The organism is Chthoniobacterales bacterium, assembly GCA_035274845.1.
Classification (GTDB): Bacteria; Verrucomicrobiota; Verrucomicrobiia; order Chthoniobacterales; family UBA10450; genus AV80.
The window spans coordinates 1-115343 of the sequence record DATENU010000011.1 but is presented as its reverse complement, the minus strand read 5'-3'; the positions used below and the strand labels follow the sequence as shown (position 1 = coordinate 115343).

At 58.4% G+C, this 115343-nt stretch carries 96 protein-coding genes and 1 tRNA gene (1 of these 97 running past the window's edge); 35 read left to right on the top strand and 62 right to left on the bottom strand.

The window, feature by feature from the left end:
- From VJU77_07110 to VJU77_07085, 6 genes are all read right to left on the bottom strand, one after another.
- Positions 1–64, bottom strand: partial view of a pyruvate dehydrogenase complex E1 component subunit beta gene (locus VJU77_07110; GenBank protein ID HKP03123.1) — the beginning only. Its footprint begins 923 nt before the window's first position; only the first 64 of its 987 coding nucleotides appear in the window; the start codon lies at positions 62–64; its stop codon lies beyond the left edge, outside the window.
- Positions 61–1038, bottom strand: a complete 978-nt coding sequence (gene pdhA, locus VJU77_07105; protein ID HKP03122.1) for a pyruvate dehydrogenase (acetyl-transferring) E1 component subunit alpha — start codon at positions 1036–1038, stop codon at positions 61–63. The genes VJU77_07110 and pdhA overlap by 4 nt, the downstream gene beginning before the upstream one ends.
- 7 nt (positions 1039–1045) lie before the next feature.
- Entirely contained in the window at positions 1046–1633 is a 588-nt protein-coding gene (locus VJU77_07100; protein ID HKP03121.1) for a DUF6580 family putative transport protein, read from the bottom strand.
- An 84-nt stretch (positions 1634–1717) separates the two neighbouring features.
- On the bottom strand, positions 1718–1975 hold the full coding sequence (gene rpsT / locus VJU77_07095) for a 30S ribosomal protein S20 (protein HKP03120.1): 258 nt from the start codon (positions 1973–1975) through the stop codon (positions 1718–1720).
- An 85-nt stretch (positions 1976–2060) separates the two neighbouring features.
- Positions 2061–2837: a L,D-transpeptidase family protein gene (locus VJU77_07090; GenBank protein ID HKP03119.1), complete on the bottom strand. Its 777-nt coding sequence runs from the start codon at positions 2835–2837 to the stop codon at positions 2061–2063.
- 31 nt (positions 2838–2868) lie between these two features.
- The gene (locus tag VJU77_07085) at positions 2869–4374 is read right to left on the bottom strand and encodes a cellulose synthase family protein (protein ID HKP03118.1); all 1506 of its coding nucleotides are present in this window, start codon (positions 4372–4374) and stop codon (positions 2869–2871) included.
- 256 nt (positions 4375–4630) lie between these two features.
- On the opposite strand from VJU77_07085, the gene VJU77_07080 reads away from it, so the two are divergent.
- Both VJU77_07080 and VJU77_07075 read left to right on the top strand, forming a co-directional pair.
- A complete protein-coding gene (locus VJU77_07080; GenBank protein ID HKP03117.1) occupies positions 4631–5395 on the top strand; it encodes a hypothetical protein in 765 nt (254 codons plus the stop codon).
- A gap of 65 nt (positions 5396–5460) precedes the next feature.
- Positions 5461–7989 (top strand): ATP-binding protein, encoded by a 2529-nt coding sequence (locus tag VJU77_07075; GenBank protein ID HKP03116.1) that lies wholly within the window; start codon positions 5461–5463, stop codon positions 7987–7989.
- A gap of 35 nt (positions 7990–8024) precedes the next feature.
- On the opposite strand, the gene VJU77_07070 is transcribed toward VJU77_07075, so the two are convergent.
- The 4 genes from VJU77_07070 to rnhC all read right to left on the bottom strand — a co-directional run bounded on the left by VJU77_07070 (position 8025) and on the right by rnhC (position 10761).
- Positions 8025–8384 (bottom strand): HU family DNA-binding protein, encoded by a 360-nt coding sequence (locus VJU77_07070; GenBank protein HKP03115.1) that lies wholly within the window; start codon positions 8382–8384, stop codon positions 8025–8027.
- Positions 8385–8582: 198 nt separating this feature from the next.
- A complete protein-coding gene (locus VJU77_07065) occupies positions 8583–9014 on the bottom strand; it encodes a hypothetical protein (protein HKP03114.1) in 432 nt (143 codons plus the stop codon).
- Positions 9011–9724, bottom strand: coding sequence for a DUF4388 domain-containing protein (locus VJU77_07060; protein ID HKP03113.1), 714 nt, complete (start codon positions 9722–9724; stop codon positions 9011–9013). Before VJU77_07060 ends, VJU77_07065 begins: the two co-directional genes overlap by 4 nt.
- An 89-nt stretch (positions 9725–9813) precedes the next feature.
- Positions 9814–10761: a ribonuclease HIII gene (rnhC, locus tag VJU77_07055; protein HKP03112.1), complete on the bottom strand. Its 948-nt coding sequence runs from the start codon at positions 10759–10761 to the stop codon at positions 9814–9816.
- Between the two features lie 122 nt (positions 10762–10883).
- On the opposite strand from rnhC, the gene VJU77_07050 reads away from it, so the two are divergent.
- The 10 genes from VJU77_07050 to VJU77_07005 all read left to right on the top strand — a co-directional run bounded on the left by VJU77_07050 (position 10884) and on the right by VJU77_07005 (position 19542).
- Positions 10884–11879 (top strand): A/G-specific adenine glycosylase, encoded by a 996-nt coding sequence (locus VJU77_07050; GenBank protein ID HKP03111.1) that lies wholly within the window; start codon positions 10884–10886, stop codon positions 11877–11879.
- 43 nt (positions 11880–11922) lie between these two features.
- Positions 11923–13119, top strand: coding sequence for a tryptophan synthase subunit beta (gene trpB / locus VJU77_07045; GenBank protein HKP03110.1), 1197 nt, complete (start codon positions 11923–11925; stop codon positions 13117–13119).
- Positions 13119–13994 carry a YicC/YloC family endoribonuclease gene (locus VJU77_07040; GenBank protein ID HKP03109.1) on the top strand — a complete coding sequence of 292 codons (876 nt, stop codon included), beginning with the start codon at positions 13119–13121 and terminating at the stop codon, positions 13992–13994. Before trpB ends, VJU77_07040 begins: the two co-directional genes overlap by 1 nt.
- Positions 13987–14598, top strand: coding sequence for a guanylate kinase (gene gmk, locus VJU77_07035; GenBank protein HKP03108.1), 612 nt, complete (start codon positions 13987–13989; stop codon positions 14596–14598). The genes VJU77_07040 and gmk overlap by 8 nt, the downstream gene beginning before the upstream one ends.
- Positions 14595–15158, top strand: a complete 564-nt coding sequence (locus VJU77_07030; GenBank protein ID HKP03107.1) for a flavoprotein — start codon at positions 14595–14597, stop codon at positions 15156–15158. The genes gmk and VJU77_07030 overlap by 4 nt, the downstream gene beginning before the upstream one ends.
- A complete protein-coding gene (locus VJU77_07025; GenBank protein ID HKP03106.1) occupies positions 15155–15808 on the top strand; it encodes a phosphopantothenoylcysteine decarboxylase in 654 nt (217 codons plus the stop codon). Before VJU77_07030 ends, VJU77_07025 begins: the two co-directional genes overlap by 4 nt.
- A gap of 318 nt (positions 15809–16126) precedes the next feature.
- Positions 16127–16873 carry an inositol monophosphatase family protein gene (locus VJU77_07020; GenBank protein ID HKP03105.1) on the top strand — a complete coding sequence of 249 codons (747 nt, stop codon included), beginning with the start codon at positions 16127–16129 and terminating at the stop codon, positions 16871–16873.
- Complete coding sequence (gene ispF / locus VJU77_07015; protein HKP03104.1) at positions 16870–17352, top strand: 2-C-methyl-D-erythritol 2,4-cyclodiphosphate synthase; 483 nt, start codon at positions 16870–16872, stop codon at positions 17350–17352. Before VJU77_07020 ends, ispF begins: the two co-directional genes overlap by 4 nt.
- A 79-nt stretch (positions 17353–17431) precedes the next feature.
- A complete protein-coding gene (gene cysS, locus VJU77_07010) occupies positions 17432–18841 on the top strand; it encodes a cysteine--tRNA ligase (protein ID HKP03103.1) in 1410 nt (469 codons plus the stop codon).
- 11 nt (positions 18842–18852) lie between these two features.
- Positions 18853–19542, top strand: a complete 690-nt coding sequence (locus VJU77_07005; GenBank protein ID HKP03102.1) for a UDP-N-acetylglucosamine diphosphorylase — start codon at positions 18853–18855, stop codon at positions 19540–19542.
- A gap of 31 nt (positions 19543–19573) precedes the next feature.
- Here the strand turns inward: VJU77_07005 and VJU77_07000 are convergent.
- The 3 genes from VJU77_07000 to VJU77_06990 all read right to left on the bottom strand — a co-directional run bounded on the left by VJU77_07000 (position 19574) and on the right by VJU77_06990 (position 21318).
- Positions 19574–19658, bottom strand: a tRNA-Ser gene (locus tag VJU77_07000).
- 38 nt (positions 19659–19696) lie between these two features.
- Positions 19697–20518: a hydrogen peroxide-dependent heme synthase gene (gene hemQ, locus VJU77_06995; protein HKP03101.1), complete on the bottom strand. Its 822-nt coding sequence runs from the start codon at positions 20516–20518 to the stop codon at positions 19697–19699.
- Entirely contained in the window at positions 20515–21318 is an 804-nt protein-coding gene (locus VJU77_06990) for a rhomboid family intramembrane serine protease (protein ID HKP03100.1), read from the bottom strand. Before VJU77_06990 ends, hemQ begins: the two co-directional genes overlap by 4 nt.
- Before the next feature lie 73 nt (positions 21319–21391).
- On the opposite strand from VJU77_06990, the gene gcvT reads away from it, so the two are divergent.
- Positions 21392–22492: a glycine cleavage system aminomethyltransferase GcvT gene (gene gcvT / locus VJU77_06985; GenBank protein ID HKP03099.1), complete on the top strand. Its 1101-nt coding sequence runs from the start codon at positions 21392–21394 to the stop codon at positions 22490–22492.
- Positions 22489–22866, top strand: a complete 378-nt coding sequence (gene gcvH, locus VJU77_06980; protein HKP03098.1) for a glycine cleavage system protein GcvH — start codon at positions 22489–22491, stop codon at positions 22864–22866. The genes gcvT and gcvH overlap by 4 nt, the downstream gene beginning before the upstream one ends.
- 8 nt (positions 22867–22874) lie before the next feature.
- Here the strand turns inward: gcvH and VJU77_06975 are convergent, their stop codons facing one another.
- From VJU77_06975 to VJU77_06960, 4 genes are all read right to left on the bottom strand, one after another.
- Entirely contained in the window at positions 22875–23288 is a 414-nt protein-coding gene (locus tag VJU77_06975) for a hypothetical protein (GenBank protein HKP03097.1), read from the bottom strand.
- 51 nt (positions 23289–23339) lie between these two features.
- Positions 23340–24014, bottom strand: a complete 675-nt coding sequence (locus VJU77_06970) for a DUF1345 domain-containing protein (GenBank protein HKP03096.1) — start codon at positions 24012–24014, stop codon at positions 23340–23342.
- Positions 24015–24099: 85 nt separating this feature from the next.
- On the bottom strand, positions 24100–25461 hold the full coding sequence (locus VJU77_06965) for a DUF1501 domain-containing protein (protein HKP03095.1): 1362 nt from the start codon (positions 25459–25461) through the stop codon (positions 24100–24102).
- A 2-nt stretch (positions 25462–25463) separates the two neighbouring features.
- A complete protein-coding gene (locus VJU77_06960) occupies positions 25464–28256 on the bottom strand; it encodes a DUF1800 family protein (GenBank protein ID HKP03094.1) in 2793 nt (930 codons plus the stop codon).
- Between the two features lie 214 nt (positions 28257–28470).
- On the opposite strand from VJU77_06960, the gene xseB reads away from it, so the two are divergent.
- Genes xseB through VJU77_06945 form a run of 3 tightly spaced genes read left to right on the top strand, consistent with a single transcriptional unit; the run spans position 28471 to position 31728 of the window.
- On the top strand, positions 28471–28788 hold the full coding sequence (gene xseB, locus VJU77_06955; protein ID HKP03093.1) for an exodeoxyribonuclease VII small subunit: 318 nt from the start codon (positions 28471–28473) through the stop codon (positions 28786–28788).
- Positions 28766–30694 (top strand): 1-deoxy-D-xylulose-5-phosphate synthase, encoded by a 1929-nt coding sequence (gene dxs / locus VJU77_06950; GenBank protein ID HKP03092.1) that lies wholly within the window; start codon positions 28766–28768, stop codon positions 30692–30694. Before xseB ends, dxs begins: the two co-directional genes overlap by 23 nt.
- A gap of 20 nt (positions 30695–30714) precedes the next feature.
- Complete coding sequence (locus tag VJU77_06945) at positions 30715–31728, top strand: ABC transporter ATP-binding protein (GenBank protein ID HKP03091.1); 1014 nt, start codon at positions 30715–30717, stop codon at positions 31726–31728.
- Between the two features lie 48 nt (positions 31729–31776).
- On the opposite strand, the gene VJU77_06940 is transcribed toward VJU77_06945, so the two are convergent.
- From VJU77_06940 to VJU77_06915, 6 genes are all read right to left on the bottom strand, one after another.
- Positions 31777–32043 (bottom strand): hypothetical protein, encoded by a 267-nt coding sequence (locus VJU77_06940; GenBank protein HKP03090.1) that lies wholly within the window; start codon positions 32041–32043, stop codon positions 31777–31779.
- 47 nt (positions 32044–32090) lie between these two features.
- Positions 32091–32936, bottom strand: a complete 846-nt coding sequence (locus VJU77_06935) for an NAD-dependent epimerase/dehydratase family protein (GenBank protein HKP03089.1) — start codon at positions 32934–32936, stop codon at positions 32091–32093.
- A gap of 21 nt (positions 32937–32957) precedes the next feature.
- Positions 32958–33683: a segregation/condensation protein A gene (locus tag VJU77_06930; GenBank protein HKP03088.1), complete on the bottom strand. Its 726-nt coding sequence runs from the start codon at positions 33681–33683 to the stop codon at positions 32958–32960.
- Positions 33684–34373: 690 nt separating this feature from the next.
- The gene (locus tag VJU77_06925; protein ID HKP03087.1) at positions 34374–38660 is read right to left on the bottom strand and encodes an RHS repeat-associated core domain-containing protein; all 4287 of its coding nucleotides are present in this window, start codon (positions 38658–38660) and stop codon (positions 34374–34376) included.
- A gap of 30 nt (positions 38661–38690) precedes the next feature.
- Positions 38691–39230, bottom strand: a complete 540-nt coding sequence (locus VJU77_06920; GenBank protein ID HKP03086.1) for a hypothetical protein — start codon at positions 39228–39230, stop codon at positions 38691–38693.
- Positions 39231–39630: 400 nt separating this feature from the next.
- Positions 39631–40122: a hypothetical protein gene (locus VJU77_06915; protein ID HKP03085.1), complete on the bottom strand. Its 492-nt coding sequence runs from the start codon at positions 40120–40122 to the stop codon at positions 39631–39633.
- A gap of 111 nt (positions 40123–40233) precedes the next feature.
- Between VJU77_06915 and VJU77_06910 the strand changes: the two genes are divergently transcribed.
- Positions 40234–40458: a hypothetical protein gene (locus tag VJU77_06910; GenBank protein ID HKP03084.1), complete on the top strand. Its 225-nt coding sequence runs from the start codon at positions 40234–40236 to the stop codon at positions 40456–40458.
- Between the two features lie 53 nt (positions 40459–40511).
- On the opposite strand, the gene VJU77_06905 is transcribed toward VJU77_06910, so the two are convergent.
- Positions 40512–41636 (bottom strand): FtsW/RodA/SpoVE family cell cycle protein, encoded by a 1125-nt coding sequence (locus tag VJU77_06905; protein HKP03083.1) that lies wholly within the window; start codon positions 41634–41636, stop codon positions 40512–40514.
- A 382-nt stretch (positions 41637–42018) separates the two neighbouring features.
- On the opposite strand from VJU77_06905, the gene VJU77_06900 reads away from it, so the two are divergent.
- Complete coding sequence (locus VJU77_06900; GenBank protein ID HKP03082.1) at positions 42019–42471, top strand: SprT-like domain-containing protein; 453 nt, start codon at positions 42019–42021, stop codon at positions 42469–42471.
- Positions 42472–42585: 114 nt separating this feature from the next.
- Here VJU77_06900 and cdaA read toward each other — a convergent pair whose 3' ends face one another.
- Positions 42586–43467 (bottom strand): diadenylate cyclase CdaA, encoded by an 882-nt coding sequence (cdaA, locus tag VJU77_06895; protein HKP03081.1) that lies wholly within the window; start codon positions 43465–43467, stop codon positions 42586–42588.
- Positions 43464–44333: a dihydropteroate synthase gene (gene folP, locus VJU77_06890; protein HKP03080.1), complete on the bottom strand. Its 870-nt coding sequence runs from the start codon at positions 44331–44333 to the stop codon at positions 43464–43466. The genes cdaA and folP overlap by 4 nt, the downstream gene beginning before the upstream one ends.
- Before the next feature lie 107 nt (positions 44334–44440).
- Between folP and rnr the strand changes: the two genes are divergently transcribed.
- The 3 genes from rnr (at position 44441) to ppdK (ending at position 49900) form a co-directional block, all read left to right on the top strand.
- Positions 44441–46702, top strand: a complete 2262-nt coding sequence (gene rnr, locus VJU77_06885) for a ribonuclease R (protein ID HKP03079.1) — start codon at positions 44441–44443, stop codon at positions 46700–46702.
- 100 nt (positions 46703–46802) lie between these two features.
- Positions 46803–47015: a DNA-binding protein gene (locus tag VJU77_06880; protein ID HKP03078.1), complete on the top strand. Its 213-nt coding sequence runs from the start codon at positions 46803–46805 to the stop codon at positions 47013–47015.
- 116 nt (positions 47016–47131) lie between these two features.
- Positions 47132–49900, top strand: a complete 2769-nt coding sequence (ppdK, locus tag VJU77_06875) for a pyruvate, phosphate dikinase (protein ID HKP03077.1) — start codon at positions 47132–47134, stop codon at positions 49898–49900.
- A 101-nt stretch (positions 49901–50001) separates the two neighbouring features.
- Here ppdK and VJU77_06870 read toward each other — a convergent pair whose 3' ends face one another.
- Entirely contained in the window at positions 50002–51039 is a 1038-nt protein-coding gene (locus tag VJU77_06870; GenBank protein HKP03076.1) for a hypothetical protein, read from the bottom strand.
- An 863-nt stretch (positions 51040–51902) separates the two neighbouring features.
- Between VJU77_06870 and VJU77_06865 the strand changes: the two genes are divergently transcribed.
- Positions 51903–53024, top strand: a complete 1122-nt coding sequence (locus VJU77_06865) for a hypothetical protein (protein ID HKP03075.1) — start codon at positions 51903–51905, stop codon at positions 53022–53024.
- A gap of 398 nt (positions 53025–53422) precedes the next feature.
- Here the strand turns inward: VJU77_06865 and VJU77_06860 are convergent, their stop codons facing one another.
- Positions 53423–55705 (bottom strand): O-antigen ligase family protein, encoded by a 2283-nt coding sequence (locus VJU77_06860; protein ID HKP03074.1) that lies wholly within the window; start codon positions 55703–55705, stop codon positions 53423–53425.
- A 247-nt stretch (positions 55706–55952) separates the two neighbouring features.
- Between VJU77_06860 and VJU77_06855 the strand changes: the two genes are divergently transcribed.
- Complete coding sequence (locus VJU77_06855) at positions 55953–57362, top strand: exopolysaccharide biosynthesis polyprenyl glycosylphosphotransferase (protein HKP03073.1); 1410 nt, start codon at positions 55953–55955, stop codon at positions 57360–57362.
- A 62-nt stretch (positions 57363–57424) separates the two neighbouring features.
- On the opposite strand, the gene VJU77_06850 is transcribed toward VJU77_06855, so the two are convergent.
- The 21 genes from VJU77_06850 to VJU77_06750 all read right to left on the bottom strand — a co-directional run bounded on the left by VJU77_06850 (position 57425) and on the right by VJU77_06750 (position 80772).
- Positions 57425–58648 carry a WcaI family glycosyltransferase gene (locus VJU77_06850; GenBank protein HKP03072.1) on the bottom strand — a complete coding sequence of 408 codons (1224 nt, stop codon included), beginning with the start codon at positions 58646–58648 and terminating at the stop codon, positions 57425–57427.
- A 5-nt stretch (positions 58649–58653) separates the two neighbouring features.
- Positions 58654–59529 (bottom strand): glycosyltransferase family 2 protein, encoded by an 876-nt coding sequence (locus VJU77_06845; GenBank protein HKP03071.1) that lies wholly within the window; start codon positions 59527–59529, stop codon positions 58654–58656.
- Positions 59526–60335 (bottom strand): FkbM family methyltransferase, encoded by an 810-nt coding sequence (locus VJU77_06840; GenBank protein HKP03070.1) that lies wholly within the window; start codon positions 60333–60335, stop codon positions 59526–59528. The genes VJU77_06845 and VJU77_06840 overlap by 4 nt, the downstream gene beginning before the upstream one ends.
- Positions 60332–60904 (bottom strand): DapH/DapD/GlmU-related protein, encoded by a 573-nt coding sequence (locus VJU77_06835; GenBank protein HKP03069.1) that lies wholly within the window; start codon positions 60902–60904, stop codon positions 60332–60334. Before VJU77_06835 ends, VJU77_06840 begins: the two co-directional genes overlap by 4 nt.
- 9 nt (positions 60905–60913) lie before the next feature.
- Positions 60914–61543, bottom strand: a complete 630-nt coding sequence (locus VJU77_06830; GenBank protein HKP03068.1) for a class I SAM-dependent methyltransferase — start codon at positions 61541–61543, stop codon at positions 60914–60916.
- On the bottom strand, positions 61534–62658 hold the full coding sequence (locus VJU77_06825) for a glycosyltransferase family 4 protein (protein ID HKP03067.1): 1125 nt from the start codon (positions 62656–62658) through the stop codon (positions 61534–61536). Before VJU77_06825 ends, VJU77_06830 begins: the two co-directional genes overlap by 10 nt.
- Positions 62655–63824: a glycosyltransferase gene (locus VJU77_06820; GenBank protein HKP03066.1), complete on the bottom strand. Its 1170-nt coding sequence runs from the start codon at positions 63822–63824 to the stop codon at positions 62655–62657. The genes VJU77_06825 and VJU77_06820 overlap by 4 nt, the downstream gene beginning before the upstream one ends.
- Positions 63821–65611, bottom strand: coding sequence for an asparagine synthase (glutamine-hydrolyzing) (asnB, locus tag VJU77_06815; protein HKP03065.1), 1791 nt, complete (start codon positions 65609–65611; stop codon positions 63821–63823). Before asnB ends, VJU77_06820 begins: the two co-directional genes overlap by 4 nt.
- Before the next feature lie 80 nt (positions 65612–65691).
- Positions 65692–66819, bottom strand: coding sequence for a glycosyltransferase family 1 protein (locus VJU77_06810; protein ID HKP03064.1), 1128 nt, complete (start codon positions 66817–66819; stop codon positions 65692–65694).
- Complete coding sequence (locus VJU77_06805; GenBank protein HKP03063.1) at positions 66800–68230, bottom strand: hypothetical protein; 1431 nt, start codon at positions 68228–68230, stop codon at positions 66800–66802. The genes VJU77_06810 and VJU77_06805 overlap by 20 nt, the downstream gene beginning before the upstream one ends.
- On the bottom strand, positions 68214–69443 hold the full coding sequence (locus VJU77_06800; GenBank protein ID HKP03062.1) for a glycosyltransferase family 4 protein: 1230 nt from the start codon (positions 69441–69443) through the stop codon (positions 68214–68216). The genes VJU77_06805 and VJU77_06800 overlap by 17 nt, the downstream gene beginning before the upstream one ends.
- On the bottom strand, positions 69440–70441 hold the full coding sequence (locus VJU77_06795) for a glycosyltransferase family 4 protein (GenBank protein ID HKP03061.1): 1002 nt from the start codon (positions 70439–70441) through the stop codon (positions 69440–69442). Before VJU77_06795 ends, VJU77_06800 begins: the two co-directional genes overlap by 4 nt.
- Positions 70438–70995 carry a hypothetical protein gene (locus VJU77_06790; protein HKP03060.1) on the bottom strand — a complete coding sequence of 186 codons (558 nt, stop codon included), beginning with the start codon at positions 70993–70995 and terminating at the stop codon, positions 70438–70440. The genes VJU77_06795 and VJU77_06790 overlap by 4 nt, the downstream gene beginning before the upstream one ends.
- A gap of 118 nt (positions 70996–71113) precedes the next feature.
- Positions 71114–72010, bottom strand: coding sequence for a glycosyltransferase (locus tag VJU77_06785; protein HKP03059.1), 897 nt, complete (start codon positions 72008–72010; stop codon positions 71114–71116).
- Positions 72007–73113 carry a hypothetical protein gene (locus tag VJU77_06780; protein ID HKP03058.1) on the bottom strand — a complete coding sequence of 369 codons (1107 nt, stop codon included), beginning with the start codon at positions 73111–73113 and terminating at the stop codon, positions 72007–72009. Before VJU77_06780 ends, VJU77_06785 begins: the two co-directional genes overlap by 4 nt.
- The gene (locus tag VJU77_06775; protein HKP03057.1) at positions 73100–74344 is read right to left on the bottom strand and encodes a glycosyltransferase; all 1245 of its coding nucleotides are present in this window, start codon (positions 74342–74344) and stop codon (positions 73100–73102) included. Before VJU77_06775 ends, VJU77_06780 begins: the two co-directional genes overlap by 14 nt.
- Complete coding sequence (locus VJU77_06770; GenBank protein HKP03056.1) at positions 74326–75156, bottom strand: hypothetical protein; 831 nt, start codon at positions 75154–75156, stop codon at positions 74326–74328. Before VJU77_06770 ends, VJU77_06775 begins: the two co-directional genes overlap by 19 nt.
- 4 nt (positions 75157–75160) lie before the next feature.
- The gene (locus tag VJU77_06765; GenBank protein ID HKP03055.1) at positions 75161–76480 is read right to left on the bottom strand and encodes a hypothetical protein; all 1320 of its coding nucleotides are present in this window, start codon (positions 76478–76480) and stop codon (positions 75161–75163) included.
- 60 nt (positions 76481–76540) lie between these two features.
- Positions 76541–78706: a polysaccharide biosynthesis tyrosine autokinase gene (locus VJU77_06760; GenBank protein ID HKP03054.1), complete on the bottom strand. Its 2166-nt coding sequence runs from the start codon at positions 78704–78706 to the stop codon at positions 76541–76543.
- Positions 78707–78708: 2 nt separating this feature from the next.
- Entirely contained in the window at positions 78709–79386 is a 678-nt protein-coding gene (locus tag VJU77_06755; GenBank protein HKP03053.1) for a polysaccharide biosynthesis/export family protein, read from the bottom strand.
- Between the two features lie 21 nt (positions 79387–79407).
- Positions 79408–80772, bottom strand: a complete 1365-nt coding sequence (locus tag VJU77_06750) for a hypothetical protein (protein ID HKP03052.1) — start codon at positions 80770–80772, stop codon at positions 79408–79410.
- Positions 80773–81103: 331 nt separating this feature from the next.
- Between VJU77_06750 and VJU77_06745 the strand changes: the two genes are divergently transcribed.
- Positions 81104–82297, top strand: a complete 1194-nt coding sequence (locus VJU77_06745; protein ID HKP03051.1) for a hypothetical protein — start codon at positions 81104–81106, stop codon at positions 82295–82297.
- On the opposite strand, the gene VJU77_06740 is transcribed toward VJU77_06745, so the two are convergent.
- Positions 82287–83819, bottom strand: a complete 1533-nt coding sequence (locus VJU77_06740; protein HKP03050.1) for an exosortase/archaeosortase family protein — start codon at positions 83817–83819, stop codon at positions 82287–82289. The two genes, VJU77_06745 and VJU77_06740, sit on opposite strands and share 11 nt — an antisense overlap.
- 158 nt (positions 83820–83977) lie before the next feature.
- Here VJU77_06740 and VJU77_06735 point away from each other — a divergent pair, with 158 nt between their 5' ends.
- The 5 genes from VJU77_06735 (at position 83978) to gcvP (ending at position 92607) form a co-directional block, all read left to right on the top strand.
- Positions 83978–84745, top strand: coding sequence for a hypothetical protein (locus VJU77_06735; protein ID HKP03049.1), 768 nt, complete (start codon positions 83978–83980; stop codon positions 84743–84745).
- Positions 84729–86513, top strand: a complete 1785-nt coding sequence (locus VJU77_06730) for a hypothetical protein (GenBank protein HKP03048.1) — start codon at positions 84729–84731, stop codon at positions 86511–86513. Before VJU77_06735 ends, VJU77_06730 begins: the two co-directional genes overlap by 17 nt.
- A 151-nt stretch (positions 86514–86664) precedes the next feature.
- Entirely contained in the window at positions 86665–88329 is a 1665-nt protein-coding gene (locus VJU77_06725; GenBank protein ID HKP03047.1) for an ATP-binding protein, read from the top strand.
- 84 nt (positions 88330–88413) lie between these two features.
- Positions 88414–89625: a threonine ammonia-lyase gene (ilvA, locus tag VJU77_06720; GenBank protein HKP03046.1), complete on the top strand. Its 1212-nt coding sequence runs from the start codon at positions 88414–88416 to the stop codon at positions 89623–89625.
- Positions 89626–89697: 72 nt separating this feature from the next.
- The gene (gene gcvP, locus VJU77_06715) at positions 89698–92607 is read left to right on the top strand and encodes an aminomethyl-transferring glycine dehydrogenase (protein ID HKP03045.1); all 2910 of its coding nucleotides are present in this window, start codon (positions 89698–89700) and stop codon (positions 92605–92607) included.
- 63 nt (positions 92608–92670) lie between these two features.
- On the opposite strand, the gene VJU77_06710 is transcribed toward gcvP, so the two are convergent.
- Positions 92671–94194, bottom strand: a complete 1524-nt coding sequence (locus tag VJU77_06710; protein ID HKP03044.1) for an NAD(P)/FAD-dependent oxidoreductase — start codon at positions 94192–94194, stop codon at positions 92671–92673.
- Between the two features lie 6 nt (positions 94195–94200).
- Positions 94201–95427, bottom strand: coding sequence for a hypothetical protein (locus tag VJU77_06705; protein ID HKP03043.1), 1227 nt, complete (start codon positions 95425–95427; stop codon positions 94201–94203).
- A 172-nt stretch (positions 95428–95599) separates the two neighbouring features.
- Between VJU77_06705 and VJU77_06700 the strand changes: the two genes are divergently transcribed.
- Positions 95600–96127, top strand: a complete 528-nt coding sequence (locus VJU77_06700; protein ID HKP03042.1) for an inorganic diphosphatase — start codon at positions 95600–95602, stop codon at positions 96125–96127.
- A gap of 69 nt (positions 96128–96196) precedes the next feature.
- Here the strand turns inward: VJU77_06700 and VJU77_06695 are convergent, their stop codons facing one another.
- Together VJU77_06695 and VJU77_06690 are read right to left on the bottom strand one after the other, a co-directional pair.
- The gene (locus VJU77_06695) at positions 96197–96682 is read right to left on the bottom strand and encodes a hypothetical protein (protein ID HKP03041.1); all 486 of its coding nucleotides are present in this window, start codon (positions 96680–96682) and stop codon (positions 96197–96199) included.
- A 43-nt stretch (positions 96683–96725) separates the two neighbouring features.
- Positions 96726–96947, bottom strand: a complete 222-nt coding sequence (locus VJU77_06690; protein ID HKP03040.1) for a hypothetical protein — start codon at positions 96945–96947, stop codon at positions 96726–96728.
- Here VJU77_06690 and VJU77_06685 point away from each other — a divergent pair.
- Positions 96940–97140, top strand: a complete 201-nt coding sequence (locus VJU77_06685) for a hypothetical protein (protein ID HKP03039.1) — start codon at positions 96940–96942, stop codon at positions 97138–97140. The two genes, VJU77_06690 and VJU77_06685, sit on opposite strands and share 8 nt — an antisense overlap.
- A gap of 50 nt (positions 97141–97190) precedes the next feature.
- Here the strand turns inward: VJU77_06685 and VJU77_06680 are convergent, their stop codons facing one another.
- From VJU77_06680 to VJU77_06670, 3 genes are all read right to left on the bottom strand, one after another.
- Positions 97191–100403: a COR domain-containing protein gene (locus VJU77_06680; protein HKP03038.1), complete on the bottom strand. Its 3213-nt coding sequence runs from the start codon at positions 100401–100403 to the stop codon at positions 97191–97193.
- 186 nt (positions 100404–100589) lie between these two features.
- Positions 100590–102044, bottom strand: coding sequence for a glycogen/starch synthase (locus VJU77_06675; protein HKP03037.1), 1455 nt, complete (start codon positions 102042–102044; stop codon positions 100590–100592).
- An 80-nt stretch (positions 102045–102124) separates the two neighbouring features.
- Complete coding sequence (locus VJU77_06670) at positions 102125–103495, bottom strand: CCA tRNA nucleotidyltransferase (GenBank protein HKP03036.1); 1371 nt, start codon at positions 103493–103495, stop codon at positions 102125–102127.
- Positions 103496–103535: 40 nt separating this feature from the next.
- Between VJU77_06670 and cax the strand changes: the two genes are divergently transcribed.
- Positions 103536–104642: a calcium/proton exchanger gene (gene cax, locus VJU77_06665; protein ID HKP03035.1), complete on the top strand. Its 1107-nt coding sequence runs from the start codon at positions 103536–103538 to the stop codon at positions 104640–104642.
- Positions 104643–104711: 69 nt separating this feature from the next.
- Here cax and VJU77_06660 read toward each other — a convergent pair whose 3' ends face one another.
- Both VJU77_06660 and VJU77_06655 read right to left on the bottom strand, forming a co-directional pair.
- Positions 104712–105137 carry a hypothetical protein gene (locus VJU77_06660; protein ID HKP03034.1) on the bottom strand — a complete coding sequence of 142 codons (426 nt, stop codon included), beginning with the start codon at positions 105135–105137 and terminating at the stop codon, positions 104712–104714.
- A gap of 136 nt (positions 105138–105273) precedes the next feature.
- Entirely contained in the window at positions 105274–107715 is a 2442-nt protein-coding gene (locus tag VJU77_06655) for a TIR domain-containing protein (protein HKP03033.1), read from the bottom strand.
- A 117-nt stretch (positions 107716–107832) separates the two neighbouring features.
- On the opposite strand from VJU77_06655, the gene VJU77_06650 reads away from it, so the two are divergent.
- Positions 107833–107982 (top strand): hypothetical protein, encoded by a 150-nt coding sequence (locus tag VJU77_06650; GenBank protein HKP03032.1) that lies wholly within the window; start codon positions 107833–107835, stop codon positions 107980–107982.
- Between the two features lie 67 nt (positions 107983–108049).
- Here the strand turns inward: VJU77_06650 and VJU77_06645 are convergent, their stop codons facing one another.
- The 3 genes from VJU77_06645 to ileS are packed head-to-tail and all read right to left on the bottom strand — an operon-like array spanning position 108050 to position 113296.
- Positions 108050–110116 (bottom strand): alkaline phosphatase D family protein, encoded by a 2067-nt coding sequence (locus VJU77_06645; GenBank protein ID HKP03031.1) that lies wholly within the window; start codon positions 110114–110116, stop codon positions 108050–108052.
- 7 nt (positions 110117–110123) lie between these two features.
- Positions 110124–110588, bottom strand: coding sequence for a signal peptidase II (gene lspA / locus VJU77_06640; protein HKP03030.1), 465 nt, complete (start codon positions 110586–110588; stop codon positions 110124–110126).
- 5 nt (positions 110589–110593) lie between these two features.
- The gene (gene ileS / locus VJU77_06635) at positions 110594–113296 is read right to left on the bottom strand and encodes an isoleucine--tRNA ligase (protein HKP03029.1); all 2703 of its coding nucleotides are present in this window, start codon (positions 113294–113296) and stop codon (positions 110594–110596) included.
- Positions 113297–113534: 238 nt separating this feature from the next.
- On the opposite strand from ileS, the gene VJU77_06630 reads away from it, so the two are divergent.
- Positions 113535–115343: aryl-sulfate sulfotransferase (locus VJU77_06630; protein ID HKP03028.1), on the top strand; the 1809-nt coding region annotated here is incomplete at its 3' end.

Genomic DNA, 115343 nt, shown 5'->3' with positions numbered 1-115343 from the left:
GGTCGCGCTCCAATTCCTCGGCAAGCGCTTCGTTGACCGCCTGGCGATAGGTGATCTCTCTCACGCTCCGCCTCCGTTCACGTAGGTGTAATCGTAAAGTTTTTCCAGCGGCGGCTCGGGACTCTCTTCGGCAAATTTTACGCTCGCGAGGGCAATCTCTTTCGCCTCTTTGTCCAGCCGATCAAACTGCTCGTGGGTCAGCTTCTCCTCGCGGGTGAGCTGGGCCCGCAACCGCGTGATCGGATCGTCGAGCCGATATTTTTCCAGCTGCTCCTTGGTGCGATAGCTCGCCGGGTCGGACATGGAATGACCGCGGTAACGGTAAGTGCGGACTTCGGCGAAAGCCGGATGCGGCTCGGCTCTAATCGAACCAATGATTTCGGAAAGCTTGTCGCGCACCTCACGGAAGTTCATTCCATCAATCACGGTTCCGGGAATGTTGTAGCCCTCCGCGCGCTCGACGATTTCCTTGAGCGAGGTCGAGCGCTCGACGCTCGTTCCCATCGCGAACAAATTGTTCTCGCAGACGAAAATGACCCGAAGTTTGTAGAGGGCCGCGAGGTTAAGGGCTTCGTGAAATGAGCCCTGATTGATGGCGCCGTCGCCAAAAAAACAAAGCGTGACCCGATCTTCGTCGCGATACTTCGACGCGAAAGCCATGCCCGTGGCGAGAGGCACATGGGCCGCCACGATCGCATGCCCGCCGTACATGTGATGCTCGCGATCGAAATAATGCATCGATCCACCGAGCCCACGCGAGCAACCGGTCGCCTTCCCGAAAAGCTCAGCCATGCAGGCGTTGGCGCTGGTGCCGCGGGCCAGCGCGTGCGCGTGATCGCGATAGGCCGTTATCAAATAATCATCCGGACGCGTCGCCGCAACGGCGCCACAAACCACGGCTTCCTGGCCAATGTAGAGATGGCAAAAACCGCCGATTTTCTGCGCTTGATATTGCTGACTCGCCCGCTCCTCGAAACGCCGAATCAACAGCATCAGCGAGAGCATTTCGACTTCGTCGCGTTGCTCCGGCTGCGACATGGCCGGATCAAACGGGGCGAGGCAAGGCCGCAGCGGGGCGCGCCCGTTGCGGGTCCCGCCCAACATTCATGCAGAAAACGAAAAGTAAGGTGAAGAAGAGATCGCTCAGGAGCGAGCTGCGGAAAAACATCCAGGTGGGCGTGGCGCTGTAAGCCGGTAACCCGACGGTGAGGGCCTGGATCAATCCGGAAAAGTTTTTCACGTATCCCGGATCGAAGAGCCAGGAGACCGTGTTTGTGACGACATAGAAGATGAACGAGGCCGCGATCGACGCCGGCAAAAGCGTCTTGAGCGAAGCGCGATTCTGCAAAAGCAAACCAAGCCCGCCCACCAACGCGAAGCCGAGATAATGCGAGGCCACAAACGGGCTCAAGAGCGGAGCGCCGTACTTCATGTTTAGAACCACATCCGAGATGAGAAGCGCGATCATCGGCACCGTGAATTTGTATTTGGCCGGGAAATAAGCCGCGGCGCAAAGTGCGATCGCGGCCAGCGGCGCAAAGTTCGACAGCCAGGTGGAACCGGAAATAATGGCGAGGCCCATTACGATTCGATAAAGGACCGCAGCCAGAATAAGAAAAAGAGCGGGAATCATCGGCGTGATCTTAACCGCCCAGAAGGGTAGCGCAAGCTTCCAGCTTGCTTTGCGTCAGCGAACCGAACCGAAGCCCGCGCTCGGTCAGGCAGCGCGCGAAGCGGCCAATGATTTACTCAATCGAGCCTTTCGGCGCTTCGCCGCATTCTTATGAATGATGCCGCGTTTCGCCGCTTTATCGATCGCTGAAATCATCGCCTGTACGTCCTTGGCTTCCGGCTTCGAGCCAGGCGCCGAAACGCCCTTCTGCATTTTGCGCAGGCGCGTCAGGACCCTCCGGTTGCGGAGCGAGCGAACGGTTGTCTGGCGGGCGCGTTTCGAAGCGGATTTGGTATTAGCCATTTGGAAATTGGAAATTTCTGAGCGGGGAGAGTCGTGGAGGGCGGGTACTGTGTCAAGACCGCGATCACGCGCGGCCGGCGGGAAGCTAGGCGCTCCGGCCGAAGTGAGGCTCCTCCGGCTTCGCGTTTTTGCGCACGGTTTGAGCAGGCTTCTTTGCGGGAGCAGGCGCATCGGCCTTCCTTGCAGGGGCAGCGGTCTTCACCACGGGGACCTCGGGCTTCACTACGGGGGTCTCGGATTTCACTACCGGGGTCTCGGCCTCGCCGGTTGGCTTCGGTTCAGCCTTGGGCTGCTCCAGCGCAAAGACCGCGCCTTTCGGCGCCTTGGGAACGTCTGGTAACCGATCCGGGACAATCTCGACCAGCGCTCCGATCGGGAGCTGCGAATAGAGCGCGGTGACGTCGCGCGACTTCATTCGGATGCAGCCGTAACTGGCAGGGCGCCCGATAGTTTTTTCCTCCGGTGTGCCGTGAATATAAATGCAGCGGCTATAGGCATGTGCGTTGGCCGCTTCCAAGCCACGCAGCCAGATGATTCGGGTGATCACGGGATCGCGCCCCGGAGCATTCGGCTTGATGATTTCACCGGTAAACCGGCGATTCCGAAAAACGGCCCCGACCGGCGCGTGATCGCCAATTTTTTCGGCAACCTGAAGAAAACCAAGCGGAGTTGTCATTCGCCCCCAGTTGTCACCGACACCGAATTTTGACGTGGATACGGGATAAGTCGCGAGCTTGGCGCCATTTCCGACCACCATCAGTTTCTGGTCCTTTACACTGATAATAACGCGGCTGGGCCCATCGGCGCGCAGGGTTGCCGCAAACGAAAGTAACGCCAGCAGAAGCGAAAACAGGCGAACCATCACGGCCTTCTTACTTGAATCCGAGTGTTTGTCACGCAGGAATCGTGGCTGCGGTCCGCTCGCCGCCGAGACTGACCCTCGGAAACCACTGACCTAGCGATGAGAGAGAGACGTAAAGAAACCCTGCTTGGAACATGATCAGGAATGGGAGGGAGACAAACTGCCGATGCTGAATGGCGAACCAGACGAAGTAGGAAAAATAGAGGGCGAAGGCCATCTCCGCGATAGGAAGGAGAGATTTGAGCGGCATGTATTTGCAGGTGCGCCAGGGCTGGGCCTTGCGCTCGATCCCATACTTCGGCGTCCGGGCAAATTCCGACTTGTGATTGAAGACGGCCTCGAGGACCGCCCGCGCATTATTAAGAGAAAGGCCGACACCGAGCGCAAGCAGAGCCGGGAGCAACAGAATTTCCTTCATCCAGGTGCGCGGGTGCAGCTCTCGCTGGGCGCAAATGTAAAAGACGGCCACAGAAACCGACGCCGTCAGGAAGATGGGGAAATCGAGGAGCACAGTCCGGAGGAGGCCTGGCTGCGGCCCACCGCTCGACGGATGGAGCAGCACGCACAAACACGCGAGCAGAAGATAGGCGAAATTTGAAGTCAGGTGGGCAGTGGCCTCGATCTTGATCGTGAGAGGGAGACGGCTGCGCCAGATAGTTGGAAGCAATTTCTTGCAGGTCTGAACCGAACCTTTCGTCCAACGATGTTGCTGTGATTTGAACCCGTTCATGTCCACCGGTAATTCGGCCGGCGTGATAACGTCCGGCAGGAAGATGAACTTCCAGCCGGCCAGCTGGGCGCGATAACTCAGATCGAGATCCTCGGTCAAGGTGTCGTGTTGCCATCCTCCTGCCTCATCGATGCAGGAGCGGCGCCATAATCCAGCGGTCCCATTAAAGTTGAAGAAACGACCGCTTCGGCTGCGCGCCGTTTGCTCGAGGAGAAGATGACCATCAAGGAACATGGCCTGCACGCGGGTAAGCAGAGAATAGCCGCGATTCAAATGGCCCCAGCGAGTTTGGATCATGCCGATTTTCGGATCGGTGAAGAAATGGATCGTCCTCCGCAGAAGATCCGGTTGCGGAACGAAATCAGCATCCAGGATGCAAACGAATTCACTTTGCGCGGAGGCCAATCCGGTCTCGAGGGCCCCGGCTTTGAACCCGGAGCGATCGGTCCGGTGAATGAGCTCAACATTGAAGCCCCGGCTCTGCAATTCGGCCACGCACGAGGAGGTCAGCTGCCGGGTATCGTCGGTCGAATCATCAAGAACCTGGATTTGCAGGAGATCTTTGGGATAATCTATTTCACTGACCGAACGCAAAAGGCGTTCGACGACATACACTTCATTGAAGATCGGCAACTGCATCGTCACCTTGGGCAGCTGCTCGAATTGCCGCGCCGGGACCGCCGCCTGTTTCCGATGCTTCAGGAAGAGATAAATGATTACATACCGGTGAACCCCGTAAGCGGAGAGGCCGATCAGCACACTCATGTAGCAGATCGTCCAGATGATCGAGGCAACGCTTCCTTGCATAACGGGTTAGAGAAACTGCCGCCATTGAAAGGCGGCAGGGCGACATGATGCCGCTTCCGCCGCATCCGTCAAATCAAAAATGGGGGGTTTGCCCGCGAAACGCGGACCCATTTCCCGCGCCAGAGAGGCGGTTCCGCCGAGCCTGGCGCCCCTCCGCGGCAAGATGCAAACAATCACCGGTTACCGCCCGATTCAGATAAAGATGAAACGCCCGCTGGACGGAAAAATTCTGCTGATCTGTCTATACTTGGCGGCGATGTCAGCACCGCAACTGGTCGTTGGACAGGAACCTTCTGATAATGTGGCCGACCATCAGCGCGAAGAACTTGGCGTCAACCCCTACACGGCGCCGTCCCTCGCCGACATTTTTCAACAACTCGACGACCTCAAGCCGCTTCCTTTCGAGCAACTCAAACGCGAGTTTCCGCAGGCCACTCACACCAGTCGTGAGCAGATGGGCATGGTATTCGGCAGCCTGGTCGCAGACGGGTTTCTCATCGTGGAGTGTCAGAAGAAGAATCTTGTGGAAGACCTCGGCCGGGTGTTGTTGCGGCAGGCCCGCAGTCTCGGTGTGGGCGATCGGGTAATGCGCCACAGCGCCAGCCTGACCGAGCTGGGAAAAAAGGGGGATTGGCCGGCGGTCCGGGCTGAATTGATTTCCACCCAACAGGACGTCGAGCAGGCGATGAGTGACTTGCGCGATCAAAAAATGGCCCACCTGATCAGTCTGGGCGGCTGGCTGCGCGGCTTGGAGATTACCTCCGGCGCCGTCGAAGGGAATTATACTCCGGATCGCGCCGCGGTCCTTTGGCAACGGGATCTGATCAATTACTTCGCGGAAGAAATAGCGACCCTGCCCCCTGCTGTCGCTCACGCGCCGTTCTTTGAGAAAATTCGCGCCGGCGTGGATGCAATCCGCACCCTGTTAAACCACGCTCCCGAGGCACCGAGTCTTGCGGAGGTCAAAACATTGCACACTCAAGCTCATGATTTGAACCTGCTGATCGCGGCGGCGGACTAGGCGACAAAATTCCACCCATTTCGGGCCTTGCCGCGAGGGTTTAGAGAGCCGAGTTTTTTCCTGCGATGTCCTGGATTCAATCCATCCCATTTTTCGGCCGTCTAAAACGACGGGACCGGGATCGGCTCCAGCGTTACAACATCGTTATCGCCATCCTCCTGGCCGGATGGTTCCCCTCAATTCTGATGTTGTTCTTCTCCTACACGATTTTGAGCGACACCCTGGAGTCCAAGATCCTTCACGACCGCCAAACCTTCGTGCAATTGATCGCCCACCTGGTGGGTGATGATCTGAGCCATACGGGCAGCGTCATCGAGTACTACCAGACCCAGCCGGACGTCGCCAAAATGCTGGCGGCACCTAATCCATCCAGCCCAGCTCAACAATGGTTAACCCAGGTTTTTTATTCGCATCCCCGAATCGACGGGATGTTTTTGGCCGGGACAGAGGGCCAGCTGATCGCTTCGCTGCCCGCGATCCCCACGCCGGCCGCGCAGGATTTTTCGCCAGCCCTTTGGCGAGAAGGCGCCATGGGTTCGGCCGACGTTTACGTATCGCCCATTCATCCGCGCTTGCCGGATGGTCGCATGACGACGGCTATCGTGGGGGCGGTTCGCGCCCAGGACGGCACCGTCGTCGGATATCTGGGCGTTTGGGTCCTTGTGGAACGAATGGGGAGGCGCCTCTCCTCGATCGATTTCGCCGACCGGGCGGTTTGCCACGTGATCGACCAAAGCGGCCACCCTCTTTTCGCGAATAATTTCGTTCCGAATACCCAGCCGGCGACGCCTCAGCTCTCCAGCATCATCGAGGAAATCCGCCCCCTGAAGACAGGTTCGATCGAACGGAATGGCCACCTTTATTCTTTCACCACGCTCGAGACCACCGGGTGGCTGACCATCGTCGAGCAACCGAAAGCGGTGGCTTACAAACCGGTCCAGGACTTGTTGAACAAGATCACGATTCCCGCTCTCTGGCTGATTGTGTTGACGGCGGTGGGCGCATGGTTCGCAGGAAAAGTCGCACGGCGCCAGGCTGAAGCCGCCCGCCGGATCGAGCGCGAGGTTATTTTCAACGAGAAAATCCTGGCCAACATGCCGAGCGGAATTGCGCTCGTCGATCCGGACTCGCACCATTTCCTCCAGGCGAATCAGGCTTTCAGCGAAATGGCCAAACGGTTTGGCGAATTGCCGGCCGCTAAAGACATTTACGACGCCAGCTACGATGAAGTGAAGATCGCCCCCGCCGAAGCGATCGAGCGTGTCCTGGCTTTCGGCGCGCCTTATCAATTGGTCGAACAACCGTTCGTCGACCGCGAAGGAATGACCCGCTTTGTAAACGTGAATCTTCTGCGTCTGCAAGGTTCGGAGCAAACCATCCAGGGCGTGCTCTACCTGGTTGAAGACAAGACGCGCGATGTGACCCTGCGCCAGGAGCTCATTGGGGCCAATGCGTCGAAAGATCAGTTTCTCGCCCTGCTCTCTCACGAATTGCGCAATCCCCTTTCGCCGGTCATTGCCATGGTCGGCGAATTGGAGGCGAGCGCTCCGGATTCGGCAGAAGTGAGACATGCCCTCGAAGTGATCCGCCGCAACGTCGAACTGGAGGCGCGCCTCATCGACGATCTTCTGGACGTGACCCGAATCTCGAAAGGCAAGCTCCAGCTCAGCCTGGAGACCGCCAGCGTGCACGAGATTTTGCAACGCTCCTATGAGATTTGCCGGGAGGAAATCGCGGCCAAAGATCTGAAGATCGAATTTCGGCTTCGGGCCGAGCGCGCTTTTGTGGAAGGAGATCCGGCACGCTTGCAGCAGGTCTTTTGGAACTTGATCAAAAACAGCGTGAAATTTACTCCGGAGAAGGGCCGGATCGTGATCGAAACCCTGAACCCTTCTCCCGATAAGGTGGAAATCAGGACGATGGACACCGGCATTGGGATCGAGGCAGAGCAGATAGAGCGAATCTTCAATGCTTTCGAACAAGGCCAAAGCTCCATCACGCGGAGGTTTGGCGGTCTCGGGCTCGGCCTCGCCATCTCAAAAGCGATGGTCGGGGCACATGGTGGAACGATCAAAGCCGAAAGCCGCGGAAAGAATCGCGGCGCCACCTTTACCGTGACTCTGGCGACGGTCGCGGCGCCGGCGACCCTGCCGACGGTGGCGGAAACGGGCGGGCCGAAAGCCGTGGAAGAAAAAAGGACCAAAGCCGGTCAGCACGGACCCCGGGTTTTGGTTGTGGACGATCATGTCGACACCTGTACCGGAATGAAAATGATGCTCGAACGGCGGGGGTATCGCGTCACGGTCGCGCACACGGCCGATCAAGCCGTGGCGAAAGCCAATCGCCAGGAGTTCGATCTTGTCATCAGCGATATCGGTCTTCCCGATCGCTCTGGCTACGAGCTGATGCAGGAATTGACTACCGCGAAAGGCCTGCGGGGCATCGCCCTCAGCGGCTTTGGAATGGAAAACGACGTGAGCAGGGCGCGCGCGGCGGGTTTCTCAGAGCACCTCACCAAGCCAATCAATTTTGACCGACTGGAGGAGGCGATCCAGAACCTGCTGCTCGAGGCGGAACCTGCGATTCGCTCGTAGGTCTAAAGCGGCCCGCCCGGGAATTGCGATTCGCCCTATTGAGTCGCGCCCGCACCACTGCTCTCGGCCATCTCCTTTTTGTCGGAGGCCTCCTTCAATTCGCGGGAGAGCTTTTCCACTCGCTGGCGCATAATCTTGCCGGCCTTGAATTTTACCGTGGCGCGGGGCGGTATTACAAAGCTGCTGCCTGGTTCGTTTGGGTTGCGGCCCACGCGAGGTTTGGTGAGGCGGGGTTGAAACACTCCAAAGTTACGCAGTTCAACGGCTACATTATTTGCCAGGCTGTTGGTAATATGATCGAGCGTCCGCTGCACGACTTCGAAAACGTCGTGCTGCACCATCCCGGTCTGATTGCTGATGGCGACAACGATATCTCTTTTGGTTAGCTTTGGCATAACACAAAGTAATCGTATCACGGCACTAAGATGGGGGGAAACAAATGTAACAAATTTCAGTTTGTTACGTAGAGAGCCCCCGCGCGCGACGGACGTCCATGGACCCCTAGAAAGTCCGATAAAAGCGCAAAAACATGGTTCGCCGCCCTGAACCGACCGGCTTTCCGCGCCTCTAAAGTAAGAAGTCGAACAGGACCCTTAGGTCGTTACTGGCCGGCTAAAGAGGCGGCTAACGTAGTAGGCAAGCGCGCTTTGCTCCGCGAGCGTTTTGCGCCGGGACTTCAACTGCCCCTGCACCACGCCAAGCTTCGTGAAAACGCCGTTCCACTCCGTTTCGAGCCGACGAATCTCTTCGTTCGATAACTCGCGGACCCCGCGAACCGATACGCACCGCTGAAGGACGTTCATCGCCCGGCCGGACACATCCCCCAAAATACCCAGGGCCCCAAACACATGTTCGCTTTCCTGAAGCAGATTGGCCCGGATTTCGGTGAACTGGCGTTCCTGTTCCGCGGAAATGATCGGCCTGGCTTTATCGAGCCCGTAGGTAATCAGGTCGTGAAGTTTTTTCCAGTTATCGAGCTGCAGCGTGAGTAGCCGCAGCTGGGTCTCGACGGTTTTATCTCTCATACGGGCCCTGTTGCTGAAAGTTCCAGGGTCTCGTCGAGCTTCTGCAAATTGTCGATAAGCAGGTGCGCCCACGGACGATCCACGGTCTGCACCTGACTGATGATTCCTTCTTCAAAATAGAAGCGACCCTGCCGCCAGCGGAAAATCTCAGCCACCGCCGACTCGCCTTCGAGCGAGCCAAACACCGCGTGCCGGACTGACCCGTGCGCCAGATAAATCTCGCTGTTGCCGCGGCCTGATTTAAAGGTAAACCGGCCACTGCGTTGGCCGAGGCAGCTCATCTGCAGAATTTCGGCTGCTGAAAATTGGTTGAGGTTGCCGATGAGCGAGTGGCAAGGATCGATGCCTTCGGCGGGCGTTCCACCCTGGCCCAGCGATCGGACAAAAGTGTGCAATTGCCGGCGCAGGCTTCGGTCGCTGCAATTGCTAACGATTCTTGTAATTTTTTGCTGCTGGGCAGTTTTTGTGAAATCAGCCTCCCCGGTTTTCGGAGCGAGACACACGATTCTCAAGGATGGGAAATGCTGGCGGGCGTTCGTGGCCTGTTCCATCGCGATCGGGGCCTCTCCCTCGACCACGAATCCATCAAAATTCTCGGCCAAGAGCACGCTGACCGCCTCCGCGAGCGTCCGGACCACACGCGTCTCGATATCGTCGATTTCGTCAAAAATGCCCAGCGCCCGGTCTTGGAAGACGGGATCGGCATTCAATATGAGGAGCCTGGTTTCCACAAATGCGCTTTGAACGGTAAAAGTAGGTAGCAGGAAGCTTGCCTGCTCCTGAGGCGAATTACCCGCAGCTACTTTCGCCAGGCCTGCCGGGGCGCCGGGGCCGCAAAATTGGCCGGAGCGATCTCACGCGCAGTTCGAAAATGGACCTTCGCCACTTTCCGCAGGACACCAGGCCCTTCGGCTTCCACCAGTTTTTTTGCCGCGTCCTTTACCGCCGCCGAGACGCCCCGTCCGAGTTTCACGCCCATGGTCTTTCCACGGCGCTCCAGCCAGTCGATAAACGCTTCCCGGGCCAGGATGGAAGCGGCCGCGACAGCCAGGTCGGATTCCGCTTTCGTTCGTTGCTCCAGCCGAATCGCCTGGCCGTGCTTTAGCAGGGCATTTTCGATCACTCGCGCGTCGGCAAATTTGTCGGACAATGCCCGCGGACAATCCGGCTTTTTGGCGAGAAGGTTTTCTATCACCCGCGCATGGCCCCAGCCCAGCAGGCTGTTGAGGTTGCCAAACTTTTCGTAGAGATCGTTGTAGCGTTCCGGCCCGATCGCGACGGTGTCGCCCACTGCGCCGGGGGTGGTGCGAATAATCTTGGCCAGCTCCCGGATTCGCGCATCGGATCCAATCCGTTTGCTGTCTTGAATTCCGGCCTCGAGAAACCGTCGGGCGATATCGCGATCGACATAAACTCCCGCGATCACGAGCGGGCCAAAAAAATCGCCCTTTCCGCTTTCGTCGACCCCGAAATGCGGTTCGAACATTTCGGGCGAGTGCACCTCTTCGTAGCCGAGCTTCGCCTCCTCCAAAATCTTCGGCTCCAGCTCGAACTGGACGAACTCGTCGATCCCCTTCCCCTGGAGCAAAATCTTGGGCCCCTTCTCGTAAACGGCGACGCTGAGTTTGTTCTTTTGGGCGAAGAAAAGCGTGTAGGGGCGCTGTCCGAATTCGAAGCCCAGCTCCTTGAGCAAGGCGCGAAGCTTCGCAGCCTGGTCGGTGGTAAGCGGGTGAGTGTAAGAGTTCATCTGCGTCGAGGCAGGGAACGTTCAACGTCCAACGTCCAACGTTCAACATCCAACGTCCAACGTTCAATGCAGACATCTGAAGTTGGACGTTGAACGTTGGACGTTGAACGTTCCTTTTAACTGTGAAGCCTGTCTCGCGCATCGCGTTTCGCCGCTCCCTTCTTTCCTGGTATCGCAAAAACGGCCGCGATCTCCCATGGCGCCGCACCACGGATCCGTACGCGATTCTGGTTTCCGAGTTCATGCTCCAGCAAACCCAGGTCGCGACTGTTCTGCCCTACTATGACGCGTGGATGCGCCGCTTTCCGAGTGTCGCCACTCTTGCCGCCGCCTCGGAATCAGACGTTCTCCACGCCTGGCAGGGTCTTGGTTATTATTCGCGCGCCCGAAATCTGCGAGCCGCGGCTATCGCCATCAACCGAGAACACGGCGGTCGCTTCCCGAAATCGCCGGATTTGATCGGCGATCTGCCCGGCGTTGGCCGCTACACGGCATACGCGGTAGCGACATTCGCTTTCAACGAAACGGTCCCGATCGTCGAAGCAAACATCGCGCGTGTTCTCTCCCGCCTCTTCGACCTGCAAATACCGATCGATACCAGCGCCGGACGAGAACAGCTTTGGTCCGCGGCTGCCCGGCTTCTCCCGGGAGAAAACGCCGGCGAACACAATTCCGCCCTGATGGAATTGGGCGCGCTCGTCTGTGGGGCGAAGCCCAAATGTGAACACTGTCCCGTGAAGCGTTATTGTCGGACGACGGATCCAGCGTCACTGCCGCGAAAGAAACCGCGACGCGCGCTTGAATTTCGCACGGAGACTCACGATTTCGTCCTGCGGCGCGGGCGCGTCCTGCTCGAACGATCGACGGATCGCTGGCACGGCATGTGGATCCTGCCGCGATCAAAAATGCCCCGCCGCGCGGAGCCACCGTTGCATCGCTCCGAATTTCCCTTCACCCATCATCGAATCACCCTGGAGGTTTACCGCGGCCGGGAAGCAAAACGGACGCGGACGCGCCGCTGGTTTTCTGAGCGCGACCTTCATTCCATTGCGGTTCCGTCGCCCCATCGGCGTGCCCTCAACCAGATTCTCGCCAGGCCATCGTTAGGCCTCTCCTAATTCGGCGTTGGACGTTGGACGTGGGGCGTTGGACGTTTGCCCCTTGAATCCCGTTCAACAGCTTCCCGACGCCCACGGTCACTTCGGTCCCTACGGCGGCATGTTCGTGCCCGAGACCCTGATGTCTGCCTTGAACGATCTGACGGCGGAATATCAGCGCGCCAGGATCGATCCCGCGTTCAAGGGCGAACTCGACGAATTGCTTCGCAATTTCGCGGGACGCCCGACGCCGCTTTATTTAGCGGAACGCCTCACTCAGGATCTCGGCGGCGCGAAGATTTATTTGAAGCGCGAAGACCTGCTGCATACCGGCGCGCACAAGATCAACAATGCCCTTGGCCAGATCCTTCTTGCGCGCCGAATGGGCAAGTCTCGTATCATTGCCGAGACGGGCGCCGGCCAGCATGGCGTGGCGACTGCCACCGTCGCCGCTCACTTCGGCTGCGAATGCGTCATCTACATGGGAAGCGTGGACATGGAACGCCAGGCCCTGAACGTCGCCCGAATGCGCTTTCTAGGCGCAGAGGTGGTGCCCGTCACTGCCGGCCAGGCCACGCTCAAGGAGGCGATCAACGAAGCGATGCGCGATTGGGTCACCAACGTGCGAACGACCCACTACATCCTTGGTTCGGCGCTCGGCTCGCATCCTTACCCCATGATGGTCCGCGATTTTCAGCGCGTAATCGGAATCGAAACGCGCCGCCAAATTCTGGAACGCGAAGGCCGCCTGCCGGACGTTCTCATCGCGTGCGTGGGCGGCGGCAGCAATGCGATCGGGCTTTTCCATCCGTTTCTGGAAGATGAATCCGTCCGCATGATCGGCGTAGAAGCCGGCGGTGAAGGCATTCGTCCAGGCAAACATGCCGCGCGTTTTCAGGGCGGCAGGCTGGGCATTCTTCAAGGCACGAAGACGTTTCTCCTTGCCAACGCTGACGGCCAGATCGAGCTCACTCATTCTGTGTCCGCCGGGCTCGACTACGCCGCGGTTGGCCCGGAGCACAGCTATCTGCGCGACGCCGGCCGCATCGAATATGATTATGCCACGGACGAGGAAGCGCTGGCCGCGTTTCGCACTCTCGCCGAGACCGAGGGTATCATCCCGGCTCTTGAAACCGCGCATGCCCTGGCGCATCTGATTAAGATCGCGCCTTCCCTTTCGTCAGATAAACTCGTTATCGTGAATTGCTCCGGCCGTGGAGACAAGGATGTGTCCCAGGCCGCGACCCACTTCGGATTCTAATGAGAAGCATGACTGGTTACGGCCGCGGCGAGGCCGATCACAACGGGACGAAATTCAGCGTCGAACTCAACTCCGTTAATCGGAAGCAGAGCGATATTGTCCTGAATCTGCCGCGCGATCTGGCCGGACTCGAACCGCACATTCGGCAGACCATCAATGAAAGGATTTCGCGAGGCCGAATGAACGTCGTCGTTGAATTGCACCAGAGCGCCAACGGGGGCCGAGGACTCGCGCTCGATACCGCCCTCGCTCGTTCCTACCACGACGCGATGCTAACCTTGCAAAAGGAGTTGAGCGCGCCCGGCGAAATCACGATCGGGACCATTCTTCAGGCCCCAGGCGTGATGCGTTCTCCGGAACAAACCATTGATGCTGATAAAGCCTGGCCAGTGGTCCAGCGAGCTTTGGGAGCGGCGCTCACCGAACTGATCAAAATGCGGGAACGCGAGGGCAAGCATCTCGCCAAGGACTTGATCCATCGGCTCAAGGTGCTGCGCAAAGAGATCAAGGAGATCCGCGGAGTGTATCCGGAAGTCGTGAAGAAATATCGCAGCGCCCTGATCGAGCGAATCGGAAAGGCTGGCCTCGATCTTCCGCTCGAAGACGAACGCTTGCTCAAGGAAGTTACTTTTTTCGCGGACCGCTCGGACATCTCGGAGGAATTGACCCGCCTGGAGAGTCATCTCGCGCAATTCGCGCATCATCTCCGCAAGAACGAGCCGGTCGGCCGCACGCTCGAATTCATTACCCAGGAAATTTTTCGGGAGCTGAATACGCTCGGCGCGAAATCGAATGACGCTTCGATTTCCCAACATGTCGTTGCCTGCAAATCGGAGTTGGAGAAAATCCGGGAGCAAATCCAAAACCTTGAGTAATCAATTCACCCGCACTGGAATTCTCTTCGTGGTCTCCGCTCCTTCGGGGGCGGGCAAAACGACGCTCTGCGATGCGCTGCGACAGACTCCCGATTTTGTATATTCGGTTTCCTGCACGACCCGGCCACCCCGGGCGGGCGAGATCGAGGGGGAAGATTATCATTTCATTTCCGAAAAAGATTTTCTCGGGCGAATCGCGGAGGGCGATTTTCTGGAACACGCGAGCGTGCACGGGCGCCACTACGGGACTACTCGCGAGCCGCTGATTACCAATTTGAAAAACGGCGTGGATGTCCTGATCGACGTCGACATTCAGGGCGCGGCGGCAATTCGGAACTTTGATGACGAAACGATCCGGCGGGCGCTTTGCGACGTCTTCATCATGCCGCCGGACCTGGATGAATTGCGGAAACGGCTGACCAAACGCGGAACTGAAACGCCGGAGCAAATCGAATCGCGAATCGTCACCGCAGCTCGTGAAATGGAGCTGTGGCGGGATTATCGTTACACCATCATCAGCAAATCGATGGAGGAAGATCTGCAAAAGTTCCGCCACATCATGGGAGCCGAGCGATATCTGAGCCGGAGGCTGAAGCTGTCATGAGCAAATCAAAGACCGTCGTCCTCGGCGTCACCGGTTCGATTGCCGCCTACAAATCCGCCGAACTCGCGAGCTTGCTCGTAAAGCAGGGGCACGACGTTTTCGTCGTGATGACGCGGGACGCCGTCGAGTTCATCACGCCGCTGACGCTCCAGACGCTTTCCAAGAATCCGGTCACCACGAGTTTCTTTGATGAAAAGGAAAGTTGGCGTCCGGGACACATCGATCTGGCGGACCGCGCTAATCTTTTGGTGATCGCTCCTGCGACTGCGAACGTGATCGCCGAGCTCGCCCATGGCCTGGCCGGTCATCCGCTCGCGGCCATTGCGCTCGCCACTCGCGCTCAGCTCTTGGTGGCGCCGGCCATGAATGGCAAAATGTGGGAGCATCCGGCCACCCAGAAAAACGTCGACACGCTGAAAACGCGCGGAGTCGAGTTTATCGGGCCGGAAGAAGGAATGCTCGCGTGCGGATACGAAGGCGTCGGCCGGCTATGGAAAGTGGACGACATCGCGTTCCGCGCGGAATTCCTGCTGGCGCGCCAGGATCGATTGATCGCGTGAGGTTCGTCGTTACGGCCGGTCCCACGCGGGAAGCGATCGATCCGGTTCGCTTCATCAGCAATCGTTCTTCGGGAAAAATGGGCTACGCCATTGCGGAAGCGGCGCTCGCGCAGGGCAATGAAGTTACGCTCATCTCCGGACCCGCCGCCATCGCGCCGCCGCCCGAGGCCACCTTTGTTTCAATCACGACGAGCGACGAACTCCATGACGCTGTGCAGCGCGCCGTGCCCACTTGCGACGTTCTCGTGATGTGCGCAGCCGTGTCGGATTACAAACCGGCCGCGGTCAGTCCCCGCAAAATGAAAAAGCGAAACGCGCCCTTCGCCCTTCGATTGATTGCCACCCGCGACATCCTCGCCTCGTTACCGAAGGATAATCGCCGATATCTCGTGGTCGGTTTCGCCGCCGAGACACACGATCTGAAAATAAATGCGCGGGAAAAACTGCTGAGAAAGAATTGCGATCTGATGGTGGCGAACGATGTCAGCGGAAAAGATTCGGGAATGGAAAGCGACGAAAATGAAGTCCTGATTTTCTTCCGAAACGGCGAAACGAAGAAAATTTCTCGCGCTCCGAAAAAAATAATCGCGCGCGAGCTCGTGAAAATAATTGCAAAGATGTTCGAAAAAAGTTTGACAAAAAAATCGTGATGATTACTGACAACAGTAAGTGAAGTTAAAAAAATCCTTCACCAACCCACCGCGACAGCGGACCGAAAGGGGGGATTAGTCGATATGGCAGCTAAGAAAAAAGCAAAGAAAGCTCCCGCCAAGAAAAAGGCGGCTGCGAAGAAAAAGAAACACTAGTTTCATTTGATTCGCTCACGAGCTACGGAGCTTTTCGTAGTTCCAAAACAATAACTTCAACCCGGGAGGAGAATTAATTTTCTCCTCCCGGTTTTTTTTTGGGGCAGGCCGCGAGACGAAATCAGTTGGCAGGGCGAGGCCGTTGATCCTATTAGGTTCCACATGACGCATTACCTCGACGCGGCGGTGGAGGCTGCCCGCGCCGCGGGCGAACTGCTCCGGCACAGTTTTCAACAGCCGCTTCGCGTCCAATCCGCTGAAGCCCACGACATCAAGCTCGAGATCGATGTCCGCGCCCAGGAACTGATCACCGATCTGCTCCTGAAAAAATTCCCGGAGCACGCCCTGTATGGCGAAGAAGGCGTCGTCGGCGATCAGGCCAGCGATTACCAATGGGTGGTCGATCCTCTCGATGGAACCGTGAATTTTTTCTACGGCATTCCGCACTTTTGCGTTTCAATCGCCTTGCGTTACCTCGGCGAAATTATTGTGGGCGTAATTCACGATCCTATCCGGGACGAAACCTGGACGGCACAAAAAGGTGCCGCGCCGATGTTGAACGGCCGGCCCTTTCGGGTCAGCGAACGCGCAGACCTCGCTGAAGCGGTCATCTCCGTCGGCCTCTCCAAAACCGGCGTGACGATTGCGGCCGGCCTGCCGCTTCTCCAGGAAATGGTGCACCGGGCGCGCAAATGCCGGTTGATGGGCAGCGCGGCCCTCGACCTGGCCTACGTTGCCTGCGGGCGCTTCGACGCCTACATCGAACAAGGGATCAGTCTCTGGGATATTGCGGCCGGTTGGATTCTGGTTGAGACCGCCGGCGGCACCGTCGAACTCAAGCCTCGCACGGATATGAAAGATAAATACAGCATTATCGCGTCGAACGGCGTGATCGATTTGAAATTGTGAGCACGATCCGGGTTGGCAACGGTTACGACGCGCATCGCCTCGCGGTCGGGCGCAAACTAATCCTGGGCGGCGTGGAGATCCCGCACGAGCGCGGCCTCGAAGGGCACTCGGACGCGGACGTCATCTGCCACGCGATCGCCGATGCCTTGCTCGGTGCAGTCGGCGAAGGCGACATCGGCCATCATTTTCCGAACACCGACGAATCGATTCGCGGGATCAGCAGCATCGCTATCCTGCAGCGGGTGACCGCGCTTCTCGGCCAGATTCATGCCCGCCCGGTGAACGTGGATGCGACTTTGATAGCGGAAGCGCCGAAGATTGCGCCCCACATTCCGGCGATGCGGGAAAAGATTGCCGCTGCCCTTCATCTCGACACCGCGCGCGTCAGCATCAAAGCAACCACGAACGAAGGCCTGGGCGCGATTGGCCGAGGCGAAGGCATGGCGGCGATGGCGGTGGCGACGGTGGAAATGGAATGATGGAGTGTTGGAGTAATAGTTTGATGGAAGCCCGGTTTCACTACTCCATTACTCGACCACTCCATTTCACCCGCTGACGATGGCAATCCGGCTCTTCAACACCTACTCGCGCACGCTCGAAGAATTTCGGCCCCTCAATTCGGCCGGAGGCGAGGTGAAAATGTACACCTGTGGGCCGACGGTTTACAGCCACGCGCATATTGGAAATTTTCGTGCTTACCTTTTCGAAGATCTGCTTCAGCGGCATTTGGAATCGCGTGACTTTAAGGTGCACCGTGTCATGAACATCACGGACGTCGACGACAAGACGATCCGCGGCTCGCGCGAAGCCGGCCTGCCGCTGGCGCAGTTCACCGAGCCCTTCAAACAGGCGTTTTTCGAAGACCTTGACGCGTTGCGCATTAAACGAGCGGACTCGTTCCCGGAAGCGACCGATCCGGGCCAGATCAGGAAAATGATTGAGATGATTTCGACGCTGATGGAGCGCGGTCTCGCTTATGAGGCGGAAGACAAATCGGTTTACTACCGCATCAACAAGTTTCCGGACTACGGGAAGCTGGCGCATTTTGATTTGGAAGAGCTGCGTTCCACCGGCCGGGTGAAGAGCGACGAGTACGAGAAGGAGAACGTCGGCGATTTCGCGCTTTGGAAAGCGTGGGACGAACAGGATGGGCTGGTGAAATGGGAGAGCCCCTGGGGTCCCGGCCGGCCTGGCTGGCACATCGAGTGCAGTGCGATGGCGACCCAGCTTCTCGGCGAAGAGCTGGATATTCACTGTGGCGGCGTGGACAATATTTTTCCGCACCATGAAGCGGAGATTGCCCAGACCGAGGGATGCACGGGGAAAAAGTTCGTCCGCTATTGGCTGCATTGCGCGCATCTCATGGTCGATGGACAAAAGATGGCGAAGTCGCTCGGGAATTTTTACACGCTGCGCGACGTGATCGCGAAAGGATACAGCGGACGCGAAGTGCGGTATGCGCTGATGCGGGTCCATTACCGGGCGCCGCTGAATTTTACCTGGGAAGGAATGGACGAGGCGCGAGTGTCTCTGGCGCGGGTGGATGATTGGGTGCGGAGGCTGAAAGAAAACGCCCAACGTCCAACTTCCAACGCCCAACGCCGAATGGATGAGGCCGCGGGATTTCAGGAGGCGTTGGATGACGATCTGAATATTTCCGGCGCGCTCGGCGTTTTGTTCGAGACGATTCGAGAAACGAATCGAAGGATCGATTCCGGGGAGATGAGCGCCGACGAAGCGGCGGCCTGGCTTCAGTGGTGGGAGCGGATCGATAGTGTTCTGGCGATTAGCGGAGAAGAAGCGGCGCTGCCACCGGAAATTGCGGAGCTGGCCGAGGCGCGGGTGCAGGCGAGGCTTGCAAAGGATTGGAGAAAAAGTGATGAATTGCGCGACGCGCTCGCCGCGCAAGGCTGGGAAGCCCGCGATACCAAGGACGGGCAGAAGATCACCCGGCGCGGCGGAGTTTAGTTCATCACCTAATGTTTGCACCGGCCGAATTCCTGAGTCTCGAACACACAGCTCATCCGAAGCTGTTCGAATCGCAGAAGTATGTTTGGGACGCCCTCAAACCAATCGCGAGCTACCTCCAATTTCGCTTAAAACCAGCCGTCCTGGGCGATTTGGTGGGGAAACCTTTTATCAGCAATGCCGTCTTCATCGGCGCGGGGACGATCGTCGAACAGGGAGCCGTTTTGAAAGGGCCCGCCTGGATTGGAGAGAACTGCCACATTCGCAGCGGATGTTACGTCCGGGAAAACGTCATCGTGGGCAATGGCGTGGTGATGGGGAATTCGTGCGAGTTCAAGAACTGCATCCTTTTCGATGAAGTGCAGGTGCCGCATTTCAATTATGTGGGGGACTCGATTTTGGGACATCGCGCCCACCTCGGCGCCGGGGTGATCCTTTCGAATGTGAAACTGGATCACCAGGAAATCCACGTCAGCGCGGCAGATGGCGACATCGCTACCGGGCTCACCAAATTCGGCGCGGTCGTGGGAGATCGCACGGAGATCGGTTGCAATGCGGTGATCAATCCTGGCTCGGTGCTGGGGCGGGATTGCCTGATCTATCCGGGAGCGAATTTTCGCGGAGTGTTGCCGAGCGCGAGCGTGGTAAAAGTGCGCCAGAATATTCAGGTGATGACTCGGCGGTCGGTCAAGGCCGAATAGGGGTCGAGCATATGCGCTGGCGGGAGGGGCTCGGATGGGCAGGGATTCGAACCCTGGTTGCCTTTCGGCAAACACGCTTTCCAGGCGTGCGCATTAGACCACTCTGCCACCCATCCCAGCGTCGGCGGTCAGAGACCGCCGCTACAAAATGCGGCTAAAGTTGTAACCTTCGAAACAGTTCGTCGAGCGGGAGTTGCAGGCCGATGTAAAATTCGCCGAAATCGCCGTAGTCGGCGCTCACGGGATCGAACCGCATTTCGTAGACGATCGATTTAATCTGGAACGTGTCCTGGGCGAACAGGGTGACCCCCCACTCCGCGTCGTCCAGACCCGTCGAGCCGGTAATGAGCTGTTTCACTTTGCCGGCGTATTGCCGGCCGACGGCGCCGTGCCCAAGCATGAGTTTGCGCCGATCTTCGAAAGGCAACGCATACCAGTTGCGTTGCTCGCCCCGGCGCTTGCTCATGTTGTAGAAACAAACGACCGGCCAATCCGGGAGCGTCGGATACATGCGCTCGTGGCGGTAATGCTTCATCCGTTCCTCGAACGCGGCCATCGATTTCTCGAACTCCGGCGTCCCCCGCTCGATCTTCTGCTCCTTCTCCAGAACGGCGGCGTAATCTTCGGCGGTCGTTTTGTATTCACTCTCCTCCGTGAGCGACAAATAGCTGTAAACCGGCACGAGCACGTCCGCGCCGAGCGCGAGGCTGAGCTGCTTTTCGATCCGATTTGCCGCGTGGAGATCGGGGGAGATGAGCATGAAACCCATGTCCGCTTTCGGCGTCACCATGCTGAGGGTGAGCAATTGGGTGGATTCAAGCGCCCGGATTTCCTGCACCAGCGACGAGAGCGCCACTTTCGCGCTTCGTTGTTCTTCGGCATTGAGCAATTGCCACTGGCTGTGCTCGATCCGGTAAAAGAGATGGAGACAATGCCAGCCCTGTTCGGGAATCAGCGGCTCAATGTTCTTGTTCATCCTGGAGAGACGGGAGCGTTTGCCGGGCGGGGCAGATGCGCAAGGCAATATTCTTCGCCATCGCTCGCCACCCTAAACTCCAGACTGGGGTCGGTCAGTTCGGTAGCTCCGCAAGTGGCACAACGGTGGAGGGGCTCTTCCTCGCTGCGGGATTGGATTTCGAAGCGCTTTCTTCGCACTGCCACCTCCTTCCTCTGACGAAGGTGCTGAATCGCTCCCGGCCCAAAAAAGATCAGGTAATTGCTCAGCGCGGCGATAAGAGCGAGCCGATAGGAGTTCGATTGGGTCACAAACGCAAGCAACAGGAGCGCGGCGTAGGCCCAGGCGATCCATTTGATTTTCAGCGGCAGAATAAAGAACACGTAGATGACTTCGTCCGGATAGAAGTGGGCGAAGGCAAAGAAGAGCGTCGTGAAAAGCATCTGATTGGAAAACTGGCTGTTCGAGAGCAGGGCAGCCACGGTGGTGCCGATCATTCCCACCAGAAAATAAATGGTCAGGCGAAACGCACCCCAGGCGCGCTCGAGACCATCGCCGATGAACCAGAGAAACCAGAGCGCGATGAGCACCCAGAGCGGATGCGACATTTGCGGGACGAAAATGTAGGTAACAAGCCGCCAGACTTCTCCGGCGCGAATCCGAGAAATGTCGAGGGCGAGATAGGAATCGAACCCTTTGTTCAGGTAAACCAGAATGAAAACGAGAACACTGAGGGTGACGATAGCCCGGATCAATCCGGGAATAGCAATGAAGCCCAGGCGCCGTTCGAGTCGATCGAGGAAGGTCATTGCTGCGACCACGGTAGAGGAACCACGGCCCGCTTCAACTCAGAGCGCGTTGACACAAAAGGAGCGGCGTCTAGGCTGACGCTCCATGACGGACGCCGCGCAAAAAAGGACGCCGCTCTACGACGAGCATGTGCGGCTCGGCGCGAAGATGATCCCGTTCGGCGATTGGATCATGCCGGTGCAATACAGCGGCATCATGGACGAGCATCAGGCCGTCCGGAAAAACGTCGGCGTCTTCGATATTTCCCACATGGGTCAATTGATTGCGACCGGTCCGCGCGCGGGCGCCTGGCTGAACGAGATGCTGACCAATAACATCGACAAGCTGGAGGTGGGGACGGGGCAATACACGTTCCTTCTCAACGAGCGGGGCGGGATCATCGATGACCTGATTGTTTACCGGACCGAGCCGGAGAAGTTTTTGCTCGTCGTGAACGCGTCGCGGGTTGACGAGGATTTTGCCTGGCTGCAAAAACATCTGGGCGACAACGGCGCCTTGGAGAACCGGAGCGCGGACTACGGCGGACTGGCAGTCCAGGGACCGCGCGTCATTGAATTGCTCCACGCCATGGTCGGCAAAGAGACGGAGTTGCCCGCGCGAAATCAGATCAAGGATTTCCATTATGACGGAATGAACCTGACCATCGCCCGGACGGGATACACCGGCGAAGACGGGGTGGAGGTTTTCTTCGCCGCGCGCGATGCCGCCAAAGTCTGGAATGGGATTCTCGAGAAAGGAAAGGACCTCGGCATTCGACCATGCGGGCTCGGCGCTCGCGACACGCTCCGCCTGGAGATGTGCTATCCGCTCAACGGCTCCGATCTTTCCCCCGAGCACAATCCGATCGAAGCCGGACTCGGTTTCTTCGTCGATCTCAAGAAACCGAAATTCGTCGGCCGCGAAATTCTGGCTGACGCAAAGGAGAACGGGACTCCGAACCGGCTGGTGGCATTCCGTATGACGGGCAAAGGCCCGCCGCCCCGCCCGCATTATTCCGTCTGGCGCGAGGGCGAACGAATTGGCGAAGTTACCAGCGGCAGTCTCTCACCGAGCTTGAATGAAGGGATCGGAATGGCCTACGTTGCGTCCGCCCACGCCAAGATCGGGACCGAAATCGAGATCGAAATTCGCGACCGAAAGCTGCCGGCAATTATTGAGAAAAAACCGCTCCATAAAAAATCATGAATGTTCCTGACGATCTTCGTTACGCAGAGTCTCACGAATGGGTGCGCATGGAGGGCGAGAACGCGCGCGTCGGCATCACCGATCACGCTCAGGCGGAGTTGACCGACGTCGTTTATGTCGAGCTGCCTAAAGTGGGGGCGAAAGCGACGGCGAAAGGGCAGATTGCGGTCGTGGAATCAGTAAAAGCCGCCAGCGATATCTATGCGCCTGTCTCGGGGACAGTCGTCGAAGTGAACAAGGCGCTCGAAGGAAATCCGGCCCTGATCAATACCGACCCGTTTGGCGAAGGCTGGATCTTCATTCTGAAAATGGATTCACCTGACGAGGTCAACCAGTTGAAAGACCCGGCCGGTTATCGGACGCAGATCGGATAGCGATCAGCCTAACGAGCCCGCTTGAGCACCCGCACCGGCGCCTCGGCCGGGGTGACCATCTCCTCCACGAAGCGGACCAAATCGTCCAGCGTGTTTGCGCTGGCGAGAAAGCTATAGCCGCTCAGGAAGCCGCCGGTCATCACTTTTTTCTCCGCGGTTGGATTACCGCTCAAATAAAGGAAGGGGGTGTCCTTCAGGGCCGGCTCGCCCTGTAACTGGCGCGTCATTTCTTCGTTTTCCGAAGTCTTCGCGGCGTCGAGCAACACCAGATCGGGCCGGAACCATGGGGCGGCGTGCTGAGCCAGCCGGACATCCGCCTCGACTTTGACCAAAAAGCGGCCCGTGCTTTCGAGTGCCCGCCTAACGAGGGCCGTAAGACGCGGCTCGTGATCGACCAGCAGGATCTTTTTCAGGAAAGTCATCGTCCCGGGCCTACCCAGCATCGGATGTGCCAGCGTCCCAGGGACGCGTTCTTATTGGGCAAGAACGGTGCTGAACGTACTGAGAGCGAGGGCGAGAATGACAGTGTTGAAACCGAATGACAACATGCTGTGGACCAGCACGAGTTTCCGGAAATCGCGAGACGTGATTACGACATCCGAAACCTGGAAAGTCATGCCGATAACGAACGAGAAATAGGCAAAGTCCAGATAGTCCGGCTCGCGACCGCCGGGGAACTCAAGGCCGCCAGCATGCGATTTCGGACCGGTCGGGCCGTCTGGATCGCCGTAATAGGTATGAGCGTAGCGCAACCCGAAGACCGTGTGAACGAGCATCCAGGAACAGATCACCGCCACCATGCTGCCAAAGAGATGGACCAGGAAATGCGACCGCTCGGCAAAAGCCTGCTTGCTGAAAAACAAATACCCGACCGCGAACAGCCCGGCACACGCGGTCACCAGGACAAAGACGAAAATCAGGATGTGGCTGAGGTCCTGCTTCTGGGCGCGGGCGTGCAGTTTGTCCGGCGGCGTGGTTACAATCGTCAGCCAAGCCAGCGCGAGCACACAGAGAGCGAATGAATCCCAGGTAATGATGCAGCGCGTGGGTGCCTGAAGCTGCCGTGAGAGAAGGAACCAGACCCCGCTCGCGAGGAGAAGAGCGATAACAGTGCGGTGCCGGGCATCCTGTTTGGCAATCCAGTTCATGTCGGGATGTTGTAGCCGGGATCGGTGATCCCGGCAAAGCAGAACGTCGTAATTCACCGCCCGGGATCAACGATCCCGGTTACAACTACCCGAAGATACCGAGATTTGGGTGTGCGAACCGCCCGATATTTGGGAGGACGGTCGGCAAGTCGGAGGCGCTGACCCCAAACCAGGTCGCGAGGGTCGCGGAAAACTCGTCGACCGACGTGGTGGGAATCCAGCGGCCCTGGCCGGTGTCGTCAGGTCCGTTGACCGCCAGGGTCGGGAATGTTCCAAACAGGCGCCCGCCTTGCACGGCTCCGCCGAGCACAAACTGGTGGCTGCCCCAGCCGTGATCGGAACCCGTCCCGTTCGTTGGATAGGTCCGGCCGAAGTCCGAAGCCGTGAAGGTAGTCACGTTTTGAGCCACCCCCAGCTCGGTGGTCGCGGCGTAGAAGGCGCTCAGCGCCTGACTCAATTCGATGAGGAGATTCGCCTGGCCGGTTAGTTGATCGCCATGGGTGTCATAGCCGCCGACCGAGCAGAAGAAGATCTGGCGTTGCATGCTGAGGTTGGTCCGGGCCGCAATAAGCTTTGCCACCATCTTGAGCTGGCTGGCGAGCGACGTATTGGGGAAGACCGTTTGGAGCGTCGGAACCCCGGCGAGCGCGGAGGTAAGCAATTCGTTAGCCGCAATCGAACGCGACACCGTATCGGAAAAAGCCTGTTCGAACAGGTTGTTATGCGGCAACGCGAGCAAATCCTTAAAGGCTTGCAAGCGCACGTTTGCGTTCGCACTGCCATCGAACCCGGCGAGACCAATGCTGCCGTTGGACGAAACGGTGTAGGGAATGACCGTGTTCCCGACTTCGAACGTGTTCGTGCCCGCAATCGAAATGCAGAGCGAAATCTGGGAGTTTCCGTTGAGCGAGTGAATGACATCCCCCAGCCGGCCGCCCCAACCGGTTCTCGAAATCTGGTCGGGCACCGAGGTCTGCCATTGCACCGATTGGTCGGCGTGGGAAAAGAGCTGCGGTGGCACGGCCGCTCCGCCGGCGAGATATTGCGCGCGCGTAATCGGCGCGACGAGCGTCCCAACGTTGGCGACAACACCGAGCTTGCCCTGGTTAAAAAGCGATTGCAGCTCGACGAGATTCGGATGGAACCCGAAATCGCGGCCATCCCCATTCTGAAGGGTGAGAGGCAGGAGCGAAGTCTGCGGAATGGCCAGGGCGCCCCGGGCCGTGGCGTAGGAGGCGTAACCGGCCGCGTCATGGGGAATGATCACGTTATTGGCGTCATTACCGCCATAGAGGAAAAGGCAAACCAGGGCCTTGTAATCGGAGGCCAGTGGGATGGGAGCGGCGCTCAGGCGGCGCAAATCGAAAATCGTGTTGAGCAACCCGGAGGTGGTGAGGGCGGCACAGGCGGCCTGGCGAATGAAGGTGCGGCGTGTAGGTGCGTACATAACTATTTGTCCACGGTGTACTCCGGCGAGTTGATCACGAGGTAGATAGCGGTCCTCGCGCGTTCGGTCGGGTTGTTCGATGGAATCTGGGTCACCGCGTTGATGAGAATGGTGCGCATTTGGGAGGACATGTTGCCATACATCAGGAGCGCGTTGAGATGATCCACAAGTTGGGTGGGATTAGCCGCCAGCGTGATCTCGTTCGAAAGATTGAGAGTCACCCGGGCCGTCGTCGGTCCGAGTCCGCTGTAAATCGCTCCCCGATAATAATTCGCGACGGTCACCACGGAAGTTTCGTTCGTAATCTCGAACTCCGGACTCTTTAGGCCGGCTTGAGCGATGGCTCCCGGCGCCGAATAATCCGGCGAAAAGAAATTGAAGACCGTGGGTGAATGCATGGCTTCCTGACCGAGATTGGTCAGGATGTTTCGGATTGAGAACTTTCCATCCGGCGAGGTGGCGCTGAACGCGCGCAGGAGATTGGTCAGGCGAACGACCGGCTCGCGCGCGTGTCCTGCCCCCTGGGTGGTCCCGGCGTTGCCGCGAGCGTCGTAGTCCATTAGGATTGCTTTCACGACTGCCTGCAAATCGCCGCGAACACCCTGACCGTTGTTGTTAAACACCGACGCTACGCGATAAAGATAGCCCGGGCTCGGGTTGCTGGTGACGAGCCGCTGGATGAGTTGCCGGCAGATAAACGGCCCGACGTTGGGATGATTGAAAATCGTGTCGAGCATCGATTTCAAATCCTGGTCCGCTGTCTGATTGGCAGGAAGGACAACGCCATCAAGAATCTGCTTAGCGTCGGTGGAGTGACGGCTGGCCACATTCACCATCGGACTGCGCCAGTTCGGGGGCGGATTGAAAACGTAAGGCGTGGTGGTCTGGAAATAAGTCCACCCGGTACAGACCGCGGCCGTGCCAAGAATCGTGTCCTGATTGTAGGTGGCGATGGGGAAGCCGGCCGGGTCCAGCGTCAAACTTCCATCGAGATTGATCCGGTAAAGACCGATCGAGAAGAGCTGCATGAGCTCTCGCGCGTAATTCTCGTTAGGCAGACGCGTCCCGTCGGTGCTCGCCTTCTGGTTCTTCAACATGTCGAGGTAGCGACCCATCGCCGGATTAAGGGTGACGTCCTCGAGCAACTGGCGGAAATTCCCGAATGCGCCCTTCACCAGCACGTCGTAGTAAGCAGGCAAAGCTCCGGGCTGTTCGCCGAGGTTGCCGGTCGCCAAAGAGACGACCATGATCTCGCTCAGGGCGAACGCGACCCGCTGGCGCAATTGATCGGGTCCGGCGACGGCGTGCGTCCACCACGCGTCATTGGTCTGCGTGATGGTGGGCGGATTAACGCCGGTGGCATCCGCAAATGCCAGGTGCGAGGAAATCTGCGCGGCGAATTGCTGGTTCAAAAACGCATCGAACCCCTGGCTTTGGACCTGGGCGATGAGTGCGTCGGTCGCGCCGAAAGTCGCCTGGGAAAGGAATCGTCCGGCGTCGGTGAGCGTAGGAGTCCCCGACGCGAGCGGTGGCGGCGGCGTTGGCACCGGCGCTACCTGCGCGCCGGTCGAAAGATTATAGAAGCCCTTGATCTCGCCCGTCGGGTAAAGGGCGGTGTGAATGTTAAGATAGCTCTGGCCGGACCGAATGAAATTAACGATGTCCTCTACGGTGAATATCCCAACCGGGCGGAAGACCCAGATCAACGACCCGTCCGGTTGCGGCGTGGCGTCGTCGATGTCGAACAAGATCGTCCCATCGGGTCCATGAATGTGCGCCCCGATCACGGGACCGGTGAGATTCGTGTAGGAGAAACTGATAATCGCCGAAAGCCCATCCGCGGCGAGCCGGAGCGTCGAGGTGCCCGAGCCCTGGGTGTTGTTCGTTCCCTGAGGGCGCAGAATGGAAACGTAAAGCGTCGAACCGTCAGCTTGCGGTGGCTGATCGAGATCGAACATTTCCACCAGCGCGATGCCCGTCGTGTTGCCGGTGCCGCGGACGACTGCGGTATAATTCCCCGGCAGAAGCGTGGCCACGATAGCTGGTTCGTGATCGTCGGTCGGCGCAAGTGCGCTGGCCGTTATCTCCTGTTCCTGCGAGCTGCGCCAATTGTCATTCTGCGAGATGAGCGCGCCATTCCCATCATGCAGCTCCACCATCGGGTCCATCATGCGGCCGGCGAGGGCCACTCCACCCAGACTTAACGTCGGACCTTTTACCCGGACGATCGTTCGCTTGGGCAGATCACCCCGGATAATGAACCCGCCGATCATGACGTTGTCATCGGTCAGGACGTGTCCACGCGTCGAAATGTTTCCAAGCCGCGCGGTCGGAGTTCCCGTATCGAGATCATAGACTTCGACCAGAGCCTGACCGGTCGCATTGTTCACGCCGCGGACGACGGCGGTGTAACTGCCGGTCGGAAGCGAAGTGATCAAAGCGGAATCGAGGTCGTTCGCTGGCGCCAGGCCAGCCGCGATCAGCGCGGTCTGTTGGGAGGAACGCCAGTTATCATTGCTGGCCACGATCGCGCCGGTGGCGTCATGCAATTCGAGAATCGGATCCGAAAGAGCGCCCGTAACCGGCAGGGACGGTCCGATAGCGCGAACGACGACTTGTTTCTGCCCCGTTCCGTAAACGATGAAACCGCCGATGAGGACGTTGTCACCGGTCTCCACCACCATTCGCGTGGAGATATTGACAGCGCTGGAAATGCCCCAGGCCGAAGAAGCAAACAAACCAACAAGAACGGCTACGCCCGCCGTCCATCCCGTAAGGTTAGAAAAACGTCTCATATTAGTGGAGCCGCTGCCGCAGGAGAGAACTCAGCCGGGCTGAGGAGGCGAGGGTTTCTATCGGGAAAAATGAGCAGGAATTACACCATTTCATTGCTGCGGCTTTGGCGATTTTTGTGGGACCGCGCCAGCAAATCGCGAGTATTGAAACACCGGGATCGCGAGAAGTCGCGCTTTTTATCCACCCCGCCTATGCTTAATTTGCGTTTCCGATATGCCGGCCCCAGCTAAAAAGCCTGAATCTCCTCTTCACTTCGAAGGCGCCATGGATCGCCTCGAGGAGATTGTCGAGCAAATGGAATCCGGCAAAATGATGCTGGAAGAGTTAATTGTGCGCTACGAGGAAGGAATGAAACTGGTAAGAATCTGTCAGGAACGCCTCACCAGCGCCGAACAAAGAATCGAGATCATCACTCGCAACAATGCCGGCAAACCGGTAGTAAAAGATTTCGAACCAGTGGCCGAAAAGGAGCCCTCCCCGCGGATGGAGGAAAAAGGAGCAACCAGGAATGACGAAGTCAGCCTCTTCTGAACCGCCCAACACGACACGACTTCTCGATGGAATCCGTTCGCCGGTCGACATCAAGGCCCTGGGCGAAGAAGACCTGCCGCAACTTGCCCAGGAAGTCCGCGACGAGCTGATAAAGGTCCTTTCCCAGACTGGCGGGCATCTCGGACCCAACCTAGGGGTCGTCGAGTTGACGATCGCCTTGCATCGCGTTTTTGAGACGCCCAAGGACAAGTTCGTCTTTGACGTCAGCCATCAGGGGTACGTTCACAAAATGTTTACCGGGCGCCTCGACCGGATCGCCACGATGCGCCAATACCAGGGGTTAAACGGCTTCCTTCTTCGAACGGAGAGCGAGCATGATTGTTATGGCGCCGGACATGCCGGCACGGCGCTTTCCGCTGGCCTCGGTATGGCGGTGGGTCGCGATCTGCGCGGCGGGAATGAGAATGTGGTCGTCGTGGCCGGCGATGCGGCTTTCACCTGCGGCATCAGCTACGAAGCGCTCAACAACGCGAAATCACAGACGCGCCGTTTCATCGTTGTCCTGAACGACAACGAATGGTCGATCGCCAAGAACGTCGGCGCCATCGCCAGTTATTTGAACAACATCGTCGCTAACCCGACCTACGCTGGTCTCCACGACAAGGCCCGGCGCTTCGTCGAAGCGATTGCCGGCAAGAGCGCGGTCGAATTCGCCCACAAAGTCGAGGAAGGCGTGAAGAACCTCCTCCTGCCCAGCGTGATCTTTGAAGAACTCGGCCTCCGTTATTACGGGCCGATCGATGGCCATGACATTCCGCTTCTGATTAAGACCTTCGAATTCCTGAAGAGCCAGGATGAGCCGGTTTTGCTTCATATCCTGACCAAGAAGGGAAAAGGCTACGAGCCGGCAATCGCCAAGCCGGACAAGTTCCATGGCCTGGGCAAATACAAAATCGAAAGCGGCGAAACCGCGCCCGCGCCGACGCCGACTTATTCGGAGTTGATGGGCAAAACGCTGGCGAAATTCGCGGATTCCAATCAGAACATTGTCGCGATCACGGCCGCGATGCCGAGTGGAACCGGTCTCGGGTTCTTCCAGGCGCAACATCCCACGCGCTACTTCGACGTCGGCATTGCGGAAGAACACGCGGCCCTGTTCGCCTGCGGCCTGGCGACCCAGGGCCTCAAGCCGTTCCTGACGATTTACTCCACGTTCATGCAGCGCGCTTACGACATGATCATCCATGACATCGCGCTCCAGAATTTGAATGTCGCGCTTTGCATGGACCGCGCCGGCCTGAGCGGAGACGACGGCCCGACCCACCACGGTCTTTTTGACATCGGTTATCTTCGGCACGTTCCGAATTTCGTTCACATGCAGCCGAAGGATGAAGATGAATTCATCGACATGCTCTGGACAATCGCCAATTACAATTCCGGCCCGATCGCCATCCGCTACCCACGCGGCGCGGGAACCGGGGCCGTGCCAAAAGCGTCGCCGAAACTTCTCGAAATCGGCAAGGCCGAGGTGGTGCAACACGGGCGCGAGGTCGCCATTTTCGGCCTCGGAAACATGTTTGAAGTGGCCGAGGAGGCTGCCCGCAAGCTGGAGGAAAAGGGCATTTCGGTTGCCCTGATCAACCCGCGCTGGATTAAGCCGATCGACACGGGGACGCTCGAGTTCTTTGCCCGTGGCGTCGACGTTGTCTGCACCATCGAGGACCACGTCCTCCACAATGGTTTCGGCTGTGCCGTGATGGAGCATTTGCACTCGCAGATGATCGCCACTCCGGTTGTCCGCATCGGCTGGCCCGACCAATTCGTCGAGCACGGCACCATCCCCATTCTTCGCAAGAAACATGGCCTCACCGCGGATGCGCTCGTGGAAAAAGTCCTGCCGCTCCTGAAAAAGCGAGGATCAAAAACGCAGCCCAGCGCGGCGTAGGGAAAGGTTGACCTTTCCCCATGCCGGTCATCGAAACCCGCGGTCTCACCAAGGTCTACCGCACCTACCGCAAGGAAAGCGGTCTGCGCGGATCGATTAAAGGACTTGTCAGCCGCAAGTACGACGAAATCCGCGCCGCGGACGACGTTTCGTTTCAAATCGAGGAAGGCGAGCTCGTGGGGTTCCTGGGCCCGAACGGCGCCGGAAAAACGACTGTGCTCAAGATGCTTTCCGGTTTGCTGAATCCCACCTCGGGGGAAGCCAGCGTCCTCGGGTTCGTGCCCTGGGAACGAAGCAACGAGTTGAAACGGCAGTTCAGCCTCGTGATGGGCCAGAAAAACGCGCTTTGGTGGGACTTGCCGGCGCAGGAGTCGCTCGAGCTAAACCGCGCGATTTATGGGATCGAGCCGGCCCGGTTCAAGAAGGTGGTGAACGGCCTGAGCGAGCTTCTGGACGTGCAGGACAAAATGAACGTAATGGTGCGTGAGCTTTCGCTGGGCGAGCGCATGAAAATGGAGTTGATCTCCGCCCTTATTCACGAGCCGCGGGTGCTCTTCCTCGACGAACCTACCATCGGCCTCGACGTGGTCAGCCAAAAACGCGTCCGCGAATTTCTCCGGCTTTACAATTCCGAGCACCGGATCGTCACCATGCTGACCAGCCATTACATGCAGGATATCGAGGAGCTGTGCGACCGCGTCATCGTGATCGACCATGGCAAGATTTTCTTCGACGGTCCCCTCGATGCGATCATCGACCGTTTCTCGAGCGCCAAGATCATCAGCCTCAGTTTTGAGGAAGGCTCGGATTGCGACTTCACTCAGTTCGGCGAAGTCGTCGAGCGAAAGCCCATGTCCGTGCAGCTCAAGGTGCCGCGCGGCAAGGTGACCGAAACTGCGCGCCAACTGCTCGACAACTGCCGGGTGACCGACATCAACGTCCAGGAGCTGCCGGTCGAAGAGGTCATTCGCCAGCTTTTCGGCCAGCAGAACAGTTCGCGCGCTTCGGCCGAGTCCCCAGCGGCTGTTCCGTAACCGTTCCGCTGCGGATCCACGGCGCCCACCGCGTGACTGCGAGAGGCGTTACCGCCGGTAAAGCGCCTGCTTCAGCTCGTGGGCGTAGGCTGGGTTCAGCTCGAACGCGGTCACCGGCACCTCAGCGAGTTGCACTTCGTCGTAATACGGAATGGTCTCGATGAAGCCGGCCGACATCAAACTGTTGAGCGTGTCGGTAACGTCTTCGATCCCCATGTGGGTGGAATCCTGGATCTCAGCGCCCATCATCGCTTCCGTGAAACCGATGGCGCGCACTACCGTCGCTTCGCGCCCGCTGAGTTTGATATGCCGCATGTGATTTTTTTAGCAGCTACCGTACCGGAATAATTCAGTGAAAATCGTCAAAATCCAAAGCTGCGGAGGATACTTTTCTCCATCGCAATTTCGAAAGTCGGATACTTCGGCACCCATCCCAGGGCGCGCAGTTTCTTGTTGCTGACACGCTTGTTACTCGCTCCCCGTTTTCGCGCCTCGGACCGTGTCGCCGGCGCTGGAAGCGGCTTCCCCAGCCGCGCGCTCAGCCACTCGTACGCTTCGCGGGCGGTGATTTGTTCGTCGCCCACCAGATTGAAAATCCCGGCTTCACCCCTTTGCGCTAAAAGAACCAAGGCGGCCGCAATATCGCCTCGATGCACCTGATTGATCACGCGACCGCCATCAGCATCGAGCACCGCCTCACCCGCCAAAAATCTTGTCAGAAAAAATGACCGACCCGGCCCATGAATCCCTCCCAGCCTCGCCACGATCCCGCCCCGTGCGAGGACCAATTCTTCCGTTTCCCGCAAAAGTTTTCCCTTCTCATGGAGCGGCTCGGCCGGACTCTCCTCATCCACGATCACGCCCCCTTTCTGGGCGTAAACGCTCGTGCTGCTGGTGAACAGAAATTTTGCCTGGGGAAACGCGCGGATGAGATTCCGCGTCCCCTCGAGATAGACCCGGCGATACTGCTCCGCATCGCCGCCGCTCGTGCTCGCGCAATGCACGACCACATCAAACGCTCCTCCGGCCGCCGAGACCGCCGACGCATCCCCAATATCCACCGCGCGGACACCGTAGGGCTTTTCGGAAAGCCGGTGGCTCGATTCCGCCGAAGCCGTCCATCCCTCGACCTGCCAGCCCCGTTCGCAAAAAAGATCCGCCGTCGCTTCTCCCACGTAGCCGCAGCCTGCGATCAAAATCCGGCCCATTGAATCCGCGCCCAGTCTTGTTTAGGAAGCCGGCGCAATCTCAATTTCGTCGAATGGGTTCGGCTGGCTCGCGCGCACTTGCTTGAGCCGGATCAGCTCCAGCAAGGCCAGGAACGTCACCACGATTTCGACCCGCGACGCCATCTGGGCGAACAACTCCGAAAACTTCAGCGTTACTCCTCCCGCCACCTGCCGCAGAATGGAGTCGATCTTGTCCGAGACGGTAAAGTGTTCGCCAAATAGTTCCCGCAAATCCTCCCGCGCCTCGACCCGTTTTATCACGGTCTGGAGCGCGTTGATCAATTGGAAAATGCCGACCTCGCCCAGGGAGAGCGGCGCCAGCGCCACCTCACCCGGGCCGCTGCCGGACCGCGCAAACATCCGCTCCTGCTCCAGCGCCCGATCGCGCAACTGCGCCGCCGCTTCCTTGAACTTCTTGTATTCGATCAGCTGCCGGATCAAATCCCAGCGCGGATCGTCCTCCGCCGCCTCTTCATCCGGTGGCTGCTGATCCACCGGCAGGAGGCTGCGGCTTTTCAGATAGATCAGGTTCGCCGCCATCACGATGAATTCGCCCGCGATATCGATGTTCAATTCCTTGAACGCCTGGAGGTATTCCAGGTACTGGCTCGTGATCCGTTCGAGCGAGATTTCGTAAATATCGATCTCGTCCTGCTTGATCAGGTAAAGCAGGAGATCGAGCGGCCCCTCGAAAATCTCGAGCTTAACTTTGTAATCCGTCTCCATCGCGCGCCGCGAATGTTACGAGCCGTCGCCGCGAAAGTAAACTCCGCGAGGATGCGCTGCGGCTCGACTTCAACTTAGGGCGAAGGCAATCGGGCCACGGCCTTTGCTTGGCGCAGTGACCATCGGAAGCAAAGACGGTTCACTATTGCGGCGGCGGCGTGGGCCACGGTACGCCCGGTCGCATGATTCGGGGGGGCTGGTTCAACGATCTACGGCGGTGGAGGAGGCAAATCAGCGGCACCGGGATCGGAAGCCATTATCAGCGGTCCAAGTCTGTCTCATCGCCCGTTCCACATTTGGAATACTTCGATTTTTCGGTCCGAGCCGTCTTGCCGAAACGAGACGCGAGCAGAAAGGTCCCCTTTCCCAACGCCTGCTGTTGCCATCCACTCCCACCGAGCATTGCGAAGCACCGCTTTCCCATCATGTTCAGAAAAGGGCTTCACGCCAAATCTTCTTTTTGCTTCTTGATTCGCCAAAACGGCAGCGAGGGCATTGGCTCTTTTGAAAGCTAGACTTTCTCGCAAAGCTTTCGCCGGGAGTGAACGCTCCTGGTGGTAAGCGTCCGTGTTCTTTATAGAGGCCGCGAATATCACTAAACACCCGAAGAGCAACCTTGTTCTCATGTAATAAGATGCACGGTTCAAAACCCATCTAACAGGAAGCATAAGAAGAATGACAATCCACTAGCTAGCCGTCGCGCGAAGCGAGATAGTCACGATACGGATTATCACCAGGTGCGCCAGCGGGGAAATAATACTTGTAAAAATCTCGGAAATCTCGCCAATCATCAATAGGTGGGAAACCGGGAAATGGTGGAATTATCGGGTGAAGCGGTGGTGGCGGCCATTCCGGAGCTGGCGGACCGCTCGGCACAGGCGTCGGAGGTGTTGATGGCTGCGGGGTAGGTGAATCGCCCTCGCCCCGATCGCCTCCCCCACCTCCCACACTGTCACGACTACCACCTTCCCCTGGGGCCGATCCGGTCCTATCGAGCGCACCTATGTCTCTATGCCCATCTCCTGCAGTTCTGTCGTACCCCGGTATCTCCGACGCCGTAACTTCCACGCCCGGATAATCTGCAACGCCATCATTCCCGTCCTTCTTCTTTGTTGGAAGAGGACTCTCCAGTCCGAACGGATCCATTCGATTCACCGGATCGCCGCCGCAGAAGCGGTAGATATTTGCACGGTCGCCTCGGAAGCCGATGGGATCGGGCTGGAGGAAACGGCCCAGGCTGGGAAGATAGAACCGATTGCGGTAATCGTAAATCGCACCTTCCTTGAGATAATCGCGGCCTTGGAACATGAAGCGGTTCGCGGTGATCGCGTCGGAACGCGCATTGCCATTCGGATCCCAAATCTGGGGCTCGCCGGACAGCCCGTAAGTGTAGCGTTCCACCAGATTGTTGCCATCGTCCGATATGTGCGAGGTATTGCCGCGCCCGTCCTGGGTGAACCAGCTGTTGTTATACTGGCCGCCGAACGCACAGACTAATTCATCGGTCGCACCGCCCCAGAAGTAGAGGCGCTTCAAAACGTTGCCAAGACCCCATTCCTCCCGAAGCGTCCAGCCATCCCAGACGCTGAATGTCACATCCCAACCTGAGCCGGTATTCACCCCACGGGTGATCTGCCGGTTTAAACCATCGTAATAAAAGCCAAGGGAGGTGGTGCCCTTGGTCGCACTCCTCAGTCGATTCTGGGCATCATAGGTGTAAGTCCAGCCGTCACGGCCCTGGATATTGCCATTCGCATCACAACTAATCGGCGCGCCGCCCACGCTCGTGTATTGATTTACGTTGTTTGTGCTGTATGGAATTCCCCACGTGTTTGTCCGGTTCCCGGCTCCATCGTAGCTCAACGGAAGATTCGTCCCGCTTACCGTTCCATTACTCAAGGTCCCATTCGGAATCTCACCGACAACTTCTCCGCCCTGATCATAGCTGTAGCCATCGGCCGGGCCGCCATTGCGCTGCTCGTATCTCCGCCGGCCCATTTCGTCAAAGGCATAATCGTAGCGTGCCGTCTGGCCGCCGGCGAAGGTGTGGCGCACCCAGGAGCTGCGATTCAGAGCATCGACCGGGGCGTACTCGGTAATCGCCCCATTGTAAGGCGTGCGGAGGGTGCGATTGCCGGCCTTGTCGTACTGGTACGCGATCATCGGAGCATAAGACTGATAGTTAATGTCTTTAAGCTGATTGCGGTTCGTATAATGGTAATTGTAGGTTATGCCCGCATAATTATGAGTTATTGTTCCCCGATTTCCGTCCGCGTCGTAGGTGTAGCTGATCGTCCGCGGCGTATTGTCCCCGTAATCGCCGGTCACTTCCGTTTGGCTCGCCAGCTTATTGTCGTCGAAAAAGGTATTGTCGATCGTCGCGTCCCAATTCCAGATTTGGGTAGGACGCGAGGCCGCGTCGTAGGTCGTGCGCAGTTGCGGCGTAAACCCGTCATTCCAATCGAATCCCGTCTGTCGGTTGCGACTATCATAAAAGAATGTTTGAACGTTGCCGGCGCGGTTCTTGTGTGTGGCGCGGTTGCCGGCGGCATCATAACTTTCCTCTTCGGTACTCCCGTCCGGATATGTCATCTTCTTGCGGCGGTTTAGCGCATCGTATTCGTAGGAATAGTGATTGGCGTTGCCGTCGTTATTCCAAGCAAGGTTTCCGGCAAGATCGTAACCCATCGTGGTCGTGACGCCTCTCTCGTCGATCTGCCTGGTCAACCGGTTCATTGAGTCGTAATCCGGGAATTGGAGAATGGTCTCGGCGGCGGTTCCGGTAGCGCGCTTGATCCAGGTCTTATTCCCCATAACATCGTAATTGGTGGTCGTAACGTAACCGAGTGCGTCCGTCATCGTAGTTGGCCGGTCGCGGTTGTCGTAGCCAAACGTCGTGGCGTGCCAAAGCGGATCAGTCACCTTGGTTAAATTGCCGACAGAATCGTATTCAAATAAGGTCCATGCTTCATCCGGTGTTCCCAACGCGGCAACCTGGTCGACTCTTTGAAGATTGGCGTCGTAATCGAAGACCACGTTCTTACCCATCGGAGAAATAACGTATTTGACGCTGTTCGTAGTGTGGAGAAGCGGATTGACCCAGTCGAGAGCATAGCAGAAGGTCGCGGTGTGACCAACCGGGTTTGTAACAGTTAGAACCCGTTTGTAATCATCATACGCAAAACTGGTGGTGTGATTCAGCTCGTCCGTAACGGAGATCCGATCGCCGTGATTGTCGTACGACATTTGGACATAGGTGCCATCAGCGTGAGTGACACGAGTGACCTGGCCTCGCGCGTTATACTGAAACCACGTGCAGTTTCCACGAGGATCGGTGGTGTGCTCAAGGCGATCGAGACCATCATAATAATAGTAGCTCGTTCCGTCTGGGTTGTTGTAGGCCCACATCATTCCCCGCCCGTCATAATACTTGGTTTCGGTTCCTCCACTCGGCATTCGGTGAGAATAGACTTGTCCAAACCCGTTATAAGCAAAGGTCTCGTAGGCTCCGTTGGGGTAATCGGGATAATCGATCCGGGTAAGCTGAAAATTGTCCGTGTCACGGGTAAAATAGGTGTTGTGACCACGCTCGTCACCCCGAATCTGAACAAAGTACGGCCCGCCATCCCTGTACCAGTAGGCATAGCCTTGCGCTGATTGGTCAGCATGCGTAAGGACGCTGACGGCGCCGATGATTCCCTCACGGCTCGTCGTAGTCGTATTGCCGCGAGCATCCGTAAAGCCATTGCTGAAACCATTGCCGTCATACGAAATGTAAGAGGTTTGTCCCTTGAAATCCGTGTAGCTTGCCAGCTTGCCGCCTATATAATTGAAGGTGCGGGATGATCCGTCGCCGCGGGTTTCCGTTCGGCTATTACCGTTAACGGAAACGCTCGAGACAACCTGACCCGCAGCTCCAGTGGCGGGGTCGAGATAGTTCTCGCTCTGAATCTGGCCATAGACGCCGCCGGACGAACCGGAGACATAAGTGTATCCAATAGACCACATCGGACCGCTGTACATCGGATCGATAGCGCCGGCGAGGAGAGGCCGTTCGTTTGGATCGATATTTCCGGGCGTGTAAAAGTAGATCGCGGTCGCGTAGACACCGCCTGCGGTGTCCCGGTATTGGATATTGCCGAGATAACTATACATGGCCGCGCCGGCTGGTTGCCATCCGCCGTAGTTATATGTTACCGACCTGCCGTCGCTGGCTTGAACACCGGTGAGGACCGAATCGCCCATCCACGGGGTGATTGTATACCACAACTTCAGCCACCGCCCGGCTGGCTCGGTAATTGTCATCGAGCCGTCCCCCGGATAAGTGATCGTTGTCGTCTGGCCGTGAGGATCGATGATTCCGACCAGTTCGTAAGTGAATAAGGACTCCGTCAAATGCGTTACTTCACTTAGTTCGTTGCGAATGACGGTGGCCTCAAAGGCAATTTTCCCGCCATCGGGCAGGAGGACATACACCATTCCCCCGTCGACATTGGTAAGCTGTTGAAAACGATCTGAAATCCCCGAGCCGGCGCGAAACCGGGTGTCGTTGCTTGCCTGGGAAAAAGAGAGGCGGCGCCCATCGGGATAGTTCACCGTGTAGACATTTGGGAGATAGCTCCACCGGTTGGGTCCGCTGCTGGTATAAACGTGCGGCTCAATGCTCCACTGGTAGTTATGGCGCCAGCTGCCTGCGGTCCCCATCTCCCATGTTCCCGAACCGGCGTTGTAGCGCGTGTTCATGGTGCGCGTGAAGGCGAGCGGGTACGCGCCTACCGCGCCTGCTACGGTGATGTCAGTGATGGAGCGAGTCGCGTTGCCTGTGTAGGGATCGTACGATCCGGCGGTATTAACATTGCCGTTGTACATCCCGGAGATCCCGGTCGGATTGTCGTTGCCGAGTTGCGCCGAAACGCCGGCGGGCAAGAGGCTGACCAGAAAAAGAGCGGCAAACAGAGAGCGGACGGAACGGCACATGGCTGAGAAAATGCAGGCGGTCATGGATGGTTATTTTCCTTCTAGATTAATGACCGGTTGATTGTTTCCAGGGTGTTCGTCGTCCCGAACCCAGAACTGGAGTCCAAGTTCCTGGGAGCCATTACGCACGGCGATTTGATAGACGCCTGGCTGATGTCCAGCCCGAAACTTGAAATGGATCGTCCCGTCCGCAGCCACGACGAGGTCTTTCGAAGCTGCGACGACGCTACCGCCGTCCAAAGCTTCGACCGTTATCGGCTGACCGATCTTTGCTGCCGAATATTGGACCCTGACGTCAATGGTCTGGTCATGGCGCAAGCCGACGCGATCAAAACCGCCCTGATGAGACGAGACGGTTACGACCTGGTCATTGCCCAAATCGATAGCCGCCGTCGCTTCACCAGTAAGGTGCCGCGCTTTCTGAGCGCCCGGCGGCGGTGCGGGAACGCCATGGGTGACCAGGTTTCGGTTTGCCTCAAGCGAAGATTGCGCCAAAAGCGGTTTCATTCCCACCAGAGAAGAAACGCCGGTGACCAATGCGAAGAACAGCAGCCGGTGAAAAAATTTCATGGCGCTGCTTTTGCACCATTTTTGTCATTGCTGGCTAGACAAACAGAAAATGAACTCTTAGAAAACAGATACAGAACAGATTCCCTCGAATCTCAACCCCCCGGGAACCATGGCTCGGAAAAAAATCCCTCGTCGGCTCCCTCCCCTGCGGGGAAAACTCGGGGTTTCAGGAAGCGATGTGAAAACAGAGCAGCTTTCGGAGATTCTTCGACAGACCGCTCGCAAACATCAGTCCGAGAAACCACAGGTCTTTTACGCGCTCCGGGAAGTCGCCGACCGTTTCAACGTTTCTCTCTCAATGGTCGCCGCTGTTTATCGTCAGCTCGAAACTGAAGGACTCCTTATGCGTCTGCGGGGCTCGCGGACATTGCTCAAAGGACTGGGTACCGGACGGCAGGTTTCAATCCATGGCATCGTTGGCGTCCCGATGCCACTGTCCTGTTTTTTGACCCGACAAAAATACCGAATGTTTTTTATGTGCACTCGACGGGAACTGCGTCGGCGCGGCTTCGTCGCGGCCGGGCTTTTCTATGAAGACTCGGAAGAGCGTGCCGATTTTCTTCAAGAGAGGATCAACCACTCCAAGGTGGACAGCGTACTGTGGTACAGACCAGACCACTGCGCCCGAGAAACGGCGCGGCTTCTCCAGGACAGCGGCGTCCGCGCAATTGGAGTTGCTGATGGTGGACTGCCAGCGTTGCCCTGCCATTTCGAGATCGCTCGGGACAGGGCGGTTTCCGAAATTCTGAATGATTGGAGGAACTGCGGGCTCATCAAAAAAGTATGTGTGGTTAACGCAGCGCGCAGATCTCCCGTCGATGAAGAAAAGCTCAAAGGGCTCCTCGAAAACGCGCGGTTTCAATACAATCTCATCGACCCTGGCCGAGCGCATTGCGACCAACTCTTACACTCGCTGGCGGAAGAGCCGGAGAGCGCAACCATTCTGCTGGGCGAGGCCGCTTCTCTGTTTGCCTTTCGCGCGCCCGATCGCCTTATCGCCCTGATGAATCGGAAGCGTGTGGCGTTGGTGGATGGTCCGGTGAGTTTGCCCTTCGCAAATATTCCCCCGGTGTGCGCTGATCTGGCCGTCGCCGATTGGGAAGCGGTGGCGAGGGTCATCACCGACGAGATTCTAACCGGAAGAGCATTCGCGTCTCCAAGCCGAACGGTTTTCGAAGCGATCGCCTACCTGCAAGCGCCGCTGAACGAATTTGCCCAAACTACCTGATCACCGCGACGCAGCCGTGGTCCACCAACCAGATTCCGTTATTCCGCAGACGATTATCGCTCGACGATTTCTCGTCGGTGAATCCACACAGAGTTCACGATCCCGAGACCGAACATGATGATAAAGGCGAAGGAGCCGCTGTAGCTGATGAGCGGCAAAGGCACGCCGGTGATCGGGAGCAAGGCGATGGTCATGCCGATATTCTGGAAGATGTGGGTGAAAATGAGCGCAGTTGTCCCGACCACGAGGAGCAAGCCGAGCTGATCGCCGGCAAAGAACGCGACGAAAAGACACGTTAACAGGAGCAGGGCGAACGTGCCGATCAGGAACATGCCGCCAACGAAGCCCCACTGCTCGCCGATGGCGGAAAAGATGTAATCGTTGTGCACGGCGGTCGCCGGCAGAAACCCCATCTCGATCTGGGAGTTCGGCGCTTTGAATCCTTTGCCCTGCCAGCCGCCGGAGCCGATCGCAATGAGTGACTGGTTAATCGCCCAGGCCGCGCCCTGTTTGTCGATCTCAGGGTTAATGAAGGCCGTGATCCGCTCCATTTGGTACGGTTTCAGGGCGAGATTGATCGCGAGCGGAATGAATCCTACGACGATCAGGATGATACAGATGAGGTAACGCAGCGGAATGCCGCCGACGAAAAGTAAGGCGAGCAGGACCGGGCCCCAGATAATGGTCATGCCAAGATCGGGCTGCATCAGGATCAGCAGGCACGGCGCGCCGACGATGACGCCACAGAGCAACAGCTTTAACATCGGATGCAGCTCGCGGAATTGCGAATGACTCAGGAAAAGCGCGAGCACCAGGATCCCGGCAATGACCGCCAGCTGCGCCGGCTGGAAATTCAACGGACCGAGGTGCAGCCAGCTCCGCGAACCGTAAACTTTCGTGCCAAAAAATTTCGTGGCCACGAGGAAGGCAAGACCGGCGAGATACATCGGTAGCGCGCCCCAGCGGACCCAGCGATAATCGATCAGGCTGGTAAGCATGAAGGCCAGAAATCCGACCGCGACCCAGTTGGCCTGCTTGCGCCAAAATTCGGACGCGACTGCTTCTTCGCGCATGTAGGTGGCGCTGTAGATAGCGATGACGCCGAAAATCGCCAGGGCCAGCATGGTGATGAGCAACACCCAGTTCAGGCCGAGCAATTTTCGCAGGAACGGAGTCATGTTGGATTTTTGTTCGCGCCTTCAAGCGGCGCACGCGAGCGCAGCGGAGTATAGCGTACGGGTGATTTTCGTAAATTGCGGGATGCAATTGCACGGAAGGGCGGACGGGCCAAGCGCCGGATGTCGCCGTCGATCGCCACTCGGCGAGGGTCCCTCGACTGCGGTGTGGCTGGCCGAGTCTATCGGGCTGACTTTGAAGGGTTTACGGCTGGTTTTATCGATTCCGAGAATCTTCCCATTCGCCGCGAGCCATCTACATAAACACCTCGTTCATAGCTATTTATATTGAAGCTAAAATTTTGTTTACCTTCGCTTGTGAAGCCGGACACGCCCCGATAAAATACTGTGGAGCGGGGCAAAATTCGAAATCGAAGGGAAGATCATGGCAAAAAAAACGAAACGAAAAATCGCCCATCCGAAGTTGCCGATGCAGCGGCAGCTCAATCTCCAGCACGAAGGAAAATACTTCGATCTGCGGGCGATATTCGATCGTTTGAACGAACGCCATTTCCGCGGCCGGCTCCGCGGTTACAAGGTGATGTGGGGCCGGAAACGGAAGCGACGCCCAAAGGAATATTTTATTTTCGGCACGATCCAGGAGGAAGATCGCGTGATCCGGATCAATCCCGCACTGGACCAGCCGTTCGTTCCCCTTTGGTTTCTTAAGTACATTCTCTACCACGAAATGCTGCATGCCGTGGTGCCCGACGAAGAGGGCTCAGGCGGACGGCGGCGGGTCCACACCGAACGGTTCCACGAGCGGGAGCGCCAGTTCCCCGGATACCGGCGGGCGCGGCGTTGGGAGGAAGAGAACCTCGCGCGCTTTTTGCGCTAAGCCCTGGTGGATCGGCCGCTCCGCGGGCGATGGGGTGCGACGCAATCATATCGAGCGACGGAGCGCTCGATCCACCTCTACCGCCGGTCGGGCGAAGCAGCTTCGACACTGGTCTCAAACGGCGAGAGTGTCGTTGCTACGTTCTTTTTGATGAGGTACCAGAGCGTTGTCGCGAGCAGGAGGGAGATCAACTTCGCGCGCCAATTGTTCAGGATCCATTTCTTCGTCTTCATAATTGCCTTGGAGAAGAATCTCGCCGATGCGTTTGCGGAAAGTTTCCGGGGTGAAATTGCGCTCAATCCGCCGCCGGTGACAAATTGAGATTCCGCCGGTCTCCTCCGAAATAACGACGGCGATCGCATCCGATTCCTCGGTGATCCCGAGGCCAGCCCGATGCCGCAAACCCAGACTGCGGTCCAGCGTTTCCCGCTGGCTCACCGGAAAAATACAAGCGGCGGCCGCGATGCGGCCATTGCGCACAATCACGCCGCCATCGTGCAGGGCGGCTTTCGGATGAAAAATGGTGAGGAGCAGCTCGACCGAAAAGTGCGAGTCGATGATGACCCCCGTCTCTTCATAAATCCGGATCGAGGTATCGCGCTCGATGGCAATAAGCGCCCCGAATTGTTTGTGGGCAAGCTGGGTCACCGCTTCCGCGATGTCATGCACCGTTTCGCGTTTCTCGCTCGTCAGGGAAAAAATTGGATGCCCTCCGAGCTCGGCCAGGCCGCGGCGCAGCTCCGGCTGAAAAATTACCACGAGCGCCACCGCCAGGAAGACGGAGAAACTCCGGATAATCCAGCCGATGACGACAAGGTTCAGTAATTGGGAGATCAGGGTCAGGGTCAGAAAGACGATGGCCAGGCCCGTCAGCACCTTCGCGCCGCGGGTCCCGCGAAAGTAGAGATAGCCATAATAAATCCCGACGCTGAGCAGGATAATTTCGAAGAAGCTCCGCCATCGGTCGAACCAGAACTGGAGGAGTTGCTGCATCATGGGGCCCTCTCCAGCAGAGCCTCGGTGGCGCGCAGGGCCGCCACGTTTTCCCTGACATCGTGCACGCGGAGAACGTTCGCACCCCGCTCCCGCAGCAGGGCCGTGAACGCAATTGTCGGTGCGAGCCGGTCGCTCATTTCATTCGATCCAATCATTTTGCCCAGGGAAGACTTCCGTGAAACCCCCACCACGATTGGCCGATCGTGCACCCGGAGTCCCGCGAGATTGGCGAGTAGAGAAAGATTGTGCTCCACCGTTTTCCCAAATCCGATCCCCGGATCAAACGCGATGGCCATGGACTCAATACCGCAATCTACGGCGCGCCCATATTGTTGTCGAAAAAAATCCGCCACTTCGCCGACGACATTCTCATAGTGCGGCGCGGCCTGCATGGTGCGCGGAGTGCCCTGCATATGCATGATGATGAAGGCGGTTCCGCTCTTTGCCACGACGTCCATCATCTGCGGATCGGCGCGGCCCCCGGTGACGTCGTTAACAATCGAGGCGCCGGCCGCAAGCGCTTCGCGGGCGACGGCTGCCTTGGAAGTGTCGATGGAGACAAAGGCGGAGACGGTTTCGCGAAGCTTTGCGATCACGGGAAGCACCCGCGCCAGTTCTTCGTCGACGGAAGTTGCTTCCGCGCCAGGCCGGGTTGACTCCCCTCCCACATCGATGATTTGCGCACCTTCCGCGGCCATGCGTTGTCCCTGGGCAACGGCTTTCTCGGTCGTGAAGAATTCGCCGCCATCGGAAAATGAGTCGGGTGTCACATTCAATATCCCCATAATGAGGGCGCGGTTGGAGAAATCGATCTCACGGCCGGCGATTTTCCAGAGCGTGTCCCCCATTAAGGATAAGACTATCATGGCGCGGGATTTATTCGACGGGGTCGAAGGATGCGGCGCGTTTTTGCAGGGAGCGAAAATTTGCGCTCGTGTCGTGAACACTTCACGCGGAGAGTGCTGCCCCGATTGTGAAAGAGAACGAGAACCAGCTGCGCGAACAAATCCTGCGCTTGCTCCGCGCGCCGAAATATAGGCCGCTCGACAAGGTCGAGCTGGCGAAAGCGCTCGGCCGGAAAAGCGGCGTTCGGATGAACCTGAACGCGATTCTGCGCGAAATGGAGCAGGCCGGCGAAATCGCGCGAATCAGGAAGAACCGTTATGTCCTTCCTTCGGAAGCCGATCTGGTGACGGGAACGCTCTCTGTTCATCAAGCGGGTTACGCCTTTCTCCCACGGGAAACACCGGGCGAGCAGGACCTGTTCATCGCCGCCGAGAACACCGGCACGGCCATGCATGGCGACAAGGTGGTGGCCCGCATCACCCGCGACGAGCGCTTTGCCCGGGCCAAAGGCCGCGATCGCGCCGAAGGACGTGTTATCCGCATTCTCGAACGCGCGCACGACACGATCGTCGGCACGCTCGAGCAATCGAAGAACTTCTTTTACGTCGTGCCCGACGATCCCCGCATCGTCCATAACGTTTACGTTCATAGCCCATCTGTAGCGGCGGTCTCAGACCGCCGAGAACGTGGCTTGCCTGCGGACGCGGATCGGCGGTCTGAGACCGCCGCTACAGGGCGGACAGCTCGCCGCGGCGACAAAGTGGTGGTTCGCCTCGAGTCGTGGGAATCGCGCCACGTTAATCCGGAAGGCGAAATCATCGAAGTGCTCGGCGCCAGTTCCGCACCGGGCGTGGACATGCTTTCGATTATCCGGAAGTACCATCTGCCAACGGAATTTCCGAAGCCAGTCCTCGAGGAAGCAGAACGGATTCCGGAAATCGTCGCCGAGGAAATGTTCGAAGGACGCGAAGACCTGCGCGGCAAATTCATCGTCACGATCGATCCGGATGACGCGCGCGATTTTGACGACGCCATCGACGTCGAACGAATCCAAGGCGGCGGCTGGAAGCTCGGTGTCCATATTGCGGATGTGGCCGCCTACGTGAAGCCCGGGAATGCCCTCGACCGGGAAGCGCGCAAACGCGGCAACAGCGTTTACCTGCCCGATCGAGTGATTCCCATGTTGCCGGAACGGCTAAGTAATGGCGTCTGCAGCCTGAATCCAGACGTGAATCGGCTCACTCACTCCGTCTTCCTGGAATTTACGAAAGAGGGCCGAACGAAAACAGCGCGATTTGCCCGGACGGTGATCCGAAGCGCGAAGCGCCTGACTTACCGTCAGGCCTACGCGATTCTAAAGGGCCCGGCGCGCGACCAATTGAGCGAACGGCTCCAGGTCGCCTGGGAACTCGCCAGCGTCCTTCGGAAGAATCGTTTCCGGGACGGCTCCCTCGATCTCGATTTCCCGGAGGTGAAAGTGCGCCTCGATCCCGAGGGCAAGCCGATCGAGCTCGAACGGATTGAGAACGACGAGTCGCATCAATTGATCGAGGAATTCATGCTGGCCGCCAATGAAGCCGTCGCGCGCGAGCTTAAGAATCGGCTCGTCCCCACGATTTACCGCGTCCACGAAAATCCGGACCCGGAGAAGCTGGGCGAGTATCGGGAGCTGATCCTGAGCTACGGCTACAAAGTGGGCGACCTGAGCAAACGCACCGAACTGCAACGGCTTCTCGCTTCCCTCCGCGGCAAACCGGAGGAACAGGCGCTCAAGATCGGCCTCCTGAAGAGCCTCAAGCGCGCCCGCTACGCGCCTCAGCCGCTCGGCCATTACGGGTTGGCGAAAAACAACTACGCCCATTTCACCAGCCCGATCCGGCGTTATGCGGACCTCGTGGTCCATCGCGGACTCGCCGGACTTGAAGCCCCATCTGGCAAGGGCGGCGCGCGGCGTCCCTCCCAACTCGACATGGGATCTGTCGCGACGATTGCCGAACATATTTCCGAGACCGAGCGCGTCGCAGCCGAGGCGGAAATGGACGGCGTGAAGATGAAAAAGCTGGAATTCTTCCAGCGTCAACTCGACGCCCGCGACCCGCAGGTCTTCCGGGCCACCGTTCTCGAAGTCAAAAACTTCGGGCTCCTCGTCGAGCTGCCGGACGTTTTGCTTACCGGACTCATCCACGTCTCATCGCTCACCGACGACTTTTACGTCTATGAGGCAGCCCAGCGGCGCCTCATCGGCCGGCAATCTCGCCGCAGATTTTCGGTCGGCGACCAGTTGAAGGTTTATGTCGCCCGGGTCGACATCTTCAAACGCCAGGTCGATTTCGCCATCGCCGAGGAACGCCCCGCCAAAACCCGCAGCCGCTCCTCGCGCAGGCGCTAACCATACGCGTTGTTTCGCTGGATCCTGACGCCGGGATACAAACCTGCAGATTTTGCTTCCACTCGATAGGCCGATCACCCTAGACTGCGCCGTTCTCGATATGGATAGCGTGATCGAAGCCAAGGAACTGCAAATCGAGCGGAAGCGTTTTCACGTGGAATTCCGTGAGAACGACCGTGGAAAATTCCTTCGCATTACCGAGGAAGCACACGGCCGCCGGAACACGATCATTGTGCCGAGCACGGGCGTAAATGATTTCACCGCGGCGATCGGCGAAGTGCTGGGAATTAACGGTCAAGCCCCCGGTCCGTAGCAACGAAGTCCTCCGATTTCTTTTGCCGGAACGCCGGGCCGCGCGTTGACACCTTTGGCGCCGGAAATTAGCTTTGCGTCCGTTTGACGCATTCTCCTCGAGCTGAATCATTCTCAATGACGAAAAAAACGAGAGCTCGGACTTCAGCAAAACGTTCCCCTTCCAAAAAACAAAAGAAAACGCGCTACGTTTATGCTTTCGGCGCGGGCAAAGCCGATGGCGCCGGGAACATGAAACCGCTCCTCGGCGGCAAAGGCGCCAACCTCGCCGAGATGACCCGGATCGGGCTACCGGTCCCCCCGGGATTCACCATCACGACCGAGGTCTGCACCTACTTCTACGCGCATAAACGCACTTATCCGGCCTCGCTCCAGGCCGAGATCGAGAAAGGGGTCGCCAACATGGAGCGGATCATGGGGGTCCGGTTCGGCGACACGGAGAATATGCCGTTGCTGGTCGCGGTGCGGTCGGGGGCGCGCGATTCCATGCCGGGAATGATGGACACGATCCTTAACCTTGGCCTCAACGACCAGACGGTGAAGGCGCTCGTCCGCGCGACGAACAACGAGCGCTTCGCCTGGGATTGCTACCGCCGTTTTATCCAGATGTACGGCGACGTGGTCATGGGCGTGCAAAAGCGCGAGGGGGAAGACCACGAGCCGTTTGAATCGGCGATCGAGCATTATAAGGACGAGCGCTACGGCCAGCATAACATTGACGATTCGAAACTGACGGCCGCCGATTACCAGGCGCTGGTCGAGCGGTTCAAGAAGCTCGTGAAAGATCGCACCGGCCAGGCCTTTCCGAACGATCCCTGGGACCAGCTCAAAGGCGCGGCCGGCGCTGTGTTTGGTTCATGGATGAACGATCGCGCCATCGTTTATCGACGGAAATACAACATCCCCGAGGAATGGGGCACGGCCGTGAACGTGCAGGCGATGGTCTATGGCAACACCGGCGCGAACTCCGGGTCCGGCGTCGCGTTCACTCGCAACCCGGCCAATGGCGCGAACGAATTTTACGGCGAGTTCCTCATCAACGCCCAAGGCGAAGACGTCGTTGCCGGCGTGCGGACGCCGCAGCCGGTGATAGAGCTGAAGAAGGCGATGCCCAAATGTTACGCCGAGCTGCTCAAGGTGCGTTCCATTCTCGAAAAACATTTCCGCGACGTGCAGGACGTCGAGTTCACCATCCAGGATGGAAAGCTGTTCATGCTCCAGACCCGCAACGGCAAACGGACGGCCGCCGCTGCCCTCAAGTTTTCGATGGACATGTGCCGCGAGAAACTCATCGACTGGAAGACGGTCATTCTCCGCAACCCGGCGGATCAGCTCGACCAGCTCCTTGCGCCGATCTTTGACGCGGCCGAGATCAAGAAAGCGGAAGCTATCGCAACCGGATTGCCCGCGGGGCCGGGCGCCGCTTCCGGCAAAATTTACCTGAACGCCGACCGCGCCGCCGCAGCCGCCGAGAAAGGCCAAAAGGTGCTGCTGGTTCGCAATGAGACCAGCCCCGAAGACTTGCGCGGGATGATCGCGGCGGAAGGAATTCTGACTGCGAAAGGCGGGGTTTCGTCACACGCGGCGCTCGTGGCCCGGCAGATGGGAAAAGTCTGCATCTGCGGCGCGTCCGCGTTGCATATCGATTACGCGAAGAAAACGGTGTCAGTCGGCAGGCAGATCTTCAAGGAAGGCGAAGATTTCCTGTCGATCGACGGAACGACGGGCACCGTTTACGCTGGCCAGCTGGCCACGGCGCCGAGCGAGATCATTACTGGAACGCTCCACGGCGACAAGGCGGCGCAAAAGACCGAGAAGTTCAAAGCGTTCAACCAGCTCATGACCTGGTGCGGGAAGGTGTCGCGCCTCGACGTCCGTTGTAATGCGGACAACCCCGAGCAGACCGAGAACGCGCTCGCCTTCGGCGCTGTCGGCATCGGGCTCACCCGGACGGAGCACATGTTCTTCGAAGGCGACCGGATCGACGCCATGCGCGAGATGATCCTGGCTGAGAACGTAGACGATCGGAAAGCCGCGCTCGCCAAGTTGCTGCCGTATCAGCGCGAAGATTTCACCGGTATTTTTCGCGCCCTGAAAGGTTATCCGGCCACGATCCGTTTTCTCGATCCGCCGTTGCACGAATTTCTGCCGCACGATGCCGAGTCGCAGGCAGCGCTGGCGAAGAAAATGGGCGTGACCGCGGAGAAAATCGCGGCGCGCGTGGAACAGCTTCATGAATTCAATCCGATGCTCGGCCACCGCGGTTGCCGGCTCGGGATTGCCTATCCGGAAATCACCGAGATGCAGGCGCGCGCGGTTTTCGAAGCCGCGGCCGAAGTCGCGAAACAAAAGATCAAGGTGAAACCGGAAATCATGATCCCATTGGTCGGATTCAGGAAGGAATTCGATCTTCAGGCCGAAATCGTCCGGCGCGTCGCCGGCGAAGTGATGGCGGAAAAAAAAGTGAAGTTCGATTATCTCGTCGGCACCATGATCGAAGTCCCGCGCGGCGCCCTCACCGCCGACGAAGTCGCGAAGAGCGCCGAGTTCTTCAGCTTCGGCACGAACGATCTCACCCAGATGGCGCTCGGCATCAGCCGCGACGACATGGGGAACTTCCTCATGCCGTACGTCGAGAACGAGATCTTCAAGAAGAACCCGTTCGCGTCCCTCGACCAAACCGGCGTCGGCCAGCTCATGCAGATCGCCGTCGAGAAAGGGCGCAAGAGCCGGCCAAAGATCAAGCTCGGCATCTGCGGCGAACACGGCGGCGATCCCGAGAGCGTGAAATTCTGCCACCGTCTCGGCTTAGCTTACGTCAGTTGCAGTCCTTTCCGCGTTCCCATTGCCCGGCTCGCCGCCGCCCAGGCCGCGTTAGACAAATAATGGAGACGGCACGCCTTCGTGCCGTGGGGAGTTGCAATCGACGCCTCTTCCCAACGGCGCGATGGCGCGCCGTCTCCATTGCGTGATCGAAAATCGCCTAATCAACGCGCCGTATCGCGAAAGATCAGCGCGGTCTTCGTCGGAGCGATTGTAGGACTGTACCCACCGGCGACCAGCACGTGCGAGCCATCGCTGGCCGCGGCGAAATTGCGCTGTCCCGCGCTCAAGGAGGGACCGGTTCGCCATTCGCCGGTAAGAGAATCGTAAATACTCACCACCGACGCCGGGTTTGGGGCAATCCGCCCACCCCCCACAACCCACATTTCGTTCCCAACCGTGACCGCATGGGTCTCGCCCGTTGCCCTCGGTATGCTGGCAATCGGTGAAACTACGTCCTTCACGGGATCGTAAACAAAGGAATGATTTGTATCGGTCAGGTTGCAGGGCACGAAAGTCGAACCCCCGGCCGTGAAGATGAGCGATCCGATGGCCGCGGCAGGAATGTAGGCCAGCCCCACCGGCAGGGTCGCGGATTTTTGGGTCCACTGGGAGCCCACGGCATTCTCCGGATTGAATTCAAAAATTCGATTGGTAGCCTCGCTGGTGATCGTCAATCCCCCCAGGATGTAGAGCTTGTTTTGGACGACCGCGAAACCGCCCGGCACCGTGTTGGGCGCCTTCTCATTCCAAGGATCGATTCCAAGCGTCTCGACCCTGTCGGCGATCGGGTCGTACCGGAAAACACGCGGCGTTGAGGTGACGGCGCCGCCGCCGGTGTTCCCGCCCACACAGTAAATGTAGGGGATTTTACCCGCGTTCAGGACGCCGCAGGCCATATTGCAAACCTGGTTGTCCGGGAGGGGCGCGGTCTTGAATGCCCAGGCGTTGGTTTTCGGATTGTATTCGTACGGCGTCGTCATTTCCGAGCCAAACGCGTCGCTCGTCCGGCCGCCCATGACATAAAAGCTGCCGTTGGCTGGAAAATAGACGCCCGTCGCCCGGACAAGCTCGGTGGGAAGATCAGGTGGACTGCTCGACCAGTTGGCGGTCGGCGCGCCTTGAAGCAATTGGCTGGAGGCGAGAAGCGCCAAAACAGAGAGGGCCTTGAGGAGCGGAAATCTGAATTGCGACTGTTTCATAATTCAATCCTTCGATTCTAGATTGCCAAAATATCAAGCCTGCTCGCGGCGCGGCAAGCCGAATCCGCTCCCGCGATGATCCTCTCAATTTTAGGCCAAACACATCGTTTGCCACGAGATTCCTCTGACGGATTACGTGCCACCTAATAGACGTAAGTATCGCCAGACAACGAAAGCCGATGGTTAGACCTTGCGGAGCCCGATTGCGCGCAAAAATGCAGATAAATCCGCAAGGCTTTTTTTCTGCGGAAAACTGCCGCGGTAGTAGAATAGAAAGTCGCCTACCTGGACAGCCCCCAGCTCAGAATAAGCACTCGGTCCGTTTTTTAGGAGATGCGGAAAATGGTAGGTAGTGCCTGCTCCTCGAACTGTCCGCCCGCCGCACCTTCCGCCAAGGGAAAACGATAAATCTGAATCCCACGTCCCGTGCATCTGCTTCAACTCTTCGCGGTAACCGGCCAGGAAGCGAGGCACGCAGTCCCCCTCCCGCGCACAGCCGGAAATGCCGCGATGTCTGAGATAAAGCGTGATCACTCCGCCGTTCCCATCGTAACTAAACGAAGCGCTCCCGTCGTCATGTGCGGGGAATGCGGTACCCCTGGTAAAGCCAGCTACTCGGCGTGGAAATTCGATCTTCGTCTGCAGGTTTAGGTAGCTGTCCGTCTTTTCGTTCTTTGTCCAGGAAACCTGGGCAGTTTCGCCGCGCGAAACACCCGCCTTGCGCTTGTATCGCTCGCGCCTGGCCTGTGCGACGCCAAATCCTCGCCGAGAGGCGTGGCGGCGCTAGACAATCAATGGGGAAACCTTCACTTTGAGAACACATTCGGGCCGGTCGCCCGCAGACGTTTCAATTCTCGAACACGATGGCCCGCAAAAAAGCTCCTCGCACACTCCCAGCGCTGCCAAGCCGGCGCACGTTCCAGAACGCGCACCATAAGGGAGAGACTTTAACTGAAATTTTGCGGGGCGTGGCGGTGAAGAACCAGCTGGAGCAACCGCGCACATTCTATTCGGTGAGAGAAGTGGCGGCGCATTTTCGCGCGCCGTTTTCGCTGGTTTCGCGCGCCTACCAACGGCTCGAGCAGGAGGGCCTCCTCAGCAGCGTCCGCGGCTCGAAGACGATCCTTCAGGGACTGCACTTCGATCGCCAGCTCTCCGTTCGCGCCTTCGTCGGGTTGCCGGCCTCGCTCTCCGCTTTTGTGACCCTTCAGGATTACCGGATGTTCTTTATCCGGATCCGGCGCGAGTTGCGGCTCCGTGGATTTGCCACGGCGACGGCCTTTTTTGAGCCGCGCGAGGCCAGCACGGACGCCTTGAGCAAGCGTCTCAAGGCTTACGAAGTGGATACCGTCATTTGGTTTCAACCGATGAAGGAAGCGAAGGAAACGGCGTTGCACCTGGCCGATTTGGGAATTCGCCTTCTCGGCGTGGCTAATGACGGTTTCCCGAACATTCCCTGCCGCTACCAGGTGCGTCGCGAACCGGCGATCCGCGCTCTGCTTTCGAAATGGAAAGAACGCACGTCCGACCGCGTGGTTCTGGTTCAGGCGAAAGAGCAACGCTCCGCCGCGCTCGAGGAGATCTTGCATTCGATCCTGGACGAACTGGAAATGAAATGGTCGGCCGTGGTTTACGAGGGGCAGCGAAGCGATCCGTTCTTGCGCTCCCTGCAAAAAACCAAAGCCGGCGGGATCATTTTTGCCTCGTCCGCCCTGGCTTCGAAGCTTTGTTTTCGCTCGCCCACGGCAGTCTCGGAACTGTTGGCCACCCATCGGGTCGCATTCATCAACGGGCCGGTGAGCATGCCCTTTGCGAAGGTGCCGGACGCGCGGGTGGACCTCGTCACGGTGGATTGGCAACTGGTCGCGGAACGGATCGTGAACGATTTGATCTCGCAGGACGCTTTCCAGGAACCAGGCCCGACGGTGTTCGACGCCGAAGCGCGCCTGGAAGTCTCGCTCAGCGATTTCGCGCAGAGTATCTGAGAAGGCGACGCTGGAAGCCGCCTTCCGTCGCCCCTTCGGGGCTTGATCTGGCTGGGGAATCCTAACCCCGGAGCTCTGCTTCGCTTCACTCCGGGCTTTATTCCGGCGTCCCTTCGGGACTGAGACTTCGGACTTTCTGCGGCATCCCTTCGGGGAACGAGAAGCGCCGGCGGCGCGACGGATTAAAGCCCGGAGTGAGCCAGCGAACTCCGGGGGAGACGGCAATGAACAATCAAGAACCCCGGTAGGGGTGACGGATTCCCGAAAACATGGCGAGGATCCACCGCGCCCTCCCGATCCGTCGCTCCTCCGGGGCTGGTTCCGTTTGAAAACGGAACCCCGGGACTTCCGCTTCGCTCCACTCCGGGCTGTATTCTAATGCCCGGCCGGGGCTGCAATCATTTCGCCTGGCCCGCCTCAAATTTCTGGCGCGCTTTCCACGCCCGCTCCCAATTATCTTTCGCGGCCCAGGCCTCCGCTTCCAGAAAATCAAAATAGCGCGGAGCTCCGGGCAACTCGGTGAAATGACGCACGGTCACGAGCGCTTCATCGACTTGTCCTTGCCGCATCTGCTCGCGATACAATTGGAAGCCGAGGCCGAAATTGTCAGGACTAGCATGGAGGGCCTGGCGCAGTTGGTCGATCGACGAGCCCTCGGCCGTGGGAGGTAACGGAGGCGCCGCGCCATAACGCCGGGTTATTTCGTAGGCTTTGCGAAAATTATTCTGGGTCGCGTAATATTTCGCGACTCCCGGCCAGGCGTCGCTCATCCATTCGGGGTGGGTTTCCACGGCCCGGGCCAGCTCGCCCGCATCGCCCCGTTCGGCCCAGGTCTTGAAGAACAGGCGCTTCTCTTCCGCAGTGAAGGTTTCGAGACGTGGATCGTTGTTGAGGAAACGCTGGACCGCCGCCATGAAACGGGCGCCGCCGGCTTGCTGAAGAAAAATAAGGGCCAGATCGTGATGAGCCATGCCGAATTCTTCGAGGCTTAAGTGCACCGGGGGATTATGCCGGGCGGCGAGGCCGAGCATCCGGCCGTAGACCTCGGTCCGCTGCTCACCGGCGCGGCGCAACGCTTCCCGCCACGCGGTGAAAGCGAGAACGGGCTGGGACCCAAGCCAGGCCACCCCTTCCTGGAAAGGCACCTGGTAAGCGTTCGGCTCCAGAAAGCGCGCCCGCCGGAAATCGTCGAGCGCGTCGGCCGGCGGGCGTTTCGCTCCCACCTTGCCGAGGGCGCGGGAAAAATAGAGCTGCCATTTGAGCGGCGCCCAAGTGAGCGCGCGAGTCGTGCGCTCGATGGTCTCGTCAAAATTCCGGCCGCTGCTGGCTGCGGCCGCCCCGCGCAATTCATTCTCCACGCCGACCGCTCCCGGCAACGCTTTGTCGTAACGAGTCGCGAAAACCCAGGCGCCGCCGGCGATAACGAGGAGGAGCCCAATGGACCGGAAGAGAAATGGAAGAACGGCACTGGGGAGAAATTGAGCCGGGCGTTTCAGCGCCAGGCCGAGCAATAATATTCCGGCAAACGCGGTCCCGATCCGGTGCCCCGAAACATCCACGAGCCCGTGAAGCGCAAAAAGAACGGCGGCGATCAGGGCGGCCAACCGGAAACGCTGGTTGGTTCCCTCTTGCAACGGGAAGACCTGTCGAACCAGCAGGACAATTCCGACGATAGCGAGGAGGATTGCGGGCCAACCGGCCTCCGCCCAGAGCCAAAGCCAATCACTCTCGGGATGGATCGCGCGCGCCGTGGTCAGGGAAGCATCACGGAAAACCGCGAAGATTTCGTCGAAGTTGCCGAACCCGATGCCGCACCACGGCGAAACGCGAATGAGGTGCAGCGTGTCCTGAAAAATCAGGACGCGGAAATCAGAAAAGATGCTGGTGCCAGTGCCGCGGAGATTGAAGCGCTCGACGGTTTGCCCGCCGAAGAGAAGCAGGGCCGTAAGCAAAATGAGCAACAGCGATACGCCGAGGGCGATCCGGGCGGCCGAGCCTTTCCGGAGAGCAAACGCTCCGAGCCAGAGGGCGCTGCCGGCCAGCAGAAGAAGAACCCCGGCGCGCGATAAATTGAGCACGACCCCGGCGACGAGAATGCCAAGGCCAACCAGCCAAACGATCCAGCGCTTCCGGTTGTGCCGGATATCATCCTGGCCGCAGGCCAAAACTATGATCGCGGCCAGTCCAAAAAGATTTCCGGTTTGATTGCGATTCGGAAAAGGGCCGAAGCCGCGCTCGTTATGCCAGAAGGGAAGCGCCGCCTTCGCGTAAAACAGCGCAATGCAAAGCGCCGCGAGGAGAACGATACCGATGGCGAACAGACGCAGCTGCGAACGCACGGCGCGCAGCTCCAGATCCAGCGCACTGACGTAATAAAGCCAGCTGAGCGCCGCCAGAAAACTGACCAGGCATCCGAGCGTGATCCACGGCTGCGGCGAGACCGTGTCGGGAAGCCTGATGTTGAAATCGCTAACCATGGCCTGACGCCACCCCGGGTCCGAAAACCAGGCCGCCGGCAGAAATGCGGTAGCCGCACAGGCCAGAATCCCAAGAAAGATCACGTTCAGGAAAAGGCCGAGCGAACGCCGCGGCGGATCGGCCAGAAGAATCAGGCCGAGGAACGCGATCACAATTCCTTCGGCCCATTTTGCGGTCGCGCCGCCGAAAAAACAGGCGAGCACCGGGAGCGCTGGCAGGAAGAAAGTTCTCCATCCCCGGGCAGGAGCGGAAGCAACCCTAACGCGCCTTCTAGCTGGTTGATCGGGAGAGCTTTGCATCGAGCCTGCGAAGGAAGTGGTGGTATGGGATTAGCTAGGTAAGTCAGGGGCGCTAATGGCGCCGCAAAAGCCCTATGGCCGACCCGGTTTTACCACGAGTTGAACGCGGCGTGCCATCGCGTACTCTCAGCAACGGCATCGGAAAGTAATCATGGTTACGCAACGCACGCAGGGCCTCTATCGCGTATTCCTGCTTTGCCAGATCGTCCTCGTGGCCGTCCTGTTTTGGTTTGGCGTCTGGGTGATGGTCACTTTCTATACCGGCGGCGACGCGGAATGGACCTGGCGCCGCTATAGCATTTACTGCGGTTTGCTCGTCCTGGGAATGACGATCGAGTCGCTCAGCCGGGATGGTTCGAAGAATTATTTTCTGCAGAACGAACTCCTGCGCCAGCATCGGCTGAGTCTCCGCCAGACCTTCGCCAGCGTCGGCACCCTCCTTCTCTACCTGATCGGGACGAAGGATGCCTTCATCTCCCGAATTTTCTTTTTCAATTTCGTTCCCTGGCTCTACGTGGCCCTGCTTTTTTCGCATCATTATCTGCCATCCTTCCTGGCCCGGCGAATCTTTACCGGCTCTCGCGAGGAAAAGACAATCCTGATAGGATCGAGCCTGAAAGCGGCCCAACTCCGGGCCTGGCTGCGGCGGAAGGCGGACATCGGTTTGCGCACCATCGGTCTGGTTTGCGACGAGCAAATTGAAAAAACGGATGACGGAATCCCCGTCCTGGGCGACTCCAGCAGCCTGGAGAAAATCATCGTCGAGCGCGGCGTGACGCAGGTGATCATGCTCGAGTTCCCGCTGTTCAACGAAAGCAATCGTCACATCATCCGGGTTTGCGACCATCTCGGAATCCGGCTCCTCATCGTGAGCGATCTCGAGGAAAAACTTCGCCATCCCGTGACTCACTTTGAAGACGACGGCTTCCGGTTCATCGGCTTGCGGGAAGAGCCGCTCGAGAACCCGCTCAATCGCTTCTTCAAGCGCGCCCTCGATATCGCGATCTCGCTGCCGGTCATGATCTTCATTTTTCCCATTCTCGCCCTGATTGTCTGGATCGCGCAACGAATCCAATCGCCCGGCCCCCTCTTTCATGTCCAGACCCGGGCTGGAATGCAGAACCGGCAGTTCACGATCTACAAGTTTCGTACGATGCGTCCCGATCATGAAGAGGTGACCCGGCAGGCGCGAGCGGAAGACGAGCGCGTCTATCCGCTCGGAAAGTGGTTCCGGAAATTGAGCATCGACGAGGTCCCGCAGTTTTGGAACGTGCTGCTCGGCGACATGAGCATCGTTGGTCCGCGGCCGCACTTGATCGAGCACAACAACCAATTCTCCCAGTTGATGGCGAACTACCACGTCCGCGCCTTTGTGAAGCCGGGGATCACGGGCCTGGCCCAGGTGCGAGGTTTTCGCGGCGAAGCCCGGAACAACGCGGACATCGAAAACCGGGTGGCCTGCGACATCGAGTATTTGGAAAACTGGAACCTCTCCCTCGAGTGCGGAATCATCCTGCGCACTTTCGTGCACCTCATCGTCCCGCCGCGGAGCGCGTATTAAGCAATCCTGCTCATGATCTTGCGGCCCAGGCTCTCAAGGAGGGATCAGGGGCGCGATCACGATCAAGAGGAACAGAGCGATCGTAATTCGTTCTCGAAATTCCGCATCACCTGTGGCTTGTCGAACTGCTCGACGTAGCGCCGGCCGTTAGCCCCGTAAATCCAGAGGCGCTCCGGATCGCTCGCGAGCGAGTCAAGCAATTCGGCCAATTCCTGAGGCCGCTCTGGTGGAACGTTGACGCCGAAATTTCCTTCGGCCAGGGAAAGGGCGAGCTCGCATTCGGGCGACGCGACGGTCACGACCGGCTTCGAGGCGGCGAGCAAGCCGAGAAGTTTGCTCGGAAAAAACGAGTTCCCAGCGCCAGCCTGCTGCGTGATGAAACAAAGATCGGCGTTGTTGAGCAGGGCCTGATAATTCGGCGCGGCTTGCAGGGGAAGCATGCTGAAATTTGGAAGGTTCATCTCGCGAGCTCGCGCCCCGAGCACTTCCCGCTGGGCGCCGTCGCCGCAGATCAGGAGGCGAATGCGCGGATTGCGGAGCAACGGCGCGGTGTCGAGCAGCACCCCCAGGCCCTGTTTTACCCCCAGATTGCCGGCGTATACCGCGAGAAAATCTTCGGCGACGAAGCCGTGACGTTCCCGAAAATCTCCGCGCGCTTCGCCGTCCGCCGCGCTTCTCAAATCGATCGCGTTCGGAAAGTAGATGAGCTTCGCTTCCGGCACGCCCTTTCGCCGGAAACTCGCCAGCATTCCCCGCGTAATCCCCGAAACCCGGGCGGCCCCACGGTAGGCGAAAGCCTCGAGAGCATAGAGCGCTCGCGTAAACCAGTTCGCTTTCAACATGCCAAGGCTCACCGCTGCGTCGGGTTGCATGTCCTGGACATGGAAAACAAATGGCGCCCGCTTGATTTTCCCCACGATCCAGGCCGCAACCCCAAGGAGCAAAGGAGGGGAAACCACGACGTAGACCTCCGGTTGCGGCAGAGTGAGAGCTCGCAAGGCGGAAGTGAAAACAAAGCTCCCTTCATGAAAAATGCGTTTCAGCGCCGAAACGCGGCTCGGAACAAATTGCCAGCAACGCCGCACGCAAACGCCCTTGATTGTGTCCGTCCGGTAAAGCCGTCCCCGATCCTCCGGACGTTTTTGCCAGGCGGGATAATAGGGGAAGCCGGCTATCATTTCGACCTCGTGGCCCTCAGCTTCCAAAAACTCACACAACGCCACGCTATGAGGCGCAATGCCGGTAAACTCCGGCGCGTAGTTGATCCCCCAGACAACGATTCGCATCGGCCTTACTCGTTAGGCGCCGCCTTCGTCCGGGTCAACTCGTAGGTCTTCGCGACGGAAAGGAATTCGTAGAAACCATGGAGCCGGGCGAAGTAATAACCTTCCCGGCCGTCGAGAAAGCCTTTTTGCCAGAGATAAACATAGAGGAAACGCAGGAGCGGCCGGAACGGCAGGTATTGCGAAAATTGTTTCAGCCTTCGGCGGCGCTCCACCGTGCTGCTGCGGATCCGGGCAGCGCTGCCCGCAAGTTGACGGTCGGCTGAAACGCGCGCCTCCCAGTTTGAATACCGGTTGTGCTTCTCGACAAAAACGTCGACGGAAGGAAAAGCGTAGTGGTCCATCTCCGAGCGCAGCCGGCCAGTCGGTCCCTGCACGATCACATGCTCGTGGACTTCGTTGTCGCCGCTGCGGGTGTCGGACTCGGTTAGTTTCTCGTACCGGCCTAACGAATGCCGGAAAAGACGCAGGTTCCAGTTTGGGTAATAGGCGTGGCGCAGCCATTTCCCCATGAACATAAAGCGCCGGTTGATCCAGTACCCCGCGATACTTCCAGCCTCCGCGATGGCCCGGGCGAATTCCTGGCCGGCTCCAGGCGGCAAAACTTCATCGGCGTCGAGGATGAAAATCCATTCATTCCGAAAGGGCAGGTTCTCGAGCGCCCAATTTTTCTTCTTCGGCCACGTCCCGTTGAATTGGAATTGAACGACCTGCGCTCCCGCCGCTTCGGCGATTTGGATCGATGCATCAGTGCTCTGTGAATCGACCACAATAACTTCATCGGCCCAGGAAAGGCAGGCGAGGCAACGCGGAAGATTGGCGGCTTCGTTTCGGATCGGGACGATCACGGAAACCGGCACGCGCTCGCTGGTGGTTCCGTTCATTTAGAGAGGCGGCTCCGGTGCACAGCGAGCAGCGAATAATCGGGGGCCCCAGAAGGGCACCGCTCCAGAGTCCGGCCATCGAAGAACTCGAATCCAGATTCCTGGAGCAAGGACGGGATTTCCTTGCTGGTGTAGCCATCGAGATAAACCACCTTGACCCGCTGCTCGTCGAAAAGCCGCGCAGCTCCCTTTAGGACGGGCAGCTCGTGGCCTTCGACATCAATCTTGATTACCAGATCCCCAGCGGGAAGAGACAGCGCATCGAGACGTTCGCAGGAAATCCTGGTCGCCCCGTTCGCTCCTCCCGATTCCACCACCCTAAACACGCCGGAAGTGACGCCGGGCTCAAAAGCAAGCTCGGTGGCGCGGTCTGATGCTCCCATATTTATCACGGTCACCTCCCGCCCTGCGACCGACTGCTTCAGGCGCTGCGCGGTGGTGGGATTAGCCTCAATGGCGACGTATTTGGTTTCCGGGAACAACTGCCGATACCTGGAAAGGACGGAGCTGTAGAGCCCGACGTTCGCGCCGACATCGACGAAGACGTCACCGGGGCGAAGCAGGAGCGCGAGGTTGAGGAGCGTCGCGGCCTCGTCGCGAAAGATGATATTGTCGTCGGCCATCTTCGCCGCCCGCCACAAACCGATCTCCTCCCGCGTACTGATGTGAAGCGGTGCGCCAAAGATTTGGACGTCGACCTCGCGCGCGGGGACGAACAGGCGCGTGAGCGCCACGCGCAGGCGCGGGTAACGAAACATCAGGATCCAAAACCAGTGACGCAGGCGGTTTCTTCCTGGAAAACTCATGGAGAAAATTTCCGCTGGCCGATGACGCGGCACGGATTGCCCGCGGCAATACTGTTCTCCGGGACGTCCTTGGTAACGACGGAACAGGCCCCGATCACGCTTCCATTCCCAACGGTTACGCCCGGCATGATAAAAGCGCGAGCCCCGACAAATGCGTCCTGGCCGATCGTGATTTTCGCCGTCAGAAGCGGAATCTCAGCGCGGGCAAAATCGTGAGTCCCCGTGCTCAAATAAGCTTCCTGCGCGACGGTCGCGCGCGCGCCAATTTCGATTCGTCCCAGCGAGTAGGCGTTCGCCCGGTCGCCGAGACAGGCGCGATCGTGCAGGGTCAGATTCCAGGGAATTTCGATCCGGGCGCGCTGATGGACGAAGGGCGTTCCATGGATGGTGGCGCCAAAAACTCGCAACCACCAGAGTCGCCAGGCATTGGCTGGTTTTGGCGTCCATTGGCAAAACAGGGCCCAGCAGAATCCCCAGAGCAAACGGAGCGCTCGGTCCTCCTTCGGCCACGGAGATTCATAGGGTGAGCTTTGATCCGCTTTGACCGGCGTGGGTGCGTCGTTGGTCATGGCAACACGTTAGTAAAAATAGATATCAGTGCTGGTCACACCATAGCGAGCCGGACCGACAGTCTCGAAAACCTCGACTCGCCGCGCGCGGTGGGCTTTGCGCAGCTGGCGGTAACGCCACGAATCGTCGACCACAATAATACCCCCGGGGTTCACCTGACCTTCCGCAACTTCGAAACACTGGGGCCGAATCGAATAATCGTTATCCGCCCCGTCCACAATGATCACATCGTAGGAGCCTTCTTTGATCCGGCCGAGATATTGCGACTCGGCGAATCCCGCGGGCGAATTGAAATCGAAGGGGCGTTCAGCGATTTCGGCATTGGTTAGACCAAGCTGGCTCAGGCGCTCGCGGACCCGCGAGGCCCACGCGGGATCGTCTTCCACACTTTCGACTCTGGCGCAGCGGCGGGCAAAGAAGATCGTGGAACCGCCGCTGCCAAATTCGAACACCCGCATTTCCGTCCGGAGAAAATTGTCCAGGAAATCGATCGCTCCATACGAGAACCAGGGTAATTCCAGATCAATCGGCGAGCGCCGGAGGAGAATATTCTGCGAAACATAACGCGGAATATTCGATGGCCGTTGCAGGAGGTCGCCACCAAGTTTGCGGACGCGTTGGAGGTTCGTTAGCTGCATTGGGTTTGTAACTCGACGAAATCGTCCAGGAACTGATCGGCTACCCGGGGCAAGGCATAGGCCGCGGACTTGCGCCATCCTGCTTCCGCTACCCGCGCGAGCAGACTCTCGTCCTCAAGAATCTGCGCGATCTTATTTGAGAAACCCTGGGCTGGATCGCGCAGACGGTGATCAAAAAAGAAGCCGGTCGATCCTTCTTCGATAAAATCGCGAAAACAGGCGAGATCGGAAACGAGCACGGCACAACCGTGCGCCATCGCCTCGAGGGCGGCCAGACCGAATGTTTCACCTCGTTCGGCGAGGGAAGGGTAAGCGAAAAGAGAGGCTCTTCGAAATTCCGTCGCCAGTTCAGCCGTGCCAAAGATCGGTCCGCGCAGGTCGATCTGATCCTTCGCCTTTCCGGCCAGCTCTTCCAGGCGTGCCCGATAGCCGTCGCCTCCGCCTCCCAGCCGTGTTTCCATCGGACCGACAATCACAAGCTTCCATTTAGCACGAACCCGCTCGGGCAGCCTAACGAAAGCTTCGAGAAGGAGATGCACGCCCTTTTCTGGATGCACCCGGCCGACATACAGAATCGTTTTTTCCCGCTCCCCGAATTCCGGGAGGGACCCAGACGGAGAATCGGGCCGCGGATAAGGGATTACCTTTACCCTCGCCTCGGGCACTTCCGCCCGGATGGCGTCGGCGACAGACTGTGAGGGCGCCTGGAGCCGGGCAGCATGCCGGTAAAAGCGCATCTGGCCCTTGGGGAACCGAGCGACGTGGACGTAGAGCTTTCCGCGCTTCGGATTTCGCCAGAGCAACGGGCTCCAAAAAGTGTTTGTCACGATAATGTCTGACGGCGCTGCCCTGCGGATAGCCCGCGTCGAATACATCAGGTCGAGGAACTTCAGCCACGCAAGCGATCGAGGCGTATCGTAGCCGCGGACGCGGATATGCTTCACTCCGGCGATCACCTCCTCAGCGGGAAGCCGGGAAACCGAGCGCGAGATCTGCACAACGTCATGGCCGCGGGAAGCGAACTCCTGGGCAAGGGCAAACCACGCCTTCTCGACCGCACCTCCCATGATGGGAGGAACGGGCAGGAATGCTCCCATCACGATCGTAATCTTCACGATGCGGATCCGCTTTCGCCCAGGGCGTGGATCAGGGAATCCACCGCCTGATTGATCTCGAAGCGGTTTAGGAACAGGTCGCGGGCATTCACGCGCATTCGCTCGCGTTGGTCGTCCGGAACAGCCACCCATTTCCGAAGAAGACGCAGGGTTCCTTCGACATCATCCTCCTCCACGAAACCGGCGCCGCCCTCGGCTATCTCACGCCAGATATTTACCTTGTTTGAAATCAGAACCGGCGTGCCACAGGCCATCGCTTCGACCACCGCAATTCCAAAATTTTCCTGGTGGGAAGGGAGAATAAAAGCCTCTGCCGCGCTAAACGCGCCCCACTTGACTTGGCCGGTCAACATACCAGTGAAAGTAATAGCCGCTTCCGGACCATCAGCGGCCGCGCCGGCCAGCTGCTTGAGGTGCTCGAGGTAGGCCCCGTCAGCCGCCGGTCCGGCCATCACCAGATGCAGATTTCCCGCCGTCGAACGCTGGGTCAGAAATGCCTGGATCAGCATTTCGCACCCCTTTTTTTCATGCAATCGGCCAAGGAACAGGATCAAGCGCTTCTCGCGCAACTGGGGATGATCGCGGAGAAAATCATCGCGAGCGCCTGCCAGATCGATCTCCGGTGCGGCGGTGCCGTAGCTCACGACCACCTCGTTGCAGCGGTAAAGCGAGAACGATTCGCGAGCCAGACGGCGCTCTTCCTCTGACGTGAAAAGAACAGCGGCCGCATCGCGCAGGACACGATATTCGGCCCACGGCCAATAGAGTAATTTCTTAAAGTGCTTCCGCGGATAGGTTCGCTTAAACCACGGATCGAGCATGCCGTGCGGAAAAACAAAATAGGGCGTGGCCGTTCCGCGCAAAGCGCGCCAGACGCCGTAGCTATTGTAGCGCCACAGGCCGTGAACGATCACGGCGTCATATTCCGCGTGCCGCTTCCTGATCCAATCCGAAAAACGCGGCGCGTAAGAATAACCGCCCCGCCCGGAACCAAGCGCATAAACGGGCACGGGGAAATCCCGCACCCAGGGATCGGAAGCACCGTCCAGGGAAACAATATCAACAGCATGCCCGCGGCCGGCGAGAATTGCCGAGGATTGCCTGACCGATTCGATCGGGCCGCCCAGTGCCGGATTAACCGTGTGAATGGATCGAAGAATTTTCAATCGGCGGAACCAGACAGCTGCCAGCGTTTCGCGTAATGGCCCAGGACAACGATGCTCCACAAACGCGTCCAATGCAGGCGCTCGCGCTGAAATGCTTCGCTCATTTCGTCGACAAAAGTTCGCGGCAAGAGATGTCGCTCCGTCGCTTCACGAAGTCCCTCCTCCACAAAGGATGCGAGCGGCCCGCGTATCCACGGTTTCATCGGCAGGGCGAACCCGGATTTCGGACGATCGTAAACCGACGAAGGAAGAAGATCCCGGCAAGCCTCCACGAGTAAACCTTTCACCCCGGCATAACTTTTCTTCACCGTGACGGGAAGACCAAGAAGGTACTCGACTAATTCGTGATCGAGAAATGGTACCCGCATTTCGAGTGAAACCGCCATGCTCATCTGATCCGCGTCCCGCAACAACATGCGACGCATATAGCCGGTGAGTTCCGCCCAGCTGATCCGCGAAAAATCGTCCGGCAACGCGACTGCTGCTTTGAAAGGCTCGGAGGCAACGGGAAGTCCCGCCCGATCGAGCATTTCGTCAGTGAAAAAGCGTCGCCGCCAGGTGGCCAGTTCGCCGGCCTGGCCCGTGCCCGGAAGATCGGCGAGACGATCGCCTGCGCCGCGGAGAACGCCGATAAGCTGGCGAAGAAAGCGCGGGAAGGTTGCAACCAGCTGCAAGCGCGGCACGTCCTGAAAACTAGGATAACCGCCGAACAATTCATCGCCACCCAGACCGGACAAAGCGACCTTCACGCCATGGTCCGCAACCGCGCGCGACACAATGTAGGTGTTGATTGCATCTACGGACGGCAGGTCGAGTTTCGCCACCGCTTCCGTAACGGAATGAATCACCTCCTGTTCGGAGAGTTGAATCCGATGATGATCTGTCCCGTAACGCTGCGCGATTTCTCGCGCGATCTCGGTCTCATCGAATTCCGCAAGATCGAATCCGATCGAGTAAGTCTGAAGTCTGTTCTCCAATTTTTGGGCGGCGATCGCGGTGACGATGGACGAGTCGATCCCGCCGCTCAGAAAACTCGCGACCGGCACGTCGGAGAGGAGGTGTTCCTCCACGGCCTTCTCGATCAGGACGCGTAAACGCGGAACAACGTTCTCCGTCGATCTAACAACGATCTGTCTGGGCGGCCAATATTGCCATGTCTTGACCGCGCCTTCGGAATCGATCGTCATGGCGTGGCCAGCGGGCAACGAGTTCATTTCAGAATAAAGGAGGCGACGCTCAGGGCAGGCTCCCCATTGCAAATAACCGGAGACAGATTCCGCGGTGATCGCCTCTGACCCTCGAACGAGAACCTTTACTTCGGAGGCGGCCCGGAATCCCTGGTGGTTATTAACGTAATAGAGTGGCTTGATCCCCAGACGATCGCGAGCCAGGAACAGTTCGTTTCGCGAAGCATCGTAGATGGCAAAAGCGAACATTCCTTTGAGATGGCTGACGACGTCGTGGCCCCACCGGGCATAGCCCAGCAAGAGCGTTTCGGTATCGCTCGTACCTCGCCAGGCCACGTTTGGTCCCAACTGCTCCCGTAAGTCGCGGTGGTTGTAGATTTCGCCGTTAACGACGATGACATTCCCGGTGGCAGGGTCGGTCATCGGCTGCGCACCCGTTGGAGACAAATCCACGATGGCCAGCCGCGTGTTTCCAAGCCAGCACCGGCCATCCGGCGAAGCCCATTCTCCCGAGGAGTCCGGCCCGCGATGCGCGATCAAGCGAAGATCGAGAGGCGTCGCTCGACCGCTGGAGCTAAAGTGAACTGCAATCCCGCACATCTTGATTTACCGAAGGCGTTGGCCAGGTTGGCGAAAGTTCGCCGGCAAGAATCTGCGCGACTCGCCCGGCGTGAAAGGTTTCATGGGATCGGCGCCATCTCGCGGTAAAGATCGCGGTATTCAGAAATCATCCGGGTAGTGGAAAATCGCTGCGCGTTTTCGAGGGACTTTGTGCGCCAGCGCTCGCGTTCGACCGGATCGGCCAGGCGCAGGATGTCGGCCGCAAATCCCGCTTCGTCATCGAGGCTGTGCGTCAAACCGGCCGGCCCGGCCACTTCACTCATAGGCGCGCGGTCCGCGCAGAGGACGGGACAGCCGCAGGCTTGCGCTTCCGCGATCGGCCAACCGAATCCTTCGCAGCTGGACGGAAACAGCAGGGCCACCGCGCAATTGTAAAGAGCTTCGAGCAACTCGTTGGAGATTCCGGACAATTCAACAATCCGATCGGAAACGGCGAGCTGCCGGCTCAGGGCCCGAAGCGGCCCGGAAAGGGGTTCGCCTGCGAAAACGAGCAGCCCGTTCCAATGTTCCCGGGAGCGCGCAAAGATCCGCAGGACCGCTTCTCTATTTTTGTAACGCAAATTCGAGCCGACATGAAGAACGAACGAAGCGCCGGCCCCCAGCGGCGAAAATTCCGCTAGCCGCGTTCGCGCTTCATCGGGCGGCAGCTTTCGATACGGATAGTGCAACCCGAGCGTAATCACTTCGAGTTTTGGCCGGCCATTCTTGGGGTGAACGAAGCGTTGCGCGTCCTCCAGAGTTGCCTGGGAAACACAGGCGATGGCGTTCGCTTTCCTGAGGCCGGCAACGATCCAACGCTGGAGCACTTTGCCAGTGGCGCTGGCCGGACAGCCGGTCTCTTCGCCCAGCGCGCCGCGGACCGCGAGCATATCGTGGCAGGTGATGACCACGGGCGTTCCGCGAACTGCGCCGGCATACATCGCATTGGAGTGATCACAGATGTGCACAAGGGCTGGCCGCTTCCGCAGTTCTCTTCGAAGCGTTCGCGGGAAGAGAAAAAATTTGTCGAGATACGCGAGCCATTTGGCCACAAATCCGCCCGCGTAACGTAATCGACCAAAAAATGGTTCGGGCTGGATCAGGTGCGCGGGAACTCCGGCCGTGGTGAGTTCACGCAACATCATCGCCGCAAATCGTTGCATGCTTTGCTGACGATCGAGCGGGTAATTACCGATCAGCAAAATCATCGGGTTGGCGCGGTGCGGCGGACGAGGTATGCAAACCTTCCGCGTAACGAGAACGCCTGGCCACCCGCCGACGCGCGGGCTCGGGCGGGGCCGGGAGCTCGGATTCAGGCAGAGTCTTGGTATTGCCCGCGGCCAAACAAAGGCCGCAGATGAAACAGGAGAACCCCAGGTTGGTGGGCTGGCCAAATTGCCCGTTCAAGAGGGAAATGAAACCGGCGCCGTACAGCATGATGGGAAGAATTTCGCCTCGCTTCAGATGCCTGAGGCTGACCAGGCCAAGCGTCCCGGCGAGCATGGTGCGCCAGGCCAGGAACGCCAGGCCAAGAATCGGCCCGCTTTCCAAAACGACGCGGCCCCATTCGCCCTCCGTCAAAAGAAAGATAAAGCGCCCGGTGAGAAATTTCGCGCCGCCATTAGTCCCGATGCCCAACCCGTAACCCCCGATCGGCGCCGTGGTGACAAGAAGAATCCCCTCCTTGAAACCGCTGAACATCCGATCCACCAGACCGCCGGCGATGGTTTTATCCTCCTCCTCGGCCGCGGCAGTGAAACGATCCGAAAGGATCTGGACACCCTCCTTGAAGACTGGCAGGCGAACGGCGATAAGCAGCACCACGACGACGATGAGTAGATTTCGTCCAAACTGATTAATCGCGTTGGGTCGAAAGATGATAATAGCGAGCAAGGACGAAATGACGACGAGCACGGCCAGCAGGACGGAACGGCTGCCGGAAACCCCGATCGTAATGACAAGCGCCAGACCACCCGCATAGAGGAGCCAGTTGCGGTAAACGCCACGGGTCAACGACGCGTAAAGCAGATAGGCCGCGGAAAGCGCGGCGTAAAAAATGACCCCGGAAACGAATGAAAATGTGCCTGGCGGCCTGATTTTTCCGCCACCGGCCGTGATCTGGGTGGTATCGCCGAGACCGGCGGTGCGATTGATATACGCGTCTGGCGACGAGTTGAACTGGATGGCGAGTAGAACGGCCATCGGAATCAACCCAATCAGAACCCACCAGCCCAATCTCTTCACGTCATCGAGATCGAGGACGTTGGCCATGACGAAAATGAGGGGCAAATGAAGGAAGTTTGAGCGAAATCCAAAGCCGGTGACGAGAAAGAGCGGCTTAATAGAGAGAAAGGGCTCGAGCACGATAAGAGATACAAGCCAGGAAAGGATGGCAATTACGCCGAGCCAAATGATGTAGTGATTCTTCGGAAAAACGCGGGCCCTGAGGGCCGTGAAATAGATGAGGAGAACAACCGGATCGCGAATGACCAGGAGGACGTCCGAATACGCGGGCAGGATCCACTTTCGAAATGTTCCTTCGAAAATGAGCAGCCAAAAATAGAGCCAGATCAGGCGCCTGATGACAGTCAAAGATTTTTCGTTAGTGGCTGATTGCATGCAAAATTAAGTCACCGTAAGCCGGCCAGGTAAGCTCAGCAGCTTTCGCGCGCGCAGCTGAGCTCATAGTTGCTAATTGACCACGGTTTTTCAGAAACCAATCGATCTTTTCCGCGATGGCTTCCGGAGCCCCGGCCGGGACCAGAAATCCGGTTTTTCCTTCAATAATCAAGTCTTCTCCCCCGGCATTCCTGGTGACGATCAGGGGCAGCCCGCAGGCCATCGCCTCCTGTTGGACAAGCGCACGACCTTCCAAGATTGAGGGGAGAATAAGCACATCGCACGTCCGCATTAGACGCAGAACCGCCTGATGCGGTCGAGGCGGCTCGTAAACGAAATCTGGAAATTCTTTTCGATAAAAAGACATCGGCAAAATGGGCGAACCCATCACAATGAGCTCGGCCTGAGCGGATCGGACCAGTTTCATCGCGGCGAAAAGATCAGCCAGTCCTTTTCGCTGCGTGAGAGCGCCGGCGAAGAGGAACCGCATCTTGTTATGGGACGTATGGGTTTTATCGGACTTATCCGCCTGCGGCGGCGAACCGAACGGCGCTATCACGCATTTTTTCGACGCGCGCGCCTCTTCTGGCAACGAATCGAAAACGAAGGCGCTGGGGCAAATCACCGTCTCCGCGAGATCTAGCTCGCGAGTCTTGCGCGCCAACTTGTCCTCGGAGTCGCGCGTGCCACCGAGAGTTGGCTCCCATTGAGGACAACGCTGGGCTTGTTCCCGCAGGAGACGCTGCGCTGTCTGCCAATAGGCGATGGGCAAATCGTATATACGGCGAAGTCCGAGTTCACGAGCAACTTCGAATGAACGTTCCGCGCCATCTTCGTAGGCATACATGCCACGAATCTTCAGGCGTCCGTGATTTTTTTTTAGATAATCAGCGCCTGCCTGGTCGAGACCGTTCCAGAGCTGGTCCAGGCTGGCTTTCCCTGTTTCGTGTTTGGTCAACCAATCCTGTCCCAGCTTTCCGGCGAGCAAGCGGACCATTTCGCGCGCGGGGTAAGCCTTGATTTTGCGGCGCGGAAGATCGTAACCCCGACGCATAATTTGCGCTCGGAGATTCGAAGGCCATGCCTTGACGAAGGGAGAGTCCTTCGACCATCCCAGCGTCGTGACGAACTTTGCCAGCAAACCCGCCCGATGGAGCGCAGCCAGGACCGCGCGAACGTTGGTGTTGCCGAAAGGATGGGTAAGCAGAATCATCGCAGCGCTGTTTCCATCGCGGAGAGGTATGCCGCCGCCACCTGGCGCGGAGCGAAACGGGCCAGGTGCGTTCCGGCATGCTGACGAAGACGGTCGCGCTCCGCGGAATCCGTCAGAACTCTGGCGAGAATGCCCGCGAGCGCGCGAGCATCACCATTGGGGAACGTCAACCCACACGGCCCGATCGCTTCAGCCAGACCGCCCTCCGCCGATCCCACGACGACGCAACCACACGCAATCCCCTCCAGGGCAACGATGCCAAATGGCTCTCGCCACCGCGAAGGAACGACGAGGATTTGGTGCTGGCGCAACAATTCCGCTAATTGGTGGCTGGTTTGCGAACCGACAAATTCGATGCGCGATTGCAACTTCAGCTCGGCCGCCTGTTTTTCGAGATGCTCGCGTTCCGGGCCGTCTCCGGCAATCGTCAAGCGAGGCTTCGACTCGAGGGTCGCCATGGCTTCGAGGAGGAGATTGACGCCTTTATCGGAAACCAGGCGGCCGACGAAGATCAGCTCTCTAGATCGCGGACCGGCCGAAGAATCCGTGAAGATCTTGTCATCGTAAGGATTACCGACCTGGATCGAAGAAGTGGGAAGACGGTCCGCGATCGCGCGGCTAATGGCCAGGGAAGTTGCATGCCGCAACACCCAGTTCTTCAAGCGATGTCTCCAGCCGACACTTTCATCAGAGTTCGCGATCCAGGTTTGATGCACGATAAAAAGCGGGCGGCGCAAGAGGAGCAACGGCCAAAGGGTCCGCAGGGAAATGTTATTTTGAAGGAAGACGTGGCACCAGCGGACTTCGCGCCAGAGTGCGACCAGTCCCGGCCGGCGAGTCACCGGGAAAGGAAAGGAACCGTTGCCCTCAGTTTGAGTGATGACGCGCACGTCATGCCCCAGAGCCACGAATTCGCGCGCGAGAAGGTTCGACGCCGTTTCGATGCCGCCGGTGCTGGGAAGAAAATGGTGGGAGCCGAGCAGGATTTTCAATTTCAAGCGCGGAGCCAGGTGCCGACGAATTCCCTGAACGAAGGGCGCGACCGAATCCTGCCCGCACGCAGTTTCAGAAAAACGCCAAGCTTGTGATCGATATTCAAAAGCCAAAACCGGAAGCAGTTGGCATTCTGCCGGGCAAGACGATGGGCGAAACGCGACGTGGCAGAAACATCCAGATCGTCCAGCACAATAACGGCGCCCACGGGCGCCTGGTCCATCGCCAAGAAAAGAGCATGCTCGCGTTTCGCGGGGTTGGGCGGGCTATCCACCAGGATAAGCCGCGCCCCTTGCAAACGCTGGAGAGATTCCCGCTGGGCCGCGACATTGAAGGATTCGATGGGGCGAAGCCGATTCCAGCAACGCGTGAGCGGGATAACCGCGGAAAAATCTGTTTCCCGCTGTTTGATCTGGTCGTCGAGTTTTTCCGTGCGATCCAACCAATCCGCAGAATCTTCGACACTGGCGGTGGCCGCGGAAGCGCGACGGAGCGAAAGGGTCGAGCGCCCCGAACCGAATTCAAAAGCCGTGCTGCCGGCAGGTAAAAGCGCCGCCACCTCTTCCAGGAAACGGCAACTCAGCGGTGGAAGGATCCAGATAGGAGTCTCGGCGGGTGGATTCTCGCCGTGATATTTGTCGATGAGGCGCTCTAGCTGAGTTTCGAGCGGATTGAATTCAGTGATAACCCTTCAGAACTCCTTTCAGCATTTCGAGGCGCAATTGCAGTCTCGGCTCCTTTTTGAACAGAGCAACCAGCGCGAACCAACCCACCTCAAGCAAATGCCTGATGAACAAGAGCGGCCGCAAGTAATAACGGGATGAGGGGGCAAAGCGCTCATAGAGATGAAGACGTGACCGATAGAGATCCAGGACGCGCGGCGCGCCGCCTCCTTTTCCACCGGCCCCCTCGTGTCTTACGCAATAGCCGAAATCAATGCCGACGCGACGGCCTTTTTTTCGCAGACGCAAACAGAGATCAATCTCCGACTGGCATTGCCAATACCAGCGGTCGAATCCCCCGACGGCACGGAATGCTTCCAGATTAACCAGCGTGCAGCTGGAATGGGCCGCTTCCACCTCCGCGATCCGCTGGCCCGGCAGAGGCGCTGGCTCGCGCTGAAACTTCTCCCACAGCTTAGAGACCTGGTTCCCCGCCGCGAAGACCCAGGCCGGCATTAATGGCTGTTCGTAGGCGGCCTGCGGCTGGCCCTGAAAATTCATCTGCCGGAAATTAGCCCAGGCCCAATTTCCCTGCTGGAATTCCGCGAAACCTCCGGCGAAATCACCCGGCTCGAACAGGACATCGGCATCGACGAGGAGAGCGAATCTGGTTCGCACAGCGCGCAACGCGATATCGGAGGCCTGGCAAAAGCCGTGAGCCGGCTCTATCCGGATCATGCGGACACCGCTGCTTACCGGCGGGAGCGGGCAGGGCCGGCTCGAGCCATCGTCGACGATCACAATTTTGTCGACCGTGCCCAGATTCGTTTCGAACGAATGCAGCATCTCGGCGGACATCCGAGCGTTGTTGTGGGTCGTCGTGGCCAGGGTGAGATCGGAGAAATGAGTCATCGCAACGCCTCCGCGTAAGCCTCGGCCAGACGGCGAGAATGGGCGTGCGCGTGATACCAGCGATAGATCCTTCGCTGAATTTCGTGCAATTCCTCGGGCGCCGGAAAGCTCGTTGCCCCCGGCGTCAGGTAATAGGGCCCCGGCAATGGATCGCCGTTAATTGAAATGGCTTTTTCCTGGTGAGACAAAATCGGCACGATCCCGTGCGCGCAGAGCCCCGCAAATACGCTCGACTTAAGAACCATCCCGGGCCAGACCTTGCCCGCGCCAAAATAATCGAGCAAAGCAAAACACGAGCGCCTGAGAATCTCCGACGCGGCTTGGGGAGCGATCTCGGGATAGTATTGGCACGACAAACCGGGTTGGCCGCGGCTCAATCTCTCCAGGGTGGTGCGGATGGAAATATCTTCGCGGCCGCCCACAATCTCCAATTGTTCCGGGGCGAAGCTTTTCGGGATCAGTGCCTGCATTTCCTCAAACCATCCCAGCGATCGGGCGATCAACGCGGTTCCGCCGCAAATCACCCACCGGGCCGGCGAGGCGGCCTCGAAATCATCGAGGTCCGGTTCGCCAAAATTCGACATGATCGGAAGGAGATAAACTTTCTTTTCGGCGTCGTAAGCATGAATCACTTTTTCAATTGGGGCATTGCTAACGACACAGGCAGTAGAAGCGTCAATGAGGTCGCGTGCGATCTTTACCTGGAAGGGTCGGAGCCAGAATGCGCTTTTCCAGGGGGGACCTGAAGCATAGATCTCGTGGAACGTCGTCACCCAGCGACCGCCCAATTCTCCTCGCAGTTTCCGCACGAAGCTCCGCAACTTGAAGGGAACGCCCCGGGGCTGATAGCCATAGTTCACGTAATGTAAAATCACGTGCGCGTATTTCCGCGCCAATTCCACCGGGGAGTTGCTATCGATCCCGGAGATGACGGCGTAACCTTCCTTGGATTCAACAGCGGTTTTCTCCGCCACGAGAAAAGTAGTTGTGATTCCGTGATTCGCGCTTAACGCTTTCGCGAGATTGAGGGCGTGATCGCCCACCCCGTCAAACGTGCCCGGCAAACGCGGCACGATCTGCAATACGGTGTCACGCGTGGGCATTATGGGAAAGATCGTTGCCGGACCGTGAACCCAGATCACCGAGCCGCTTGCGATATTCTTCGGCCGTATCGCGAGCGATCTCAGGCCAGGAAAATCGGAGCGCCGCCTTTGCGCTTCGATCGCTCAATTCCCGATAACGCTCGAAGCCATTTTCGAAGATTTCGACGATGGCGGCACCAAATCGGTTTACATCGCCGGGCGGCACGAGCGAATTGGGCTGACTGTCTCTTAGAATGTCGCGTGGTCCGGGAGTGTCGTAGGCCACCGTCGGAAGGCCCGCCGCGAGCTGTTCAACGACAGCCAATCCAAACCCCTCGACGTAACTCGGAAACGCGCCGACCGCGGAATCCGACAGAAGTCGCGGCAGCTCGTCCGGTTGAAATTGCGGAACGATCTCGACAAAATCGACGGGTCCGAATCCGAGGTCGTTCCAGACATTTTGGGTGTTAATCATGGTGCCGAGGAACAGAAAGCAGGCGTCAGGCAGTTTGGCGCGAATTCGCTCGATAATCCCTCCCCAATCCCTGGCCCCTTTTCGCGGGCTCCACATGCCGATAAACGCCACCTTCTTCTTCCGCCAGCGTTCGTCGGCCGGAGCGGCTGCGGCGAGAAGCGCCTGCTGCCGGATGGGCGTGATGCCGTAGGGCTGGACGGCCGCCGGCTTCGCAGAACGCATTTCGTCCCGGAGACAACGCAATTCGTCCGAGTTCGGCAGATTCATCATGTCACAATGGCGAACGGACGCGTCCGATGCCAACCGCGCCCGGTTACGGAAGAACCAGTAGAATGGCCGTCCGAGCAGCTTTCCTTTTGAGGGCGGCGGCCAGCGTTTCGCCGCGGTGCGCTCGAACTTTTCGTAAAGATAATAGAGGCCGACTGAGCGGGCGACGAGCAGGCCGGAAAAGGCGAGCGACTTTTTCGAGAACGGGAGCGTGCCCACGAGCGCATCGATAACATCGAAACGGTCCGCGTTTTGCCGGACAAATTTGGCGGCTCGAAACGGAAAGAGAAACAGGCGAACCGCGGCCAGCGCGCTAGACGAGGCCGGAGTCGGAAAGGCATCCGTCAGGCAAAATCTCTCCACGAGATGCCCCGCCCTGCTCCATTCCTCGGCCAGCTCGATCCAAACGCGGGCGGCGCCAAACCGCGGATCCCAGGGAAGATTAACGATCGCCAGGATACGAAGCGGCTGATTCAACGGGGGATCGGTCTTCAAAGAAGGCTTGTCCAAAATTTGTGGCGAACCGGGTTTACGTAGTGGCGCAACGCGACTCCCGAATGAACGTGGCGATCCGGGTAAACGAACTGATCATCGAGCTTCAGGAGATATTTTCGAGGATCGAACGGGCTGGCCCCATTCGCGTGCATCGTCAGGTGAGTCATTGTTTGATTGGTAAAGAAATTCGGCGCGCCGTCTAATTCCAAAAATCGCTGGACGCTGAGCGACCAATCGAGTGGCTGGAAAAGCAGGAGGAAACCGGTGTTGACCGGATCATTTGCTTCTGCGTGATCGCGCAACAGGCGTTCGTCCCCCGAAAAACGGCAATCGGCCAGGTAGAAGGCGGAAACGCCAGTCGCTTTCGCGTAGCCGTGCAGGTCGTTCGCTCCCGCGAAAAACAGGATATCCGAATCGAGATACAAGACCGGTCCATTCCGGGCCAGCGACATGATAAGAGCGAGCTGCCGGCCCGTCGGATGGTTTTTCAAATAAGGATAGATCGCCTCTGGAAGATTAGCCGGGATCCATTCGTGGAAATCGCTCACGGTAATTGAAGGATGGATCGCCTTTAGCACGCGCCTGCTCTCATTTGAATAGGTGCCATCCGACACGACGGTGAAATGCGGCGGCTGTCCGACGTGTCGCAGAAACGACCTGATCGAGGCGACCTGTTCCGGTAAGGCGGCTTCGCCCGAATACGAGAAAACTTCCAGGGAGAAGGGGCGGGTTGATTCAATTTCGGGAAGGCGGCCCAGAAATGCCGTATACAGCGCACGGATCGCTCTCCCCTTCGCTCGAGCAAGATGGTAGCCGTAATTTGGCATTGGCTCAGCCGGCTGCGGGACGCCAGTTCCGGAAACCGCGATAGCTCAGAATGAGATTGAGCACCAAACTCGGAATCGCGGAGACAAGGTTGAACTTGAGCACGCCCATGACGCTGGAGAAATCCGTGGAAGGAATCATCGCCAGCTGGGTCGCGAGGGTGAGAGGAATGTAAAGCCAGGATCCGGCGACCCATGCCTTTGCCGCGTTCAACGACCAGAGAGTTCCGGCCAAGGCAGAGATAACCGCGCCGCCGACCATGAGCACTGACTCGCGCTCGAGGTGAGCGTATTTGTTGCCCAGGACGAAAAGAAACTGGCGGGGAAAAAACGCGGCCGCGGCCAGGATGACAAGGCTGAAACACACGACGCAGCCAACGATGGCTGCATATTGCCAGCGAAGTTTTCTCAGGCTCTGGCAACGCGCGAAAGCAGGCGCAAAGACATTCGCAAGGAGATGGCTGAGAACGGCAAAGATCATAGCCAGCCGGCCAAGCGCGCCAACCTCTGCGACCGAGCTGACGGCCCGGCCGAAAAAGCTGATGAGAAAGACCGTAATTTGGCCCTGAAGACAGAAGAAAATGGCGTTCGCGGCCTGGCTTCGAATGAAGCCGCGCATCGCCGCCCGGTCTTCCGGGTTTTCTGGAGCGGAGAGATCAACGACTCCGGCAACATACTTTCGCAGCATCCAATACTGGAGAAGCAACGTGGCAGAGCCGATAACCAGCGCAATGGCGCCGTTGAGAAACAAAAACATCAGGAGCAGCAGGGCAAGCAAACGCGCCACGGCGCCCGTGATGTCGATCGTCTGAATTCGGCTGATGTCGGACCGGAGGCGGGGAACTACGCTAAATACGCCGATCAAGAGTTGAACCGCGAGCCCGGCGAGAACCACAGCGATCAGCATTCCGGCATAGCTCACGGAAGCCCCGTTCTTCACGAGCATGAAATAGAGAATCGGCGTCACAACAATGGCCACAGCGGCGCCAAGTTTGCGCCGAAGACCGAGGGCGGTGTTTACGAGCTGGCCGAAACGCTGCCGATCCTGCCAGACGCGTCCGCCAATAGAAATGAGTCCAATACTAATGCCGATATCCGCCAGGACGTTAAGCGTGCCCTGCATCGTATTCGCAATGGTGAAGTAACCGTATTCTCGCTGGTCGAGATGCCGGATAACCAAAATGCCGCTGAGAAAGCTAATCAGCTGCACCACCCCCTGGACGAAGGCAAAATTGCCGACAACTCGAGCGCGATGGAGAGCACGCCTGATCAGGGGAGTCGAAGCTTCGTTGAGGACGGGTGGCGAAATCGGGCCGAAGAAGCTCATCGGTTGATTTCGCGACGGGCCGAGCGATCCGAAGTCACGGCCCGAAAACTGAGGAGCGCGCTACGAGGACTGAATCTGCCGGGGCTGATGCCGATGCGAGGCCGCAACTTCGTCGTGCTCTTCAATTGGCGCCGGCGTGTTGTAGTACTCCGAATATTGGTAGTAATAATATTCCGGCAGCGAAGTATCGACGTAGTTGAGGATAACGCCCGGGACATTGACCTGCCGATTGTACAGCAACTCAAGCGATTTCCGGGTGAGACGCGCCGAGGTGTAGGAGAGACGGATAACAAAGAGGGTCGCATCGATCTTCGGCGCAAGGCTGGTGGAATCGTCTGCCGCGAGAACCGGCGAGCTATCGATGATGATGTAATCGTAATGATTGTACATCTCACGAAGAAGAGCATCAGTCGATTCGCGAAGGAGGTGTTCGCTCGGCTGGCCCAGCGTCTTGCCGCGCGGGAGTAGAAACAGGTTCGGATATGACGTCGGAACGACTACTTCCTGCCAATTCACTTCCTGCTTCAGAACTTCTGAGAAGCCTATTTTCGATGAGACCCCGAACGATTCGCGCAAGGCGCCGCGACGAAGATCGCCGTCGATAAGCAGGGTCCGCGCTCCGGAGAGAGCCATCGTAATCGCGAGGTTAGAAGAGATCGTCGATTTGCCTTCATTAGGCACCGAACTGGTGACGAGCATGGTCTTCGGCCGTGGCCCCTCGTAGGGCATAAAGAAAATGGAGGAGCGAATGTTCCGATACGATTCGGCGAAAACGTGGCGGGCATCGTCGGGTTGAAGAAGGGTGACGCGACCCTTGGTTTTTTCCTTGGGGATTTGCCCCAGAACATTCTCGGAGAATTGGTGCTGGAATTCACCAAACGAAGCCATCCGGTCGTCGATCCGATCGAGCAGGAGCAGGATGCCGATACCGGCGAGCGCTCCACAGCCTAACCCGATCAGGAGACTCTTGAACAAGCCGGGCCGGACGGAAAGAGGCGGCGACGCCATTTCCATGATGGAGATCTGGTCGGCACTGTCCACGCTTTGGGACACGTTGATGTCCTTGAGATTGTTGGTGAGCCGATCGTAGAGGGTTTTTAAGCGCTCGGCTTTTCCTTTAATGCGATTGAACTGCGCCAATCGCTGGCTGAGATCGAGCGCCTTGTTCTCCCACTCTTTGATATTCACCTGCAGGTTTTCCATTTGCTTGCCGATGGACTTCCGGCGGGTCTCGAGTTTTTCCACCGTGTCCTGGCGAAACAAATCGATCAGCTTCTCCTGCTTGGTGATCTCGTCATTGAGCTTGATGATTTTGGGGTGCTTGGGCCGCAGATCTTTTGACAGCGTTTCACGCTCGGCCTTCAGCAACTGAACATTTTGCTTCGCCTTGAGGTAATCTGCCTCCGGCCCCACATCGGAGAATGCCAGTCCCGGAGGCCGATCGTCGGAAGGCGGAGCGGGATTTGTCGCAGGATTGCTATCCGTCCTGCCCTGGGTGCGGTCCAGATTCTGGTCGAGATCGAGGAGGCTGAGCAGATCGTATTCGGTCTTGAGCTGGGCGTATTGCTGGTTAAGCCGGACCAGGTATTGGGCCGCACTGTTGCCCTCTTCCTGGATGAACCCAATGTTGTTTTGCTTCTGGAAATCGAGCATTTCGTCCTCACTGGCCCGCAAATCCTTTTCTACTTGAATCAGTTGCTCGGTGATCGCGGTCGTGACCGTGGAGCCCTGGTTTTCGCGCATGCCTTTTTTGAAATCCACATACTTCTGCATGAGGGCGTTCAAATAGGCCTGGGTGTAGTCCGGCGTGGTCCCAATGGCGATCAAATCGAAAATCGAGGTGCGCGGCTTTTGCGCGACGGTGATGTCAACCACCACCGGTTGCATTTCCGGATGGGTGGAACGGACCAGCGATTCCGCACTGCGACGAACTTCGGCGCTCTGCATGAGTTGAATTTGGGTCCCGAAAAAATTGACGGTGTCTTCGCTGTAAACCGCGCCCTGGGAGATGTTCATCTTGCCCGCCAGCATCATTTTGCTGCGCGACTCAAAGGAGGGCGGCGTTTGATAGATGAGCCAGGCCTGGACAAAAAGCCCGAGGCAAATGGTCAAAACTGGGATCCACCAACGACGCTGCAGGAGCGCTTTGTAACGATGGAGGCGCGTAATGAGCGCTGTGCTCCATGGGGCGGAGGCGGGACGGTCGGTGGCGGCGGGTGCTGGCATGATTAGAAATTCACCAGCCTCTGCGGAACGTAGATCTGGTCATCGGGCCCCACGGTCACATCTTCGTCGGTGTGTCCTTCCTCGATCACGCGTTTCAAATTGATAACGACGGTCTCTCCGTTTTTCCGGGTCAGCTTGATTTTCTTCTTGTCGGCGAAATCGCCGAAACCACCGGCGCGAATGATAGCTTTGCTGACCGTATAGGTTTCATCGGGCGGGATTTCCTGCGGCCCCTGTCCCTTCACCGAACCGTAGACGTAAATCTTGCCGCGAGATTTTTCGCTGACCCGGTCTACGGCAATGATCACGGTCGCGTGATAATAATATTCCCGCTCGAGAGCGGCCTTCACATTATAGGCCAGTTCCTTGCAGCTCTTCCCAGAGGCGGGAACGAGGCCGATGTAGGGAACTTCCAGTTCCCCATTATCGTTAACGCGCAAATGCTGTGATTCGTTGTCGCGGTCTTCGACAACGCGGAAGCTGACGTAGTCGTTAGCCCCGAGACGCTTTTTCTCGTCGAGCACCGTCATGGAATTGGTTCGCATGACCGTGCTCGTAGTGGGCGGCTCGACCGAAGTAGCTTTCGGAATCGAAGGCACCGGGCTGGATTCCTGCGCCAGGAGCGGCAACGGCCCCGCGATCGAGGCAGCGGCGAGGAATGTAAAAGCCCAGATTCTCATGAAATTGCAATTGTCTCCTTGTTAGAAGCTGTAGGTCCCGTCCAGCGCGACGCGATTCTGCCTGTAATCGCGTAACGGCTGATCCGAATCTTTCTGAGTGTATTGATAGCGAAGCCCGAGCGTGACGTGAGGAGTCAGCTGATATCCCAGCGAGAGCGCGCCCCCGTAGCGATGAATGTGCTCGGAAACAAAAGGATTGATGTTTGGGATGCCCGGTATCGGCGTGAACAACGTCCCGTTGCCGCCAGATTCGTCCGCATCCTCGTAAAACAGTTCCGTCGAAAGAAGCGTGTGATACAAAATATTCCAGGTCGCAGTGTGGCGAACATAATTCAGCTTCACATAATTTGAGTTCACGCCCAGCTGCGTCTCGTGGCCTACGGAAAGATTATGCGTCAGCACGGAGTTGACGCGATGCGAGAGCAGAGCGTTCGCATAGTAATCGTTAAGGTCCTGCGGGTCGTTGACCAGGCCCCCCATGTCGAAATCGATCTGTTGATAGCCCCCTGCAACGCGCAATCTCAGATAACTCGTCAGCTGGGTCTCCATGAACGCACCGATGCTGTAGGTGAGCGAATCATTCAGGACAGTCTGGTCGTAGTAGGTATTGACGATCGAGCCCTCAAGCCCAACGGTCATGGTCGCGGTTGGGGTGTAGCCGATCGAGGCCGAGAGGATATCGGCGTTCCGATCCAGGTATTCGAAGAGATCGTTGGTGGCGATAAAATTGTAGTGATCATACCCCAGGGTGACCACCGCCTGGTTCAGATCCCACAGGACGGCGATGCCCGCGCTGTTTTGGAACCGGCCGTAATCGGCAACGTTGCTCAGAGCGATTTCGGAGACTGGATCCTGCTCCAGCGAAAATCGGTCGTGGATGTTGATCCGGAAATCGCCCACAAAAATATCGAAGGCGAGCTGTGAGCCTGGCGTCAGGAGGATGCTATTGGTGTCGTAGTTCGAGTGGTCGAGGTAAAACGCATGACCGATCCCAATATCGAATTTGAGGGTATTCAACTGCGTGATCGGCCACAGAGCGTTGATGTTGACCTGAGGACGCAGAATGAAGTCGCTCTGCGGCGAAGTCGTCAGCACGGTGGTGCCGAAGGGCGTGGCGACGAGGACCGAGCCATCTTCGGCCAGATTGATATTGTCGTTGTATTCGAGACCCAAAGTCGCGCTCAAGCGGAACTTAATGGGGCCGAGCTGAAGATTGTAAGGAATGTGGTCGATGGACTGACGGCGTGCTTCGGCAGCCGCCTCACCGGCGAGGGAAGGCCGAATGGCATCCTGAGAAAGCGCAATAGGAGCCGCGCTGAGCAGTGGAACAAGAAGAGCGAGGGCCACTCTGCGGGCAAAAGAAGAAAGAGGAGTTGCTTGACTCATTTGGGTGTCAGTTCGGTGTTGGTTAGCAGATGTGATACCAAAACTTTTTGGGGATCGCGCGGCGGCGTTCCGATTGCCTCGCGCAGATTCGGCGGAAGCAGTTTTAGAATATGATATTTGCTGTTTCAATTGGTTAAGGCAATAGACGCCGATTCTTCTAGCCAGAGAAGACCTCTGCGGCAAGGAAAATCGCCTCCCTTTGTCCGCGCGGATGGGAGAAATCAATCGATCCGCCGTTCGTTTTACCAAATTCTGGTAATAAAAGGCCTCGGCGCAGGCCATTAGAGAAAACCACGCCGCTTGGCGCATTCCTAGCTTTGTCTTGACGATTATGAGTTGGTTTCGGTTTCCCAAAGCTGTCCGCGTCTTGCCCGTGGCGGCTCTTGTCATTCTCCAGGTCGTCAATTGCGTTGCCGGTGAAAGCCAGGTTGTCCCCGCCTTCGGCGAGACGAGCAATGCGGCGAAGAACCTCGCCCGTATGAATTGCGGCACGACGATCGATCTCATCGGTCCCAATGGCCGGGCGGTGGTGCTGCCCAGCACCGCGCAAGCAGATTCCGGCGCGACGGCGCTGATCATGGATGACGATACGCTTAGTTACCCGCTGCCCGAGGGCGACACCACCTTTGTCCTCACCTTCCCGGACACCTCGTTGCTCGACCGGTTTACGTTTGTGAACGAAAACGCAACCGCCGAAGGCGACTTGCAAATTTCAGTCTCTAATTATCGCCTGCCGGCGCGGAGTTCCAAATGGGTGGAGGTGAACGGCAGCAGCACTTTCACTGGCAAACGGCTCTTCAACTTGTCCCTGCTCGGAGTGGAAGCCCGCTACGTCAGGCTCTCCTTTCACGTCGGAAAAGGAGGACGAATCGCGGCGCTGGGCCTTTACGGCGGCCAATCACTCCAGAAGTTCGCGGCCCGTCAGCGTGGAGTAATTCGCGTCTCGAACCCCACGGCCAGCCGGCGCCTCGAAGACATGCTGAATTTCAATTTTGCCAACGTGTATGCCCAGGCCCGGGTTGTCTTTGTCAGTTCGGGATCGACGGAGTTCGCCAAGAGAATGATCGACGATGACGTGATCACGTCGTTTCAATTCGCACCTGCCGATCCGCATCCGACCGTGATCGTCGAGTTGGCCGAACATCAGCGGCTGCATCGGGTCAGCGCCCTCTACAAAATGCAGGCCGGCAGACTGGACGTCTTCCTCTTGCAGGAACTCGCGGAGAATCCTGGGGATTTAAGCCACGCCAAGCCAATTGCCTCCGTGACGGATGCGAGTGCCGGAGGCAAAGCCGCGGTAAATTTCGATCCGGAAGGCGCGCGGTTTGTGGCCCTGCGCTGGACTCCGGCCCAGGCGGGTTCCGGACAAAGTTTTGACGTAGCCGAACTCAGTGCCTTCGGCGACATGCCCTTGTCCATGCTGAGCACCACGGAATTTCCAGACTTCTATGCGGACGCTTCCATGACTCTGGAACGTCCGCCGGTCCTCCCGCAACCGCCGGTGATTCCTGTCGTCAGCCCTTAGGCTGTTCGACCGCGACCATTTCGTTGACGGTTCTCGCGACGGCATCGCGTGCCTTGGCAGAATCATCCAACCCGGTGACCGCGATCTCCAGAAGGCGCTGACCAAGATTGCGCTTTCCTTGAAAAGCCGCACGCACCCGTCCCTGCAGGTTCCACTCCGCTGGCTGTTTTTCGTCTGAGGGCACGCGCTTGTCTTCCTGGATACAGACGAAAACAAAAAGCGGACGCCCTTCCTGCTCAAATTCGTAGGATTGAAAGTCCAGCACGCTCGCACCGGCGCGCAGACTTAAGTCCGGGCGAGCTGAACGAAAAGTGCGGCCAATCGCGGGCAAACAGATTTCCGGCGAATGGCTTCGGACCAATTGGAGGGCGGCGCGTTGCGGTTTCCAGGCGGCAAAAAAACTCCACCAACGCACGCCTCGTGGATCCTCCCAGGCCGCGCTCTCCGCATCATCGTAGCGCAGAATTACCCGGGTCGTTTCCGCAATGGAGAGATGGGTCATGGTCCCGTTCGCCTGCGGCCATTTCGGCTGCCAGCGCGGGAGCTCGACCAGGTTGCGCTCATGGATGCGGTACCAGACTTCGGTTCCAGCAAATATCAGGGCCAGCCAGGCGAGGGCGACAAAATGCGCGCCGAAATTTTGGCGAAGAATCGAGGACGTTTTCGCCCGCAACGGAATCTCCGGCGGTTCCAGCTTCCAGAGCCAGGCCAACGCCATTATCCCGGCCATCCCACACAGGAGTGCGGCGGTGCCGATTGTATCATGCCAGCGTCCGAGCGAGTCGAGGCCGCTATTGGCCGCCACGAGGACCAGCGTTGTCGCCCGAAAAACGTTGCAGACAAAAATCCAGGCGCATCCCAGCAAGCCGAGGGCGATCCGCCTCTGCGACGGAAGTCGAAATAGTTCGCCGAGGACCAGCGCCACAAGAATTCCTGCCTGCAGAGTCTTCACTCCGCTGCACGCCTCATCGACTCCGACAAAGCCGTTCCGCAACTGAATCACGTTGCCGATCTGATACGCCCCAACTCCCAGCCATCCGGCGATCTCCACCGCGACGTACGCAACGGCGCGCATCATGCCCTGCACGACCAGGTTTTCAAACTGGACCGGCCACGGAACCGCCGCCAGGGGTAGGCAGACCGGGAAGGCGAAATGTTTGAGCCAACTCTTTCCTCCCGCGCGGAAAACCGAAAGGAGAGAAATCGCAATGACGTCGAAGGCGAGGATCCAACTGAGCAAACGCCAATCCGGATTCGCCTCCTCGATCACGCGGATTGGAAACAAAATCACGAGCAAGAGCCAAATCCCGGTGGCCGGCCAACGATGTTGCCGGCCAGCCGGGTCCGGGTCCGGGCGGCGTTGCCAGCGAAAATAGAAGAGGAGGAGCGCTAGAAAAGGCACCGCCCAGCCGTAGTTGTATTGCGGATTGAGCGTCCATTCCGCGCGCAGGTGAAAAAAGAGCCAAAACCAGAGAACGCCGGGCACAATCCACGGGACTGCCTGATCACGGAACTTCGACATTTCGGAAGAGATTCGTTCGGAGAACCCTAAAAAACCAACCGGTTTAACGATTTCAGTTCAAGCATCGATTGCCGCAACGGATCTTGTTCCTCAGAGGGCGGCACAGCCGTTGCTATAAAGCTGGGGTGACCGGTTTTATGACTCTTAAACGCCGCTTAATGGCCACGTTCATTGGGCTCGTGGCTTTCTCCACGGCGGGCCATGCCGTCACCCTGGACTGGGATGGCGTTACCTGGACCCCGGGATCGCTCAGCAACTCCTACGATGTCGATCCAACAAAGCCTGGAAACGATGTCACCCTCTCTCTCACCGGCGACACGGGCCAGTTCGCCCCGAAAAACGGATTCACGATGCCGTCGATTCAAAACTTTATCGAGGGCGGGCTCAGCCCTGTCCAAAACGCGCTGGTTCTCCATCTCGATCTCGCGAACGCCAGCCAGTCCGTCACCATGTCGGTAAATTTTTCCGCCCAGTATACGGCCGGCGTCTCGAATGTCTCCTTTACCATCTTTGACGTGGATTTCAGCAGCGGCGGGTTTCAGGATCAGCTGCGTTCCATCAGCGCCCTTTCGATTGACGGCACAACGCTGATCGCGCCGACGATCACGACGAGTAGCTCCAATTCGCTCAGCGGCACTGGCCTCAATCAGGTTGTAACCGGGATGACCGGCAACTCGGACACCGGCGCTACTTCCGGCAACGGAAACGTTACGATCAGTTTCGGCGCGGCTGCGATCAAGTCGTTCACTTTCACCTACGGAAGCGGATCCAACGCACCGGCCAACCCAACGACCCAGGGAATTGCCATGCATGACCTGACGTTCACCCCTGTTCCCGAAATAAACCCGGCCTGGAGCACGATTGCTTCCTGTCTCATCGCGGCCGGCCTCATCCTTCGTCACAGTTCCCATGCCCGCCGAAAATAACGACTGCTTCGGCAATGTCCGTGCATTAGCACGACGCGATTTTTACCGGCGTTGGAGCCGGCGTATCGCGGCCGTTGTTGTCGTCGCAATTCTAGCGTTCGGTGGTTTCCGCGGTTACCAAACGTGGCGCAAAAGGCATTTATCAAACCAGGCGCAGGAATTCTTCAACCGGGGCGATCTTCAGAGCGCTGTGCTGGTGGCGCGTCATCTCCTGCAATTGGATCCGGACAACGTCGCCGCCTGCCGCATCATGGCGGACACCGCAGAGCGATCAGGACATCGGGAGGCCCTTTCCTGGCGCGAAAAGATCGTGGCGCTGGAACCAGGCGTAGCGAACAATAATATTGCGCTCGCCGCCACCGCGCTCCGCTTCAGCCAGCTCAATCTGGCCCGCAATATTCTCGACTCCGTAATGCCGGGGGCCCGGGGCACTGTGAAGTATCACGAATTGGCCGGAGCGGTTGCCATTGCCGAGAAGCAATCCGCCACGGCTGAAACCGAGTTTGCCGCCGCGCTTCAGCTCGATCCAAATAACTCCCGGCTGGCTCTCAACCTTGCAATGGTCCGGCTGGCATCGAATGACGCCGCCTCCGCTGAAAAGGCGCGCGCTGAGCTCATCCGACTTTCGGAGCATCCCACCCTGCGCCTCGAATCGCTCAGGGCCCTTACCTCCGATTCCCTTGCTCGCAAGTCACTGGCTGACGCTGAAAAATGGGCAACCGCCTTGAAATCAGAAAAGGGAGCCACGCTCTCGGATTTGTTGCTTTATCTCGAAGCCGCGCGCGAAACGAACGCCGGCCAGGCCGTGCTCCACGAAGCACAGTTGGCCGCGACTCTCTCGCCTGGGCCGGCCGCGGCCCTCATTACCTGGATGAACCGGCACGAGATGGCGCAGTCCGCCCTCGACTGGGGTCTGGCCCTGCCGAAGGAAACGCTCAGCGCACAGCCTGTCCCTCTCGCGATTTCCGAAGCCTACAGCTTTCTCCAGGACTGGAACGGTTTGCGGGGGTGGGTGGAAGGCAAGGAGTGGGGCGAGCAGGAATTCTTGCGTCTCGCCGTGCTGAGCCACGCGTTGCATCATCTCGGTCCCGCGGACCGCGCCTCAATGGAGTCGCAGACCGTCTGGACAGCCGCCCTCAAGGCAACGCAGGGGCGCCCGGACCGACTCGCCACCATCGCGCAGCTCGCGGAGGGATGGAGTTACTCTGATGAAGCCGCGGAAGCCTGGTGGATGATCGCGAATGGAAACGAAAATGCGAAAGATGCTCTTACGGCGCTGCAGCGCCTTTACAAATCGAAGCAGAACACGCACGGGTTACTCCGGGTGGCAAAGCGCGCCCTGGAATTGAATCCCGCGGATCTAGTCGCCGCGAACAATTGCGCGAGTCTCGGCCTGCTCCTGACCGGCGATATTTCCGCGCGCCGCCTCGCGACAAGGCTACATACCGAAAACCCGGACAACGCGATTTTCCGGACGACGTACGCGTTCGCATTATTCACCGAAGGCAAAACAAGTGAGGCGCTCAAGGAGATGGAGATCCTGAAGGAAGCGCAGCTGCGCAATCCCTCGGTCGCCACTTATTACTTCGTGATGCTGGTCGAGAATGGAAACATGGACCGCGCCCATCTTTATCTTTCCGCAGCGAACAAGGCCACGCTTCTGCCGGAAGAGCAGCAGCTGCTTACGACCGCGACGCGCAAGCTCCTCACGCATGATTCGCAGAACGTGTCGAAGAGCGTCGCCGCGGCCGATTCGACCGCGCCCTGAGTGTCAGCCGCTTGGCGAAATAGGGGATAAAACTTCATCCCCCCAGCGACAACAAAGCCGTCTCCCTTACGTAATTCCATCGGCAATCAGCGTCTCCGCAAAGGCATGGAACTAGCTCTCCTTTGAGAGTGGGCACCACAACGACCTGAAGATGCGATTAGCCACTGAAATTCAGGGAGATGAGGTATCCCAGCGAAATCTTCACCGAGGCGAAACGGACAGAAATCTTTCGAAAAAACATGAAACTCCTTCTGACTTATCGGGCGGCCCGAATGAAATCTCGCAACATCTTGCGCTCGCTGCCCAGGCTACGAATGATGCTGTTCGGGTTTGGACTCTAGCCTCCGGCGCACTCGACTGGCCGCAAGGCCTTGAGAGCCTGCTCGGCTACCCCCATTCCGCCATCACCCACGAAATCGGGTTCTGGCAAAAACAGATTCATCCCCAGGATCGGGCGCGCACCGCCGTCGCCCTCCGCGACGCTCTGGCCGGCGAGGGTAATCACTGGACGGGAGAGTACCGTTTCCGGCATGCGGACGGATCGTATCTCGACTTACTCGAACGCGGGTTCATCGTTCGCGAGGACAACGGGCGGGCCGTGCAGTTCGTCGGTTCGCTCATGGATGTCACCGCGCGAAAGCAACTCCAGGATCAGCTCATTCGTTCCCAGAAGATGGAAGCCTTTGGCCAACTGGCCGGTGGCGTCGCCCACGACTTCAATAATTTCCTCACCACCATTCTCGGTTACAGCGACCTGCTCCTGAATGAGCTCGGAATGAAGGGCGCAATCGGCGACCACGTTAGTGAAATTCGGAATGCCGCGGGGCGTGCTTCCGTCTTGACCGCGCAACTGCTCGCCTTCAGCCGCAAGCATCCCCTCGCGCCGTCTGTTCTCGAAGTTAACTCCCTGGTCACGAATCTCGAACGCTCGTTGCTGCGCCTCCTCGGTGAAGACATCACGGTCGAGTGTCATCTGCACCGTGGGAAAGACGGCACCTACACGAGAGTCGATCCAAGCCAGCTCACCCAGATTATTCTCAACCTCGTCGTGAACGCGCGCGACGCGATGGACCACGGCGGATCACTCATCCTGGAGACTTCCACCGTCACCATTGAGCCTGCCGAAGAACACGAGTCCGCGGTCGACGAGATTTCTCCCGGCAATTACGTCCAGATCAGCGTTACCGACACCGGCGCGGGCATGAGCGATGAAGTGAAACAACATCTCTTCGAGCCGTTTTTCACCACGAAAGACGAAGGCCGTGGCAGCGGACTGGGTCTCGCTACGAGCTACGGGATTGTCCGGCAAAGTGGCGGCCACATTTGCGTGGAAAGCGAACTTGGTCAGGGAACAACCGTTAAGATCTTCCTCCCGCAACTCCCACCTCCCCCTGCTCCTTCTTACAAACGCCCTGGCGCGAACAAGCTGCCCACGGGGGCTGAAACCATTCTCGTCCTCGAAGACGATGTCAGCGTGCGCCACATCTCAGTGCGGGTGCTGCGTAGCCTCGGTTACGACGTTTTGGAAGCCGCCAACGGCGACGACGCCCAGCAGCTCGTCACCAAGAGCCAGAACAAGCAGATCGATTTGCTTCTTACCGACATGGTCATGCCGCAAATGAGCGGCCGGCATTTTGCCGATTGGATGCGCAAAACGAGCCCGCATACGAAAGTTGTCTTCATCTCCGGCTATCTCGAGGAATCCCTCCATCCCGGCGACCGCCGCGACCAGGAAATGTTCTTCCTCCCAAAACCATTCGATTCCGAACAGCTCGCCGGGAAAATCCGCGAAGCCTTGGATTCGGCCCGCAACTGAAGCGTCGCGGCACGCCTCGGCGTTTCTGCCGCCTCGACGATTCAACCTTTCCCGTGACGCCAGCGAGGTATATAAAAACCTCGCGTGATCACACTGAAAGACATCGAAGCGGCGCGCGAACGAATTAAGGGCGCCGTTTACTATTCGCCCTGCCCGGAATCGATCCCGCTCAGCGAGCTCACCGGGATGACGATCTTCTGCAAGCTCGACAACTTGCAGCGCACCGGCAGCTTCAAGGAACGCGGGGCGCGCAACGCCCTGGCCCAGTTGCCGCCGGAACAACAAAAGCGCGGCGTGATCGCGGCCTCGGCCGGCAACCACGCGCAGGCCCTGGCCTATCAGGGCAAATTGCTCGGCATTCCGGCAACTGTCGTGATGCCGAAATACGCGCCGCTCATTAAGATCGGTAATTGCCAGAAGCTGGGCGCCAACGTTGTCCTGCATGGAAAAGATTTCACTGAGGCGAAGGAACGGGCGCACGAGATCGCAAAGGAACGGGGGCTTGCCTACATCGACGGCTACGACGATCCCGCCATCATCGCGGGGCAAGGGACAATGGGCCTGGAGATCGTCGAGCAAGTGCCTGACCTCGATGCCGTCGTTATTCCCGTGGGTGGGGGCGGTTTGCTCGCGGGAGTCGCACTCGCGGTGAAAAGTCTGCGACCCCAGACGAAAATCATCGCCGTGGAAGCGGACCATGTCGCGAGCTTTTCCGCCGCCTTGGACTCTGGAAAGCCGGTGCGGATAGAAATGCAGCCGACGCTGGCGGACGGTCTGGCCATCGCCCAGGTCGGAAAGAATGCTTACGCCACCGCCGCGCCGCTGATCGAACGCACAGTTGTCGTGACGGAAGAACAGATTGCGGTTTCGATTCTGCGAATTGTCGAGCTCGAGAAAGGCGTCGTAGAAGGCGCGGCGGCCACGCCCCTGGCGGCTTGTCTCTCCGGTCAACTTCCCGAGCTCGCCGGAAAACGGGTTGTCCTCCTCCTTTGCGGAGGAAACATCGACCCAAACGTCCTGAGTCGCGTGGTGGAACGAGGACTGGTCGCGGATGGCCGGCTCTGCCGGTTCACTGCCATGATCAGTGATCGCCCGGGCGGACTGGCTGATCTCGCGACGCAAATTGCTTCGACCGGGGCGAGCATCAAACAGGTCGTGCATGATCGCGCCTTCGCGGGTTCGGACGTCTCCGCAGTTCACGTTCTTTGCACGGTGGAGACGCGGAATCACGAGCATCTCGCCGAAGTCAGGGCGCGATTGCGAGACCACGGCGTGCAGACGTTCGAATCGAAGTAGGGCGTTAGCGCGCCTTGTATCCCGAGCGTAGCGTTTCGCTTGAACCGGTAATCGCACTCCGTAGGATTTGGGATGCCCACTGCCGAAACGGAAATTCCTGCAACACGAGCTGAATCCGGCTCTCCTTCGCGACCGCCCCGCGAGAAAGATCGTGTCGATTCCTTCGCCCGCCGGCATATCGGACCAAATCAAGAGGCGCGCGCCGCCATGCTGGCCGACCTCGGCTTCGAAAATCTCGATGAACTGATCGACGCCACGGTTCCGAAGAACATCCGGCTAGATGGCGCGTTGAATTTGTCGGAGGCAAAATCGGAAACCGAAGCCTTGGGAGAATTGCGGAACCTCGCCCGGAACAATGTCGTCGCGCGTTCCTTTATTGGCGCCGGCTACTCGGACACGATCACCCCGCCCGTTATCCAGCGAAACATTCTGGAAAACCCGGGTTGGTATACCGCTTACACGCCTTACCAGGCCGAGATCGCCCAGGGCCGGCTCGAAGCGCTACTGAACTTCCAGACGATGATCACCGACCTGACAGCGCTGGATATTGCGAACGCGTCGCTGCTGGATGAAGGCACCGCCGCCGCCGAAGCGATGACGCTATGCCGGGCCTCGGTCGGATCGGAGCGCACGACTTTCTTCGTCGCCCACAACTGTCATCCGCAAACGATCGAGATCGTGCAGACGCGAGCTGAACCGCTCGGGATCAAGGTAATTGTCGGCGATTTCTCCAGCTTCAAATTCGACGAGACAGTTTTTGGCGCGCTGGTCCAATATCCCGCTACTGACGGCGCCATCTTTGATTATGAATCTTTCGCTAAAGCTGCGCACGACGCCGGAGCTTTGCTGGTGGTTGCCGCGGACATTCTTGCGCTCACCCTACTGAAACCGCCCGGCGAATTCGGCGCTGATGTCGCCGTGGGGAGCTCGCAACGTTTCGGAGTTCCGCTCGGCTTTGGCGGACCGCACGCCGCCTATTTCGCCACCCGCGACGCCTACAAGCGCCACATGGCCGGACGCCTCGTCGGCGTTTCGCACGATCCGAGCGGCCGTCCCGGTTACCGCCTTTCCATGCAAACCCGCGAGCAACACATTCGCCGCGACAAAGCGACCAGTAACATTTGCACTGCGCAGGTTCTCCTCGCCGTCATCGCATCGATGTATGCCGTCTATCACGGCCCGCGCGGATTGCGGGCCATAGCCGAGCGCGTCCATGACCTGACGAATCAACTCGCGGAATCATTGCGGACCGCCGGCCTCAAGGTCACCCATGAAGATTTCTTCGACACGCTTCGAATCGAGCTAGACAGGCCCGATGCGATTTTCGCTCGCGCCGCCAAGGCCGGAATGAATCTTCGATTGCTGGGCGCCAACGCGATCAGTATTTCTTTGGACGAAACAACAACGGAACAAGATCTCAGCGCCCTCTGCAATTTGTTTGGCGCGAACTTGAACTCATCTTCCAATCGAAAATCGAAAATCGAAAATCGAAAATCCCCTTACCTCACCCATCCCGTTTTCAACACGCACCACACGGAGACGGAGATGCTGCGCTATCTGCGTCGCCTCGAATCGCGCGACCTGTCGTTGACGACTTCCATGATCCCGCTCGGATCGTGCACGATGAAGTTGAACGCGACGGCCGAAATGTTCCCGATTTCCTGGCCGGAGCTCGCGAAGCTCCATCCCTTCGCGCCGGAAGACCAAACTGCCGGTTATCGCGAGATGTGCGACCAGCTCGCCGAATGGCTGGTCGAAATTACTGGCTTCGCTGCAGTCGCGCTCCAACCCAATGCCGGCTCGCAAGGTGAATACGCCGGCTTGCTCGCGATCCGCGCCTATCACGCCTCTCGCGACCAGGCCGCGCGGAATATTTGCCTCATTCCCACCTCGGCGCACGGAACGAACCCGGCCAGCGCGGTGATGGCCGGCTTCAAAGTAGTCCCCGTCGCCTGCCTGAAAGATGGCGATATCGATCTCGCCGATCTCCGCACCAAAGCCGACGCGCACAAGGACGACCTCGCCGCGCTCATGGTCACCTATCCATCAACGCACGGCGTTTTTGAGACCACGATCCGCGAGATCTGCGACATCGTGCATTCTCACGGCGGCCAGGTTTACATGGACGGCGCAAACATGAACGCGCAAGTCGGTCTTTGCCGTCCTGGCGACATCGGGGCCGACGTTTGCCATCTCAATCTCCACAAAACCTTTTGCATCCCCCACGGCGGCGGCGGCCCCGGCGTTGGCCCCATCGGCGTCGCGAGACATCTCGTCCCCTTCCTCCCCGCTCTCTCCACCATCGAAAATCGAAATTCGAAATTCGAAAATTCCTCAGTGGGTCCCGTCACCTCCGCTCCCTACGGCAGCGCCAGTATTCTCACCATCTCGTGGATGTACATCCGGATGATGGGTGGCGAAGGCCTGACTGAAGCCACCAAGATCGCGATCCTGAACGCGAACTACATCGCGAAACGTCTCGACGGTTATTACCCCGTCCTTTTCAAAGGCAAACGCGGTCTCGTCGCCCACGAGTGCATCGTTGATTTGCGCCAATGGAAAACCGGCGGCGTGGAAGTGGAAGACGTCGCCAAACGCCTGATGGATTACGGGTTCCACGCGCCGACGGTTTCGTTCCCAGTCGCCGGCACGCTCATGATCGAGCCGACGGAGAGCGAGTCGAAACCGGAGCTGGACCGGTTTTGTGACGCGATGATTTCAATCCACGCCGAGATCGACGCGGTCGTGACTGGCAAGGTCGACAAGAAAGACAACGTTCTTAAGAACGCGCCCCACACGGCGCAGCAGGTCGTGTCGGACAAATGGGAACACCCGTATTCCCGTGAACAAGCAGCCTACCCGGCGCCGTGGACCCGCGAGTACAAGTTCTGGCCCGCGATTGGGCGGATCGATAGCGTTTACGGCGATCGGAACCTGTTTTGCACCTGCCCGCCGATTGAGGCGTTCGACGCGTTGTCGTAAATCCTGAACGAGCCTCCCTAAACATCTCGGCGGCCAGAGACCGCCGCTACAGGAGACGCGAAACTATGTCTGCTCGGACGCGAGTTCGGGCGTAGCGCTGACGCGGCTCGGCACATCGCGCAAGGCGGTGCCGTTGGATTCCTCCGCCGCGGCTTGACCGGCTTCGTGATACTCGGCGTCGCTGTTCACATCCCAGAGATCGTAAAGCTTGGTGTCGGCCAGGATATTTTCCACGCACAACATCGCGGTCATCATGGCGTGGTCCTGGTTGTTGTATTTGTGCATCCCGTTGCGTCCCACCAGATGCAGGTTCGGATAACGGGATTCGAGCTCTTCGCGGATCGTCTCGACGTGCGTCGCGTAATCGTCGTCGTAAACCGGATACGCTTTCTTCTGGCGAACGACCGTGCCGTCCAGAACGTCGCCCGACTTCGCCAAACCGATCTGAAGGAGCTCGCGCTCCGCTTGCTTGATCAGGTCTTCGTCCTTCGCGTCCCAAACACCATCGTGCTCGAAACAGAAATACTCGAGGCCATAGCAGGCCTTGTCTTCGTCCGGCACCATCTCCGGCGACCAGGAACGGAAGTTCTGGATCCGGCCGACCTTCACGTTCGGGTCATGGATGTAAATCCAGTTATCGTGAAAAGCATCCCGGTTCTTCACGATCAACATCACGGTGAGGAAATCACGGTACTTCAACGAATCGGCCGCTGTCTTCGCCGCTTCCGCGACCGCCGGCTGAATGCCGCGCACCAGCTCGCGCATCGGCGCGGAAGAAATGACGTGCTCGGCTTCGAGCGTTTGCACCTCGCCCTGCGGATTCTTGAACGACACCGTCCAGTTTTCGCTGGCTGCGTCGTATTCCAGACCGACAACCTTCGAGCCCATCTCGATCTGGCCGCCCATGGCTTTGGTTTTTTCGGCGCAGGCTTCCCACATCATGCCGGGACCTTTGCGCGGGTATTTGAAGCAATTGATCAGCGTCTTGATGACTTTGCTGCTGTCCTTCGGCTGCTTTGCGGGCAGAAGGGCGTTCTTGATGGCGCTGCCTAGCGACAGGCCCTTGATTCGCTGCGCGGCCCAGTCCGCTGAGATTTCCTTGCAGCTCATTCCCCAAACCTTCTCGGTGTAGGTTTTAAAGAACGTGTTGAAGAGACGTTTGCCGAACTGATTGGTCACCCAGTCCTCGAAATTCCGCGGATCTTTCACCGGAAACATCTTGGCTTTGAAATACGAAAGGACACAAAGGGTCGAGCGGACGACACCCAGTTTGATCAGCGCTTCAAAGGCCCGAAGCGGATAGGCGAAGAATTTGCCGTTGTAAAAAATCCGGGATGACCGCGGCCGATCGAGCATGTCGTCGGGCAGAATTTCGTTCCAGAAATCGTTGACCTCTTTCGACTTCGAGAAGAAACGGTGCCCGCCGATATCGAAATGAAAACCCTTGTAGGTTGCCGTCCGGGAGATGCCGCCCACGTAAACCGGGTCGGCCTCGAGCACGGTGACCGGGACGTTGTTCTTGGAGAGAAGATACGCCGCCGTCAAACCAGCCGGTCCCGCCCCTATGATTGCTACGTTAGTTTTCATTAATTCTTAAGCGACCCAGTTGCCCCTCGTAAAATTCCATACGTACCACCCTTGGACGCTGAGCCCAGCCGCGCTGAGCAACACCATGGCCGCCATGCCGCTGGCGCGCACCCACAGTCGCGGGGCCGGTAATTGATGCAGAAAATGGATAATTGCCAGCACGATTAACGCGTGCACGCAAAATTCGTAGCGGAGCATGCTCTCCATCTCCACCGAGGCAACGCCGCTGACAGAGATGTAATAAATGACCACCGCGCAGAAATAGAAGCCGACTCTGGCCGTCCACGCCAGGTTGCGCCGGATCATTGGAACCAGCTCGCAAAGACCCACCGCGAGCAGAAGCAGCCCCCCCAGCGTCATGGTCATCTGGCTCGCCTCGGTCGGGTTCTTCAGGGCCGGAACCAGCCATCGGTAGCTGGCCGGTTTGAAGACGGCCAGGTAATCTGGAATCACCGCCCAGCCTGCCTGCTGAGTGAGCATGTAAAGATCCCACCGCCCCCACCGCACCAAACAATAGAAAAAGAAGGCTCCGGCTCCCAGCGTGGCTGCCACCATGACCACCACCGCCGGCCCATAGCGGCGGATCCAGCTTCGCGGCTCGGCCAGGCCCCGCCATCCGTTTTGGAAAACGGCCTGCACGACCGGATACGCCGCGCACGGAATCCCGACGATCCGCGTCGCCGACATCAAGAAACCATGGAGCGCGGCCAGGAACCTGGCGGCGCGACCCTCCGCGGTGCTCCAATACATGAAGCCAAAAAGCCCCATCATGAAAACCGATTCCGAATATCCAGCGACGAGAAAGAAAGCCGTCGGATGAGCGATGACCGCCAGCGCCCCAAAGAACTGGAGCAGCGGCGAAATATTCCACCGTTCGCAAAAGAGAAAGAAGTAACTCCAGAAACCCCAGGCAGCGGTTTGGGCAGTAATGAGGAGGGCGTTGTAGATGCTCAAATTCAACCCGTAATGCAGCATCGCCGCGATGGCCGGATAGGCCGGGAAAAAGGCCACATTCGAGACTTCCATCATTTTGTGGCTGATGGGCGGAACGGTCGTGTCGTAGCCGCGGTCCACGATATTCGCGAACCAATAGCTGTCGTGTTGAATGAGGGTGTCGTAGCGGAAGGAGAGCGGCCCTGGCGGAGCGATGAGCGCGACGGCCACAAAGATCTGGACGAGCGTCACAAACAAGGCCAGGCCGAGGGGTTTAAATGCGCTGGACTTGGAGTTCATCACGGCTGGCCTCGGAAGGGCCGAGGAGACACCAAAGGCCGCGGGATGGCAAGGTTTCGTCCCGGGTGCGACCACAGGGGAGAATCGTGCTGGTGCCGGAGGCTGGACGCAGGTTTCCATTTTCAGAGCAAACTTGGACGGGGCGCTCCTGCGTTTATTCGTTATGGCCGCAATGCATCCGATTTCGAAACTGCCGCCGACCGACCGTGAGTCAGGCGATCTCAACATCATCATCGACACCCCCAAGGGAAGCCGGAACAAATTCGCCTGGGACGAGAAACGCCTGCTCTTCGAATTGAGCGGTGTCCTGCCGGCAGGCGCCGTTTTTCCCTATGACTTCGGGTTTATTCCGAATACCCGGGGCGGCGATGGTGATCCCTTGGACGTGCTTGTCCTCATGGACGAGCCGGCGTTCAGCGGATGTCTGGTCCGGTCGCGGTTGCTCGGCGTCATCGAGGCCGAGCAAACCGAGAAGGGCGAAACCGAGCGGAACGATCGTCTGATCGCCGTCGCCTCCAAATCGCGCACCCACGGCGATCTGAAAACGCTCACCGACCTCAGCCCGAAGCTGCTCGACGAGATCGAGCATTTCTTCATCTCCTATAACGAAGTGAAGGGGAAAAAGTTCAAGCCGCTCGGCCGCTACGGGCCGGAGCGGGCGCGGCGGCTGGTCCTGCGTGGACGCAGGAAGAAAAGGTGAATAGTGATCGGTGATTAGTGAATGGAATACTATTCACCAGTCACCTATCACCATTCACGAGCCCGAACGCTAGTGCCCGCCCGTCACCGTATAGCCTTCGTTCCGCAAATCCTCCGCCAGTTCCAGCTCCATCTGGAGCGCCGCTTCGTACGGCATCGGGTTCAGGTGCTCGTACAATTCGGGCAATAACTGGACGCCATATTTCTCAACGACCCACGCGGCTTTGTAACCGTGCTTGTGATTCTCGAACCGGTGCTCCGGCGGCAGCCCGCTCATTCCGACATAAACGCACGGTTTCGCCGGATCGCGCTTCGGGTTCATCCGGAGGACCGTCGGATGTTTTGCGACCTTCGGATCAAGCAGGATCACATAGACGTTGTGATGGAATTTCTCCGATGCCGATTCAGTCGCATCTTCCCGTCGGTATCGCAGCCGCGCCATCCGCGACACGATACCGCAGGTCCGCGCGACATTCATCAATTGCCCTGGTTTCAACTCGCGCTTCTTCGCCGCGGGAAATAGTCTGTCGGCGATTACGACTCCAACCTCAATCAAAGGCGTGTTGCTTGTTGATGGGCAAGTTGTGCTGGTTCACAACTCACGGGACGAGTGGGAGCTGCCTGGCGGGCGGGCCGAGCCGGGAGAAGACCACGCTCGCACCCTGGTCCGCGAATTTGCCGAGGAACTGGCGATCAATGTCCGGGCGGACGCCCAGATCGACTCTTACCTTTTCGAGGTTATTCCCGGCCGGCATGTGTTCATCGTCACCTATGGCTGCGCTCTCGTTGGCGAGTTTCGCCCCGCCATTAGCGATGAACACACGGAAGACACTTCTGTTCGGACACGATGGGGTGCATGCCGGTTACGAAGCGTCGATGAAAGCTTATGCGCACCTCGGCAAAGGCGCGGTGATCATGCTTAACAAAAACCATCCCGCGTCCACCAAGGCTGCGATTTTCGGCGTCATCGCGAAAAAATATGACTGGCCGGATTATCCAATCGCGGGGAAATAGAGCAGAAAATTATTCGGAGCCGCGCCACCGGCATTCGCGTGCTGTGAATGCTAATATTCTCCTTCAAATGAAGGGTGGACCCAGAGGAACTCCTGCCGCTTATTCTGCACTCGCACCAGGCCACCAAAAGTCGGGTCTTTTTCCTTTAGCAACGCGTGTAACTGCCGCAGAACGCCACCCTCCGCCCGAATCGCTGTCGCGGTCTGAAACTCGACGCCGTCATCCTTCGTCAGCCACTCGCCGACCTCTCCTCCCCCTTTGAGAAGCGATTCCGCGGTCGCTTTTCCCAGCGCAAGCTGCGCTTCGATCCCCTTATAACTAGCTTCCGGTAGCGCTACCTTTGCCGTTGCGGCGACGACTGGTAGGAGCAGCCCGAGGGTGCTCGATAACACCTTCAAGAAAGGCGCAGCCTTTACCAGCCACTCACGGGGAAAGTCAATGGTGTAAACCCCCGCGTCCGCACCGTCCGAATAAAACCACAGCGGGCGGCGAGAGTGTTCGCACCACAGCGTCAACCGAAACTTAGCACTCATCCATTTCGGCCGATCGAAAAACCCTGGCTCCACCGGCTCGAAGCTGAATAGCCGCGGGCCCTCTTTCGCCTCGTCCAGCAGCGGGTGCATAAGGCCTGAGTAAGCCGATTCAACCTTGCTCACGATCTCCTTGCTACTCGCGTCGAGATCGTCAAAACGCCCGATGATTTGCGCCTGCTGTGCGCCTAATTGACGCCGAACGCCTTGAAGCATTCCCATCATTTCGGTGAAGTTCACCAGCAGCTCATCGAGTGGATTGGGGCGAGCCGCCGGAGCATTGTTAAGCAGTTGTTCGATGCTCTGCCATTCGTTGCAAACCGGACATGGCTGCTCGGGCCGGCCTCTCTTCTTATTTTCCAACAACTTCCCTACTTCAAACAACCCCTTGCACGCATCTCCGTTCGGTAACGGAACCAGACAGGGCACCGTCACGTCGCAGCGCAGACCAGTCCAGAAGCTCTCAACCAGCCACTTCACTTCATATGTGAGCGCGGAGAGAAACCGCGACGGATAGGGCGAGCGGACAGTAATGCGCACGTCGTTGCCGATGTTCTCCAGAAAAGCACGTGCTCCCGTGTCGTCTTCCACCAACAGGCCGCGCTGCCAGTGGACGCTTTCTTTGAAGTTCGCGCGGCCCAGCGAGAATTTGTGGAGGCGCACGATGAGCTGGTAAAAGAGTCCCTCCGCAGTCGCGGATTGATTGTTCGCGGTCTCCACGATTCGGCAGATTTGCAATTGCTGCTCGTCTCCTCGCGCGAGCGTTTCAGGCCAAACACGCGTGACGTCCGTTTCCGGACGAACATCGGGCACCAATTGCGCGACAAGGCTCGTGCCCTCGCCCTCGATCCGACCACCTTCGGCAATGCGGTAGGACAGATCGAAGCGCTCCATCAATCGCAGAAAAACCGGATGCAACTGCGCTGGGTAGCGAAACTCAGGCGCCCTAGTTCGATGATTCCACAATTGCCCGAGCCGCCGAAATGACACGAGTCCGTGGTTTGCACGAGTATTTTCATCATCCAACACAAAGCTCATGGCAGTAGCCAGCCAGTCCGGCTTGAGCACCACCATTTCGCGCAGCATTAGATCATGCTCGTAATGGATAAGGTCTCCCACGCGACGGCAGATGCGGATCAGTAGGCCGGCATCCTCTTCGTCCAACTTGTGTTCCTTGCAGATGACGAAAACGTGATCGAGCGGCAGATACGCCTCCTTTCTCTTGCGCAAGGCCTCTCGCGCTTCCTGCCAGTGTTTCGGAACACTGCGCCCGACTTCCGGCAGCGACACCGCCACCTTTGTGATGGCGTCCTTCAAGGCCTTGATGCCCTTGCACTCTCCCGTGCGACGACGCGTCTTTGGATCTTCGTTCGGTGGCTGACTGTCCACGTGGAAGAAATCGGCGACCGTGTCTTTGCCAAAGAGGTCCCAGATTTCCTGTCGGTCGATGTCGGGCTGGCGCTCCTTGGGGCCGCCGTGCGTGGCCACGACAAGTATTTTGGCATCTGGCTCGCGGTGTTTCACCAGCTTGATCCACTCCTTGACCGCCCCTGCTTGCGAACCTTCGCGCGGCTTCCAAACTACCAGATAGACTGCTGGCGCGCTGAAGAACAACTGGTGCGTGGGCCGATAGACCCGCTGTCCGCCGAAATCCCAGCCGTTGAGTGTGATCTCCGTGCCGGTGGCGGGATCGGTCACCTTCACTGGCTTGATCTCGATGCCGTGTGTGCTGTCCCGCTTCTCCACCCATTCGTCGCCGCGCAACGCTCCGAGCAACGCGCTCTTCCCCACCTCCCCCTCGCCAATCAGGATCAGCTTGGCCTCGTTCAACACCACCTGCGCTTCCGCCTTCGCACGCAGGTAGCGCATGACCGCCACGATGCCCTCCGTGTGGGCGGCGGCAAGCTCGGGGTTCAGTGGATTTTTGTCGAGACTAAGCTCTTTCAGCGAGTCCAGCTTGGCAATCGAACTAGGCAGGTCCGCCAGATGATTTTCTTCAAGGCTTAGCTCGTCTAGCTCCGCAAGGTCACCAATCCACTCAGGGATTTCCGAGAACCGACATCGAAGCGCGATCAAGGTGCGCAGCCCTTTGATTTTCCTAATCGCCGCAGGAAAGGAGCCAAACAAATTGCCACCTCTCCCAGAACCAATGCGAAGCCAGCGTAAGTGGGGCAAGTCGCCCAGCTCGTCTGGAAGGTAAACCAACTCATTTGCATCGGCGCTGAACCATTCGATCTTGGAAAGTTCAGAGATCCATGAGGGGATTTCGGGAATTGAATTTTCCGATACGTCCAGGTTGATCAACGATGTCGTCGTGCGCAGCCAGATGGGAAACGAAGAGAGCCCAATGTTGGTTAAATCCAGCGACTGCAACTGCGTGAGCTGGCCCAGCCATATTGGCAGCGTCGCCAGTTGGTTGCCGGAGAGGTTCAGCGACTGCAACTGCGTGAGCTGGCCCAGCCATATTGGCAGCGTCGCCAGCTGGTTGCCGGAGAGGTTCAGCGACTGCAACCGTGCGAGCTGGCCCAGCGAGTCCGGCACCACCGTGAGTTGGTTACCGGAGAGATCCAGCGATTGCAACTGCGTGAGCTGCCCGAGCAACTCCGGCACATCGGTCAGTTTCGCGGATTCGTCTCGGCCATACTTCCAACCGAGATCGAGTACCTTCGCCCCCGACCGCCGCGCTTCTTCGATCTTCTTCTCCGCTTCTCGATATGCTGCGTTTTTAGCCATAGAACTTCGGTGAACGGTCTTGTCGCAACAGCATCAATGCCAGATTAGCCCCGTCTGGGAAAGGAGTAACAAGGGCGTTCTTGCGCTAAACGGCAGCGTTTAAGCGCTGCGAAAGTCGGTCCCGTTTAGGCGATTCACGCGTCGGCACCGGCAGGCACGAAGGTTGGAGCGGACGAGAACACGCCGTTAAGCAGCAACTATCTTTGCTGTCGCGCCTCTCAACTCTGCGTAAATGCTTTCATAACGCGCCGCTGCTTCGCTCCACGAAAAATCGCGGGCCATGGCGCGCTCCATCAGAGTCCTCCACGTCGGCTGATCGTGGAAGATTTCTCGGGCGCGTTTGATGGAATCCCAGAAGGCGTCGGGCGTTTTTTCGTAGCAGAGGAAACCGAAGCCGGCATCCATGCTCGGATCGTAATCCTCGATGATCTCCTGGATGCCACCGGTCGCGCGGGCGACGGGGAGAGCACCGTACTTGAGGCTGTACATCGCGCTCAAGCCGCTCGGCTCGATCTTCGACGGGATCAGGGTGATGTCGGCGCCGGCTTCGATCAGGTGCGCCAGCGACTCGTCGTAATGACTGCGGTAGGCAAACTTCGTCGGGTACTTGCGGGCGGCGATGGCGAGCGCGGTTTCGTACCCGGCGTCGCCTTCCCCGAGAATGATCAGGCGCACGTCGTCCGAAAGGAGGCGATCCAAAAGCGGCATGAAGAGATCGAATCCCTTTTCGGGAACAAGTCGCGTTACCATTCCGAAGACGGGACCTGAAGGCGCCGCGGCAAGACCGAGTCCGTCGAGAAGCAAGTCGCGGCAGACAGTCTTGCCATGCAGATTCCCCGGACCGAATTGACGCGGCAGGAGGTAATCAGTCTCGGGATTCCAGCGCTGGTAATCTGCGCCATTCAAAATGCCCACCAGGCGATGAGCGTGCTCGCGCAACACGATATCGAGGTCGCAGCCGCCTTCGGGGCTCAGGATCTCGCGCCGGTATCGCTCGCTTACCGTGGTGATCTTGTCGGCGGCAACAATTCCGCCCTTGAGCAGATTGAGCCGGCCGAAATACTCGACGCCTGCCGGCTTGAAATATTTCTCGGGCAAATTAGTCAGCTCAAAATCGAGGCCCCAGAAACTCCCCTGCTCCGCCAGGTGGTGAATGGTCAGCACGGTGGCAAACGGAAGCCGCTGCTCGGAAACCAGGACGGGAACAAGGGCGGCGGCCCAATCATGGACGTGCAGGATCTGGGGCGTCGGGGTCATCCGCCGGGCCAATTCCAATGCCGCCTTGCAAAAGAAGATGAACCGGGCCGCGTTATCCTCGTAAGCCACGCCGTGTTCCCCATAGATTCCCGCGCGACCGAAAAATTCGTCGCAGCGCACAAAGAAAGTCTGGACGCCACCCGCGGTGCGGCCTTCGACGAACTCCGCGACATACGTCTTGGCGCCGACGCGGACGTCCACGGTGATGCCCGTGTCCCGCAAATCGATGGCGGGGTTTTCGCTGATCTCGCGATAGTACGGCATCGCGATCCCGACCTCGTGTTTGCGGGCCCGAAGTTCTCGCGGCAACGCTTCCAGCACGTCTACGAGGGCCGTAGCGCGAGCGAGCGGAGGACCTTCTGCGCTGATCATCAGGATTCGCATGGGATTGAAGACAGAACGTTCAACGTCCAACGCTCAACGTCCAACGTCCAATTGCAGAAAAAAAGCAGCTGGGGCGTCTCTTAGTTCGACGTTGGACGTTGGACGTTGGACGTTGGAGGTTCCCCCTCTTCACTCAGCAAGAATTCCGCCTTCACCCACGCCAGCGCTTCCTCGCGGTCTTTGAGGGCTCCTTCCAATTGCCGCGTCTCAACCGCCTCGAGAATTTCCCCGAACTTCGGCCCTGGCTTCATTCCCATCGCGATCAAATCATCTCCGCGCACGAGCGGCGGCGGAATGATGGGCTCGTTCGCGAACTCCTCCTTTTTTTGCCGCAGGAAATCATAGTTATCCATCATCCCGTGGCTGCTCGCACAATCGACCCGGTGAAGTTCCAATTCGTCGTCGAAGGTCGGCCGCGCCATGAAGCGCTTCAGTTTCGCGACCCGCATATTCGGCACGTCCTTGAACACCATGTGTTGCCGAACCGCCTCCACCGTCGCCTCAATTTCAGCGCGCGAAAATCGAAGCCGCTCCATGATCGCCTCGGTCATTTCGGCGCCCACGCGGTCATGCCCGTTGAAACGGATACGCCCTTCTTCGTCCACCGCTGAAGTCGGCGGCTTGCCGATGTCGTGGAAGAGAACGCTGAGAACGAGCGGAAGGGAAACGTCCTCAGGCAGCAACTCCAGCATGATCCGGGTGTGCTGGAAGACATCGCCTTCAGGATGGAATTGGGGCGGTTGTTGGCAGCCTTTCATCGCCTCGAGTTCCGGAAGAAGCGCGCGCATCAATCCGCTCGCGTCGAGCAAATCCCACCCGCGAACGCGATTCGGCGAAAGAAAGATTCGAACCAGCTCTTCCCGGATTCGTTCGGCGCTGATCTCATTGATCGAGGCGGCATGGGCGATGACCGCATCCCAGGTCGCGGGTTCGATCTCGAATCCAAGAACGGTAGAAAACCGGACCGCGCGCAGGATCCGCAGCCGGTCTTCGGCGAAACGCTGGGCGGGATCGCCGATGGCGCGAATCATTCCAGCCTTCAGATCCGCGCGACCGCCGACGAAATCGATGATCTCCTCCTTTTCCGGATCGAAGAACATTCCGTTGATAGTGAAATCGCGCCGGGCCGCGTCTTCCTTCGCGGTGGCGAAATGCACTTCGATTGGTCGCCGGCCATCGAGATAAACTCCATCCGAACGAAAGGTCGCGACCTCGAACTGAAAACCCTTCTCCAGCACGACAATGACGCCAAAATGCGCGCCCACCGCGTAGGTTCGCGGGAAAAGCTTTTGCACAGCTTCCGGCCGCGCATCCGTGGCGATGTCGATGTCTTTCGGCGGCGTCCCGCTCAAGAGGTCGCGGACGCAGCCGCCGGCGTAGTACGCGTCGTGCCCCGCCGCGCGCAATTTGCGCACGATCTCGCGAGCAGTGTCTTCCATCGCTGATTTCATGGTAGAACCGAACGCCATCTTAGCCGATAAAGTCCAACAGATGAAATCCTGGATGAACTGGCTGCTCGTTTTGGTTCCGGTCGCGATCGCCCTGCGTTTCTGGCCCGCGATAGCCAATCCGACCGCGCTCTTCATTTGCTCGGCCCTCGCCATTATTCCAGTGGCCGGTTGGATCGGGCGCGCCACTGAGGCGCTCGCGTCGCGGATGGGCGAAGGCCTCGGTGGATTACTCAACGCCACTTTTGGGAATGCGGCCGAATTGATCATCGCCGGGATCGCGCTGTCGAAGGGCCTGACGAACGTGGTGAAGGCTTCGATCACCGGCTCGATCATTGGGAACATTCTCCTCGTCCTCGGTTTGTCGATTCTCCTCGGAGGGGTCAAACACAAGGAACAGCGTTTTAACAAGACGGGCGCCCGCACCGTGGTCATTTCGCTCTCCCTCGCCGCGATTGCCCTGATCATTCCGACCGTCTTTCACATGGCCGCCGCCGCCAGTCCCGAAGGGTGGAGCCCGGTGGTCGAGCGCCAGCTTTCGTTAAGCATCGCCATCGTTCTTTTCCTGACCTACCTCTGCATGCTCTGGTTCGCCCTGGGCACGCACAAACATTTCTTCGTCGGGAGCGAAGGGGAGCTGGATAAACACGTCGAGCACTGGAGCTCCGCAAAAGCGGCGGTAATCCTCGTGATCGCGACCGCGGTAGTTTCAGTCCTCTCGGAATTTCTTGTCGGCACGATCGAAAGTGTCCGCGCTTCCTTCGGCGTGACGGAAGTTTTTGTCGGCGTGATCGTGGTGGCGATTGTCGGTAACGCCGCGGAGCACTCGACCGCCATCGTCATGGCCATGAAAAACAAAATGGATCTCAGTGTCGGCATCGCCATTGGTTCGAGCCTGCAGATCGCGCTTTTCGTCGCCCCGCTCCTGGTTTTTCTCTCCTACTTTTTCGGCCGCCCGATGGACCTCGAGTTTACCCTGCCGGAAATTTTCGCCGTGGTTGCGTCCGTCTACATTATTTTCCAGATCAGCGGCGACGGCGAAACGAACTGGATCGAGGGAGTGCAGCTGCTCTCGGTTTACCTGATCGTCGGCATTCTGTTCTTCTATCTCCCGGAGCCGCATGTCGGCTCCGAGGTCCCTGTGCATTAGTCGCGCGCGATCCGCTACTTCCTGCCCGGAGACGGAGCTTTCTTACGGGTCCGCGACCGCTGGTTTCATTCAAATCGACAGTCCAGCGTCCCCTTCAAGAACCGATGTCTTAAGCTGCGGGCGCTCTCCGCTTTTCCACAGTGCCACAGTGTGTAATACCCGATACCTGATTGGCCCGCCGTCTGGTTTTTCGCTACGGGTAATGGGGCGCGGGACGCAGACAAACTCGGTGCGCATCACATCGGCCGACAGTTGGACCTTCGCATAACCGTGTCCTCCCAGGTCGACGAACTCGAGGTGCGGAGCTAGGTCCGGGTTGGAGAGTGACCGGGCTCGCTCCAGATCGAAGCTCTTCGCGTATTCCAAGCACGAACGGACGCCGTGCCTCAGCAGCATGTTGAAGGTCCATTCCGGCTTCTCCGCTCCCGCCTTGTCCGCGAGAAAGAGCGATCGGAGCGGATTGTCTTTCTTAAGATTGTGCTCATTAGCTTCCATGGGGCCGGGGCTGGTGAGAGACGCACCGACGAAACTCAGGCCGACGGGCTCGAACTTACAGAAAAGCGAAAAGGGATCAGAGCTAAGTAGTGACAGTTTGTGACGAAAGTAAGCCCTGATCCCCCGTGATCCTTTCTTAAGCGAAAGCCTCAGATCTTATAGCTTTGGCTTGGCTCAATTGGGCCATCAGCTCCAGCAGGCTTTGATCTCGCTCGCGAGTCGCGATTTCGTGCAGGAGTTGCCATGGCTCGGCGAGGCGTGGTTCGTTGGCGCAGTGCGCCAAAGTCTCAGTTAATCCTGACTTTACATCCTGGTACAAGCAGCGGGCGGCAAAAAAACTCTCAAACGAGTCGTGAAAAAAACGGATGCGACTTCCTTTTCGCTGATACAGTCCCGCACCGCCCAGTTTGCGTATTAGGTCGATCGGAAGTTGCCGAATATTATAGCTTTCCAATTTGGCTTTGATGTTTTCCAACAAGGAAACGCCTTTTTCGATCTCGAAACCCCGAACACCGTGTGATGCAAGGAATGTGCTTCGAACCAAATGTTCTACCAAGTAAGTGAAACCGCTGATGTCCGCGTTTCCGACTACGCGATCATCTAGCAACTCATGAAAATATTCTTCAAATAGCTCGATCCGTTCTGTGGGGATCTTGGAATGTTGCCCGTAAATGCGAGCGACCATGCGTAACATCAGCGGCGTCCAGGGAACTTCCATCGAAGTATCTTGGAGGCGATCCTCCAATAGTTTGGCGGCATCGGTGCCCGCAGGCAGGTACTGCTTCAGGAATGTTTCGAGTGACTCAGCATTCACATCCTTCAAATAGAATCGAGTTCTTCCGAGAGCCTCCTGCAGCGAAGCCGGGAGCTCATTTCGGGAAGTAAATAAAAAGCGACTCGCCGCATTTTGCCTGATTAGGTTAGCCACCTCCGTCTGCGACTGAGTCGCTACATAAAACTCTCGCACTTCCGACCAACCATCGAACGTGACAAAGAGGTGACCAGCCTTCAGGAGTGATTTCACGACTTCCCGGTTAATGGTGACCTTGCGCTGCTGGAGACTGGTCGTAATGGAACCGAGAAGATCTCCATCGTACTCCAACCCATCGACCACGATGGGCGTCGTCGGCTTTCCCTCAGGCTGCAATTCTCCGCGCAGTACTGCCAACGCTATCTTATACGCTAGGGTCGTTTTTCCTTTACCCCCTTCAGCTATCACGGAAGCATTTTCCAAAGTCAGAACTGCAGTCAGCGCCCGTGCAAGGGAAGCCTTATCTTCGCATTCTACGCCCTTTGTCTCGAACGGCAAATCGACATAGCGACTGGAAGCCGCCGCCATTTGTTCGTCTTTCAACAGGTTCTTTTCGTATCGAGAAAAGAGTCGGTACCGCCCAATGCGAGTCAGGTAGAATAAAGCCGCGATGTTCCGCACAATCGGGAGATCAAATCCTAGCAGGATATCGACGTAACGCGTAGACAGCGCCAGCAACGCGAGAGTGATCGCGCAGCCAGCGGAGAGAAGCGCCGCATTGGTCTTGATAAATTCAACCACCATTCCTTGCTTCGGCACCTCAGGTTTAAGCAGGGAATCGATTAGCGTCTTCTGACTCTGGAGTCGGTCTTTTTGTTCTTGGAGTAGGCGGTTCAGAGTCTCGATTTCCTGGAGTCGCTCTCTCGCTAGGCGCTGGAATACAAAATTGTCGACCTGTGAGGGCCCGATAGCAGCCAAAAGATCTGGAATGCGCAGCTGCTCGTTGTTCAACAGCGGCGACAAGGAAAGTCCTTGGCCTTCGTTGCCAGGAGACAGCCAGCTGAACGGTTGCCGAAATAACAGTTCGCTCTCCAGAGTCGTTTGGCGCGCCTGCAGAGCAGTCAGTTCCTGATTTAGTTGCTCGGCGACCGCGCGCGCTCGAAGTGCGCTCTCACGCAAAACCAGTGCATCACGTGTCCGTTGGATGCTTAGCCAAAAAAAAGCGGCCGCGAAAAGCCCCAGCACCCCGGCTGACATAATTAGCAGTTGCCTACGTTGGCGGACCCGTCGGGCGCTCCGCTGAACGATATCGTCAACCGAACGCCCGGTCACAGCGGCTGCTAATCGAGCCACGGCCTGAGCAAACTCGAAACGATCGGTAATATCGGCAGTGGCGTTCTTCGCCCACCGCAGGTCAATGTACACCGCGTTAACAGCGAACGCTCCGATTAGCGATGGTGGGAGGGCTGTAGTGGCCGGCTGGCCGTGCGTTACTCCGGATCGGTCGCCTACTATTTGTCCGTCTGTAAGAACAACCAAAATAGTTTCGGGAGAATTGCGCTTCAACCAATACTCCACTTCGACATTGACCCACTGAGACCGCGCTGCGCTCGGAGAAGCCAGAAGAATCAGGAATCGGGAGTCATCGAGGGCTTTCAGAATGGTCGGGCGTAAGTTCGCCGCAGCCGAAAGATCTGAGACATCGTGGAAAATGCGTCCACGATGCTGACCACGAGCGCTGCCGATTAGTTTCTTTAGTCTGACCGCTATGAGGCCGGCAAGATGGGAATCCGTATGGCTGTAGCAGAGGAAGGCATCAAATTCCATGGGGAATATCCTTGTGGAATAGCGATCCCACGTAGAAGAAGCAAGGCATCGTTGTTGATGCGTGCGAAGGAAAGATTGTGGCGAGCCAAACCCAGCCGTCCGGATCAATTATGTTCGATGGATTATTTCGTCTTCCACGCGGAAAACACGAGGGCACTCTATTCCTACCAGGAACAAAAACAGGGTCAGTGTGTGAATCTCGACATGGGGCCGGCGTCTCGTGCTCCAACAAAGGTCACGGATTCGGAGTCGACCGTCTGGCCGTAATGACCGCCGGCACAAGCCACGTAAAAGCCTTCGGCTCACGTCGCTGATTCCCTTTAACGCGGCGCGGTCAAATCGATAGTCCAGCGTCGCCTTCGAGAACGGATGTCTTCAGCTGCGGGCGCTCGCCGCTCTTCCAGAGGGCGGCGGTGTGCAAGGTGCGATACCGGAGCGGCCCGCCGTCTGGTTTTTCGCTGCGGGTAATGGGGCGCGGGACGCAGACAAACTCGGTGCGCATCACATCGGCCGACAGTTGGACCTTCGCATAACCGTGTCCTCCCAGGTCGACGAACTCGAGGTGCGGAGCGAGGTCAGGATTGGAAAGCGACCGCGCACGCTTCAGGTCGAAGCTCTTTGCATATTCGAGGCAGGAACGGACACCGTGCCTCAGCAGCATGTTGAAGGTCCATTCCGGCTGGGCCCCCGCCTCCTTGTCCGCAAGAAACAGCGCGCGCAGCGGAGCATCCTTCTTAAGATTATGCTCATTAGCTTCCATAGGACCGGGACTGGTGAGTGACGCGCCAATGAAGCTCAAGCCGACCGGCTCGAACTTGCCGGGCGGAAGTTCCGCGGTCGCATATCCGGCCCAGAAGCTGTGGCGATCGCCCGAGACGATGGCGAAGCCTGTGATCTTCGCGTCGCGCACGAGATTGTAGATTTCAGCGCGCTCCAGGTAAGCGGTACCGAAATCACCCCCGCCCATGTTCGCGTAGCCGCCCTCTTTCGGCCACGCCTCCTTGGTGAGACCGAGCGGCAGGTTCTGCGGGTCGGCGCGCTCATCGAGCGCACCCATGGAGTTTGCCCAGATTTTCCACGCAGCTTTTGAGCTCTTGAGCTTGTCCTTGAACCAAGCCTTCTGCGCCGCACCAAGAATCGTTTGCGGCGGCGCGCTCCGTTGCGGGTTGGGGACATGCGCATCGTTGAACCGAACTTCCGGAGGAGGATTGCCGCCGTTGAAGGCGCGGCCGCCGTCGAGAATTTGCATCAGAGATTCAGAAGCCATTCCGATGAACTCGTCGCCGCCGAGTTTTCCAAGAGACGGATCGCTGAAGGGATCCGCGCTCCGATAGCTATGCTGGTCGGTAATGATCAGGTCCAGGTGGCGGCCGTACCGCAGCGCCCGGTAACCCTTGAGGCTGTTAATCGCCGTCAGGTTGTTCGGTTCCATTCCCAGCCCATCGCTATCGAACTTGTCGATCGGAACGTTCTTTACGGCCGGTGGATCGAAGCGCTCGAGCGAGCCGCCGGGACGATCGATACGTGCGGGGATATATTCAAACCAGGCCTGATTCGCCGCGACCTTCACGCTCTGGCCCGGCTGCTCGAACTTCCCAGCCTTGACGATGCTTTGCCAACCCTGCCAGGAGAATTCGTGGTTATCCCAGATCGCGACGAACGGCCAGCGAGCGCGCGCGTCCTGGAGATCCGGATCAGCGAGATAGCCTTTGTAGATGGCCCGGTAGCCATCAACGGTCAGCGGGATGTGGAAATTGCCGACCTTGTGGCCGTCCGGGATGCGGGTGACTTCGTAGATCGTGCGGTCATAGCGCGTCTTCACCTCGTCGGGATACTCGACCACCTCGTAGATGAAATCTCCGAGGTGCAGAACGAAATCCAGCTGCTCGGCGTCGGGAGCGCGCTCATCTTCGTAAATCATCCGGCGATAGGCGTTGAGCTTGCCCTCGTTGATGTCCTGGCAGCTGACGAATGCGAAGTTCACCGTGCGGGGATCGCTCGGCAACGGCGCGGTAATCGTGCGGCCGACTCGGCTGCCATTCCCGTCGGTGTCGGTAAAGCGATACCAGTAAGTGCGCGCCGGCTTGAGTCCGCCAATTAAGACGCGCGCGGTCCAGTCCGCGGCGCTCGAGACCGGTGCCCGCGCGTGCGCAATGACTCGGCGGAATGCCTCATCCTCGGCTACCTCGACGGTTAGGAGCTGGCGGGTGCCCTGATCGAACGGACGTCTCGTCCACAGGATGACACTGTGCGGGTCGGGGTCGCCCGAGGCGACCCCTTGAGGATAGAGATCACGCCGGTCCTGCCAGCGGACACGCGAACCGCGGGCTGGTCCGACCCATGCAAGCGAAGCACCCATTGCCGCCGCAGCTTTGAGAAAGGATCGGCGGCTAATCTTCATCGTGCGGCTACGTCTCTTTCCGTTTCCGGAAGGAATGAATGATAAAGCAAAAGACCGCAATGAAGATACATGAGTCGGCGACATTGAACGCGGGCCAGGGGTGCGCGAACGGGACATGCAGATCGAAGAGCGCGAAATCGATGACGTGACCGTGCAGAAAACGGTCGGTCAGGTTGCCCATGATCCCGGCGAGTAGCAAGGCCAGCGAAACGTCGCGCAGAATGTCGCGGGAACGGCGCCGGACAAGCAAGGCAAACACCACCGAAAACGCAACGCACGACAGCACGATAAAAAACGTGTTGTTGTTCTTGAACGATCCGAACGCCGCCCCGTCGTTGGTGATATTCACGATACTGAAGAAATCCGGAATGATGACCCGCAGGTCGTCGGGGTGGATGTTACGCAGGACGAGTCCCTTGGTGATTTGGTCGAGCGCGTAGAGCGGCAACGACAGCAAAAGGATGTATTTCATTTGGATTACGCCGTGACGACTACCTCGCAGCGATCGCACAAATCCGGATGCGCGGAGCTCTTCCCGACCGTGGGCCGGTGCCGCCAGCAGCGCGCGCATTTTTGGTGGCTGGTTTTGGAAATGGAAGCGGCCGATTCCTTGCCCGGCTGCAAAGTCAGATCGCTGAGGATAAAGAATTCCTCGAGCTCCTCTTTCGGAATCGCGCCGACGATCGCTTCGTCGCAAGTTAACGTGACCGCGGCTTCGAGGGCATTGCCGATCAGCTTCTCCTGGCGCGCGCGTTCCACCGCCTGGCCGATCAGCGCGCGCAGACTCAACAGGTCCGTGACTTGTTCCACTACCTTCGGACTTCGACGCTGCGCATCTCCTCCAGGGAACGTCTGAAGGTGGACCGAATCGGACCCGCCGAGGTATCCCCACGCTTCTTCCGCCGTGAAAACGAGGATCGGCGCCAACAACCGGCAGAGCGAGTCAAAGATATGGCGCATCGCGTTTTGGGTAGCGCGGCGCCGGGGGGAATCGGGCGCATCGCAATACATTCGATCCTTGGTAATGTCGATGTAAAGGCTGCTGAGATCGACGGCGCAGAATTGATTCAGCGTGTGGTACACCTTGTGGAATTCATAAGCGGCGTAGGCGGCGCGGCACTCCGCGATTACGTTCTCGAGCCGGTCCAGAATCCAGCGATCGACCAGCGTGAAGCTCCAAGGAGGGGCGCTTTCCAAACCGCCCTCTGGAGTCACGCTCAAAGACGGCGGTTGGGAAAGCGCCGCTCCTTGGGGAGACAAATTCCCCAGCAGAATGCGCAATGTGTTCCTGATCCGCCGATACGTGTCACCGAGCCGGGTAAACATTTCCTCCGAAAATGGCACGTCGTCCGTGTAATTGATGCTGCTGACCCAGAGCCGCACAATATCGGCGCCGTGCTTCGTCACGAAATGGCCAGCGTCCATCGGCTTCGTGTAGCTGCTCGACTTCGAAATTTTCTTGCCGTCGACATCGACCACAAAGCCGTGTGTGACGCAGGTTTTGTAGGGGGACCGATTGTGCAACGCGATGCTGGTCATGAGCGAGGACTGGAACCAGCCGCGGTGCTGATCGGTCGCCTCGAGATACATGTCGGCCGGATCGCGCAGCTCAGGGTTTGGCCGCAGGACCGCGTAATGCGAGACGCCGGAATCGATCCAGACATCGATCGTGTCGGTGCGATGCCGCGTTCCTTCCGGCAAACCGAGCTCGCGGGCCAGGGTCGCGTCATCCAGTTCGAACCAGACATTCGAGCCGCGCGTTTCGACGACGTCCGCCAGTTTCCGGATCCATTTCGGATCAAGAATGGTTTCGCCGCCGGCCGAATAGAACACCGGCAACGGCACTCCCCAGCTGCGCTGCCGGGAAATCACCCAGTCCGGCCGTGATTCCACCGTGCCGGCGATGCGGTTCTCGCCCCAGGCGGGAATCCAGTTCACTCCTTTGATGGCCGCCAGCGCGTTCGCGCGCAGGTCGTCGATCCGGATGAAGAATTGTTCGACTGCGCGAAAGATGATCGGCGTCTTCGAGCGCCAGCAATACGGATAGGAATGCTGGTAAACCTGTTCCGCGAGCAGCATCCCTTTCGAACGCAGCAAGGCCACGATGTCGGGGTTCGCGTCGAAGACATATTTGCCCGTCAGGTCAGGCAACCCAGCTTCGTCAGTGAATTTCCCATGGTCGTCGACCGGCGAAAGAATCTGCAGTCCGCGGGCCCGGCCTAACGAATAGTCTTCCTCACCATGTCCCGGCGCGATGTGCACCGCTCCGGTGCCCGAGTCCATGGTGACAAAATCGGCCGCGACCAGCGCCGCGGTGCGCGGGAGGAACGGATGCTGGGCCGTCGCCCCCTCGAGCTGGCTGCCGGGAAATGAGCTGACCGGTTCGCCCGTTGGCTCGAACCCGGTCGAGGCGCAAAATGCTTCCACAAGCGAGGCGGCGAGCACGAGCATCTCGGAAACGCCCTCCTTCCGGAATTCGCGCCTGACATAGAGCTCCTTCGGATGAACAGCGATGGCGAGGTTTGCCGGCAACGTCCATGGCGTTGTCGTCCAGATCGCGATGCTCGCCTTTCCGGCGAGGTCACCGGAGACAATCGGAAACTTCACATAAACGGCCGTGTCCTGGCGGTCCTGATATTCCACCTCCGCTTCCGCCAGCGCCGTTTGCGCGCCGCTGCTCCAGAAAACCGGCTTGAGACTCTCGTAAACGAGCCCTTTCTCCACGAAAATGGCGAAGGCTCGGAGAATTTCGGCTTCGTATTCAGGGTTCAGCGTGAGGTAAGGCCTTTCCCATTGGCCAAAAACGCCCAGCCGCTTGAATTGCCCGCGCTGGATGTCGATGAATTTGCGCGCGAACGCTTCCGATCGCTTCCGCACTTCGAGCGGCGACAACCCGCGCGACTCCTTCACCACTTTGTATTCGATGGGTAATCCGTGGCAGTCCCAGCCCGGCAGATACGGCGCGCGAAAACCAGCCATCGTTTTCGATTTCACGACCAAATCCTTGAGGATTTTGTTGAGCGCCGTGCCCATATGCACGTCGCCATTCGCAAAGGGGGGCCCGTCGTGGAGAACGAATAACTCCGCTCCCGCGCGCGCCGCCTGGATTTGCCCATAAAGTCCGGCCTCCTCCCATCGCTTGAGCATTTCCGGCTCGCGGCTGGCGAGGTTTGCCTTCATCGGGAAATCCGTTTTTGGCAGATTCAGACTATCCTTGTAATTCTGGCTCATCGCGGAGCGGCGAGGGTAACACCCGGGACTTGACTAAGCAACGGAGCGGTGGGATTGCCGGAATCCGGCCGGGCTCCGAACGGCGCCCGTTTTCGGGACACTCGCTAATTCCGTGCAAACGTTATATAATCTTCCAGCGACATCGGTCCAACGCTCGACGCCGCTCAGCACAGTCTTAGCCAGCCGCATGAAAACCTTTTTTGTCGGTTTTATCGTCGTCGTCCTCCTGGGGATTGCGCCGATTCCTGACGCCAGGGCGGATCAGGCGGGTGACACCACCATCGTCATCGTGGGGAGTGCACCGGGGGTCACGCCGTTCATTAGCCAGGTGACGCTGAACGTCAGTGACACCAGCAACCTCAAAGGCATCCAATTTACCGTCGCTCCGAAGGCTGGCTCGGTCACCCGGCCTTTGTCAGGAAACTACGCGAGGAGTTACTTGATCGAGCGCGGCTTTTTGCAGGCCGGTTCCGGGGACATTCTCTTGCCTGTCTACGGACTCTACGCCGGTTTCAGCAACATGGTTACGCTAAAGTATTATTTCAACGACGGCTCCTCGAAGGAGGCCAGCACCACGATCACCACCGCCGGCTACACTCATCCCTGCGGTTTGGACAGTCCCACGCTCCTGCAGCCCAGAACGAACGACAGGACCCTGAGCTATGACTACATGCTGGTGAAGGGAGGGTGTCCCAGCGGTGCCCAACCGGTGATCATCGATACAGACGGTGCGTTGCGTTGGATTGCCCCGACAAACTTCCCGGACAAACCTTCCATCTTTTTCGATAGCGCCATCTATCAAACCCGGCACGCCGATCTCTATCGGGTGGAGCTCGATGGCACCGTCAGCCTGCTCCACAATTACCAGGACACCGGCGCCACTGTTTTCGATCACAATATCGACTTCGGAAAGTTCGGCCTGCTTTTGGAACCGGATACCCCTGAGCAACTCGAGTCCATCTATTTCGAAGTCGACCGGGCCGGCAATGTCCTCAAACGCTGGGACCTCGCGGACATCATTGGCAAGGCGATGATTGCGGGCGGGGATGATCCCAGCGAGTTCATCTCTCCTTTTCCCCACGATTGGTTCCACAGCAACGCCGCGACTTATAACCGCGCGGACGACTCCGTGCTCTTCTCGAGCCGGGAAAGCTTTGTCATTTGCCTCGATTACAAGACCGATGAGATCAAATGGATCCTCGGTGACACGACCAAGAAGTGGTACCAGTTCCCGTCCCTGGCGAAGTATGCGCTCACCGTGCCGGCGGGCAGCCTTCCGCCCATCGGCCAGCATGCCCTCTCCATCACCTTTGATCAGAACCTTCTCCTGTTTGATAACGGGTCTGCCAGTCAGTTCCAAATGCCCCCTGGTGAGAACCGCAGTTACACAACCGTTCGCAAGTATCGACTGGACCTGGAGGCAAAGACGGCGACCGAGGTTTGGAACTACGATCGGGGACAAGTCATTTCGAGCCCGTTCTGCGGCAGCATTTACGAAGACGCGCCGCTCAACTACGTGATCGATTACGCCATGGTCGGCTTCCCTGGACCTCCGGCGCCAACGGCACAGCTGCTCGGCTTGGACGCGAGCGGCAAGCTGATCTTTGCCTACCAGTATGCGACGTTCGCTTGTAACATGGCCTATAACACGGTGCCGCTCCATTTGGAGAACACAGCCTTTCCGGCGGTGGGACCGCAGGCGCTCAACCTTTCCACCCGCGGAATGGTCGGGACCGGCGCCAACGCTCTCATCGGCGGATTTATCGTCACCGGGAACGAAGCCAAGACGGTGGTGCTGCGCGCCCTCGGGCCTTCGCTCAGCAATACCGGCCTCGCCGGCGCTCTGGCCGATCCGGTCATTACTCTGTATGACGCCTCCGGCGCCGTCATCGCGACCAACGACAATTGGGGAAGCGGCCCGCAGGCTTCGCAAATCACCGCGGAAGGTCTGGCTCCCAGCGCTCCGGCCGAATCTGCGCTCCGGGCGACTTTGGCC

Bases quoted from the DNA above. Each gene is read 5' to 3' on its own strand.
- pdhA (HKP03122.1), bottom strand. From the start codon at position 1,038: ATGTCGCAGCCGGAGCAACGCGACGAAGTCGAAATGCTCTCGCTGATG.
- VJU77_07100 (HKP03121.1), bottom strand. From the start codon at position 1,633: ATGATTCCCGCTCTTTTTCTTATTCTGGCTGCGGTCCTTTATCGAATC.
- rpsT (HKP03120.1), bottom strand. From the start codon at position 1,975: ATGGCTAATACCAAATCCGCTTCGAAACGCGCCCGCCAGACAACCGTT.
- VJU77_07090 (HKP03119.1), bottom strand. From the start codon at position 2,837: ATGGTTCGCCTGTTTTCGCTTCTGCTGGCGTTACTTTCGTTTGCGGCA.
- VJU77_07085 (HKP03118.1), bottom strand. From the start codon at position 4,374: ATGCAAGGAAGCGTTGCCTCGATCATCTGGACGATCTGCTACATGAGT.
- VJU77_07080 (HKP03117.1), top strand. From the start codon at position 4,631: ATGTCAGCACCGCAACTGGTCGTTGGACAGGAACCTTCTGATAATGTG.
- VJU77_07075 (HKP03116.1), top strand. From the start codon at position 5,461: ATGTCCTGGATTCAATCCATCCCATTTTTCGGCCGTCTAAAACGACGG.
- VJU77_07070 (HKP03115.1), bottom strand. From the start codon at position 8,384: ATGCCAAAGCTAACCAAAAGAGATATCGTTGTCGCCATCAGCAATCAG.
- VJU77_07065 (HKP03114.1), bottom strand. From the start codon at position 9,014: ATGAGAGATAAAACCGTCGAGACCCAGCTGCGGCTACTCACGCTGCAG.
- rnhC (HKP03112.1), bottom strand. From the start codon at position 10,761: ATGAACTCTTACACTCACCCGCTTACCACCGACCAGGCTGCGAAGCTT.
- VJU77_07040 (HKP03109.1), top strand. From the start codon at position 13,119: ATGAGAAGCATGACTGGTTACGGCCGCGGCGAGGCCGATCACAACGGG.
- VJU77_07030 (HKP03107.1), top strand. From the start codon at position 14,595: ATGAGCAAATCAAAGACCGTCGTCCTCGGCGTCACCGGTTCGATTGCC.
- VJU77_07020 (HKP03105.1), top strand. From the start codon at position 16,127: ATGACGCATTACCTCGACGCGGCGGTGGAGGCTGCCCGCGCCGCGGGC.
- cysS (HKP03103.1), top strand. From the start codon at position 17,432: ATGGCAATCCGGCTCTTCAACACCTACTCGCGCACGCTCGAAGAATTT.
- VJU77_07005 (HKP03102.1), top strand. From the start codon at position 18,853: ATGTTTGCACCGGCCGAATTCCTGAGTCTCGAACACACAGCTCATCCG.
- hemQ (HKP03101.1), bottom strand. From the start codon at position 20,518: ATGAACAAGAACATTGAGCCGCTGATTCCCGAACAGGGCTGGCATTGT.
- gcvT (HKP03099.1), top strand. From the start codon at position 21,392: ATGACGGACGCCGCGCAAAAAAGGACGCCGCTCTACGACGAGCATGTG.
- gcvH (HKP03098.1), top strand. From the start codon at position 22,489: ATGAATGTTCCTGACGATCTTCGTTACGCAGAGTCTCACGAATGGGTG.
- VJU77_06975 (HKP03097.1), bottom strand. From the start codon at position 23,288: ATGACTTTCCTGAAAAAGATCCTGCTGGTCGATCACGAGCCGCGTCTT.
- VJU77_06970 (HKP03096.1), bottom strand. From the start codon at position 24,014: ATGAACTGGATTGCCAAACAGGATGCCCGGCACCGCACTGTTATCGCT.
- VJU77_06965 (HKP03095.1), bottom strand. From the start codon at position 25,461: ATGTACGCACCTACACGCCGCACCTTCATTCGCCAGGCCGCCTGTGCC.
- VJU77_06960 (HKP03094.1), bottom strand. From the start codon at position 28,256: ATGAGACGTTTTTCTAACCTTACGGGATGGACGGCGGGCGTAGCCGTT.
- xseB (HKP03093.1), top strand. From the start codon at position 28,471: ATGCCGGCCCCAGCTAAAAAGCCTGAATCTCCTCTTCACTTCGAAGGC.
- dxs (HKP03092.1), top strand. From the start codon at position 28,766: ATGACGAAGTCAGCCTCTTCTGAACCGCCCAACACGACACGACTTCTC.
- VJU77_06945 (HKP03091.1), top strand. From the start codon at position 30,715: ATGCCGGTCATCGAAACCCGCGGTCTCACCAAGGTCTACCGCACCTAC.
- VJU77_06940 (HKP03090.1), bottom strand. From the start codon at position 32,043: ATGCGGCATATCAAACTCAGCGGGCGCGAAGCGACGGTAGTGCGCGCC.
- VJU77_06935 (HKP03089.1), bottom strand. From the start codon at position 32,936: ATGGGCCGGATTTTGATCGCAGGCTGCGGCTACGTGGGAGAAGCGACG.
- VJU77_06930 (HKP03088.1), bottom strand. From the start codon at position 33,683: ATGGAGACGGATTACAAAGTTAAGCTCGAGATTTTCGAGGGGCCGCTC.
- VJU77_06925 (HKP03087.1), bottom strand. From the start codon at position 38,660: ATGTGCCGTTCCGTCCGCTCTCTGTTTGCCGCTCTTTTTCTGGTCAGC.
- VJU77_06920 (HKP03086.1), bottom strand. From the start codon at position 39,230: ATGAAATTTTTTCACCGGCTGCTGTTCTTCGCATTGGTCACCGGCGTT.
- VJU77_06915 (HKP03085.1), bottom strand. From the start codon at position 40,122: ATGCGCTCGGCCAGGGTCGATGAGATTGTATTGAAACCGCGCGTTTTC.
- VJU77_06910 (HKP03084.1), top strand. From the start codon at position 40,234: ATGAATCGGAAGCGTGTGGCGTTGGTGGATGGTCCGGTGAGTTTGCCC.
- VJU77_06905 (HKP03083.1), bottom strand. From the start codon at position 41,636: ATGACTCCGTTCCTGCGAAAATTGCTCGGCCTGAACTGGGTGTTGCTC.
- VJU77_06900 (HKP03082.1), top strand. From the start codon at position 42,019: ATGGCAAAAAAAACGAAACGAAAAATCGCCCATCCGAAGTTGCCGATG.
- cdaA (HKP03081.1), bottom strand. From the start codon at position 43,467: ATGATGCAGCAACTCCTCCAGTTCTGGTTCGACCGATGGCGGAGCTTC.
- folP (HKP03080.1), bottom strand. From the start codon at position 44,333: ATGATAGTCTTATCCTTAATGGGGGACACGCTCTGGAAAATCGCCGGC.
- VJU77_06880 (HKP03078.1), top strand. From the start codon at position 46,803: ATGGATAGCGTGATCGAAGCCAAGGAACTGCAAATCGAGCGGAAGCGT.
- ppdK (HKP03077.1), top strand. From the start codon at position 47,132: ATGACGAAAAAAACGAGAGCTCGGACTTCAGCAAAACGTTCCCCTTCC.
- VJU77_06870 (HKP03076.1), bottom strand. From the start codon at position 51,039: ATGAAACAGTCGCAATTCAGATTTCCGCTCCTCAAGGCCCTCTCTGTT.
- VJU77_06865 (HKP03075.1), top strand. From the start codon at position 51,903: ATGGCCCGCAAAAAAGCTCCTCGCACACTCCCAGCGCTGCCAAGCCGG.
- VJU77_06855 (HKP03073.1), top strand. From the start codon at position 55,953: ATGGTTACGCAACGCACGCAGGGCCTCTATCGCGTATTCCTGCTTTGC.
- VJU77_06850 (HKP03072.1), bottom strand. From the start codon at position 58,648: ATGCGAATCGTTGTCTGGGGGATCAACTACGCGCCGGAGTTTACCGGC.
- VJU77_06845 (HKP03071.1), bottom strand. From the start codon at position 59,529: ATGAACGGAACCACCAGCGAGCGCGTGCCGGTTTCCGTGATCGTCCCG.
- VJU77_06840 (HKP03070.1), bottom strand. From the start codon at position 60,335: ATGAGTTTTCCAGGAAGAAACCGCCTGCGTCACTGGTTTTGGATCCTG.
- VJU77_06835 (HKP03069.1), bottom strand. From the start codon at position 60,904: ATGACCAACGACGCACCCACGCCGGTCAAAGCGGATCAAAGCTCACCC.
- VJU77_06830 (HKP03068.1), bottom strand. From the start codon at position 61,543: ATGCAGCTAACGAACCTCCAACGCGTCCGCAAACTTGGTGGCGACCTC.
- asnB (HKP03065.1), bottom strand. From the start codon at position 65,611: ATGTGCGGGATTGCAGTTCACTTTAGCTCCAGCGGTCGAGCGACGCCT.
- VJU77_06810 (HKP03064.1), bottom strand. From the start codon at position 66,819: ATGATTTTGCTGATCGGTAATTACCCGCTCGATCGTCAGCAAAGCATG.
- VJU77_06805 (HKP03063.1), bottom strand. From the start codon at position 68,230: ATGCAATCAGCCACTAACGAAAAATCTTTGACTGTCATCAGGCGCCTG.
- VJU77_06800 (HKP03062.1), bottom strand. From the start codon at position 69,443: ATGATTCTGCTTACCCATCCTTTCGGCAACACCAACGTTCGCGCGGTC.
- VJU77_06785 (HKP03059.1), bottom strand. From the start codon at position 72,010: ATGACTCATTTCTCCGATCTCACCCTGGCCACGACGACCCACAACAAC.
- VJU77_06780 (HKP03058.1), bottom strand. From the start codon at position 73,113: ATGCCCACGCGTGACACCGTATTGCAGATCGTGCCGCGTTTGCCGGGC.
- VJU77_06770 (HKP03056.1), bottom strand. From the start codon at position 75,156: ATGCCAAATTACGGCTACCATCTTGCTCGAGCGAAGGGGAGAGCGATC.
- VJU77_06765 (HKP03055.1), bottom strand. From the start codon at position 76,480: ATGAGCTTCTTCGGCCCGATTTCGCCACCCGTCCTCAACGAAGCTTCG.
- VJU77_06760 (HKP03054.1), bottom strand. From the start codon at position 78,706: ATGCCAGCACCCGCCGCCACCGACCGTCCCGCCTCCGCCCCATGGAGC.
- VJU77_06755 (HKP03053.1), bottom strand. From the start codon at position 79,386: ATGAGAATCTGGGCTTTTACATTCCTCGCCGCTGCCTCGATCGCGGGG.
- VJU77_06750 (HKP03052.1), bottom strand. From the start codon at position 80,772: ATGAGTCAAGCAACTCCTCTTTCTTCTTTTGCCCGCAGAGTGGCCCTC.
- VJU77_06745 (HKP03051.1), top strand. From the start codon at position 81,104: ATGAGTTGGTTTCGGTTTCCCAAAGCTGTCCGCGTCTTGCCCGTGGCG.
- VJU77_06740 (HKP03050.1), bottom strand. From the start codon at position 83,819: ATGTCGAAGTTCCGTGATCAGGCAGTCCCGTGGATTGTGCCCGGCGTT.
- VJU77_06735 (HKP03049.1), top strand. From the start codon at position 83,978: ATGGCCACGTTCATTGGGCTCGTGGCTTTCTCCACGGCGGGCCATGCC.
- VJU77_06730 (HKP03048.1), top strand. From the start codon at position 84,729: ATGCCCGCCGAAAATAACGACTGCTTCGGCAATGTCCGTGCATTAGCA.
- VJU77_06725 (HKP03047.1), top strand. From the start codon at position 86,665: ATGCGATTAGCCACTGAAATTCAGGGAGATGAGGTATCCCAGCGAAAT.
- gcvP (HKP03045.1), top strand. From the start codon at position 89,698: ATGCCCACTGCCGAAACGGAAATTCCTGCAACACGAGCTGAATCCGGC.
- VJU77_06710 (HKP03044.1), bottom strand. From the start codon at position 94,194: ATGAAAACTAACGTAGCAATCATAGGGGCGGGACCGGCTGGTTTGACG.
- VJU77_06705 (HKP03043.1), bottom strand. From the start codon at position 95,427: ATGAACTCCAAGTCCAGCGCATTTAAACCCCTCGGCCTGGCCTTGTTT.
- VJU77_06700 (HKP03042.1), top strand. From the start codon at position 95,600: ATGCATCCGATTTCGAAACTGCCGCCGACCGACCGTGAGTCAGGCGAT.
- VJU77_06685 (HKP03039.1), top strand. From the start codon at position 96,940: ATGAACACACGGAAGACACTTCTGTTCGGACACGATGGGGTGCATGCC.
- VJU77_06680 (HKP03038.1), bottom strand. From the start codon at position 100,403: ATGGCTAAAAACGCAGCATATCGAGAAGCGGAGAAGAAGATCGAAGAA.
- VJU77_06675 (HKP03037.1), bottom strand. From the start codon at position 102,044: ATGCGAATCCTGATGATCAGCGCAGAAGGTCCTCCGCTCGCTCGCGCT.
- VJU77_06670 (HKP03036.1), bottom strand. From the start codon at position 103,495: ATGAAATCAGCGATGGAAGACACTGCTCGCGAGATCGTGCGCAAATTG.
- cax (HKP03035.1), top strand. From the start codon at position 103,536: ATGAAATCCTGGATGAACTGGCTGCTCGTTTTGGTTCCGGTCGCGATC.
- VJU77_06660 (HKP03034.1), bottom strand. From the start codon at position 105,137: ATGGAAGCTAATGAGCACAATCTTAAGAAAGACAATCCGCTCCGATCG.
- VJU77_06655 (HKP03033.1), bottom strand. From the start codon at position 107,715: ATGGAATTTGATGCCTTCCTCTGCTACAGCCATACGGATTCCCATCTT.
- VJU77_06650 (HKP03032.1), top strand. From the start codon at position 107,833: ATGGATTATTTCGTCTTCCACGCGGAAAACACGAGGGCACTCTATTCC.
- VJU77_06645 (HKP03031.1), bottom strand. From the start codon at position 110,116: ATGAAGATTAGCCGCCGATCCTTTCTCAAAGCTGCGGCGGCAATGGGT.
- lspA (HKP03030.1), bottom strand. From the start codon at position 110,588: ATGAAATACATCCTTTTGCTGTCGTTGCCGCTCTACGCGCTCGACCAA.
- ileS (HKP03029.1), bottom strand. From the start codon at position 113,296: ATGAAGGCAAACCTCGCCAGCCGCGAGCCGGAAATGCTCAAGCGATGG.